This is a genomic window from Pseudoxanthomonas sacheonensis (assembly GCF_010093305.1).
Taxonomy (GTDB): Bacteria; Pseudomonadota; Gammaproteobacteria; order Xanthomonadales; family Xanthomonadaceae; genus Pseudoxanthomonas_A; species Pseudoxanthomonas_A sacheonensis.
Window position 1 is genome coordinate 1 of the sequence record NZ_PDWS01000005.1, and the last position, 110685, is coordinate 110685.

Sequence of the window (110685 nt, forward strand, 5' to 3'; positions counted from 1 at the left end):
GCCCGAGGCCCACGCTTATCAGTTCGAGGGAAACCTCGTCCAACTGTCCGGGCGCAGGGCGCGAGATCCGGCGTGCGGCCCCTGCTGAATTACGGTGCTGCTGACACCGAGGCGTTATCGGGCGCGCGCGCCGGGCTCTCGACAACTACAGTAGGGCAATCGAAAGACATAAGGCGTTAGGCCTCAGCGGGAGGATCCAAGTGGTCGAGAAAAAATCGCTTGCCGACATTCTTAGCCGACTCACTTACTTGCCAAATCGAACCCCTGAAATGGCGCTCACCGGGGAAGCTGATTTGGCATTCTCTGAAATCGCCTCATACCGGGACGGGGCAATCTCTGTCGGCTACTACTCTGGTAGCAGCGAATGGGAGCGTCACCCCGCTGGGGACGAAATAGTGATGGCCATTGAAGGCCATACAACCCTCGTTCTTCTCATAGACGGTGAGCAACACCGCATTGTTCTACGTTCAGGTGAGCTCGTGGTTGTTCCACAAGGATGCTGGCATCGCTTTGAAGAATCGATACATCTAAAGGTTCTTGGCATCACGCCACAACCATCGGATCACAGCTTGGACTTTCCTGATGGGTGAATTAACACCCAAGTGCAACATCGCGATTCTAGACCCCGCTAATGCTTTAGGAGTCTCCATGCGCTCTCTACTTTTTGCTGTTTTCCTTGTAGTTTCGACGCCCGCCGCTGCGGGCGGTTCATTCGACGCGCACCTCGAATTGAAGCCCATAACGAATCAGATTCCCGAGCTTTGGCAGGTTCTGACGGGCTCGCTTGAGCTGCAGCAGAGCGGCTGGGCCAGTCGAATTGGTAATGAAGTCAATCCGCAGCTGGGCGGGACGCGGGTGGGGCCCTACTGCCTTCTCGCCAAACCAAAGTCTGCAAGTGGCCCGTACACACTGGAAGTCTGCATCAACACAGAGCAGATCTGGCTTGATTCACACGGAAAAAAGAGCACGCTAGGACAAGCTTCTCGCGTTGAAGAACGGTTCGTCTCCGTAGAAATCAAACCGTGGCGGGAACGGTAGTCCAGGAGTAGTTGTTGTGCTGTTTTGGCCTGGCAACTAATTCAAGCCCAACCCGCTTCGCGGCTCGGCTGCGTCAGGCGTTAGGCCCCACGTCAACGAGTGCTGTGAGGTCGATGTTGTCCGAATCCGGCGAGTAGTTGTGCCTTGGGGCGTGTATCACTTGAGCACCGCCCTTACAGGCTCACTGAGAATGGCAGAACCATGAACGAGACGCTTCGACTCAAGCATCTACGGATAGCATTGGTAGCACTTGGCCTTGCTTTCATCGCCCCGGCCGTGGCGATCTGCGGAATCACGACGCCAACTTCTTCCGACTGTATTGCCTCGGAATACCACCGGTTGGATTTCTGGATCGGTGATTGGGACACCTTCGAGATGGATGCTCCCCGCGAACAGTCCGTGGCTCGCGCCCGCGTCGAGCCTATCGCCCAAGGTTGCGCCATCCATGAACTCTATGAGCAGACCGATGGGCTCGTTGGCGACAGCATCCTGAGCTACGACCCCGTGCGAAAACAATGGCAACAGACCTGGGTCACCAATCGCGGCTCGATCATGGTGCTGTGGGGCAACTTCAAGGATGGCGCGCTGGTTCTTGAAGGTGAGGCACATCTCCGGGATGGTAGGTCAGTCATGCAACGCATTACCTGGAAGGCCCAGGATAAAGGCGTGCGCGAGTCGGCGGTGCTGTCGAAAGATGGCGGCAAGACTTGGGCGCCGGCGTTCGACGTACTGTTCCTGAAGAACGAAGATAAGCGAGAGTGAGTTATGCAGATGAGGCCTAACGATTCGTTCAGGCCGAACCTACATCAGGGCGGCGCCTGAGTGCACGCTTTCGGCTATATTTGCACTGAGTCGCCGACCTGATGCGAATCGGCTGTGTCAGGTGTTGGCGTAACAGGAGAGCGCCATGCCGGAGAAAAAGAATTACTGGTTTCCTGCCAAGACCTACGGGTGGGGTTGGGGTCTCCCCACTGTATGGAAAGGGTGGGTTGTTTATGGGACTGCGGCCGCCCTATTGGTAGCCGGTGTTTTTCTTTTTCCGCCAGTCGCTCATCCAGTGCTCTTCCAAGTCTATATCGGGGGCATTATCTTGCTTCTTGTGTCGGTGTGCTGGGTCAAAGGCGAGCCACCACGTTGGCGCTGGGGAAAGTAAGTGGCACCTTCAACTCATTCGGACCGAAGCCGCCTCGCGACTCGGTTATGTCAACCGTTGGGCCGTAGAAAGCACACTTTCCCTCACCACCACCCATCCTTGGAGGTTACATGAAGCGAGTCACCGGCATTGGCGGCATCTTCTTCAAAGCCAAAGACGCTCCAGCACTGCAGGCTTGGTACAAGCGGCACCTCGGAATCGATGTCCAGGATTGGGGTGGTACGGCTTTCACCTGGACCGACGGTGAAGGCAGGCCGGTTGCCGGAACGACCGTCTGGTCCATCGGTTCGGCGCAAGGCGACCAATTCGCGCCCAGCACCGCGGCTTTCATGGTCAATTACCGGGTGGAGGATCTCCACGCCCTGGTCAAGGTCTTGCGCGAAGAAGGCTGCAACGTTCTTGAGAAGATCGACGATTCCGAGTACGGAAAGTTCGCCTGGGTCATCGATCCGGAAGGAAACAAGGTGGAACTTTGGCAACCGCCTGCGGGCCAATGACCAGGGCAATCGGCCTCGGCGCTGATCTGCGGCCTAATCTTTTCTCTTTGTGAAGAATGCGCAAAAAAGAAAAGGCGGCCATAAACCGCCTTTTCCGTCTGCGACGCGGCTAGCGCTTGGTCAGGCCGGCCACAGCCACCAGAACGCCAGCGCGCTGACGACACCGTAGATCAAGGCGTCCAGCAGATCCTTGATCACGCTGCCCCACGGTTTGCCCATCCAGATGCCCGATTGCACGCTACCGCCCGCATAGGTGAGGAAGGTGATCAGGCCGACCAGGTGCCCGGCATGGTGAGCGTTGCCGGGCAGGCCATAGACCTGCAGCGCGATGGCGCCGGCGACCAGAGCGACCGCCAGATTGAACAGGAACCAGCGGACCAGCATGCCGCCCATCTTGGGCGCGCCGCTCTTCATCACGGTCAGCAAGGCCACCGGGCCATCCACGTACTTCTTCACCATGGCTTCTTCGCGCATGGCTTTCATGTCGGTGCAGTGAGGGATGCCGTACTGACCGACCGCCGGCGCGCCTTTGCGCAGGACAGCCTGCACTTCGTCTTCATTGGCCAGTTTCTTGTAGTCGCTGTTATGCCACTTGAAGACCATGTGGATCAGACTGCTGGCGATGTACACCAGGACCGCGGCGACCAGGATGGGCAGCCAGAGTTGCGGCAGAGCGTTCATGACGGGGCTCCTTCGGGGTTCGGATGGTGGCGCGCAAGAGATAGAGCGGGCGAAAACCAAACGCGGGTGGTGCGGATAACGATGGCTGTGGGAGCGCCGGGGGCATCTTACTCCTGAGTCCTCTTGAAGAGGCCAGCCCCGTCGACGGCCGGTTCTGCGGGCAGGCCATCGCTTGCGGCCGCTCGGTGCCGGCCGTCGACTACTTTGCCCATAGTCGCAATGACCAACGCACCTTCAGCCGGGTCATCGGCGGGAACGAGAATACAAATTCGCCGGACGCATGCTCTTTCCCGGTTACGCGGAAAGCGGCATCGCCGGTTTCGTCAGGCTTCCGGCTGCGCTGGGTGAGATCGGCATCTGCCTGTGGCTGCTGGTGATGGGCGCGCGCGAGCCGAAAACGGAATAATCCACTCGCCCGTTCAGGGCTTTCCTTCGCGCGCACCCGGCTCCACTTCCGGATCGTTGCGTTCTTCGCCCGAGCGTTTTCCCGGCTGTTCTCCCACTTCATGTGGCGGCTCAAGAGTCGCATCGGGTTCGGTAGGGTCCAACTCCGGGGGAAGGTGATTCTTGACGCTCACGGCCGCACTCCATGGAAAATAAAATCGCCATGTTCCCTTACCCGCATTCGTATCATCGCGGCGTGAAGAGGAGGTGGAGGTCGGACAGGCCGCCAGCGTTATTCGTCGTAGTAATCGCCGCCGATGATGGTGCAGATCTGGGCCTCGGTGAACCCATGGAAGCAGCGGCCTCCAATGGTGTTGCGCTTGGCGAACAACTTGCCGCTGGCCGGGGTGCGTTCGCGCTTTTCCTGCAGCAACCATTTGGCGTAGTCGTTGGTCAGGTTGCGCGACCGGATGGGGTCCAACTTCAATCGGGGCATCGCCTGGGTCCTGGATGGGGTGGCGACAAGGCTACCCGACACGGGTCCTGAGGGGGCCATCCATGCGCCTTCCCGAAGTCCCTGTACTGCAGGCTGTCGGCGCCCCTGGCGGGCGGTGCACTGTGCCGTGTCCGCCCGAACGGGATTCCCCCGTTGGCAAGTTTACGGGGGTCGATGGGAGATCCTTATGAAATCACTATTACTAATCTGGGCGATGGTTTTACTCCTTCCGGGATGTGAGCACACACAGATCAAAAGTCAGGGCGTAAAGGGCGTGGAGGATCCCGGCGGAACAGATGAAGCCAATGCGCAACGTTCTCGCGAGATCCTCTACGCCACACTGTGGATGCAGCACAGCACCGAATACCGGGCCGCCGCGCTGCAGGCTTTCGAAGGCGCAAGAGCGCAGCTGAAAACCGCGACAAAGTGCGGCACAGCCGAGGCCGGGCAACTGCAGCAGAGCAAGGGCACGTGCGGTGCGAAATCGCCTTGGGCGAAACGTCCCGCGGCCATCATCTTCGATCTCGACGAAACCCTGCTGGACAATTCCGCTTACCAGGCCTTTCAAATCAAGCAGCGCGAACTGTACGACGACGATCGATGGGAAATATGGGTCAAGTCCGAAGAAGCGCTGGCTATCGCCGGAGCGGTGGATTTCGTCAAGGACGCTTCCAAGGCAGCCAGGATCTATTATGTGACCAACCGCGAGTGCAGGAAGCCGATAGACAAGGTAAAAGACGAACTGAAACTGCGGGCGGATTGTCCGCAGCTGCTCGACACCATGTCGCGGATGGAAAAGCTGGGGTTTCCCAAGGCCAAGGATCGCTCCGCGTTCTATCTGAAGGGCATGTACGCCGACCTGCAATCCAAGGAGGCGATACGCCAGAAGATCGCGACCAAACACCGTATCGCCATGCTGGTCGGCGACGATCTGGAGGACTTCGTCGAGAGTCATGCCGTCTATGCGCAGAACGAAGCCACTCTGGCGCCTTTGTGGGGAAAACGCTGGTTCATCGTTCCCAACCCTGCGTACGGTTCCTGGCCTAATGCACTCAGTGCTGACGCCGATCAGGACGTGTCCAAGGCGTGCGGCCACCTGGCAACGAAGAAGGAGAGGGATTACTGCGCCTATCGCCCGGAATACGAAGCAAGGATGAACAAGTTGAAGGTGTGGTTCCCGCTGGAATAGGCATTCCGCTTAAATTCCAGCAGCCGGGAGAGGCAGCCTCGGACGCCTTGTGATCCGGCAGGACACGTAAGCGCGGTCTCCACGGATGCCGAGCGTTGCCTTTACAATCCCGGGCATGCCGACATCGTCCGTCCTTTCGCTGCCGCATCGCGCCACGAAGATCGTTCTGGGGGTACTTCTGGTTCTCGCGCCGATGGCTTTCTGCGCTTCATTGGAAGCGCAGCAGAGCCACGCCGGAAAGGAGCGTAGTCAATGGCAGCGCGAAGATGTCGCCGTCTTTCGCGATGACTTCCTGGCGCGCGATCGCGCCTTCACGCCGGAGGCGCGCGCAATCGCCGAACGACGGCTTGCGAAGCTGGAACGGCAACCGGTTGATCCAACGATATTCGCCGTCGAACTCTGCCGCATTGCGGCCCTGGCGGACAACGGTCATACGCAATGCCTGCCCAATGGAGTAGGCCACGACGTCTGCCGAGGAGTCGCGGCGCTGGGATTCGAACAGTCGCCCTGGTGTCCGTTGCGCACGCCGGACTTCGAAATTCCGGATTTCAACGCGGTGCCTATCGCGTTCTTTGCCTTTGGACGGGACTTCAACGTCGTTGGCGCGGGAGCGGGCGATGCGGATCTGTTGGGTGCGCGCCTCGTCGCCGTTGAGGACAGACCGATCGAGCGCATCGTTCCGCTGTTGCGCAGTTTCACCGGCGGCACGGCTGCCCACCGCGATCAAGGGGCGGCCGGTGTGCTGGCCAGTCCACAACAGCTGCATGCCGTTGGCCTGAGCCATAGCGCCGATGCAGTGCGGTACACCTTCATCGCTCTCGGCGGGAAGAAAGTCAGTCGGGTTTTCTCTGCGCGATCTTCTTCGAAGGCGGCTGCCTGGCATCGCTTGCCGGATCCGGAAAAAGAGTCCTGGGCCTTCCAGGAACCGGAAAAGCCATTCCGTTTCCGCGATGCGCCGGAAATCGATGGCGTGGTCGTGCAGCTTCGCAGGACCTTCGATGCGGACGACCGGAAGATCGCAGATTTTCTGGAGGAATCGGAAGCGAAGCGGCAGAGCCTCGGCCGCCGGCACGTGGTGTTGGACATGCGCTTCAATGGTGGGGGAAATTTCCTGCTGATTCGCGATTTCATGGCCCGGTGGCCCGCACGCGCACCGGGGCGGTTCTTCGTGCTGACCAGCCGGCAGACGTTCTCCGCGGCTATCGCCAGCATCGCCTACCTGAAACAGGCCGGGAAGAAACGGGTGACGATCGTGGGAGAACCCGTAGGCGACCGGATGATGTTCTTCTCCGACGGGCTACCGGTGCGACTGCCGCATTCCGGTCGATACTTCCTGCCTGCGGTGGTGCGCATGGACTACAGCGACGGTTGCAGAAAGTATGACGATTGCGCCGCGATGATCGCGCAGCCGGGCCTGCCTGCCGCAACCGGCGCGCTGCCCATGCTGGGTCCGGTGGATCGTCTGCCCATAACGGTTCCGACGCTTGAACCGGATATTCCTGCTCCGTGGACGATCGGTGCTTGGGTCAATGCGAAGGACCCCATGATGGAGGCGGTCATGGCGTCCATGGTCGAACCCGGCGACTAGTTGGGCGCGCATGGTGGAAATTGACGCACAGCTCTTCGTTCCGACACCGATGCAGTAGCGCCTACCAGCTGTGGCGGAATCCCGCCTGCACGGCCCAATGCCGCTTCGTTTCCATGCCCGAGGCCCCGGATGCTTCGAAGAACAGCTCCGTATGCTTGCCGCTGAAGCCCACGTCGGCGCCCAGCACGAGTTCGCCCCCCGTGCCTTTGCGCTTGGCCGTCTCCGGCGCGATGCTGCCCCCATCCATCGAGGCGGTGATGTCCAGGTTGTCGCCGAAGTAGTGCAACGCCGATGCCCGCACGTACACATTGCCCTCCCGCCGCGTTCCCTGCAGTTTCCTGCCGAAGGCGACGCCGACTCGCGCGAACGAGCTATCGAAGTTGTCCTGGTCGATACGCACGCCATTAAGCGTGGTGTGCTGGCTGTCGCGGATGACGCCCACCGACAGGCCAAGCTGCGGTTCCAGGTAATAAGACTTGGAAAGCTGGAACGGGTATCCGCCTTCGGCATAGAACTGACCCGCTTCGGTCCGGTACTTGCCGGCGATTTCGCGGCCCTGGGAATCGCGCGCGGAGTATCGGTTCTGCAGCGCCGAAGCGCCTGCCCCGAGCAGGACATAGGCGCCACTGTCGGCGCTCCAGCGGCCGTACAAGCCCAGCGTGGTTCCGCTCAACTCGCCCCGGCCTTGCGCGTAGCGCGCGGTCGACCGCAGGTGGCTTGCGGTGAAGCCGATTGCGGCGGACGAATTGGCCAGCGCGAAGCCATGATCCGCACCCAGGGTCAGGCCACTGTAGTCCTGGCGATAACGGCGGGAATATGCGGTCTTTGCGGTGAGTTCGCCGGTATCGGCCCTCGCCCAGACGCCCGATTGATCCGCGGCATTGTCGCGCGTCTGGCCACGCACGCGTTGCAGCGAAGTCTGCCCGCTGATCTTCCACAAGTTGGCCAGGCTGTCGGCCGCATCGGCGGCGGTCTGTACCGTTTCCGATGGCAGGATGCCGATGTCCCCGCCGCCATCGCCATCGCCGTCACCGTCACCGTCACCGTCACCGTCACCGTCACCGTCACCGTCACCGCCTGTGCCGTGGATGGTGATGCCGGTCAGCAAGATCCGCTTTCCATCGGCGCTCAGCGCTACTTGCGGGGTGTAAGCGAACTTCACCAGGTCGTTTTCGTAGGTTCCGCTCCATTCGCCATCCAGGCCTGCGACTGCCGAGAACGTGGCGCTTCCGCCCGCGGCCGCGCTCGCATCGACGATGGCGAGCGCCGCATCGGCCTGAATCGACCTGCCGTCGCGGACGGCCGCGGCGTTGACCCAGGAGGTGTCGTCCAGCACCGGGTCGTAGACGATTCCCACGCTCTGCGTGCCGGTGGCGGAGAAGGTTCTGATGCCGCTGCCGAACACGATCTGGTCTGCACTGGCCATGCCCTTTATGCCGGTGATGTCGCTGAGCACCAGAAACCGCGCGCCGTCGGCCAACGCCACGGTGGCGCCGGTACTGGTGTTGCTGCTGTCGATCAGCACGGTGCGATACGAATGCGTGGGGACAGACGCGGGCGAAAAGGTTCCCCAGTACGCGGCCATGTCGATCGCACCGCCATTGCCAAAGCCAAGGGATCCGGAGCCGAAATCATTGCTCAATGTGCCCGTGCCTTGCGGGATCCACGTTGCGCCGTTGGCGAACGTCAGATCGGCCTTGCCGACGCTGAAGCCGGTGGCGGTCTGCAGGCCGCCGACCGAGCCGCGCAACCAGGAATCGGAGGTATCCAGGTTGAGGTCGACCGAGCCGAGAAATCCGTTGGCTGTGTTGCTGGCGGTCACGATATCGCCGTCGAGTTGCACGGTGCGGCCACCGGCCTGGTTGACCGTGACGCTCGCGTTCTGCGTGTCGAGTGGCACGCTCCAGATCGAATACGCAGCGCCGGTGCCGCCCGCAGTGGTCGACACGGTAAGGCCGCCGGCGACGTTGACAGTGCCGAAGTTGCGGATGCCGTACACGTCAACATCAGCGCAATTCGGGTGGTCGGGCGGGTTGCAAACGTTGGCGACGGTGAACGACACCGGCGCGGTGGGCGAGGTGAAGTCGATGGTGCCGGTGCTGACCAGTCCGTAGGTTTCCGTCTCGGAGGTGACATCGACCGAGACGGCGCCGTCGAACGTCATCACCGCACCGGGCGAGCGGTCGTTGCTGAGGCCGGAGGGCTTGCCGAACGGCGTGTAGCCGTTTTCCGGCCCTTCGCTGAGCACGCGCACGTCCACATCGCCGTGCCAGCGCATCCACGCCGAGCGGTGGGTGTTGGCGATGCCGTGCGTGGAGCGCGGGCCCGTCACGCTGACGGTGGCGTCGCCGAAGACCTCCATGTCGCCCTGGTTGCGCACGCCGAACGCGGTCGAACCCCGGGCTACCGTGGTCAGCGACAGGTCGCCGCTGACCGTCAGCCGGGTGTTGACGTTGTCGTTGTAGATCGCATGGGCGTTGTCGCTGGGCCAGATCGACAGCGCCGAGATGCTGGTGTCGCCGTTGAAGATGATGGTGCCGCCGTCGGAGTTGTAGACCGCATCGAGCGTGCCGCGGCTTTCGGCGAGGATGTTGGTCGGGCCGTTGAAAATGATGGTGCTGTGCCCCGAGACCCAGATCGCGCGCGCGAAGCCCTGCGTGCGGGCGTGGAAGTCGGTGGCGCCGTTGAACACCGTGGTGCTGCCGCCGCGGCCGATCACCGCATGCGCACCGTTGCCGAGGCCGCCGCCGAAATCCGCGTCGCGGGCGTTGGCGGAGATCCTGGTGTTGCCGTTGACGGTGACCGTGTTGCCGTCGTTGAGGATGCCAACCGCCATCCCTCGGTTGGTGCTTTGCGGGCGGACCGCCGACAGCTCCAGCCAGCCGCCGCCGACCACGTCCAGCACGACCGGTGGGTTGCCGCCGGTGATCGACATGGCAATCACGTCGCGATCGACGCCTTCCAGCGCCACGCTGTCGCCGCCGGCGAAGCGGTAGTGCAGGGCCGTGCCATCGGAGCTGAGGTCGTAACCAGGGACGTAGCCTCCGGTACCGCCTGGCTTGTCGTGGTCGGCCACGCCGGTGATGGGATCTTTATGCTCGGTCGCATGCACGGTCGTGGGCCGCGCGACCACGCCTGCGACCAGGGTGGCGGCGATGGAAAAGGAAAGCTTTTTGCGGCGGCGCGCCTTGCCGATGCGTTCGGCCTCTTGGCGTGCGTTTTGGACTATCGATTCCTGCCAAAGCGGCGGTAGTTGCTTTTGCCGGTCAACGCCGCTCGTCGCAGGCTGCAAGGCCCGCTTCTGTTGTATGCAGGTCATCAATTTCCCCAGTATCAGAAAGCAGTGGCCACGATGGCCAAGCCCGACGGCAGCCCCTCCCAAAGCCGCGCGACTGAAAAAATAGCATGGTCATTTCCGATGGCTGAAACCCGATGTCTGGATTGTCGATGAGGACAATGCGATCGTGTGACCGTCATCGCATTGCGCCTGGCGATAGAGTCAGAGAACTTTTTCCTCTGCCTCATCTCTCCTTGATGCCTAAGGCTCCCCGGTCGGCGGGCATCGCGGCACGCCCGATCCCACCACGCATTGCACGCAGCAGGTCGGCGCCTGTGTAGGCAACGGCTCGGCAGGAACCGGGGCGAGGCTGGACGCGCCCGGCAACTTCGCCAGGACATCGGCGGGTTTGAGCTTCAGCAACACCGCCCAGTCCTGACGGCTGACGTTGCAGGCCGCCTCGTTGTCCGGCGCGCACAGCGACTCGCCGCCATTGCGGTACGGCAAGCCCCAGAACTCGCCGTTGCGGTTCAAGGGCAGCAATCGCATGATCACGGCTTGTTGCACATTGCCGCTGATCAGGTAGGCGGTGCTGTCGTTGCCGGGGTTGGCCGCCACCACGATCTCGCAGTGCATCTCAAGACCCGCGCTGCCCGCGCTCACCACCGAAGACAAACCTTCGTAGCCGTACGTGCGGTTGCCGTTCCGCACGTAACAGAGCATGTCGCCGGCCGCGGGTTTGGCATGCGCAGGATCGACGAACTGGTAGGCGCTGGTTTCCGGACGCTGGTAAGCGTCGCGCACATAAGTGATATGGCTGGCCGAAGCGCGGAAGCCCGGTACGCCGGCCTTCCGCATCACCCAGGAAATGAAAGCCGCCGACCAGGGGTTGTCGATGACGAAACCGCGGCAAGCGGGCGAAGGATAGTTGCCGGCGGCGGCGCCCTCGCACTCGCTGGCGCCTGGCAGTTGACCTACCTGGCGCAACACCCCGCTTTGCTGCCAATAACCGGCTACCCGGCGCCAAGCCTCGGTCTGGCCATCGCTCAACGGCTGTGCTTCGGCTTCCGTGATCGCGCTGTTGGCGATACGGCCGTTGCGATCGATGAAGGGTCGGTACCACAGGCCGTGCTCGTGGCAGGCGTAGGCGGCGATGCGGGTGGCGACCTCCGGTGCCGCCCGCTGTTGATCCAGACCTGGGCATACATCGGCGGCATTGGCCGCGGCCGAGGCCAACATCAGAATGTGGAACACGATCCATACGCGCATCGGCACGCTCCTTGGAGGAAGACAGGTTTCCCCTGCGCGCATCATGCCGCAAACGGAGGTGGGTGCGCCTGCCGTGTTTTTCGAGTCGTGCCAAGAGCTGGCGGGCAGTGCCCGCCCTACTTCTTGCTGGTGGATTTTTTGCTTGCGGTCTTCCTGGCCGTCTTGCGGCCGCTGCCCTTGGCGCCGCCGTCCTGCTTGTTGACGGTGGCCCAGGCGATCCGTTCGGCGGCCTCTTCCGAGCGTCCCTGCTCGCGCTCGCTTTCCTCGATGTGTCCGGCCTGTCGCTTCTGTTTCTCCGAATAGGAAGATTTGTCTCCGCGTGGCATGCCGTTCTCCCGTGAATGAAAAAACAGCGCGAGGCTAAGCGCCGAAATGTAATCCGGCGATGAAGGCCGTTTGCGTACGGCTTGGTTGACATCGCTCGAGGGCATCAAAAAGCGCCCGGCAACGGACTCACCGGTCGGTGGCGTATTCCAGTACCGCGATCCCGCCGGCGAACGATCTGGCCTGGACCAGGGACAGCCGGCGTTGGCCAAGATCGCCGGGCGTGAAGGAGCGGCCGCGACCGATCAGCACCGGGACGACCCGCAGGCGCAGCACATCGACTTCGCCGGCGCGCAACAGCGCGTCGCACAACGTCAGGCTGCCCCAGAGGATCAGATCGCCGGCGATGCGCGCGCGCAATGCGCGTACCGCTTCCACGCCGTCGCCGCGGAGTATTTCCACGGCGCCGCCATCGCCCCACGGCGCGGCCGGCAAAGCCGAGGACACGACGAACTTGGGCAGAGCGTTGATCGGGCCGGCGACGCGTTCGACTTTTGCATCGGCCTTGGGCCAGTAGTCGGCGAACATGCGGTAAGTCGTTGCGCCGAACACGATCGCGCCGACCGTCGACATCATCCGCATCTGGTCGGGCTCGGTGTCGCTGAAATCGCTTCCGGGATGGAAAAATCCGATACCGCCATCTTCTTCCGCCGCGTACCCGTCCGCGCTGACGATCTGTTCCACGATGATTCTGCCCATGTCCGTTTTTCCCGTTGCGTTATGGAAGGAACCCATGCTTCTCCGGGGAACGACGAACGGGCGCGCCCGGGATCGACAGGGGCGCGCCCCGGGCAGCGGATGCAGCCGGCGTCTAGGACCAACGTGCCTCCTCGGGAATTCGCAGAATGCAATCGACCTCACTGCAAGCCGTACTGCCATGCCCGTATTCTTCGCCGTCGGAATATGTCCGCTTGCATAGCGGCTACGCGTTATTTCACGGACAGCATGCGCTTGGGGAAGTCGATGGCTCAACGTTCCAGGGACACTGCCAATGCGATCGTTCCGGCAGGAAGCTCGCATTCCAGGCAGGACGATCCTCCTGAAGGCCAATTGCCGGTCCGCAGGTGGTATTTCCTGGCTTCCCGTCTTCCCGGCCAGTTGGCCACCAAGTCCATCGGCGGGCTGAGCACGCGCAGATTCATAGAGGCGGTGCTGTGGATCGCCGCAACCGATTCCACCTGGCCCCAGCTCCCGAAGTCCTACGGCAACTTCCATGCCGTCTACCAGCGGTTCGCCCGATGGGCGCGGCTCGATGTCTGGGATTACGTAAGTACGTGCCTGGAAGGCGACCCGCGGTTGCCCGCTCTGCAGCGATTGGTCCGCCAGCATCTTGAGATCCGCCGCAGGCGGACCAGGCACGCCGAGAAGGCTCCCGTCGAAGAGAAGATCGCACCCGCAACCGCCGCTCCCATAGACCGGGTCCATGAGCTGGAAATGCGGATGGCGAAAATGGAACGGGTGCTGCGCGCGATGCTGGAAGCGTTTCCACAGATCGCGGAGGATTTTCCCGAGCTGAAGAACGGGGATTGAAAGAACGCGGACGGAAGCGGGCCTACCGGTCTGCTCAGGCGCTTTCAGGCGAAGAAGATTTTTCCAGCGAAGTCAGAGGGCGTGGTTGATCGATGCCAGCGCCGGTTCGTCGCAGCAGACCCGGTTGCGGCCGGCGGCCTTGGCCCGGTATATCGCGCTGTCGGCCGCCTGATACAGCGCGTCGTCGTCCTGATGGAGGCTGCTGTCGAATTCGGCGATGCCGATGCTGGCGGTCACGTTCAATACGATGCCGTCCGCCGCGATGGGGTGTTCTATCAAACCGGCGCGGAAGCGTTCGGCGCGCTGCATGGCCGATGCCAGATCCTGTCCCTGCAGGACCACGCCGAATTCCTCGCCGCCGACCCGTGCGGCCAGATCGCCAGGTTCGTTGAAACTGTTTTTCAGCCGTGCGGCGATGGCCATCAGGCAGGCGTCGCCGATGGCGTGGCCATGGGTGTCGTTGATCTGCTTGAAATGATCGATGTCCAGCAGCAGCAAGCTCAGCGCCTGGCCGCTGTCCCAGGCCTGCCTGGCCGCCGTTTCCAGCACATCGGCGAATTGCCGGCGGTTGGCCAGTTCCGTCAATGCGTCGATCCGGCTTTGCCGCGAAAACAGGTCGCGCTGGTTGCGCAGTTCCTGGTCCAGGTCCAGCCGCTGCTGGTATTCGGCATAGCTGCGCAACAGCGAGATCACCACGTAGACCAGATAGATCACCATCATCAGCCCGTTGGGCCGGTCTTCGGGATTGATCCAGAGCAGCAACAGTCCCGGCACGCACAACAGGGCGATGCCGGCGAAGGCGAACCCGCGGCGCATGCTGAAGGCGTGCGCTATCGCCGTGGCCAGGCCCAGGGTGAACAGCAGCGCGGTGACGCGCGCCGGCCCGAATCCGGCATCGAGCGTGGCCCAGCAGAACAATCCGCCCCACAACGCGGTGGTGAGCAGCACGATGCCCCAGTGCAGGCGCAACCAGCGCGCAATGGCGGGAACTTCGCTGCCCTCGGGCAGTGGACGATGCAGAAAGCGCCAGACCGTCAGTCCGATGAAGGCAAGCAGCAGGCCCCAGCTGAGCACCGGCGCACGCGCGAAGGCGTTCCCGTAAATGCCGACCAGCAGCCACGACGCCGCGTAGAAAGGCCCGCCCGTCAACGCGCGTTGATAGGTGTCTGCCATTTCCTGGGTAAGCCGGCGGGTCTGTACAGGGTTCATCGGAAGATCCAGCAGTGGGACTACGCACGCCTTATTCGTGGCGTTTCCTTACAGCACACGCAACTTGAGTGCCATTCCTAAGTCATTGAATATAGCCGCCCAATCCCGCCGAATGCCGGCTTTCTGCGGCTATACGTCACTTTGTGACGCGGGCGCAGGCCGTATCCCCCGATCTGAACGCGGGCCATGGAAGAGTGGCGATACAACCGCAATGCAGGAGTCATCGTCATGGCCGATTCCAGGCAGCAGCACAAACCAGCACCGGAAAGCGGCTATCGGGAACAACAGGATCCACGCGGCCAGCCCGGTCAGGATCAGCGCAAGAATGGAAAGCAGTTGCCTGAGAGCGCCGACCGCAGCAAACCCAAACCCAAGGAGCCCTAGCAAGCGCTTGGTGCGGGCAAGCCTACGCGCAAACCGAGCCGTTAGTTCCGCGGCCGAACGCGGCCCCAGAACCGGATACGGGCGAGCGGAACAGTGGCGTCCGGGTACCGCGGGCCGCTATCGTAGCGCCCGCCTTCGCCCATCGAGATCCGGCCGCCCATGACCGTGCCCGAAAACGCCACCGGACACAGCGCGCCGGCCCAATGCGAGAACTGCCACACGCCATTGCAGGGCGAGTATTGCCACCAGTGCGGACAGTCCATCCACAATCCGGTCCGTCACGCCGGACACGCGCTTGAGGAAGTGTTCGAGTCGTTCTGGCACCTGGACGGACGAGTGTTCCGCACTCTGCGCGACTTGCTGGTGCCCGGCCGCACTGCCCTGGAGTACCTCGCCGGTCACCGCCAGCGCTATCTGCCGCCCCTACGCATCTTCGTGATCATGAGTCTGCTGGCGTTCTTCGTGGGCAGGGCCACGATCCATTTCGACGACGAACCGGTGAACGCCAATCTCGACGTCACCCCGATCCTGGAAGCGCAGACCGTAGAGGAAGTGAAGCGCAACCGCGACGAAATTCTGGCGCAGCTGCACGCGGCTCAGAAAAAAAGCGTGCTGCCCGGCGTGGATGCCGCACTCATCGCCGCACAAGTGAAGATTGAAGGCGAGGCCGCCAACCGGATCGTGGAGCTGACGCCGGGGAAAGACGGAACTGCAGCGCCAGCGACCTTCAAGGAGTCCAAGCAGCCAGGCAGATCCAAAGGCGAACTGTTCTCGACCGACAACGAAGCGTGGAATCCGGAAACCAACCCGGTGAAGATCAATTGGCTGCCTGATTTCGTCAACGGCTGGCTGACCCGCAAGGTCGATCACGCCTTGGACAACATCAAGCTGATGGAGAACCGCCCCGACCGCTACTTCCAGGCCTTCATGAGCTCGCTGCCATCGGCTTTGTTCGTGCTGGTGCCGGTGTTCGCCCTGATGTTGAAGATCAGCTATTTCTTCCAACGCAGGCTGTATATGGAGCATCTGGTGATCGCCCTGTACAGTCATGTATACCTGCTGATGGCGCTGACCACGATCTTCCTGCTCATGGCACTGGGCGGGGCCGTTTCAACGCACGCATACTGGCTTTCAATAGTGTTCTACAGCGCAGTCGCGCTGTTGCTGATCTGGATGCCGTTGTACCTGCTGGTGATGCAGAAGCGGGTCTACAAGCAAGGCTGGATCATGACCCTGTTAAAGTATTCGGTCATCGGATTCATCTACGTATACCTGCTGGCGATAGTGGCTGCGCTGATGTTTCTGGTGAGATTGGCGAACAGCTAGATAAGCTCCACCAACTCCGGTTGGAATCCCACGGCTACCGTCTACCAGTTATCCGGCTATCGTCCGCAATCCAGTTCACTTCCCAGGTCTTGCCGCCGTCGGCCGAATAAGCCTGCTCGAAATGGCAAGAGTCGGCGGTGACGCCGGAGATCACGAACCGCACCAGGATCTCGCGCCCGTCCATGCTCTCCTTCGAATAGAACTCGCCACGGCCTTTGCTGAAACTGCCGATCGAAGGCGGACTCAGCGTGCCGCTCTTGATGTTGGAAAAATTGAGGCTCCATTGGCGCGCTTGCGGATCGTACAGGCGCAACGAAAGGCCTTCGATGCGGCCCGCAGGGCCTTGCACATCCAGTTCCACCAGATTCGCGCGGCCTCCCAGTATTTTCCTGACCACGGTGGTGCCCTCGTATTCGACCCAGGTCTTCGAACCCGACAGCGGATCGACCAGCCGCTTCAACTGCGTGCGCCAGGTGCCGATCTCGAAATCGAAATCATGCTGTCCATCGCGTTGCGCTTCCGGCGCCGGCGCATTGGTTGCGGTTGCTGCCTGGGCGGCTGCGGGATGCGGCGCGACGACGGCCAGTAAGGCGAGCGACAGCAAGGATCCGGAACAGGCGCGAGAGGTTTCCATCTGGGCGACTCCTGACGTCCGGGCAGGCGGACGATTCCGGTCATTGTAGGAATACGGCTGCGAGATGCGGTATTCAATTCTTGCTATCAGGCGCGCTGCGCTTCTGTCGCTGGATTGATTGTTCGCCTGTAATACTCCGCCGTACCCTCACCCCAACCCTCAGCCGCTTGAGGCGGCTTCGATTCCCGCTGGGAGAGGGGCTTTCATGAAGAGTCCACCTGGGCGCGGTTACTTGCCGGCAGCGCAGGTCAGTCTTTCGCGTAGTGGCCCAGGAACATATCCACCGCCGAGGCCGCCACCTGCTCCTGCATCTCAGCGCTCAGCGGCGGCGCGCCCATGGTGATCTGCGGCCAGAAGGCGAAGCTTTTCACCAATCCCTGGATCTGCTGCGCGGCGAATGCGGGATCGAGCGGCTTCAGCCTTCCATCGGCCAGCGCGGCGCGGATCCAGATCGTCACGCCTTCTTCTTTGTTGCCCATCCGCGCCACCATGCTTTGCGCGCGCTCGGGCGAATGGATGGTTTCGGCGATGGCCACGCGTGCAAGGTCGACGAAGTTGGCGTCGTCCAGCATGCGCAGTTTCTGCCGCAGCAGTTCCAGCAACTGTTCGCGCAGCGGGCGATCGGGGCGGTAGGCCAGGTCGATCAGCGCGGTGGTCTTCTCCCATAGCTGCACCAGGATCTCGGCGAACAGCGCGTCCTTGCTGGGGAAGTGGTTGTAGACCGTGCGCTTGGAGACGCCGGCGGTGGCGGCGATGCGGTCCATGCTGGTCGCCTCGAAGCCATTTCCCCGGAATTCGTCGATGGCCGCCTGCAGGATGGCCAGGCGCTTGCGGTCGGTCAGGCGCTGCGGGCTGGGGGAGAGCTTGGAAATCGGGCACATGCGGCCATTTTACACCGGAGGGTTTACTTTTGAAAATAGGGAACTACACTGTGCAGTGTAGTCAGTGCTTATCTCACTGCCCGTGCCAGCCACTCCATGAAATTCCCCTTCCGCTCCCTGATCCTGCTTGGAATCCTGACCATGACCGCCTGCGTCCTGCATGCCACCTCCCGCACGCCCGTTTATCCGGACTCGCCGCAACTGCACGAGGGCAAGTTCCGCAACGCCGTGCCCACGCCTCCCACCGGTTTCCTGAAGGCCGTGCGCCTGGCCTGGAATGTGCTGACCAACAAGCCGCGCGACACCGTGCCGGCCGACGCCCTCCCGCTGCAGACCCTGACCCGCGCCGAACTGCTGGCCGCGCCCGACCGCAGCCTGTTCCGGCTGGGGCATTCCACCGTGCTGCTGAAACTGCGCGGGGAATTCTGGGTGACCGATCCGGTGTTCTCCGACCGCGCCTCGCCGGTGCAGTGGGCCGGGCCCAAACGCTTCCACCAGCCGCCGATCTCCCTGGCCGAACTGCCGCCGATCAAGGGCGTGCTGTTGTCGCATAACCATTACGACCATCTGGATCGCGCCGCGGTTCTCGCGCTCGCCGGCAAGACCGAGCATTTCCTCGCTCCGCTGGGCGTGGGCGACACGCTGGTCGAGTGGGGCGTGCCTGCGCACAAAGTGCAGCAGTTCGACTGGTGGCAATCGGCCACCGTGGACGGCGTGCGTTTCGTGGCCACGCCAGCCCAGCATTTCTCCGGACGCGGTCTGTTCGACGCCAACAAATCGCTTTGGGCGTCGTGGGTGATCGTGGACGACGATCTGCGCGTGTTCTTCAGCGGCGACACCGGCTATTTCGACGGCTTCAAAGCCATCGGCGAGCGCTTCGGTCCGTTCGACGTGACCCTGATGGAAACCGGCGCCTACGACAAGCAGTGGCCGCATGTGCACATGCAGCCGGAGCAGACCTTGCAGGCGCACCTGGACTTGAAGGGCAAGTGGTTGATGCCGGTGCACAACGGCACTTTCGATCTGGCCATGCACGCCTGGCACGAACCGTTCGACCGCATCTCAGCATTGGCTGCGGAAAAGAGCGTGAGCCTGGCCACGCCGTCCATGGGTCAGCGCCTGGATCTGCAGCGGCCGCAGGCGGGCGAAGCCTGGTGGTTGGCGACGCAGTGATTTCTTCCCGCACGGAATCGAGAGAAAAGAATTCATGAGCGCATGGACCACCCACGACATCCCGCCGCAAAGCGGAAAGATCGCCCTTGTCACCGGCGCCACCGGCGGCTTGGGTTACGAAACCGCGCTCGCGCTGGCCGATGCGGGCGCCGATGTGATCCTGGCCGGTCGCAACGACGGCAAGGGGCGCGCTGCGCTGCAGGCGATCCGGGCCACCATTCCTTCGGCGCGGCTCCACTGGGAAACGTTGGATCTGGCCAGTCTTGCGTCGGTAGAAGACTTTTCCAAGCGCATCGCGGAACGGTTCCCGCGCGTGGATACGCTGGTGAACAACGCGGGCGTGATGGCGTTGCCGAAGCGGAAGACGACAAGCGACGGTTTCGAAATGCAGTTCGGCACCAACTACCTGGGCCACTTCGCGCTGACCGCGCGATTGCTGCCGTTGCTGCGCGCCAGCGATGGCGCGCGGGTGGTGAGCCTGGCCAGCCTGGCGCACCGCCGGGGCCGGATCGACTTCGATGATCTGCAGGGCGAACGGCTCTATAAACCCGGAAAGGCCTATTGCCAGTCGAAGCTGGCGATGCTGATGTTCGCGTTCGAACTGCAGCGCCGTAGCGATGCGAACGGCTGGGGTCTGAGGAGCAATGCCGCGCATCCGGGGTGGGCGCTCACCGATCTGATCGCCAACGGGCCTGATTCGGATCAGCTGGCGAGCTGTGCTTTGTATTTCAGCCAGGCTTCCACTTGAGGCGCGGAGTCGCCTACTGCGTCTATGGCCTGCAACAGCTGGTTGCGGGAAACGCCAAGTCGGGTCGTCCAATACTGCACCTGCTGTTGCTGCTGCAGCGAAATATGGCGGGTGATGTCGTAGCCAGCATCGTCCGGTTGGTCTGTCATAACGGCTCCAAAGGCTGGATTCGGAAGGGCCGGAATTACGCATGCGCCGACCGCATGCGCATGCCGATATTCGGCATGCCGCCGTGAGGACGGCGTGCACAAACGGAGTGTCCGCTTTATGCGGTTCAGGTCGTTAACAAGGCATGCGTTCCCGTGGTCGGCGGCGTCACGGCCGGCTCACGGGAGAGGTGGAAGATGAGCCAAGAAGGTAGGCGGGAAGGGTGCTTTTATGAAGACATTGAGAGCCGCATGCTTCCTGTGCCTGGGGATGATGCTGGGAACCCTGCTTTCCGCGATCTGACCGTCCGCTAGCATCGCCGTGCGCGGTTGCAGCGGCGACGCGGCCGCTGCAAAACAGGGTCTGCGCGTCACTCCGGAGTCGATGGCGCTCGCCGTTTTCCATCGATGATTTCGATCGCCTGCTGCAGCACCCTGTCCTGCCCGTCGTCGGCCAGGGGCGTGGTGATGGCGATGTCGGGGATCACCCCTCGCGCCCGCGCATCTCCGTTGGGACGCAGGATTCTCGCCTTGGGAAAGCTCACTTCGATACCGGTCCTGGGCAAGGTGAATTTCTCCAGCGCGCCGTAGGTGCTGGCCAGGTCGGAGGTCTCCTCGCCCAGTACCGTGCCGAAACCGTAGTCCTGCGCTATGGCGGCCACCAGCACCGTGTTGGAATAGGAATGCCGGTTGACCAGCAGGTATACCGAGCCTGCGAAACGGACACCTTCGCGCGGGGCGATCAAAGGGATGGGGAAGGCGACCCGGCTGCCCGGGGACCTGCCGTCGTAGGCGGCCGCCAACCGCAATGAGGTCGAGTTGTTTTCGCCGCCTTTGCCCTGCAGCCGTTTGCGGTTGGCTTCTATGGCCGCGGCGCTGATCCTGATGTCGAATTCCTCACTGAAGCGGAACGGCTTGTCCGCGAACCAGGCGATCATCGGGTCGCTGAAGGAGTTGTCGCCTCCCGGGTTGTCGCGCAGATCGATCAGCAGACTATCCGCGCCCTGGGCGATGAAGCGGCCGAAGGCATCGTCGATGAACGACTCGAAAGCCGTGGTGTCCCAAGGATCGGCCGCCTCGGGACGGCTGTCGTAGAACGGGCCGGGACGCAGATAGGCCAGGCCGTCCTCAAGCATGCGCGCTTCGCGCGCGCTCCAGTCCAGTTCGAAAGTTTTCGGTCGCTTGGCTGCTGCCGCCTCGAAACCTGCGCGGCTGAGCGCCGGCAGAGCCACTCCGGCCTGCGTACCGTCGGCCTTGCCGAGCACGAGAGCGAAGGATTGCGCTTCGCCCCGCGCCAGCCACACGAACATCGGCAGTTGCGATTCCAGCTGCGCCCATGCCATGTAGTCGTTGTCGGCCGAAACGAAGGCGCGCGCCTGCTCCAGCCAGCGCAGGGCGGGCATGCCATCGATCGACACCACTTCGTCGCCCTGCGCGATCGTAGACAGGCCGCTGTAGTCGTCGGCGACATAGGCCTTGCCGTCCACCACGCGCAGGAACAGCGGGAAAGCTTTGCCGCCGGCCTTGCGGAAGTTTTCCCAATACTCGGCGATCGGATCTACGCGCGCGTGGGCCACGTTGCCGTAGGCCACGAATCGCTGATAGCGCTTCCAGACTTCCAATGGAGCCAGAGGCGTATCGAATCCGGCGCGCATCCGCCGGAACAATGCGTCGTATTCCTGCCTGGGCCGGCGCGCGAACAGGTCGTAGTGCGAATCCTGCAACCGCGTGTACAGATCGTCGAAATCGGCCCGGCTGTCGTCCGGGGAAACCAGGGCCGGGGCGGCTTGCGCGGATGAGGTATCGGCCGGCCCGGAAGGCGCGGAGGCGGCGCAGGCCGGCAGCGCCAGGCTGAGGGCCAGCAGGATGCCGGCCAGGGAGATTCTTGGATGCAGTGGCATGAGGCTTCCTTGATGACGGAGGGGCCGGCAGATCGTCCGCCGGTTGCGGCGCCATTGGAGTCGAGGCCATGCTAGCCGGGCCATGACCGAATCCTCCTGTTTTCCTGATTTCTTCCGCCCGGCCGCGCAATGTCCGTGAAGACGCCAGCTTCCAGCACCGGTCTGCGCATCGGCGAGTGGAGCGTGGACAGCGCCGCCGGCGAATTGTCCGGCGCGTCCGGTGCGGTACGGGTGGAACCCAAAGTAATGGACCTGCTGTTGTTGCTGGCTTCGCAGCCCGGGCAGGTAGTGACGCGCGAACGGATCATGGATGCGTTGTGGCCCGGGTTGGTGGTGGGCGAGGACAGTCTGGCGCGTACCGTTTCCAAGCTGCGCCAGGCGCTGGGCGACGACGCCAGATCGCCGCGTTATGTCGAAACCATTTCCAAGCGTGGATATCGGCTGTTGGCAGAAGTGGGTGCGGCTATGTCCGCCGACCAGAGGTCGGCCGCGGCGGCGATTGCGTCGGTGCCGGCAGTTCCGAGTCGCGGGACATGGATCGGCCTCGCGGCGCTGGGAATGGCCGGCCTGATCGGATTGGGCTGGCTGCTTGGCCGCGAACCGGCGTCTCCGGCGGCTTCGTCGGATGACAGCGCCTTGCTGGTTTCGCGCGCCGACGATTACTACTTCCAGTTTTCCCGCGCCGATAACGAGGCGGCCATCGAGCTCTACCAACGCGTGCTGGGTCTGCATCCCGACCACGCGCCGGCCCTGGCCGGCCTGGCCAACGCACTCACGCAGCGCGCGATCCGCTGGCCCGAATCGCCGGATGCCGGTCCGGCGGAATTCACCCGCTTGGGCGATGCGCTGGCCAACGGCCATCTGGACCGCGAACCTGCGCGTACCCAATTGCGGCGCGCGCAGCAATTGGCCGAACGCGCGGTCAGCGTGGCGCCGGATTCGGCCGCCGCGCACAAGGCGTTGGGTTTCGTGTCCGGCGCACAACGGCGTTTCGACTCGGCGCTGGCTTCCTACCGGCGTGCCGTCGCATTGGACCCTGATGCCTGGGGGCCGCTCATCAACATCGGCGACGTGCTGGAAATCAGCGGCCGCGACGCGGAAGCGCTGACGTATTTCGAGCAGGCCTACGCGGCGATGGGGCGTGCGTACGACCGCAACCCGGTGCAGGTGCGGCCCTGGTATGCGCCCATGGGCGTGCTCATCGCCGGTCGCTATCGCGCGCGCGGCGACTTGCCTGCCGCCGAGGCTTGGTATCGACGGGTGCTGACCCAGTCGCCGCTGCAGCCCGAGGCCACGCGCGGATTGGCCGACGTATTGCGGAGCGGCGGCGATACCGCGGCAGCCGACCGTCTGTGCGACGAGCTCACGCAGCGTGCCGGCGCAGCGGCCGCCTGCACCCGGCAACCCCGGGAATCAGCACGCTGATCCGACGCATCCCGGGCATGGCGTCAGGCACCTTCACCACTCCGCAATCAGTTCCTTGAATGGTTTTGCCAGGCGGATGCCGTTGGCATCGAAGTCGGCTGCCTGTTTGCCGTCGACGCTCACGCGCAGAGGTTTCTGGCGGTTGGGCCAGCTGACCGACAGCGCTGTCTGTTTACCCAACCCCGATCCCAGCTCCACCCGCAACTGCTTGCCCGATTGGCGCGCGCTCATGCTCAGCGGACCATACAGGGTGGGCAGGTCATCGACTTTCAGACCTTCGCCGGCCACCCATGAAGGCGGCGTGCCGAGCAGCAGCGCCAGGCGGTCGTCGTCCTCGTGCGCCAGCATGCCGAAAACGGTGCGCGCGTATTCCGCGCCGATCCATGTGTGCGGCATGTCGCCCAGGTAGCCCGGATAGCGCAGGCGCGAGTGCACCACCTCGGCCAGCACCTGCCACGGCAGCGGACGGCGGTGGCGCAGCAGGTTCATCAGCAGTTCGTCGGCTTCCTGCGGCTGGTTCAGGTGCATGTAGGTCAGCACGTTGCGCATTTCGTACGGCGTGTACGCATACAGCGCCCCGGGTTTGTCGCGCGCACGCACGTCGGCCAGATAGCGCTCGAAAGTCAGCTTCAGCGCCTCCGCCGGCATCAGATCCTGCTGGCCGGCGGGATCCAGTCCGATCGAAACACTGGTCGGATCGCCGCCGCCGGTGTCGGCGTCGGCGGGGATGAAGTCGGAACCCTTCCACTTCATCGTCGCGCGGATCGAGGCGGCCACCGATTCGCGCAGCGCCGCGTATTGTTCGCGCGCCCACTTGGCGGTTTCCGCATCGCCCCATTGTTCGGCCAGCCAGGCGCCGTCGTGCCAGCCCTTGAGCGCCCAGTAGTCGTCCCAGTAGCTGTGGGTGGGGCTGGAATAGCCTTCGTGGCTGATCGACGGCGCGATGATGCCGTGGAAACGTTCCGGCGCCGGCTGGTCGGCCAGATAGCCGGGTGCCATGGTGCGTTCGCGCAGTTCCTGCGTGAACTTCATCGCGCGCTTCACCACTTCCTGGTATTCGCGCACGCTGGCCGCGCCGCCGTCGTAGCGCGCGGTGTCGGCCACCAGCGCGATGAATTCGCCCTGGCTGTCGTATTCGATATCGCTGCCGAAGCCGGTGTTGACCGAGCCGTCCTGGTTGAGGATCGGCGACACCAGTCCGTTCTCGTGCACGGCGTGGTCGGAATACCACTTCAGGTAGTCGCGCGCCACTTTGGCCTGGCCCACGCGCAGCAGTATCGACGCAGTGGCTGCGCCATCGCGGATGAAGGAGCGATTGTAGTTGCGCGGGCCCGGCTGCATGGCCGGCCCGGTCTGGTTGAGCAGCATGTACGCGCCTTGCGCGCGCAGCATGTCCACCAGCGAATGGTCGGGCAGCGAGAGGCCCAATTTGCCGAAGCGCGAATGCCACTGTTGCGCCACCTGCGCAGCGACCTGGTCGAAACCCGCGCCCGCATCGCCTTTCGCGCCGACCAGCGCCGCGCGATCGACCGCCGGCGCCTCCGGCAACGCTTCGGTCTTGGCGTCCGCACGCGAAGTGCCCAGCGGGAACGCCAGCACCACGTCGCGATGCTGGCCCGGCGCAAGCTTCACTTCGTAATCGAGCAACGCCGCGGCCAGGCCGTCGGCATCGCTGGCCTGCAGCGACTCGGGAACGGTGCCCGCGGCGATGTGGGAAGTGATTTCGCCTTCGCCATGCGCACCGAACGCGGACGCGCCGCGCGCATCGGCGGGCGTCAGTGCGGCCAGCAGCACGCGGCCGTTGACGCGCACGTCGGTGCGGTCGGCGGCGCCTTCGATGGCGACTTCCCGGATCGGCGATACGCCGCCGTGCTGCCACGGTGGATTCACCTGCAGCGGACGCAAGGCCAGCGCGAGTGTTCCTTCGACCGGTCGCTGGCCGGTGTTGCTGACGCGGTAACGCGTGAGCGTCACCGGTTGGCCGTTCTGTTCGACCGCCATGGCCTCGACGCGCACCTGCACGCCCGCTTGCGCTTCCCATTGCACGGCGGGCATCGGCATCCAGCCGTCGCGCAGCGAATGCGTGCGCTCCACGTTGTCGGAGACGACCGCGCGACCGTCGGCGCCTCGCCACGTGGCCTGCACCAACGGCGCGCCTTTGTAGGCTTCCAGGTTGCCGTATTCGTCGAAGATGGATTTCTGCATGCCGGCCGGAATGCCGACCACGGTCCAGTACACCTGCTGCTGGTGCAGAGAGGAGGGGAACAGTTGCGAATTCGCGCGCGAGGCCACCACTTCATAGCGGCGGGTCGGCGTCATGATCCGTTCCGGGCCCAGCAAACGCAGGCGCTTGATCATGGGCGCCGCGCCGTCGATCTCGCCCGCGCTCAGGCGCAATGCCGAAAGCGTATGCACCTCGCGCGCGGCGAGGTTGGAAACATCGCCCTGCGATCCGGGATCTTCCGCCAGCACGATCCACTTGCCGGAAGCATCGCGGCCTTCCAGCTTGGCGCCGTTGCGCGGACCTTCCCACCAGACTTCCAGGCCCGGGGTGGGCAGCGGGCGGCCCAGGGCGATATCCAGTTCGCGCGTGCCCGCCTCCTGGCCCCTGGCCTGCAGTGCGCGCGCCGGTGCGTTGCTCCACAGCGCCTGCGCATTGTCCTTACCGGACAGATTGACGATGCGCGCCGCTTCGCTGGGCGAAAGCGGTTCGAATTCGAATACCGACACGCCCCAGTCCGCGGTCTTGGGCAGGCTGGCCAGGCGCACGTAGCGCGCTTTGGCTGTGGGGAAGAACAAATAGTCGGTGAATCCACGCGAGTCGTTGCTGATGTAAGCGTCGTGCCACTGCTTGCCGTCCACCGAAGTCTGGATGGCGTAGGACACCGCGAAACCGCTGTCCCAATGCAGCAGCACGCCGCCGACTTCGGCGACCTTGCCCAGGTCCACCTGCAGCCAGTGATCGGCGCTGAAGGCTCCGCCCCAGCGGGTCTTGGGGTCGCCGTCGATCGCGTGTGCGGCGGCCAGCGCCGGTACCTGCAGCGAGGAGCCGGTGGCCTTCCACTGCGAGCGCGGGGGCAGGGCGTCGCCCTTGGCCAAGGCTGCCGGGGAAGACAGGAACAGCGCCGACAGCAAGGCGAATCGCGACAGCCTGGCGGCCGGGGATGGGCTCGGGAATTGGGGGGGCACGTGGGTTTTCCGCGTCGATTGCAGGGAATGAAGCCGTGGACGCCGGGCTTCGCGTGGCACCGGATACTAGTGTTGAAAACGATTACATGCGAGCCGCAGTGCACCACGGCCGACCGACCGCTTGTCGCCCGACCTCCGATCCATGACTTTCCACCTGTTGACTACACATGTAGTCATGTGCATGATGACTACATGTGTAGTCACAAGGTGGATGGCATGAGTCGCAAGAGCATCGGTGATCAGGAGCTGGCCCTGCTGCAGCACATCGCGGAACACGGCGATGCGTCGGTGGGCGAGGTGGCCACGACTTTCGGCGAGCCGCGTGGGCTGGCGCGTTCGACCGTGCTGACCATGATGGAGCGCCTGCGGGCCAAGGCCTATCTCAAGCGCAAGCAGGTCGATGGCGGCGTGTATCGCTATTCCACCACCGCCCGGCAGGACGATGTGGTGCGCAATGCGGTCGGCAGTTTCGTGGAGAAGACGCTGCAGGGTTCGGTATCGCCGTTCGTGGCGTGGATGTCGCAGCGCACCGAAGTCAGCGACAACGAATTGGCGGAACTCGAGGCGCTGGTCGCCACCCTTCAATCCAAGCGCAAGGAGAGTTGAGCCATGGCCCTGGAATTCGTTTCGGAAATCCTGCTGCCGCGCCTGCTCGCCGCCAGCGTGCAGTCCACGCTGTTCGTCGCCGTGGTCTGGGCGCTGTGCAAATCGCTGCCGCGCCTGTCGGCGTCCGCGCGTGCCGGCTTGTGGTGGCTGGTGGCTCTGCAACTGGTGGTCGGCGTGCTGTGGTCCAGTCCGCTGGCGTTGCCGCTGCTTCCTGCCGAAGTGGTGGAGCAGGCCGCCGCTGTACCCTCGCAAGTGACCGTGCTTCCCACAGCGCGCGCAATAGCGGCCGTACCGCCGATGGAAAACGTATCGTCGGCGCCATTCGCGCCGTCGTCCTGGTCGTGGTCGGTCGCATCGGCATGGCTGTGGTTGCTGGGACTGAGCTTCATGATCGCGCGCACCCTGCGCGGTTATCTGGCCACACGACGCTTGCTGCGCGATTCGCGCGCCTGCAAGGACAGAACATTGCTGCATGCCCTGCAACTTGCGGCCGAAGCGCACGGCCTGCGCCGCATGCCGCACTTGCGTTTGTCGGCATCGATCGATTCGCCGCAGCTGATCGGCCCGTGGCGGCCGGTACTGCTGTTGCCCGCCGATCATCCGCACACGATGCACGCCGACGAGCTGGACATGGCGCTTACCCACGAACTGGTCCACCTGCAACGCAACGACCTGTGGTGGGGCCTGTTGCCGGCGGCCGCGCAGCATCTGTTCTTCTTCCACCCGCTGGCGCATCTGGCTGCGCGCGAATACGCACTGGCCCGCGAAGCCGCCTGCGACGCCGCCGTGCTCGCCGGCAACCGTCACTGCGCGCGCGAATACGGACGCTTGCTGATCCGTCTGGGCATCGCTCCAAGGCCCAGCGCCGGCCTGGCCAGCGCTTCGCCCACTTTCCATATCCTCAAGAGGAGACTCGCCATGCTGCAGAACACCGCCTACACGCCACGCGTCGTGGCACTGGTCATTCTCGGCGTCGTCGCCGTGCTCGGTGTGATGCCTTATCGCATCATCGCAGCGCCCGCGGCAGAAGCCGCGACCGCGCCACGGGCGCCGGTCGCGACTACGCCCAAGCCGTCGGCCGCGCCGGTCGCTGCGCCGGCTCCGCGCGTCGCGGCCACTCCGGCACCGGCCCCGACCCCTGTTGCCGCTGAGACTCCGGAGATCAGCCCGGCCGCCGGAATAGCACCCCCGCGACGGATTCCTGCGCCTCCCGCTCCGCCTGCCGCAGCGCGGATCACCCGCGGCACCTTCCATTTGTCCGCAAGCAACAACGAGGGTTACGTACTGCTGCGTGAGAACAACAGCGTGATGAACGGTTCCATGGAAGATTTGCGCAAAGCGCAGCGTCTGCAGCGCAATGGCGAGGAACTGCTGTGGTTCCGCAGGGGCAATGCGGAATACGTGGTCCGCGATGCCGCAACCCTGGAACGGTTTCGCGCCAACTACGCGGAGGTCGCGCGACTGGGCGAGTCGCAATCGGCGATCGGCAATCGCCAGAGCGGGATCGGCAACAAACAGGCCGCCATCGGCAACAAGCAGGCCGAGCTCGGCATGAAACAGGCCGAACTCGCCTCCCGGCTCGCCACCGGGCGGATGCGGGAAAGCGAAGCCGACGCGCGCATGGCGGAACTGGACCGCCAGCAGGCCGTGCTGGACAAGCAGCAGGCTGAGTTGGATGCGCCAATGGCGGAGCTGGATCGCCAACAAGCCGAGCTGGACAGGAAGATGCAGGCTGCCGATGCGCGCGCCGAGCAGCGGGCGAGGCAGCTGATCGACGAAGCCGTCTCCAAGGGCGTCGCGCAGCCGTTGAAGAAGGGCTGAGTCTTGCGCCCCGCACGTAGGAGCGACGCCAGTCGCGAAGTCCTCAACGCGTCGTTGCTGGGAGCTTCGCGACTGGCGTCGCTCCTACGTGCGGCAACGGGCTCAGTCCGGCTTCCAGAACTTCTTCTCACCGTATTTCCAGGCCCACGGCGCGCCTGTTTCGTCCAACACGAAACCGAACAGCTGCGGGAACGCCGTCTTCGCGCGCGCATCGTTGGCCAGTATCACCACACACATCGATCATTCTCCGCTTAATGCTAGATGCCGAACATCGCGCGATGTCTAGCAAAGGAAAAGAGCCGGCATGATTGCCGGCTCTGAGAGTTGAGCGGATTAGTATCGGGCGTCGTTCAGCGGCCAGGTGTGCGGCAGCATGTAGCATTGACTTGGTAGGAAATCACGCTCAAGAGCGAACCGACCAAGTCGCACTTCCAGCCGGTCGGACGTCCTGCGACTACATCGGGCTCGGAGTTGCTGATGCCGATGCCCAATGGGCCGCCGCAACCTCCACCAGTAGCGGTATAGCCTGCCGGGCAGGCTACGGACTTGGGCTGCAATCCACCGAGCAGCGCCAAGTTGCCGCTAGCCTGCGCTACCGTGCAATCAAGTTCGGTTGCTTCAGGTTCCATGTAATAGCCATCCACATCCACAATCAAAGTGGATTGCGCATCGCTGTACACGTTGAATTCGCTCGCGCAGCCCGGACGGCATAGCCGTATGTTGGATTGATCGGATGTAGTGGACCCCCCGGCGTAGTTAAGGGACGATGCGAGTGGCCTAACCTCGTTGAAAGGATAGGCAGTGAAGTATCCAGTCGTGGCCGGAAACTCGGAAACGATTTTCACGGAGATAGCCGAGGCATTCGCCGGCAATCCGCAATTGCTTGCCGCGCCGCCCTGTGCGGTGAAATCCGTAGCGGTATAGGCTTTGAAGCTGCGTGTGGCAGTTGCGGCGATCGGGCCACCGACCAAGCGCGTGTCAATTATCCGGCACGGGGTCAATGGCGTGAAAACCAAATCGCTCCCCGCTGTGCCCAATGCTTTGGGGGAGAAGCTCTGCTTTGCCTTGATTCCGCGGACATTGGACGTCGCAGTTAGCTCCTGTGTCTTGTACCCTCCTCCCAATAATTCCATGGTCATTGAGTCGTAGCTGGGCGCGCTCACGGCGCGCTCGAGATTTGAGATGTCCGCTTTGCTCAAGGTCGTCGTCATCCGTCGCCCCCATTCCGCACCGGAGACTCCATAGGTCTCCTGTACATAAGGCGACCAGCGCTGGACGATGCTGCTCGCAAGCTCTTCACGCATTTCCTCTGGCGCTATGCCCGTAGTGTTAGTACGGAAAAAGCCCAGACCGAAAGCCGCCGAAGGCAAGCCCACGAGAATAGCCATTGCAATCAGAACCTTATTCCTTGTACGCACGAGATCCCCCTTGGCTTTATGTTGTGGAAACGCTTCATGCCGTTTCGATTCGGCCATGAGCGTGTTCAACCAATAATCTCAGCGTGGAAAGTGTGCAATGTCCGCTATCGCTAACAACCCGGAGCAGGAGGCGCGGAATTCGATAATAATCTCTGCGAATTAACGTTTTGGATGTGACCTGCTACGCGAACTGGGCCAATTCATCCATTTATTGCTACCCGGTTATCATTTCCATAAGTCATCATTGCATCCAGTCTTGGGGAAGACCTATGCGTGCGCTTTCGGAAAGAATCAGATATGCCCGTGTTTTGTCCGCGACATCGCAAGCTGCACTCGCTAATGCAGTAGGTGTCCAGCGCAGTGCGGTGGCTCAATGGGAGCGCAAGGATGGTTCGCACCCTTCCATGCAGCATCTCGTCGATATTGCCGCTGCGACCGGGGTGTGCATGGAATGGTTGGGGACAGGCAGGGGGCCTATACAGCCTGAGCCGCAGGCATGGACCCAGACCATGCGGGTGGACGACTATGCCCGGGACGACATCGAGGCGCAGTGTCTAACGGGCTTGAGAAAATTGCCGCTACAACTCAGGAAGCAGATAGCATCCATGATCTCATTGGTGGCGAAGAATTTCTAACGATCGTTCGCGATGTAAATGCAGTTTCTCGTCCGGTTCGACGAAATAGAAGTTGGCGAAACCGGCGCTATGGGCCGGCAGGATGTGCGGGGTCATCGCGCGCCAGCGCTCGTCGCCGGCCAGGCTGGGCCAGTGCGCGTAAGCGTCCTTGTCCGCGTATTCCGGCAATGGCTTGACCAGGTAATCGCCGATGGATTTGTCCAGGTCCAGTTTCTTCTCCTCCACCCGTTGCATCACGGTGTAGGCGAACACGGCCTTGGTCAGCGAGGCGCCATACATGATGGTGTCCGTCCGCAACGGGTCGCCGGCGGCATTGCGCACGCCGTAGCTGCGTACCCGCACCACCTTGCCCTCGTCGATCACCGCGATCGCCAGGCCTTTGGCCTGTGTAGCCTGCATGGCGCGAGCGGCTTCGGTGTCCAGCGTCGCTTTGGTGGGAACAGCAGCATGGGCGGCCTGTAAACAAAGCAACGCGATCACGCCGGGGGGGGCAGCCGCCAAAAGTTCATCGAATCCTCCCCGATCGCAATGCGAACCTACGTGTTTTGTGTTTGCTTGCCCCCGCATGCCAGGCATTTGCGGAAATCGCCCTGCGCTCCATGATGCAGCCGGCTCAGCGGTCCGCCGCAGCCGGCGCAGCGGGGCGCCTTGCCGCTTTTCCAATTCCAGAGCCGCAGCGTGGAAATCAAACCGGTAATCAGTGCGGCCAGCAGAAATGCCGGCGGCAACCATTTCACATACGGCACCAGTGCATGCAGGCGGGACACGCCGCCGAACAACGATGTCCACAGCATGCACACCACGGCGGCCACCAGCGCCGCCAGCGCGGGCAGGTAGGCGCGCACCACCATCCAGCCGTATCGGTTCATCGCCAGCCGCCCATAGGTCCGTCGGTGCTTCCAAGTGCCGGTAGCTTACCGGGTTGTCCATCGCAAACGCAGCAGCGCGGCGCATCCCGGCGCGCCGAATCGTCATACACTCCGGGCTCCTACCGGTCTGGGGAAAACCGCGCATGAAGAAGCTCCGTCTCGGCGGCCTGGCGGCCGGAATGCTGCTGGCCTGCACCGGTTACGCACAAACGCCTGCGGCCACGCCTGTGCCCGCAGCTACCGTACTCAAGGCGGCCCACTTGTTCGACGGGCGCAGCGGCAGTCTGACTTCGCCGGGGCTGGTGGTGGTGCAGGGCAACAAGATCGTCGCCGTCGGAGCCAATGCCGAGGTTCCGGCCGGGGCCAAGGTCATAGAACTGGGCGACGCCACCCTGGTCCCGGGCTACATCGATGCCCACACCCATATTTCCTACGACCACGAAGACGACTGGGCGCAGGGTTTCTACGAAGGCATGCTGCGTTTTCCGGTGGAGCAGTCCTTCCATGCCGGCAGCAACGCCAAGGCCACGCTGAGGGCCGGGGTCACCACCGCGCGCGAAGTCGGCGCCGGCGATTTCGTGGACGTGGCGCTGCGTAACGCCATCGAAGCCGGTCTGACCGAAGGTCCGCGCATGCTGGTAGCGGGACATGCGATCGGCTCCACCGGCGGCCACTGCGACAGTTCGCCGTTTCCGCCGGAACGGGTGAAGCCGTCCGGCCCGCTGCAAGGCGTGTGCAACGGTCCCGAACAATGCCGCGAAGCCACGCGCCTGCAGATGAAGTACGGCGCCGACCTGATCAAGATCTGCGCCTCGGGCGGGGTGCTGTCCGAATCCGACCCGGTCGACGTACCGCAGCTCACCTCCGAGGAACTGCGCGCGATCATCGGCGAAGCGCACAACTGGAACCGCAAGGTCGCCGCGCACAGCCACGGCGATGCGGCCGCCAAACTGGCGGTGGAGGCGGGCGTGGATTCCATCGAACACGGCAGTTTCCTCACCACGCCAACACTGCAGCTGATGAAGCAGAAAGGCGTATATCTGGTGCCCACGCGCATGACCCAAGTGTGGGTGCTGGACAAGGCCGATACCTACCCGCCCAAGATCGGCGCCAAGGCGCGCGCGGCCGGCGCTTCGCATTCGGCCATGTTCAAGAACGCGCTGAAGATCGGTACGCCCATCGCCTTCGGCACCGATGCGGCGGTGTATCCGCACGGCATCAACGCGCAGGAGTTCGGCGACATGGTCGAACTGGGCATGTCCCCATCGGCGGCGTTGCTGACCAGCAGCCAGGGCTCGGCGAAGCTGCTGGGCATCGACAAGGAGACGGGCACGCTGGAAGCCGGGAAGTTCGCCGATATCGTCGCGGTCCCGGGCGATGTGCTGCAGAACATCCGCGCCACGGAAAAACCCTTGCTGGTGATGAAGCAGGGCGTAGTAGTCAAGCAATCCGAATAGCCAACCTGATCCCGTAGGAGCGACGCCAGTCGCGAAGCTCCGGAAAATTCCGACTCAACCGCACTCCGCAATCCTATAGAACAACATGCGCTAGGCCCTTACGCTGAGGGCGTGAGCAAATCGTCCCCATTCAATCTGAGATTGCATAAGAAGCCGGGTCACGCCGCACTGCGACGCGGCAGGGCGTCGGTCTCCGGACAGCGGTACCTGGTTACCTTTACAACGCATGGACGACAGGCCTTGTTCTCGAGCCATGCCATCGCTTTGGATGCCGCCAGGGAAATCCATGATCGGCGTTCATGGCAAAAGGCAACACTGCTGGCATGGGTCTTGATGCCCGATCACTGGCACGGATTGGTTGAACTTGGAGAAGACGAATCCTTGCCGGATCTCATGCGGGTGTTCAAAGCGAACGTATCTAGGCGGCTTCGCTTGCATTGGCCTGAACTGGGGCCGGTATGGGGGAAGTCCTTCCACGATCGTGCCCTGCGACGTGAAGAAGACGCAATCGCTTTGGCCCGATATATCGTGCTTAACCCAGTGCGTGCGGGATTGGTCTGCAAGATCGGAGATTATCCTTTCTGGAATGCGGTATGGCTCTGAGCTAGCGCCATTCTGTAGGAGCGACGCGAGTCGCGAAGCTCCGGAAAGTCGGCGTTAATAACCTGCTGTCATCCATTGATCCGTGGCGATATGTGGTGGGAGGTCTCTGAGGTGTGCGAGCTTCGCGACTGGCGTCGCTCCTACGCACGCTCAGGCCGGGGATGCGTCCCGCGCTTGCTTGCGCGCTTCGCCCAATGCCGTTTCCAGTTCCTGTAGCCGGTAAGGTTTGGGCAATACCGAAAGTCCCAGCGCTTCCGCTTTCTGCTTCGCCGCCTCCACGTGGCCGGTGGTGAGCACTACCGGAAGCCCGGGACGGCGCAACCGGATCTCCTGCGACAGGTCGATGCCGTCCAGCTGGCCGGGCATCATCACATCGGAGAACACGATGCCGAAGGATTGCCCGCCGGCCAGCGCTCCCAGCGCGGCGTCGGCGTTCTCTACGCGGGTCACTTCGTAGCCCAACGTGGCCAGCATTTCGCCGGTCAGCGCGGCCACTTCGTCGTCGTCTTCCACCAGCAGCAGCGATCCCTGCGCCTGGACCTGTTCACGGCCGGGCGTTTCGGATTCCTGCTTCTCCTCGTCGCCGACCGGCGATTTGTCGGTACGCGGCAGGTACAGGAAGACGGTGGTGCCTTTGCGCGGTTCGCTGTCGATGCGCACGGCGCCGCGCGAGGCTTTCGCGAACCCGTGCGCCTGCGCCAGTCCCAGTCCGGAACCCTTGCCGATTTCCTTGGTGGTGAAAAACGGCTCGAACACGCGCGCCAGCACTTCGGGCATCATCCCGGTGCCGGTGTCGGCGATGGACAATTCCACGTAGTCGCCGAACAGCTCCTCGTCGTTCAACGCGGGCGCGTTGCGCGCGCCGATGCGGATGGTGCCGCCGCCGGGCATCGCATCGCGCGCGTTGACCGCCAGGTTCAGCACCACCAGTTCGAGTTGGCCCGGGTCCACCTCCACCGGCCACAGCCCGCTGTCGAAAGCCACTTCCACATGCACATCGCCGCGCAGGCTGCGGTCCAGCATCTCGCGCATGCCGCCGATCTTGCGCGCCAGATTCACCGCTTCCGGGCGCAACGGCTGGCGGCGCGAAAAGGCCAGCAGCTGTCGGCTCAGGCCGGCGCCTTTTTCCACCGCCTGGCGCATGCCGGCGATCACTTTCTCCCTGCGCGCCGGCGCCAGCTCGTCCATGACTTCCAATCCGCCGGAGATCACCATCAACAGGTTGTTGAAGTCGTGCGCCACGCCGCCGGTCAATTGGCCGATCGCCTCGATCTTCTGCGCCTGCCGCACCCGCGCCTCGGCCTCGGCCAGGCGCGCCTGTTCGCTCGCGCGGTCGGTCACGTCGTATACCACCACGAACGCGCCGACCCGCTTGCCGCTGCGGTCCTTCAATGCGTTGAAACGCATGTCGTAGTGCCGCATGTCGTTGGCGGCCGAACCGAACGTCTCGGAGACATGGAAGTCCTCGCCGTTGATCGCGCGGTCCCAGAATCCGCGCATGCGTTCGCCGCGCGCGGGATCGCCTTTGAGCATCTCCAGCAGGTTGTCGCCGACCTTCGGGCGATGGCCATAGAGGCTCTCGAATTCGTCGGAATAGGATTTGTTGACCGCCAGCACGTAGTAGCACAGGTCGATGGCCATGGTATGGGTTTCGGAGAATTCCACCACGTCGGCCAGGATGTTGCGTTCGGTCACCGCATCGGCCACGCGCTGTTCCAGCGTGTCGTAGAGCTCGCGCACCGCTTCGGCGTCGGAATGGGCGCTGGTCACGTCGAAGCCTTCCATGAAGATTCCGGTTACCGCGCCCCCGGTGTCGGTGATGGGCTGGTAGACGAAGTCGACGTAACGCTCGACGCGCCGCGCGTTGGCGCCGGCGAACTCGAAGCGCGCGCCGGTGGTGGTGAAGGCCTTGCCGCTGCGGTAGACCTCGTCAAGCAGGTCGACATAGCCCTGTTTGACCGTGTCGGGCAGGGCATCGGCCACCGTCTTGCCCAGCAGGTCCTGGTTGCCGACCAGACGCATATAGGCGGGATTGACCATTTCGAATACGTGCTGCGGCCCGCGCAGCAGGGCCATGAAGCCCGGCGCCTGCTGGAACAGGTCCTTAAGCTGGTCGCGCTCGGCCAGATGATCGTGCTGGGCGAAGGGCTGTTCGCTGCTTTCCGCGCACATCACCAGTACGCCGCCCACGCCGTGCGGTGCGTCGGGTTCGTCTATGGGACTGTAGCTGCAGGTCCAGTGCGTCTCCCCGGGGGCGTCGCTACGCGTGATCGGCGCTGGCTCGTTCTCGCTCCAGACATCGCCGCGCCCCTGCATCACTTGCTCGATCCGCGGCCCGATTAAGGGCCAGATCTCTTCCCAGCATTCGTGGCCGCGTTGGCCCAGGGCGCTGGGGTGGCGCTGGGGTCCGATCGAACGGGAGTAGGCGTCGTTGTAGAACTGGATCAGCTGCGGACCCCACCAGAGCAGCATCGGGTGCCGGGCCGACAACAGCAACCGCACCGCGGCCTTCAGTTGCGCCGGCCAGGTTTCGGGAGCGCCCAGCGGCGTAGACGCCCAATCGAAGGCCCGCGTGCGCTCGCCCATTTCGCCGCCGCCTTCCAGAAAGGCGAGCGGCCGTTTCGCGGCAGCGGGCGAGATCATCGGCTTCCCCGGAAGGATCGGACGGGTCCATCTTATGCCTGACTTCCCGTGAAAAAGCCGTGTGCTGTCCACTTTCCCCTTCGCAGAAGCGGCATTTCGGACTTCAGCGCGCGAGCCGAAAATTCCTCCGGACTTCCACCGCGTTCAGCCGTGCTACTCCGCGGTGGTCGGATCGATAATGGCCAGAACTTCGGAAACGCGGTTGGCGGGAAAGCCGCCCTGTTGGGCGTGGTCGCGGACCATCTGTTCGTTCGGTGCGCGGTACAGGCAGTAGATCCTGTCGCCGGTGACGTAGCTGTGGATCCACTGGATCTGCGGGCCCATGTCGTTCAGCACGCCGCAGGAAGCCTGGGAAATGTTCTTGAGCTCCTCGGCCGACAACTTGCCGGCGCCGGGGATGTCGCGTTCGATCACGTATTTGGGCATGAGGGCGGCTCCACATGGTTGGTTCCTCCTGTAACGGCGCACGGTGATTGGTTCGGCCACACGGGCGATGCGATCGCGGTGCTGCCGATCAGGGTGCTGCCGATCAGTGCCGAATGGCAGGATCGTCCGTCGGCAGCAATTGCCAGGTATTGCGGCCGGCGCTCTTGGCGGCGTACAGGGCCGCATCGGCCGCGGCGGTCAGGTTCTTGGCTACGGCCGGGTGCGCCGAATACGCGATGCCGATGCTGGTGGTGACGTGCAAAGTGGTTCCCTCCACCACGATATCTTCGCTCATCGCCTCGATCAGCTTGCCGGCGATCGCCTCGGCGGTTTCCGGCACCGACAGATCCTCGATCAGCACCACGAATTCGTCGCCGCCCAGCCGCGCCACCAGATCGCCCGAGCGCACGCATGCGCTGAGGCGTTGGCCGAACACGCGCAGCACTTCATCGCCCGCCGCATGTCCGTGGGTGTCGTTGACCTGCTTGAAGTGATCGATGTCCATGTACATCAGCGCTACCGCCAGCCCCTGCCGCCGCGACCGCCCCAGCGCATGCGTCAGCCGCTCGTCGAACTGGCGCCGGTTGGCCAGGCCGGTCAGGCTGTCGAGATGCGCCTGCGCTTCCAGTTCGTCTCGGCTCGCCTTCAATGCCTGCTCGGCGGCCACGCGCTGTGAGACATCGCGACCGGCGAAAATGATGTCCGTGGTATCGCCGTCCGCACTGGGGATCGACCGCGCCGCGGCCTCCATCCATACGTAATGCCCGTCCTTGTGGCGCAGGCGATAGATCGCGGTCACCGGATGGCCCGATGCGAGCACCGAGGCGATCGTTTGTTGCTGCACGGCGTAGTCTTCGGGGTGCACCAGGACCTGATTGGGTTTGAGCAGCTCGGCCGGTTCCCAGCCCAGCACGTCCCGTGCCGACGGCGAAACGTAGAGCCTTTGTCCGTCCGCCCGCATCCGCACCACGACATCGTGCGAATAGTCCGCCAGCATCCGGTAGCGCTGTTCGCTCTCGCGCACGCGGGCCGTCAGCCGCGCGCGTTCGGCCATGCTCAGCGCCACCGGAAAACTCATCAGACAGGCGGTGCCGACGAACAACTGAAGCAGGATGGTGCGCTGGACAAGGCTGCTCTCATCCACCAAGGCCAGCGGCCCATGGCCCAGCGCGGTGGCGATGCCGCCGATGATGGCCAGCAGCGAAATGCCGACCACAACGCCGGCGAAGCGATGCCGGAAAACCCCGTACAGCAACGGCGGATAGACCAGGAACAACAGTGGATAAGCGGACTGGTAGAACACCGCGCCGCACACCGCAGCGATCAGCAGCATGTCGGCCAGGAAAAACCAGCGCCGCCCGGGAACGTCGCTCAGGCCGATGCCCTTGCGGTGGGCCACCAGCGTCAGCGTCGCCACGATCACCATGCCGACCACATGCGCCGAATACCAGATCAGGAAAGCGGTCAGGAACGGCGTGTGGGAAGTGGCGGACACCACTGCGCTGGCCAGCAGGCCGGAGACGGCGCAGGCCGCCAGCGTACTGCTGGTGGCGATGCCTCCCAGGCCGAGCCAACGCGTGGGATTGCCGACATCCGGGACCAGCCGCCGGACCGCGCTGGCGACGATCAGCACTTCGAGCAGATTGAAAGCGCCGAACGCGAAGCCGGAGCCCACGCTGTCGCCGGACAGCAGCCGCACCGCAAGTTCGGCGCCGAAACCGGCGCCCACATAGCCCGGCCAGAGTGCGGTCCGGCGCGACAGCAGCCAGCCGACGAATATGCCGCTGCTTACCCATACCGCGGAAACCTCGCCGGGCAGGCGCGTGACGTTCAAAGACACCCCGGCCGTGGCGCCGATCAGCAACGCCATGAGTGCCCGGTCCCGCCAGAGCCGGATGCGATGCGATTGTGAGGACGTGTCGTCGTTCAACAGTGGACATCCTGCCCAGTGCGGCACCGGAAGCTTATCGGGGCGCATGTGAGCGCATGTGATGGCCGGAGTCCACGGGGATTGCGGGGAAGTGCGGCTTCCATCACTTCACCTGCTGCGGCGCGACATATAAAGGCCCGGCACATAAAGGCCCGGCACATGAAAAAGCCCCGCCTGGGCGGGGCTTTTCTGTTGCGACTCGTCGCCGGCACGGACTCAGTAGCCCAGCGCCTGCGAGATCAGGCCGCTGGCGACTTCCACCAGCAGATAGCGGTCGTCTGCAGGGCGTACCCAGCGATAACCGCGCGGCGGCGCGGCCAGATGGTAGCGACGGTAGTCGGTCACGTAATAGCGCGGTTGCAGATAGACCACCGGGGCGTGCATGCCGCGACGATAACCGTGCTTGACCTGGCCCAGATGGCGGCCGTTGTCGTGACCACGGTCGTCATAGCGGCGGTCGTAGCGGTCGTCGTCATCGCGGTCGCGGCGGTCGTTGTAACCGTAGCGGTCGTCGTCGTAGCGGTCGTGCTTGTCCTTGTCATGATCGCGCGCCATGGCCGCGGCGGAAGACAGCAGCAGGACGGCGATGGACGTGGTGAGCAGCAGTCGTTTCATGATGGGACTCCCTGTGGGGTTGGTGCATGGCAAGGCTAGGCGTGCTTGCCTGAACAGGGATCTTTTTTGCTGACGATTGACCGCGCATGCGTTCAGGTTCGAGGATGGCAGCCCCGCTCTGCCTGCGTTTGCGCTGGAGAACCCCATGCCGTTCGTACGAATCGATCTTCTGGAAGGCAAGTCCGCCGATTACCTGGCCGGTCTCGGCGAGGTCGTCTACGAAGCGATGCGAGCGACGTTGAATGTGCCTGCCGACGACCGCTTTCAGGTCATCGCCCAGCACAAGCCTGGCACGCTGTTCATCGATGGGCGTTATCTGGGCATCCAGCGCAGCAGCGAATGCGTGCTGATCCAGGTCACCCTCAATGCCGGACGCAGCGTGGAAATGAAGAAGGACTTCTATCGAGCGGTCGCCGACGGCCTGCATGCGCGGCTCGCTTTGCGCAAGGAAGACGTGTTCATCAATCTGGTGGAAGTGGCGAAAGAGAACTGGTCGTTCGGCAACGGCGAGGCGCAGTACGCGGATCCTTGAGCGATCGGCTGCCGATCGCCGCCCAGGCCGCCATGCGGACGCATGGCGGTCATCGCACCGCATGCGCTAACGCGCGCGCGGCTTTACCGCAGGCGCGGATTTGAGCACCTCGCCTTTCTGGGCCGGGGCCACGGTCTGCAGCACACGGGTCACGCCCAGTTTTTCCACTTTGCCGCCGGATTTCTCGTAATCGGCAATATCGCTGGCGATACGCTCGCTTTCCAGGCGCTTGTGCGGATTGCCATCGCTGCCGGCGGGCGGTCCCTTGGGGGTCGGTCCCTTGCCGCTGGTTTTCTTCGCTTTCATCAATCCCCTCCTGCGGGGTGGCGGAAGCCTCATGCCTCCAGATCGGAGGCCGCCAATTGCGACTTCCACCCCCACTATGCGCCTTTAAGCGGCAGGAGGGTGTGATCGCAGTGCCGGCGAAAACCCGGGCCAGGCAACTGCTTCCGGCCAATACCGCCTCGCGGCCCGTCCTGGCGCGCACAAATGCGGTCCGGGGAACCGTTTCCGCAACAGCGCTTTCCACAAGCGGTACGGGCTGGTTCAGCGCCGCCGGCTCTTCTCGCCGCTGGAGCCGTGTTGTCTAATCGGCGCGGGGATTCGAAGCAAGGACAGGGGCGGAATGAAAAGCCGGATGCGATGGGCGGGCTTGGGGTTGCTGTGCGTGGCGGCAACGGCGCAGGCGCAGGTCGACCTGGAGCCGTTTTTGAAACGGGACATGATCAGCGCATTGAAGATCTCGCCGACCGGCGAGTACTACGCGATGACGGTACCGATGGAGGACCGCACGGCGCTGAGCATCCTGCGCCGCAGCGACAGGAAACTGACGGCCAAAGTAAGCGGCGTCAAGAATTCGCTCGTCGACGATTTCTGGTGGGTCAACAACGAGCGCCTGGTGATCAGCATGGCCGAGAAATTCGGCAGCGAGGACCAGCCCGGCCTGACCGGGGAGCTGCACGGCATCAACGCCGACGGCAGCGATTCGAGGCGGTTGTTCGCGCGCTTCGGCGTGGGAGGCGGGGATCCGGTGCCGATGGCCGCTTTCATGGTGGACACGTTGCGCGGGGACGATAGCAACGTGTTGATCAGCGTGCGTACGTTCGACAAGAATCCGGTGACGCGTGTGGAGAAGCTGGATGTCTATACGCGCAAGCGCGTGCGCGTGGCGACGGCGCCGTTGCGCGGCGCGCGGTTCGCTTCGGACGCGGCCGGGGTAGTGCGTTTCGCCCAAGGGGCGGACAACCAGAACAACAGCAAGCTCTATTACCGCGAAGACGACAAAGCCGAATGGCGTTTGCTCAACGACGAAGCGCAGACCCACCGCCGCGAATGGCCGTTGGGACTGTCGGAGGATGGCGCGAGCGCCTATCTGCAGGCCGAGAACAACGAAGGCACCGACGCCATCGTGGTCATGGACCTGGCCTCGGGCTCGCGTACCGAGAAGCTGCGGGATCCGGCGGTCGATCCCTATTCGGTCATCCACGATCGCAGCGATTGGATCCCGATCGGCGCTTTCTTCATGCACGAACGCATGCAGACCCGTTTCTTCGACAATCAATCGAAGACCGCCAGGCTCTACCGCACGCTGGAGAAGGCGTTCCCGGGAAATGCGGTGCATGTGACCTCCTCCACCGCCGACGGCAAGCTGCTGGTATTCAGGACCTGGAGCGATACCAGTCCCGGCGACTACTACCTCTACGATGCCGAAGACCGCCGCGCCGATCTGATCTTCAGCCAGCGCAGCTGGTTCGATCCCGAACATATGGCTCCCTTGCGGGCCATCGAACTGAAGGCGCGCGACGGCTTGACGCTGCGCGGTTATCTGACCGTGCCCAGGGGCGCCGAGGCGAAGAACCTGCCGATGGTGGTCGTGCCGCACGGCGGTCCGTACGGCGTTTTCGACGAGTGGGGCTTCGACGACGAAGCGCAGATGCTGAGCCAGGCCGGCTACGCGGTGCTGCGCGTCAACTTCCGCGGTTCCGGCAACTACGGCAGGAGCTTCCTCGGCGCGGGCGCACGCGAGTGGGGTTTGAAGATGCAGGACGATGTGACCGACGCCACCCGCTGGGCGATCGCGCAGCAGATCGCCGATCCCCGGCGCATCTGCATCTATGGGGCCAGCTACGGCGGTTACGCCGCGCTGGCCGGAGTGAGCAAGGAACCCGACCTCTACCGCTGCGCCGTCGGCTACGTGGGCGTGTACGACCTGACCATGATGCATAGGGTCGAATCGCGCGAAAGCACCTCCATGCGCAACTGGACCGCGGACTGGCTGGGCGAACGCGATTCGCTGGCGGCGGTATCGCCGACCAGCAACGCCGCGCGCATCAAGACGCCGGTGTTCCTGGCCGCAGGCGGCGAGGACGAGACCGCGCCCATCGCCCACAGCAAGCGCATGGAAAAAGCCTTGAAATCCGCCGGCGTCCCGGTCGAGACGCTGTATTTCGACACCGAAGGCCACGGCTTCTACACCGAACCGCACCGGCGCGAGTTCTACACCAAACTGCTGGATTTCCTGAGCCGCAACCTTGGCGGCGCCAAGGCCAAGTAGCTCAGGCGCCCACGCGCCTGCGTACCGCGTCGATGTCGCGCACCGGCCGCACCTCGATGCAGCCGGTCGCGGCCCAGGGGAATTCGGCGGCGATGCGTACCGCTTCGTCGATGTCCGCGGCTTCGACCAGATTGAAGCCGCCCAGGATTTCCTTGGTTTCCGCGAACGGACCGTCGACGACGCTGGTGCGGCCGTTGCGGATGCGCACGGTCTTGCCGGTGGAGGCGGCTTCGAGCTGCATGGATTGCTTCAGCTTGCCTTGGGCGCGCAGCTCGTCGGCGTGGACGAAACAGCCGTGCATGGTGCGGTCGAACTCTTCGGCGGGCATCGCGCCGACCAGCGATTCGTCGTTGTAGATCAGGACCAGGAACTGCTGCATGGCGGCCTCCGCGTAAGGGCTGCCACAAGTACCGGTTGCCCGGCGCCAGGTCAAGCTGCGCCTGCGCAGGGATTCATATTCCCGTATCCGGGACAGCCATGGTGGCCCGGCTCCGGTAGGATTCACGCACTTCATCGCACCGATGCGGGAGCGCCGTGCAGTCCATCATCTCCATCAACAAGCTAAGCAAGACCTACGCCTCGGGCTTCCAGGCGCTCAAGTCGGTGGATCTGGAGATCCGCAAGGGCGAGATCCTGGCCCTGCTGGGCCCCAATGGCGCCGGCAAGACCACGCTGATCAGCATCGTCTGCGGCATCGTCAATCCCAGCTCCGGCAGCGTGACTGCCGACGGCCATGACATCGTGCGCGACTACCGCGCCGCGCGCAGCAAGATCGGGCTGGTGCCGCAGGAGCTGTCCACCGATGCGTTCGAGACGGTATGGGCCACGGTCAAGTTCAGCCGCGGCCTGTTCGGCAAACCGCCCAATCCGCAATATCTGGAGAAAGTCCTGCGCGATCTGTCGCTGTGGGACAAGAAGGACAGCAAGATCATGACCCTGTCCGGGGGCATGAAGCGGCGCGTCTTGATCGCCAAGGCGCTGTCGCATGAGCCGACCATCCTGTTCCTGGACGAACCCACCGCCGGCGTCGACGTGGAGCTGCGCCGCGACATGTGGCAGATGGTGCGCAACCTGCGCGAGAGCGGGGTGACCATCATCCTGACCACTCACTACATCGAAGAGGCCGAGGAAATGGCCGACCGCATCGGCGTGATCAGCAAAGGCGAACTGATCCTGGTCGAGGACAAGCACGTGTTGATGCGCAAGCTGGGCAAGAAGCAGCTGACCCTGCAGTTGCAGACTCCGCTGCAGCGCCTTCCCGAGGAATTGTCCGGACTTGCGCTGGAACTGACAGACGAAGGCCACGCGCTGGTCTACACCTTCGACACGCAGACCGAGGAAACCGGGATCGCCGCGCTGCTCAAGCGTCTGGGCGAGCTGGGCATCGACTTCAAGGATCTGCATTCCAGCGAGAGTTCGCTGGAGGAGATCTTCGTCAGTCTGGTGCATGGCGGCAAGCAGGAGGCACGCGCATGAGCACGCTGCTCAATTGGCACGCCATCCGCGCCATCTACCGCTTCGAAATGGCGCGAACCTTCCGCACGATCACTCAGTCCATCGCTTCGCCGGTGCTGTCCACCTCGCTGTATTTCGTGGTGTTCGGCGCGGCCATCGGTTCGCGCATGGGCGATATCGACGGCATCAGCTACGGGGCCTTCATCATTCCCGGCCTGATCATGCTGTCGCTGCTGAACGAAAGCATTTCCAACGCTTCGTTCGGCATCTACATGCCCAAGTGGGCGGGCACCATCTACGAGCTGCTGTCGGCGCCGGTGTCCTACATCGAAGTGGTGATCGGCTATGTGGGGGCGGCGGCCAGCAAGTCGCTGATTCTTGGCATCCTGATTCTGGTCACCGCGCGCATCTTCGTGCCTTACGAGATCGCGCACCCGTTCTGGATGCTGTGCTTCCTGCTGCTGACCGCGGTGACCTTCAGCCTGTTCGGTTTCATCATCGGGCTGTGGGCCGACGACTTCCAGAAACTGCAGGTGATCCCGCTGATGGTGGTGACGCCGCTGACCTTCCTGGGCGGCGCGTTCTATTCCATCAGCATGCTGCCGCCGGTGTGGCAGAAGATCACGCTGTTCAATCCCGTGGTCTATCTGATCAGCGGATTCCGCTGGAGCTTCTACGGCGTGGCCGATGTGAATGTGGGCATCAGTCTGGCCGCCATCCTCGGCTTCCTGGCGCTGTGCCTGGCTGTGGTGTGGTGGATCTTCAAGACCGGATGGAAGCTGAAATCCTGAGCTGCTGCTGGAGCTTCGTAGGTCGGGGCTACGCCCCCGACACATGGAAATCCGAAACCACCCGTGCGTTGGGGGCGTAGCCCCGACCTACTCATGGCTCTTGGCGCTGTTCGCGTGACAGCGCCCGCTGGATATCCTCCAGCCCATGCCCGCGCGTCTCGATGCCGCTGCGCAGCAGCATCACGCCCGAAACCGCCATCGGCAACGCGATCAGCAGCGCCGACAGCAGGAAGTTCTCGAAAAAGCCGACCACGCCCAGGCCCGCGCCCAGAATGCCGCCGAACTTGGAGCTGGCCGCGACCACGCCCGAGCCGGTCGCGCGCAGATGCACCGGATAGATTTCCGCCGCATAGGGGATCAGCATCGCGATCACGCCGCTGACGCTGATCAGCAACGCGGCGGTGGCCACGACGGTAGCGGTCGCCGACTGCAGCTGCATCCAGCTCATCGCGCAGAACGCCAGCAGCGACAGCGTGGTCAAGGCGATGAACAGCACCAGTGCGCGGATGCTGCTCCAGTGGTGGTAAAGCCACACCACCACGGCGATGCCGGGCAGCGCCAGGATCGCCGAACGCGCCAGCAACGCGCTTGCGCCCTTGGCGTCAACGCCCAGTTCCACCAGATTGGTGGGCAGCCACAGCAAGAAGCCGAAGTTCGCCAATCCCCACGCCACGCCGCAGACCAGCAACCCCCAGGTGATGCTGGCATGGCGGCCGCGCAGCAGCTGGCGCATGCCCACCACCGGATGCTGTTCGTCGATCACGCTGCCGGCCGCATCGGGAGAGTCGTCCGCCTCGATCGCGGCAGGAGACGCGCCGGAGAATTTCTTCAACACCGCGCGCGCTTCGTTCTCCAGCCCCGCGTTGGAAAGGAAGCGCGGCGATTCGGGGATCCAGCGGTTTAGGAACACGATCAGCGCGCCGGTCGGCAGGCCCAGCAGCCACAGCACGCGCCAGCTGAACATCGGTTCCAGGATGGCCGCCGCGCCCGAGGCGAGCAGGTAGCCGGCGGAAGTGCCGATGCCGCCCAGAGCCACCAGCAGCCAGCCGCGGTGCGCGGCGGGAATAGTCTCGGCCATCAGGGTGAAGGCGATGGGCAGCAGGCCGCCCGCCGAAGCGCCCATCAGGAAGCACATGGCCAGGTTCCAGTTGAAACTGGGCATGGCCCCGCAGATCGCCGTGCCCATGAACATCAGCGCCGACAGCAGGATCGCCGCGCGGCGTCCGAACAGATCGCCCATCCGCCCCCATAGCACCGAACCCACGGTAGTGCCGGTCAGCGCGAACAACGCCAGCAGGCTGGCCTTGGCCTTGGTGATCTCGTACTCGGCGCTCATGCCGGGCATGACGAAGCCGAGCGTGGCCGGCTTCATCACATCCACCGCCAGCGCCACGATCAGCACGATCACCAGCGTCCAATGCTCGCGATTGAGCGGAACGCCGTCGGCGATATGGAAATAGCGGTGGTCGCGCGCGCCCTGCGCGGTGTTGCGCATCTGCTCCATGCGCGGCATCAGCCCGTACATGGACAGCGCCAGGCCGACCGGGATCAGCGCCATGCCGATCCACATCTCGGTGCTCATCGGCATGCCGACCATCTGCCAGTGCGTATGCTGGCCCATCATGAACATCGGCACGTGGGCCAGGACACCGGCCAGCACCAGCAGGCACCCGAACCAGAACGCGAACGGGTGGTGGAACGAGATGCCGCTGGTTTTCATGGGATTAGCTGCGCCCGAGGTGCGCGCAGCCTAGCAAATGGCGAGGCCCGCACCGGCGGAGAACGGCGCTTTCAGGCGATATCGCGGTAATACGCGACCACTTCGCCCTTGACCTTGATGGTCATCGGGTTGCCGCGGCGGTCCTTCGACTTGCCGACCTGCACGCGTATCCAGCCCTCGCTGACGCTGTATTCCTCCACGTTGTCGCGCTCGATGCCGTTGAAACGGATGCCCACGCCACGGTCGATGGCGGTCGCGTCGTGGAAGGGGCTGGCGGGATTGATGGCCAGATGGTCGGGAGGCGTGTCGGACATGGTGGCGGGTCAACGAAGTCAAAATGAGGAACGACAGGATAAACGAAGCAAAGAGGAACGACGTGGGGTGGGCCAGGGCCCACCCTACGGTTGCGTGGCTTGCGTCTTGGCGTTGCGGATCACCGCGCGCACCAGTTCGCGGTCGGTGTGGCGGGAAATCGCTACCGCCCCCAGCCGCAGCGCCTGTTCGCGCAGTTCAACAGTCACGTCGTAGTGCGCGCCGCTGGTCTTGTCCTGGAAAGCGCGCCGCGGCATGCCCAGTTGCGCGGCCATGGCGTGCAGTTCGTCCAGCGTGTCGGCCATCAGATGCGCCCAACGCTGGCCGCGCCACCAGGTCACCGCATCGTCTACGTAAACGGTCATGCGGCCAGTTTTCCATAATTGCCGGGCATCCGCGAACGATAGCTTTCCGGGGCCGATTGGAGTCGGATGGGGAAACGCTTTCCAAGTCGCCCGCCAAGCGCCACTATCGATGCCCGAATCCGTTTTCCCCAGCTGCCGCCATGGCCATGCCCGACAACGAAGCCGACTACGGCGACAACGAAGCCGATCCCCAGGACCTCGAGGAAGCCGACGAACTGACCACCGAGGCGCTGGTCTGGCAGTTGCTGCTGCTGGTCAATCCCGGCGACGAGGAAACCGCCCTGCGCCAGTTTTCGCATTACCGCGAGGCGCTGCAGGAAGCCGGTGAAGAAGCCGAGCCGGTGTGGGTGCTGAAGGATGCGATCGATTGGACCTCCGGCTTCTTCGTCGACTGGAAGGACAAGGAGTCCTTCATCGACAGCGTCACCGAGCTGGTGCGGCGCTGGAACCTGGAGATCGACTGGGGCGGCGATCCTTCGGACGAGGATTTCCTGGACGGCACCGATGTGCCGGCGCTGATGTCCACCGCCTACGACCGCCTGCGCGAACACGGCTACACCCTGTGGACCTGGGATACGGGCAGCGACAGCTATGGCGGCTGGATCACCTCGAGCCGCGACGAAGAAGCCATGCGGCTGGTGGCGGTGGCGCTGAACATCGAGCTGCGTCCGGGCAGCGATTCGTTCTAGCTGCCCGGCGAGCGTGCTGCCTGCGATGCGTTGGCCGCCCGATCGGCGGGCTTACAAGCATCGCAGGCAGGACTCCGCCGCAGGCGTGCGGATTGCTCTTCTTGCTACTCTTCCTCGTCGCCGCCGATATGCAGGTCGTGGTTGGCGCATGTGTTCATGGACAAACTCCTGGTGAGAGGTCGCCGGCGAGCGGAATTGCCGCCGGTCCCGCTTTGTAGGCGCGCAACCGTTAATCGGTTGCGACGGACGCGCTATGTTTTCTTTACACCTCGCTGTCGATCCGGCCGCGGCCGGCTCAACTCTTGCGCAGGCGCGGTTTGAACGGGCCAGCGCAACGGATGTGGGATTCGATGTGCATCCGCGCCAGTTCCAGATAGTTGGTCTTGGGGCCGCTGCCGCTGCCGTGCACTTCGCCCAGATACTCGCCATCGGCCCATACCCTGCCGACCCATTCGGCTTCCGCCTCGCCGATGGTCAGGGAGACCGTGTAGCGCATGTCCTTGTCGTCCAGGTTCTTGCAGCCGTAGACCATGGGGAACTGGGCGATGAACACGGTGTCTTCCGCCAGCCGTGTCAGGTGCTGGCGGGTGCCCTCGACGATCTTCTTGCGCGCATGTTCGACCACCGTATCGACCGCATTGCGGACGTATTCGGACCGTTCCATGAAAGGGTCTATCGCTTCGGCCGGGTGGTAGGCGTTCTTCTTGATCCAGTCGATGAACGCCATTTCCAGCTCAACGGAGCCGGCTTTGAGCTTCTGGTTCATGCAGTGCTACTCCAGGATGCCGCGCGCCGCTCCCAGAAGCGCGATGGCGGCAACGCGAGGAGCCCGATTGTGTGGAACAAAATGTTAAGGACATGCGAGCGCAGCCAGGGAGTATTGCGATCCGGCGGAATTCCCGCCGTCGCGTTCAGCGCTTGAGCCGCACCATGCTCTGCAGCAGATGCTCCATGATCGTCGGCATGTCGCCGCATTTTCCCATGTGAACGGGCGAGGTCTGGATGATTGAACTGCGTTTGGCGGTGAGCCAGTGGAAGCGCGCGCGCTGCGGCAGTAGGCCGATGGGCCCGGCGCCCGGTCCGCCGCGGCAGATCGCGGGAATGGTATCCAGATGCCGGCGCAGCGATTCCATGTCCAGGTCGGGCGCAAGCGCCAGCACGCGGGCTTCGTCCAGTTCGATGCGCGCTTCCAGGTAACGCGAAGCTTCGCAGGAAAGGATCACGCCGACATTGACGAATTCCTCGCGCTCCACCCGCGGCACCACCCGGACCACCGCATAGTCGTAATGGTTGTTGCCGGGATTATCGGCGCGCATGGATCGCCTCCTGCACGAAAGACTGGCGCTCGTCCAGGCGCCGCAACAGATACTCCACATAGGCGGCGCGTTGCGTGGCCGGGTCGGCGAAGGCGTCGGCATTGAGCAGCCAGCCGTCCGGCACCTGCGCCACGATGCCCTGCAGGACGTTGCGGTCGAGCTTCGCCGCAAGCGCCGCGTCCGCTTCGGGCAACGCCGCCGCCCACGGCAGCAGCACGTGGTCCTTGATCAACTTGAACGGATTGCCGGCATTGGCGCTGCCGCCGTCCCAGCCATGATGGAAATACAGCGCCGCGCCGTGATCGATCAGGTGCAGCCGCCGGTGCCACATCAGCAGGTTGGTGTTGCGCGGCGTGCGGTCGACGTTGCTGACATAGGCGTCGAACCAGACGATCCGCGAGGCGAGTTCCTCCGAAGGTTGCTCGGCCAGCGGATCGAAGTTCACCGCGCCCGGCAGGTAGTCCAGGGCCAGGTTCAAGCCTGCGCTTTCCCGGATCAGGTGCTGGATTTCCGGGTCCGGTTCGGTGCGCGCCAGCTCGGGATCCAGTTCCAGCAGCACGATCTCGGGGATGGGCAGATCCAGCGCGCGGGCGATTTCCCCCGCGATCAGCTCGGCCACCAGCGCCTTCGCGCCCTGGCCGGCGCCGCGGAACTTGAGCACGTACATGCCTTCGTCGTCGGCCTCGACCACGGCGGGCATCGATCCGCCTTCGCGCAGCGGGGTGACGTAGCGGGTGGCGGAGACGGTGCGCAGCGGCATGCGGCTAGGATACCGGCTCTGGCCAGCGGGATGTCGGGAAAAGAACAGCATTGCCGCCGTGCAGGCGCATCGTGCAGGCCGCATCCCTGTGAAGAAAGCGGCGGTACCGGCAAGCCCGTAAGCATCATCGTTCTTCGTCATCCCAGCGAAAGCTGGAATCCATCTTGATTTTGCTTTTTTTGCTTCCGCAAAGAAAATACGAACGGAAAAGGTATGGAAAAGGTATGGCCGAAATAGGTCCCAACTTTCGCTGGGATGACGGATGAGGTGATGCTTAGGCCAAGAGCAGCCGAGCAAGCTCGGCACTACAAGGCCAACGACGCTCCACTGCGGCGGGCACTCGCCTGCGCCGCGGCTATCGTTGCATCAGCGCGCGCTGAGCTCTGCTTCCGGTTTGAATTCTCGGCGCAGCCAATCGTCCAGCAGGCCTTTTTCGTAACGCAGCGGATCGCTGTTGCTCAGCATGCTGTTGCCCATGAGGAACGCGGTGTCGACCAGCTTGCGTTCGCCCTGGTCGATGACATTGCCTTGTGCGTCCGTGCGCTTGAAGGTCAGCGAGATACGCGGCGGGTAGATGTCGCGCACGAAGCGCGTGTCCTGCAGGTTGGGTCCGCGCCAGGGCTCGTACTGGCCGGCGCGCTTGATGTCGGTAATGGTGACCTGCAGTCGCTCGCCGGGCGGCAGCTTCTTGGCGGCGCTATTCTGCAGATACTGGGCCAGTTGTTCGACCCAGTTGCCGCGCTTGGCTTCCCAGCGGTTGCCGCTGTAGCGGATATCGGAGAACTGCGCGGGATCGGTCCAGTCCACGCTGACCGGGCCTTCGGCGGGCAGACTGCGCGGGGCGTCAGGATCGGTCACGTTGCGCGACTTGGCGGCCACCGGACCGGCGAGGAACAGCGCCAGCAGGATGCCTGCGAACAGGGAAGATGTTTTCATGGGGATGACTCCGTTGACGGGAACATTGCGGGAGCGCACGGCGGCAACGCGATTCTGCTCTCCTCGGCTTCCCATACGCGGCAAACCCCGGATTCGTTGCGCCGCCGTTGCGCCGCGTTCAGCGGAGCGGCGCGCCGTCAGCCCGCGGAGCCCGCCTCCGCACCGCCGCGATGCAGAGGATCGGGCAGCGCCGCCCCTTGTTCGGTGAAACCCAGCGATACCGAATTGAGGCAATGGCGCTCGCCGGTCGGCGGGGGGCCATCCGGGAAAACGTGGCCCAGGTGGCTGCCGCAGCGCGCGCAGACGATTTCGGTGCGGATCATGCCGTAGCTGGTGTCGCGGAGGGTCTTCACATGCGCATCGTCGTAGGGCTTGAAGAAGCTGGGCCAGCCGGTGCCGGAGTCGAACTTGGCGCTGGACCGGAACAGCGGAAGCCCGCACAGCCGGCAGGTGTAGACGCCCTCCAGCTTGTTGTCCAGGAAGACGCCGCAGAAGGCCGCCTCGGTTCCGTGCTCCAGCAACACCCGGCGCTCTTCGCTGTTCAGGCCATCGATCAGCTGCTGGCGCTGGGCGGGGCTGGGCGGGGCGAGGTCGAATGCGCTCATGCGGGACTCCTGGTCGAGGTTGAAGTTTGCAGGGTCGGATATTCGCTGCGCGCGAAGGCCCATGAAGCCTGCCTGGCTGCGATATGGGGATGCGCTGGCCCTATTTCCACAGAGATACCGCTTTGGAAATCAGGAGCGATCTTAATCCCGTTTGTGGTGAGCCTGTCGAACCATGCTTTTTGAAGGGAAAACGAGCTATCGCGAATTGACGCGGATCGCACAGAGCATGGTTCGACAGGCTCACCAAGAACGGGATCTTCGACAGGCTCGCCACGAACGGGATTTTGGGCAGGCTCAACGCCAACGGGTTGCTGACGCCGCTGCTCAGCCTCCCACGCCGAACCTTCGCAACAATGCGTACACGAGTACGCTGGAAGCCACGCACAACCCCATGGCGATGCCGAACCCATGGGCGCTTTGCAGCAAGGGCAGGTTCTCCATGTTCATGCCGAACACGCCCACCACCAAAGTGGGCGGCAGCAGCAGTGCGGTGACCACGGACAGCACGAACAAATGCCGGTTGGTCTGTTCGGCCAGTTTCGCGGCTACTTCGTCCTGCAGCAGCCGTGCACGCTCATGCAGCGTGGCCACGTCGCTGTCCAGTTCGTCGAAGCGCTGCGACAGCCGCGTAGCTGCGGGCAGCAGTGCGTGCGAAGAAGCGGCGGCGTAGCGCTGCTCGAATTGGCGCAGCACCCGCCGCAGCGCGGTCAGCGGGCGGTGCATGTGCACGGCCTGGCGCCGCAGCAAGGCCAGGTCGCGGCGCTCCTCGCCGATGCGGTCGGCGAGTACGCGGTCCTCGATATGGTCCAGCTCCTCGCCCAGCTCCAGCGTGGCGTGGGCGACGGAGGCGGCGAACTGTTCGACGATGGCTTCCAGCACTTCCGCCGCCGAATCGAAGCGCACGCCGCCACGCACATGCTGGCGCACCTGTTCCACCGAGCGCAGCGCATGGCGCCGCGCGCTGACGATCAAGCCCTCGGCCAGCGCGAAATGCAGCCAGCCCACCTCGGTGTCGCCGCGGGCGAAGGATTGCTTGCTGTGATCGCTGCCGCGCTGGTGGCGCCAGTCCACGAACACGCCGTACGCAGTGTCGCCTTCGAGATGCAGGCTGACATGGGTGTCGTGCGAGAGCAGCGCTTCGCTGGCCGCCTCGGGCAACTGCAGCTGGGCAATGGCCTGGGCCGTACGCGCGTCGCTGGTGTTGAAATGCAGCCATAGCCAAGGGTGGCTGGCCCGCACGGCAGCCAGTGCGGCGGGAGTCAGCATCTCCACTTCCAGACCGTGGGCGCTGCCTTCGGTATCGAAGGCATAGGCCCACACCAGACAGGGCATGCCGTTGAAGGGAGGGGCTTCAGCGGTGGGGACGAGCATTTGGAGGCGGACCCGGCTTCCAAGACAGTCTGGTGACAGGAAAGCTACGCGGGCGTCATGCCAGTTTTGTGACAAGGGAGGTTTTGCCCGCTTCGGCCGGAGCGCAGCCATGAAAAGGGGACGGCCGTGGCCGTCCCCTTGAGTGAGGCGCAAACGACGACGAGGACACCTGCGGCATCGGTCCGCTGCCTGGCGCGGACCGCGCCGATGTCCATGGCCATTGCGTTAGGCATGCCGTGTTTTCCTGCAGGAACATCGCCATCGCGCCGGCGGTTGGCGCGGCGGGATTGCATTGCGTTCGCGGCGCTTCATACCGCCGAAACACGGGTAATCGAACTCACATTATCAGCGAAGAATTCATGGCTATAGCCTCGGTCGTTCTCAAAGCACGAACGCAGGGTTCGTCGGTTCGTGCGGATAGGCGCCGAGCGTGTCAATAGAATGACATTCTCTTTCTATGGGCGGTCATAGGCACTAGGAGTGGGCCTCGAAGGCGGGGCTCGCATACATGCTTATTGCGGCTGCTGAACATGCTGCGAACCAGGATGGGCGATGGCTAGAAATTCATCAGGAAAAAAAGATAGCTATGGAGCTTGGCTTTTGACGAAAGTGTTCGATGAGTTGACAGGAAATTATTTTGGGAATGCAACGACTGATAACCAGATGAAGCCCCTCATAAGTGAGCGCCCCCGTATATCTGACGGAGGTATTCATTGTGCCGAAGAATTCGATGGATCCAGCGGCGCCGGCTTTGATTAGAGAGCAATTTTTGTAGGGAATGCTTTGCAAGCGAGTCAGGACGGCAAAGCGGGCCGACGAAGGCAGGGCCCACGCGCGGGGACTCCAAGTGACTGATCCGTTCCATCTCGCGTTTTGGCCTGCGATGTCATCGCGTGTCTACTGCTGTCAGAACGAGCTCTGTTGATCATGGCCTGGCCTGGCGCGTCGGTGACGCGATCATTATCGGCGGCACGATTGCCGTGACGGTCTTGAGCGAAGTCGGAAATCAGGTGCGGGTCGGCATCGCGGCTCCGTTCGAGGCGCCCGTGCACCGCGAGGAGATCTATCGCCCTATCCGGGACAATGAGCCCGAGGAGAACCATTGATGAATCCAGCGCAGAAATCTTGTTCCGGATTGGTGCCGCAGCGTGTCCAAGAGGTTGACCTTATGTCCATGGATGACGTTAGCCTGGCGCTCGTCAGATTTTCGGGGTATGGCGTTGAGCCCTATCCCAAGGAGGACGCGGCACGGATTGAAAAGGAGTTCGGCAGCGAGCGGGCGCCTGCGCTTGAAGAGAAAGTGCGCCCGATACTGGGTGAATTCGCTGCGTTGAAGCCGGATTGGTCAAGGCATTCCTTGGTTGCGGCCGCCGAATGGGCCGGTAAGGAAATGAAGAGGAGACATCCCTGGCTGAGCGAGGAAAGCATCAAGGCGATGAGTTGGATTTTCACGTGGCGGTGGAAATAGGAAGGGGAGCCATGCCGACGAGCTGGCAACCGCAAATAGGGTGTTCAGGGGCGCTTTTTCCCGCGTGGGTTCAGACGGCGCGGTCCACACGGGATACTTGTTAGCCGCCCGTCCGCGGATTAGGTGCAGAGTGCCGCGCGCAAGAAAACCTGCATCGGTTGAAGCGGATCTCCGTCCGTGATTCAGCGCCCCTGTCTACGGGCGGGGGTTTTTGGATATTTCTGGCCGCCTTGCCGGTAGGCGAACTCATCCACGATTCTCAACGGGCCGTGCCGTCGTCGGATTGTCGTTGCCCATATTCAGCCGTGACAGATGAGCATGACCGACTCGCGGCCGGCCATGTCCATGACCACTGCGGTGGGAATGCCGTGGTTCTCGTGCAGGGACGTCGCCATCAAGTCGGCGGTTTCCATGGCGTCGCTGCGCGATGCGAACCATAACCGGCCCTGGTCGCCTTCATAGAGTTGCCAGCCACTGCGCGTGGACACGATAGTGAACATCAAGCGCTGCTGCATGTCGGATTCTCCTGCGGCGATGCTGGCGCCGCAGAAGCATCCTGGACCCATGCGGCACGAATCGCATTAGGGCGATGACCCTCTGTCGCGTAGGAAAAACCCTACTTCAAGCCCGCTCTTCGCCGCTGCGGTGGTCAGCTGGCCAGGGGCTGCAGTTCGTGCTGTTCGATGTCGGTGGACAAGGCATGGAAGCGCAAGGCCACTTCATAGATGCCCGCCATCGCGAAGGCCGAACGCTGGGAGTCGGGGTGGTCCCAGAACTCGGTGATGAAGACCGCGTCGGGTTCGGCGGGCAGGGTGCTCACCACGTAGCTCAGGCAGCCGGGAACGTTGAAAACCAGACGCGTGACTTCTTCGAGCGCTTCGACCAGAAGCTCATGCTTGCCCGGAAGCGCTCGCGCCTTGGTGGCCAATCCATAACCGTAGGGCGAGTTCATGATCGGACATGCTCATGGAATTGCGACTTTCCATCCTAGGGCTGTGCGCCGGCTGGAAGGTTAAGCATTCGGAAAAGTAATGGGATGCCTGTCGACACTTGAAGCCGCGCCCGGATCGTGCATCCGCGCATCGCATATCCGCTGCGCCGACGCGTCCTGCGCCGGCAATCCGCCGGCCGCTCAGTGCGCGGCAAGCGTGGGCGTGGCTTCGAAACGCCGGGCGTAGCCGCGCTCGTCGGCAACCCGCTCCACTTCCTGGTCGGCCAGGTCGGGCGCGCCGTACACCGCATAGGCGATGCTGCCGTCATCGCGCTGGCCGACCTGGTGCAGCCGGTAGCGGGGGCGGCCGCTGCCGCTGTTTTCCGGATAATGCACGGGCGGTTGGTTGCCGTCCAGATCCATTTCGCTGTTGTCGACCACGCCGCCAATGAACAGAGCACGCATCGTAATTCTCCGGTAGGGATTCTTCAGACAACGCGCAGCATCGCAAACGCGTTGTTGGGTTTTTATGAAGCTGGCGTTGTGATTGCGGCAAATCCGCGTGAAGAGATCCGTTTCAGCCGACGACGGCGCTTCATTCGAGCAAAGGAGACAGGGCCTTCCAGACGTGATCGCGCAGTTTCGGCTGGGCGGTGGCGATGGGGTGCAGGTTGTCGGCCTGGAACGCGCCGCGGTCCAGCGCGATGGGCTCCAGCAGGAAGGGCAGAAAAGCGGTCTTGTGGAGTTTGGAAAGTTCGCCGAAGGTGCGCTCGAAGCCCTGCGTGTAGTCGCGCCCCAGGTTGGGCGGCATGCGCATGCCGACCAGCAGCACTTTGGCGCCGGCGGCCTGCGACAGCTTGATCATGCGTTCCAGGTTGCTGCGGGTCTGCTGCAGGGGAAGGCCGCGCAGACCGTCGTTGGCGCCCAGTTCGATCACCACCACGGCGGGACGGTTGCGTTTGAGCTCGCCGGCGATGCGGGACGCGCCGCCGGCGGTGGTTTCGCCGCTGATGCTGGCGTTGACCACGCGCCAGCCGGGCTGGGTCTTGTTCACCCGGTCGGCGGTCAACGCCACCCAACCCTGCGCAGCGCTGAGGCCGTAGGCGGCCGATAGCGAATCCCCCATCACCAGAATGGTGCGTGCGCCTTGGGCAGGCGCGGTTTGCGCGAACGAAGCCGGCACCAGCGTCGCGAAAACCAGCAACACCCAACCTATGGCACATTGAATGCGGCTGCGTGGCGCCGCATATCGCAAGTTCTTGAAGAGCCAGCTCTTAAAAATCATTTAACAACGTCTCCCGATCATGGGTGGACAAACACCAGGGACCATCATGGCCGATTCCACCGAACTGCGCGCTGAAGTCGCGCGGCCCAAGCTTGCACCACAAGAGCCGCGTCCGGCATTGCAGGTCAGCGCCCTGGGCAAGCGCGTGCCTTTGCCTTCCGGCGAACTGACCATCCTGCAAGACGTGGGCTTCCGGATAGACCATGGCGACACGGTGGCGATCGTCGGTGCCTCCGGCTCGGGAAAGAGTACCTTGCTGTCGTTGCTGGCCGGGCTGGACAGTCCCAGCGACGGCAGTGTGACGCTCGATGGCGAAGCGCTTTCCACCATGGATGAAGACGGGCGCGCGCGGGTGCGCGGCGAGAAGGTCGGCTTCGTCTTCCAGAGTTTCCAGCTGCTGCCTTCATTGACCGCTCTGGAGAACGTGATGCTGCCGCTGGAATTGCGCGGCGATGCCGATGCGGAAACGCCGGCGCGGCAGATCCTGCAGAAGGTGGGATTGGCCGAGCGTCTGGGCCACTACCCGCGTCAGCTTTCCGGCGGCGAGCAGCAGCGCGTGGCGCTGGCGCGCGCGTTCGTCACCCGGCCGTCGCTGCTGTTCGCCGACGAACCCACCGGCAACCTGGACACCCATACCGGGCAGGCCATCATCGAGCTGCTGTTCGCCTTGAATGCCGAGGCGGGCACCACGCTGGTGCTGGTCACCCACGACGAGCATCTGGCCGGGCGTTGCGGCCGCATCCTGCGCCTGGACAGCGGCGCGCTTGTCGACGATGCGCCGGTCGAAGGCGCCGCTGCATGAAGACTTTGCGGATGGCGTGGCGGCAATTGCTGCGCGATGCGGCCGCAGGCGATATCCGCATCCTGTTCGCCGCACTGGTATTGGCGGTGGTGGCGGTGACCGCTGTCGGCTTCGTCACCGACCGCGCCGAGCGCGCGCTGGCGATCGAAGCCAACCGCCTGCTGGGCGGCGATGCCGTCGTCCGCGGCGACGCGCCCATCACCGGCATCGTGCGCGAGGCCGCCAACGCCGCCGGCTTGCGGCGCACCGAAACGCTCAGCCTGGACAGCATGATCCGTGCAGGCGAGCAGCTGCGGCTGGGCGACCTGCGCGCTTTGGGCGAAGGCTTTCCACTGCGCGGCAGCTTCCGCATCGTCGACGCCACTGGAGCTCCCGAACACGACGCGCAGGGCATTCCCGCGCCCGGCACGCTGTGGATGAGCCAATCCGGTGCCGAGACGCTGGACGCGAAGATCGGCGACAGGATCGGTATCGGCGACTCGCGGCTGCGGCTGACGGCGCTGGTGGTGCAGGAGCCCGACGCTTCGATGGATTATTTCAACGTCGCGCCCAAGGTTTTCCTCAATCTCGCCGACGTGCCGGCCACCGGCCTGGTGCAGGAAGGCAGCCGCCTGGGCTATCGATTGGTGGTGGCGGGCGATGCCGCTGCGGTGGAACGTTTCACCGCCACCGCGCGTCCGGCGCTCGCGCGCGGCCAGCGCCTGGAAACCATCCAGGACGCGCGCCCGGAAATCCGCTCCTCGCTGGACCGTGCCGGCCGTTTCCTCGGGTTGGCCGCGTTGGTATCGGTCGTGCTGGCCGCAGTCGCCGTGGCCATGGCGGCGCGCCGCCATAGCGAACGCCATCTCTCCGGCACCGCGGTCATGCGCTGCCTCGGCGCCAGCCAGCGCACCCTGGTCGGCATCCATGTGGGCGAACTGGTGCTGCTGGGCCTGATCGCCTGCACGGCGGGCGTGTTGATCGCCTACGGACTGCAGTGGGCGATCGGCAGTTGGTTGCAGGCGGAAATGAAGATCTCCATTCCCCCCGCAGGCTGGTTGCCTGCGTTGCAGGGGTACGGCGTGGGCATGATCGTGCTACTGGCTTTCGGCGCGCCGCCGGTGCTGGCGCTGCGCCGTGTGCCCGCATTGCGCGTACTGCGCCGCGACCTGGATCCGACCGAGCCCAGCGCGTGGCTGGTCGCGTTGACCGGTTTCGTCGGCCTGGGCGCGCTACTGTGGTGGAAGGCGGGTTCGGCGACCTTGGGCACCGCCATGCTGCTCGGCATCCTGGGTACTTTGGCGGTGCTCGCCTTGCTGGCGTGGCTGATGATCCTGCTGGTGCGCCGCCTGCGTTCGCGTTTGCGTGGCAGCCTGCGTTATGGGCTGGCGAACGTGAGCCGCCGCGCGGGCACCAGCGTGGCGCAGGTATCCGCGCTGGGCCTGGGATTGATGGCGCTGTTGCTTTTGACCTTCGTGCGTACGGACCTGCTGGACCGCTGGCAGCTTTCCCTGGCTGCCGATGCGCCCAACCGCTTCATCATCAATGTGCAGGAAGACCAGCAGGCGGAAGTGAACGCGTTCATGGCCGAGCAGAAAATCGCACCGCCCGTGTTGTTCCCGATGATCCGCGGGCGCCTGGTGTCGCTCAACGGCAAGCCCACCAGCGGCGCCGATTACGCGGACGATCAGGAAGCGCGGCGCCGGGCCGAACGCGAATTCAACCTCTCCACCGCCGCGACTTTGCGCGACGACAACAAGGTCACCGCCGGCAGGTTTTGGAACGGGCGTACGCCCGCCACGCCGGAACTGTCGGTCGAAGAGCGTTTCGCCGAACAACTGGGCTGGAAGCTCGGCGACCGCGTGGCTTTCGATATCGCCGGCCAGCCGTTCGAAGGAAAAATCACCAGCCTGCGCAGCGTGGATTGGGAAAGCTTCCGCCCCAATTTCTTCGTGATCGCCTCGCCCGGATCGATGGACGGTTACCCGGCCAGCTACATCACCGCGGTGAGCGTTCCGCCCGGACAGAAGCGTTTCACCGCGCAGCTGGTCGAGCGCTTCCCCAACCTGTCGGTGATCGATGTCGATGCGGTGCTCAAGCAGGTGCGCAGCACCGCCGACCAGGTGTCTACCGTGGTCCAGGTAGTGTTCTGGTTCTCGCTGGCCGCAGGCGTGCTGGTATTGCTTGCGGCGGTCAGCGCCAGCCAGGACGAGCGCTTGCTGGAGGGCGGCGTGATGCGCGTGCTCGGCGGCAGCCGCCGGCAGTTGCGGCTTGCGCAGGCGTCGGAATTCGCGGCGATCGGCCTGCTTTCAGGGCTGGTCGCGGCCATCGCCGCATCGGTGTTGTCCGGTGTGATCGCCACCCAGGTGTTCGATCTGCCCTGGAAGGCGAACTGGTCGCTTGCCGTCATCGGCGGGGGGCTGGGCATGCTGGCTGCGCTGGCGGCGGGGCTTTTCGCCACGCGCCGTGTGCTGGATGCGCCGCCTTCGGTGACGTTGCGGGAGCTGCAGGGCTGAAATCGCGCCGCTGACCCGGCGTCCGTGCCCGGATTCATGCGTGGTTGGATGTTTGCGCCTCGTTTCACCGTGCGATTACCGGTGCGTGGACACACTCGCTGCAAACCGCATGGAGTCGAGCGATGGATTCGAACCTGCACAACGCGCCAGCGGCTGGCGGTGGCATGGAACGCAGAGCGCAGATCCTGCGTTTCCTGTGGCGCTACCGCAATTCGGGTGTGTTCTCCGGACTTTCCTTGGAGCCGTCGCTGGAGCAGCGGTCCGAATCGGAAGGAAGCCCCGAGGAATTCAGCCGCGATCTCGAAGCGCTGGGCCCGACCTTCGTCAAGCTGGGGCAGATGCTTTCCACGCGTCCGGACATAGTGCCGCCCGCCTACGCCACGGCGCTGGAGCGCATGCAGGAAAAGGTCGGCCCGATCCCCTTCGAGCAAGTGCGCGAGGCGGTCGAAGAGGAGCTGGGCGTGCGCTTGAGCAAAGCATTCGGCCAGTTCGATCCCGAGCCGATCGGTTGCGCCTCGCTGGCCCAGGTGCACCGCGCCACGCTGCGCGACGGCACGCCAGTCGCGGTCAAGGTGCAGAAGCCGGGCGTAGGCGCGCAGTTGGCGGCTGATCTTTCGCTGCTGCGAGGCGTGGCCAATGCGGCCGACCGGATCACCAAAGTGGGCCGGCACGTGCATTTCGCCGACTGGCTGGGCGAATTCAACCGCACGCTCATGGCCGAACTCGACTACGTGGCCGAGGCGCAGAATCTGGGGCGTTTCGGCGAGCATCTGGCGCCGTATCCGCAGCTGTGCGTGCCGTGCCCGGTCTGGGACCTCACCAGCCGCCGCGTGCTGACCATGCAACTGCTGGAAGGCGCGCGCGTGGACCAGGTGCCGGGCGTGCGCCGCACCGAACAGCCGATGCAGCCTTTGGCCGATGCGCTGATGCACGGCTATCTGGATCAGATGTTCGTCTACGGTGAGATCCACGCCGATCCGCATCCCGGCAACTTGCGCGTCATGGCGGACGGCCGTCTGGCGATCTTCGACCTGGGCATGGTCGCCAACGTGCCGCCGCGCCAGCGTGAACGCATGCTCAAACTTCTTTTCGCGGCGGTCGATGGACGTGGCGAGCAGGTCGCGCAGGAGGCCATCGCCTTGGGCACCCCGCTGGACGACTACGACGACGAGCGTTTCACCCGTGAGGTAGGGCAGCTGGTAGCCCGATACGCCGCCCACAGCGCCTCGATGTCGGAAGGACGCGTGGTGCTGGAGCTGGTGCGCCTGGCCACCGCCCACGGTCTGCGCACGCCCCCTGAAGTGAGCCTGCTGGGCAAGACGCTATTGAATCTGGATGCGGTATGCCAGCTGCTGGTGCCGGGATTCGACGCCAAGCGGGCGGTCGAAGACCACCTGCAGCATGTCATGCGCGCGCGCCTGCGCCAGTCGCTGTCCTCTACCAGCCTGGCCAGCGAAATTATGGAACTGCAATCGCTGATGCGCGACGGGCCGCGCAAGCTGGCCGACATACTCGACGTGGTCGCTGACAATCGTTTGCAGCTGCGGGTGACCGGGCTGGAGGAATCGCATCTGATGGAAAGCCTGCAGAAGATCGCCAACCGCATCGCCGCCGGCGTGGTCACCGCCGCCCTGATCCTGGCTTCGGCGCTGATGATGCGCATACCCACCAGCAGTACCCTGTGGGGCTATCCGACCATGGCGCTGCTGTTGTTCCTGCTGGGCGTAGGCCTGGGCGCGAGCATCGTGATAAGCGCGCTGTTCGGCGACCGCAAGGTAAAGGCGAAATAGCCAATTGCGACGTAGGAGCGACGTGAGTCGCGAAACCATACCTCCGCGCCCATGGTTTCGCGACTCACGTCGCTCCTACGCCAGCAACAAGAAAGCGCCACCCCGTGAAGGGCGGCGCCGTTGGTTGCGGGCTTGATCAACCTTTGATGCAGATCACCTGGCGCAGGGTATGCACCACTTCCACCAGGTCGGCCTGCGCGGCCATGACCGCATCGATCGACTTGTAGGCGGCCGGCGATTCGTCGACCACCGCCGCGTCCTTGCGGCATTCCACGTGCGCGGTGGCTTCCCGGTGCTGGGCCAGGGTGATGTTCTGCCTGGCCGCCGTACGGCTCATCACGCGGCCGGCGCCGTGGCTGCAGCTGTGGAAGCTGTCCGCGTTGCCCTTGCCGCGCACGATGTAGCTGCGCGTGCCCATGCTGCCCGGGATGATGCCCAGCTCGCCCGCGCGTGCGCTGACCGCGCCTTTGCGGGTCACCAGCAGTTCCTCGCCACCGTGCGTTTCCTTCTGCACGTAGTTGTGGTGGCAGTTCACCGCCAGCTTCTCCAGCTGGAACTTCGGCAGGCGGTGGCGCATTTCCGCCAGCACACGCGCCATCATCGCCTCGCGGTTGTGGCGCGCGTAATCCTGCGCCCACGTCACCGCTTCCACATAATCGTCGAACAAAGGCTCGCCTTCCATGAAGAAAGCCAGGTCCTTGTCCGGCAAGTGGAAACCGAGCACGCGGTGCGCCAGCTGCTCGCGCGCACGCTCGATGAAGTAACTGCCGATCAGGTTGCCGGTGCCGCGCGAGCCGCTGTGCAGCATCACCCACACCGCATCGGTCTCGTCCAGGCAGATTTCGATGAAATGGTTGCCGCCACCCAGCGTGCCGATCTGGCGTTCCAGCTTGTCGGTACGGATCTTGCGGTGCTTGGCCTTGATCGCCTCCAGCCCGGCGTGCAATCCCGATTGCGCGATGCGCGTCTCATGGCTGTCCGGCAAGCGGCGATGCTCGCCGCCCGGTCCGTTGCCGACCGGCACGCCACGCTCGATGGACGAACGCAATTGCGCCAGATTGTCCGGCAGATCGCTGGCGCGCAGGGTGGTGCGCACCGCGGCCATGCCGCAGCCGATGTCCACGCCGACCGCGGCCGGGATGATCGCGCCGCGGGTCGGGATGACCGAGCCCACCGTCGCGCCCTTGCCCAGATGCACGTCCGGCATCACCGCCACCCACGGCCCGACGAACGGGATGCTGGCGATGTTGCGCAACTGCGCGTGGGCCTGGTCTTCCAGCGGCACGCCGCGCACCCAGCCCTTGATCGGGGTGGCGCTGCCTTCGGCATGCAGTAATTCGTAGTTGGTACTCATGATGTCCTTCCTTGAAAAAAGAGAGCCCCCCCGTTCACGGGGGAGGGTTGGGGTGGGGGCAAGCCGGAGCCATCGGCAATCCATTGCCATGAAGTCATCGAATGCGGCTCTTACAATATCCGCATTCAATTTCCACGACTCCGTTCGCCCCCATCCCGGCCTTCCCCCGCGAGCGGGGGAAGGGGCAGTTAAGGTGTTACTTCAACGTCACCAGCTGCTTCAGCACGCCATCCAGGCCGCCGAACACAGTCAGCTTGTCGATCTTCTCGGTGACCTTCTCCAATGCCTCCAGCTCCTTCAGGCGCATCAGCACCGGGCTCTCCTCGATCAGCTTGGCGGTGTTGAGCAGGGAACGCGTGGCGTTCGCCTCCTCGCGCCTGCGGATCACGTTGGCTTGCGCCGCCTTCTCCGCCTGCACCACGCTGTTGAGGATGTCCTTCATCTCGCCCGGCAGGATCACGTCCTTCACGCCGACGCCCAGCACCTCGACGCCGAACGCGCCGACCTGGCCGCGTACGTAACCGAAGATGTCGGCGTCCAGGGACGCCTTGTCGCCCAGCAACTCGTCCAGCGTCTTGGCGGAAACGGCCTTGCGCAGGCCGTACTGCAGTTCGCGGTACAAGTGGTCGCCGAACTTGGCCACCTTGGTACGCGCGGCGACCGGGTTGGTCACGCGCATGCTGGCGGCCAGGTTCACACGCAAGCTGACCTTGTCCTTGGTCAGCAACTCCTGGCCCGAGACTTCGACCGACTGCACACGCAACTCGATCACCTCGGCGCTCACGTTCTTCTGGAAATTCCAGAAGGCGTAGGCGCCCGGCGCCAGCGTGCGCGCCAGCTTGCCGTCGACGAACACCAGGCCCGCCGACTCGGCCGGGACCTCCGCGGTCACCGCGACCTTGGACAGCATCCCGAGCTGACGCAGACGCCGGGTGACGGTGGCATCGACTTCGAGATCCTCAGCCAGCGCCACGCGCTGCACCTCGACTTTGACCAGCCCGCGCCAGTACAGCTTGCGCGAACCCGGCGCCAGCACGTCTTCCAGCTTGCCGTTCTTCGACACCAGGCCGACTTCATCGGCGCCGATGTCGGCCAGCACGAAGGTCTCGTCCAGACGGTCGCCCAGGCGTGCGATCAGCGCATCGGCATCGCGTCCGGCGTATTCCGGATTGGCGATGTTGTGCACGACCACCTCGATCCGCTTCAGCGGGTCGAACATGCGGTACACGCCCGCGGCGAGCACGCGCTCGAACTGACGATTTTGATACACCAGGCCGCGCTCGCCGTCACCGATCACGACCCTCTTGGTCCAGAACATGGCACTACTCCTTGGTATGGCTCTGGTGGTCCGATCCGTTTCTTACTTCAATACGCATGCCGGATCGGTTGGCTTGCGGATTGTTTTTTCCTTCTCCCGTTGGGAGAAGGGAAGCGAAAAAGGTGGAAACGCCCCTTGACGTCGGCGAAGCGGAACCATGGCGCTGTCGGCGGAGAGCCGGAAGTTTCCGGTCCGCACGGCGATGCCCTGCCATGAAGACGATCCGCTTCCGTCCGTCCGCTTCCAGAGCGACGATCCGGCCGCGCCGCCGCTGCCTTGTTCCGTTCCCACAATCCTTCGCGGAGAATCGGAGCGCCGCACGGGGCGTTTCCTGTGGTGGAACTTTCGTTCCTGGTCATGACGTAACAGGTCATGTTTGGAGCGGGAATCGAACCCGCAACAGTCGGTTTCGCGGACCGATGCTCTAACCATTTGAGCTATCCAATGGTGGACGAACCGGATTCGAACCGGTGGCCAACGGCTTGCGCCGCTGCTCTGCCTCTGAGCTTCCGTCCTCGCGAAACACCTTCTCCCACGCTTCGGCATACGCCACGGCAAGGCCGCGCGCACCGGACGGCATCGCAAGCCGTACCGCTGTAGCGTGTTCGATCGATGTTCCGTATTGCCGGCTGTCGCCAACCGGCAATCCTTGCGGGCGTCTTGCGCCCAATGCATTGCAAACCCAGCCTCGCGCCGCTCGCGTCGAAGCATCACCACGCGGCGCACATGCGCCGGTCGCAGCCGCGCCCCTGCCTCGGGCGCGCAGCATCGCTGCGCCCGGATGCTTCAGGGCGGAAAGTATTTTCCATTGGCTGGTTTTGCCGAACTCTTGCGCTGCATGCGCTTCCTTTGCGAACGCTGGAAACAAAACGCCCCCGGGTTTTGCGACCCGAGGGCGTTCGCGTTGCCTCGGGAGATCGGGGTGGCCGATCTCCCAGGGAGTCCGACCGTGATTAGGTGTGCAGGTACCGGTTGCGTTCGCCGGGCAGGCGATCGCATGGCTTCGCGCATGCGCGCGCATCCACGCCGCGGCCGGTGGGCCACAGTGCAAAGAGGATCGCGTTGACGAAGTTAGGTTTCATGGGAAGTTCCGGTGCCGCAAAAAACGCCGCTAGGGCGAAGGCCGCGCACGATACGCTGCTTGCTTTCGATGCGCAACTATTTTTTAACATCGAAATCGCAATCCCGATGAGCGGTTGCAATGCGTGCTCGAACGATACCGTTCGAGACACGGGGTCGCACGGGTAGAATCACTGCTGATTCTTTCCAGGTGACGCCACTTGGCCGCCAGCAATTCCGATCCCGCGCTCGACTCCCTGTTCCTGCCGTTCTCAAGCCGCATGCTCGCGTGGCCTACAGGGGAAGTGCTGTTCCTGCGCGCGCGCGAAGGGTGGGCGATGCGGCAATTCCCGCTTGCGCAATTGGTCTGCGAACAGAGCTACAAGCCATTCGCCGACGAACTGGAACGTGGCGGCCTGCGGGTGATCGCAGATGCGTCCTCGTCCGACGCGCGGTATCCGCTGGTGCTGGTGTTGCCGCCGCGCCAGCGCGAGGAAGCGCGCGCGTTGTTCGCGCGGGCGCTGTCGCTATGCGCGCCGAATGGCGTGGTCGTAGCCAGCATCACCAACAACGAAGGGGCCAAATCCGGCGAAGCGGATCTCAAACAGCTCGCGGGTCTGGGCGGAAGCCTGACCAAGAACCATTGCCGGGTGTTCTGGAGCAAGCCGGTGGACGGTAGCCACGATGCGGCGTTGTTCGCGAAATGGAGGGAGCTGGATGCGCCGCGTCCGATCATGGGCGGACGATTCCGCAGCAGGCCCGGAGTGTTCGCCTGGGATCGCATCGACCCGGCGTCCGCGTTGCTGGTGGAGCATCTGCCCACCGATCTGGCGGGGAAGGGCGCCGACCTGGGCGCCGGCTATGGTTATCTGTCCGCCGAGATCCTGGCGCGCGGCAGCAAAGTCGTGGCGCTGGATCTGTACGAGGCCGAGGCGCGTGCGTTGGAGTTGGCGAAGCAGAACCTGGTCGCGTTCGAAGACAAAACCAAGTTGGGTTATCGTTGGCACGACGTCACCACCGGCGTGCCGGAGCAGTACGACTTCATCGTCAGCAATCCTCCTTTCCATACGCAGAGCCGCGCCGATCGTCCCGATGTCGGCCGCCGCTTCATCGCGGTGGCGGCCGAGGCGCTGAAGCCGGGCGAACGCCTGTTCCTGGTCGCGAACCGGCATCTGCCTTACGAGGCCGTGTTGAACGCAAGTTTCGGACAGGTGCGCGTGGCCGGCGAGCGCGATGGGTTCAAGGTCATCGAAGCGATCAAAGCGCTTCGGTCAACGCGATGAAGCTGGTCAAGCACCTCGCCAACCTTGGCTATGGAAGCCGCAAGCAGGTGGCGCTGATGTTCCGCGAAGGCCGTATCACCGACGCGCAGGGCGAGGTGATGTATGCCGACGATCCGCTGGATCACGACAACCTGCGCGTGGACGGAGAGCCGTTGGATCCGCCGCCGGGCCTGTTGCTGATGCTGCACAAGCCGGTCGGTTACACCTGCTCCACCAAGGACCCGGGCCGGATCGTCTACGACCTGCTGCCGCCGCGCTATCGCCTGCGCTCGCCACTGCTGTCCAGCGTGGGCCGGCTGGATCGCGATACCAGCGGGCTGCTGTTGTTCACCGACGATGGCGCGCTGCTGCACAGGATCGTTTCGCCGAAATCGAAACTCTCCAAAGTCTACGAAGCGACTCTCGCCAACGACCTGCGCGGCGACGAAGCGGAAATATTCGCCAGCGGCACGCTGATGCTGGAATCCGAGCAGACCCCGTTGCTGCCTGCGGACATGGAGATCATCGACTCGCGTCGTGTCCGCCTGACCCTGCACGAAGGCCGCTATCACCAGGTGCGGCGCATGTTCGCCGCGGTCGGCAACCATGTCGAAGCCCTGCATCGCAGCCGGATCGGCGGGCTCGGGCTGGGAGGGCTGCCCTCCGGAGAATGGCGCACGCTGGACGATGCGGCGCGGGCGGAGCTATTCAACCCATGAGCGCACGCGCGGTGATCTTCGACATGGATGGCCTGCTGATCGACAGCGAACGCGTCATCCTGGATTGCTGGCGCGAGACTGCGCTGGCGCAATCGCTGGACCTGGAAGATAGCCTGTGGCTGTCGATGGTGGGCCTGCACGACACGGGTTGTGCCGAGCTGCTGAACGGGCTGCTCGGCACCGAGCGGGCCGAGCGGCTGACGTTCGAATGCAAACGCAGATACGACTTATTGGTGGAGGATGGACTGCCGCTCAAGATTGGCGCACGCGAGCTGCTGCAGGATCTCTACGGCTTCGGCGTGCCGCTGGCCGTCGCCACCTCTACTCGCGGCGCGCGTGCGCGGATCAAGTTGGCGCGTAGCGGTATCGATCGCTTTTTCAGTCATGTGGTCACCAGCAGCGATGTTACTCATGCCAAGCCTGCGCCAGACTTGTATCTGCTCGCCGCGCAGCGCCTGGAGATCCCGCCGGCGGAATGCGTGGCGCTGGAGGATTCGGAATTCGGCGTGCGCGCCGCTGCTGCGGCTGGAATCCGCGTGATCCAGGTGCCCGACATGGTGCCGGCCACCGATCTGTCCCGGTCGCTGGCGCCGGTAGTTCAGTCGCTGCCTCTGGCGCGACCCCAGTTGGAATCATGGCTGCAGATCTCATTGAAAGAACCGCAAAGCGCGTAGGAACGGCGCGAGTCGCGGAGTCCTTGATGTCAATGCCTTATGTTTCGCGACTTACGTCGCTCCTGCGGCGTAGTTGGCGGTCCGCATAGGCCGCGCAGGTTGCGCGTAGGAGCGACGTAAGTCGCGAATACCAGAAAATCCTTAGGTCGCGCGAGCCGGAATACGGATAGTCGCGGTTACTGACCCGGCGCAGCATTGGGCAATGGGAACTTCTTTCTATGGCGAACGTGCTTCCGGCCACCGTGCATTGCGTCGGGCCCGCAATTCAATTCCAGGGCAGGTGTATTTGGTAACGTTCAACACCTATCAGCGCCTGGAGATTTTCCGGGACTACGAACATGCTGTGTGCCTTGCAAGATGCTTGCATGGATTGTCGCTTTGGCGGGATACGCAGCTGCTTGCCTGGGTGCTGATGCCGGACCACATGCATTTGCTGGTCAGGGTCTCAGAGAAAGACAGCTTGCAAGCCGTAGTGCAGAAGCTGAAATCGAACACCGCTCGCGAGATCAAATCGTTCGATATGGATATAGGCCAGGTGTGGGCAACCGCTTTTCACGACCGTGCCTTGCGCAAAGACGAAGATATGCGCGATGTCGCCCGATATATCGTACTGAATCCTGTGCGTGCCGGCCTGGTGTGCAGGATTGGGGACTATCCGTATTGGGATGCGGTGTTCGTTTGAGGTAATCGCGACTTACGTCGCTCCTACGTTCTTTGCGGGGCTTCTACGACGTAGTTTTGGCGCCAAACAATTTATTCCAACCCTGCAGGCCCAGTCTGTCCAGCGTTTCCACGTTGCGGTCCACGATGTCGTCCGCATCGGGGAACGCCTCCACCGCGCGGCTGACGCTGTCTTCCCGCAGCAGGTGCAGGGTGGGATAGGGCGAACGGTTGGTGTAGTTGCCGATGTCGTCGAAAGCAGTGCCGGCGAACTGATAGCTGGGGTGGAAGCTGGCCACCTGCAGCACGCCTTCCAGATCCAGCGCCTCGACCGCGGCGTCGGCGTTGTCCAGAAAATCGTTGTAGTCCAGAAAGTCCTGCAGCACCTCGGGGTGCACGATCAGGGTGGTGTCGATCTCGGCGGCGGGGGTGTCGCGCAGCAGCAGAAGTTCTTCGGCCAACTGTTCCAGCAGCGCCTCGGGCGTGCTGGCGTCGCTCAGTACGAAACGCACCTGCTGCTTCACGTACACGGCCTTGGCGAACGGGCACAGGTTGAGCCCGATCACCGCACGTTCCAGCCAGTGCTTGGTTTCAGCGATGGGGTCAGAGTTGGAGGTCATGGAGATCGGCGTCTAAAGCCCTCCCCTTCAAGGGGAGGGTTGGGTAGGGATGGTGTTGCTCTTGATCGAGGCGTTTCCTGCCCGGACGGGAACACCATCCCCATCCCGGCCTTCCCCTTGAAGGGGAAGGGGATCAGTCACGGAAGTTGTCGAACTGCAGCGGCAACTCGAACTCGCTTTTCTTCAGCAGCGCGATAGCGTCCTGCAGGTCGTCGCGCTTCTTGCCGTTGACGCGCAGCTTGTCGCCGTTGATCTGGGTATCGACTTTGAGCTTGGCTTCCTTGATCGCCGCGGCGATCTTCTTGGCGACCTTCTGCTCGATGCCCTGCTTGACGGTGATCTTCTGGCGCGCGCCGGCCAGGTTGGTTTCCACCTCGCCTTCCTCCAGGCAACGTACGTCGATGCCGCGCGCGATCAGGCGCGCGCGCAGGATGTCCGACATCTGCTTGAGCTGGAAATCGCTGGGGGCCGACTGGCTGATGACGTTGTCGTCGAGCACGAACTTGGCGTCCACGCCCTTGAAATCGAAGCGCGTGGTGAGTTCGCGGTTGGCCTGGTCGACCGCGTTGGTGAGTTCGTGGGTGTTGACTTCGGAAATTACGTCGAAGGAAGGCATGGGCGTGCGTTGTGCGGTGTGGGAGACGGCTAGGTTAACGCAGAAGGCTTCTTTTTCCTTGCCTGGAGCGGAATGTGGCGCGGCAAATTGGCGATAATGCGGGATGACTCCCCGCGCCTCCCACCTGCCCGCCATCGCTTTCATGCTGTCCGCCGTGGCCCTGTTCGCGCTGATGGATGCGGGGCTCAAGCTGTTGTCGCCGCACTATCCGCCGTTGCAGGTGGCCGCCCTGCGCGGCCTGGCATCGCTGCCGCTGGTGCTGGTGTGGGTTTTATGGACGGCCAAGCCGGCCACGCTCTGGCGGGTGCATTGGCCCCTGCATCTGCTGCGCGGGGCGCTGGGCATCGGAATGATGTTCGGATTCGTCTATGGCCTGCGCAGCATGCCGCTGTCCACCGCCTATGCCATCACCTTCGTGGCGCCGATGCTGGTCACCGCCATGGCCGGTCCTTTCCTGGGCGAACGGGTGGGACCTCAGCGTTGGATCGCCATCGTGGTGGGACTGGTCGGCGTGCTGGTGATCCTGCGGCCGACCGGGCAAGGCATGGCGACGCTGGGCGGCCTGGCCATCCTGCTCGCCGCGATCTGCTATGCGGCCAGCGCCATCACCGTGCGTTTGCTGGCGCAACGCGACAGCATCCAGGCGATGGTGTTGTGGTTCATCGTGCTGCTGTCGTTGGGCGCGGGAATCATGGCCGCCCCGAACTGGCTGCCCCTGCAGCAAGCGGACTGGTGGGTGATCGCCGGGGTCGGCGTTTCCGGATCGCTGGCCCAGGTCGCGCTGACCGAGGCCTTCCGCCGTGGCGAAGCCTCGCTGATCGCTCCCCTGGAATACAGCGCGCTGGTATGGGGCGTGTGCCTGGACCTGGCGCTGTGGCATGTACTGCCCGATGGCGTGACCTGGCTGGGAGCGGGCATCATCGTGGTCAGCGGTTTGTATCTATTGCGCCGCGAAAAGGTGCATGCGGAAACCGAGCATCCCTGATGCCCCTGTTGATCGTCCCGGTCGTCATTCTGGTTCTGCTGGTCTTGTGGCTGCTGTTGCTGCCGCTGTCGTTGTGGCAGCGCTATCGCCTGGGCAAGGCGCGGCGCAAGGCATGGCCGTGGGCGGTGAGGCTGAATTCATGGGTGCTGCTGTTTTCCGCGGGCCTGTTCGCGGCGAGCATGGCGCTTACCGGGTTGTGGTGGCCCGGTGCGCTGGGTTATGCCCTTGCGGGAATGGGGGCAGGTCTGCTCACCGGCGTCGTCGGTCTGTGGCTCAGCCGTTTCGAACGGACCCCGCAAGGCCTGTATTACACGCCCAATCCATGGCTGGTGTTGACGTTGACGCTGTTGGTGGCCGCGCGCATCGCGATGGGGTTCGTCGAAATGTGGCGTTACTGGCAGGGCCGCGATGCGCTGTCGATGCTCCCGGTGCTCGATCATGCCAGCCTGTTCGCCGTGGCCGGGCTGCTGCTGGGCTACTACCTCAGCTATACCTGGGGCTTGCGGCGCCGGTTGCCGCCGCGCAGGTCTTAGGGGAACCTCTAAATAATTCGGATGTCATTCCGAGCGCAGCGAGGGATCTGCTGTTGTGCAGGGGAAAACAGATCCCTCGCTACGCTCGGGATGACAGGACAAGAGTTGTTCAGGCCTTACTCTAGAAATCCTCGACGATCTCGATCGCGCTCTCGGTACGTACGGCCAGCGCTTCGGCCACGGCATGGATGCGGCGCACGGCTTCCTCGTTGGGCGCTTCGATCTCGATGTTGTGCAGCCCCGGCGATTCGTCGTCCGGCAGGCCGTAGGAACTGGAGTCGTCGTCGTCCATGTGCGGCATCAGGTCGGCGACTTCCTCGACATGTTCGATGCCTTCTATCGCCTCCAGCGCATGGATGAGTTCGGAAGCGGCGTATTCGTTGCCGGTGACGCGCAATCGCACTGTGGGCATGGCTTGATCCGCTGGAACGGGGGAGGAAATACCGTAGCCACTGCCGCGCGAAGGCGAAGTGAGCGGGATCTGTCAGCCGGGTGACGGTTTCGCCGCGCTACCGACGGCGTTGGGCCCATTGGATTGGATAGTTGCAATGGAAACGGCGAGCCCCGTGGGACTCGCCGTTTGCCGTTGCCGACGCAGCTATTCCGCTGCGAAGCGTTGGATCAGGACGCTCCCGATCAGAAACGCGCGCCCAGGCCCACGCCGATGGTCCACGGGTTCATCTTCAGTTGTTCGCCGGTGCCCTGGCCGGCGACGTTGACGTCGGCGTCGCCCTTCATGTAGCGCACATCGGTGCGCGCGAACCAGCGGCTGTTGATGTTGAAGTCCATGCCCGCGGTGGCGATGGCGCCCTTGGTGCTGTCCAGGCCCACATGCAAGCCGTCGCCGGAGATATCTTCGTTGCTGAAGTTGGACTGGTAGTAGCCCAGGCCCACGAACGGGCGCATCACCGCATCGGCATCGCGGAAGTGGTACTGGCCGCTGAGGGCGAGAGGCTGCTGTTCCACCGTGCCTATCTTGCCTTCCGGACCGCGCACGCGGTGGTTGAACTTGTCCGCGGCGCCCCACAGTTCGATGGCGATGTTGTCGTTGACGTACCAGCTGGCGCTCAGCGTGGGCGCGGAGGCGCCGTCGATGTCGAGGCCGGGGGTCGGATTGGAATCGGGTTCGAGGATCGCGCCGCCGCCGACGATGGCGATGCGCTTGCCCGATGCGGTATCCGTGGACGAAGCGTCGGTATCCTGCGCGAATGCGGAAGGCGCGAACGCCAGAGCGGAAAGCAGGGCGATGCTCAGGGGGCGAAGTGAAGACATGATGATTCTCTCCATGTGTTTTTATTTGGCCCGGGGAGTGGGCGCGCACACCGTAACGATCGATGCATGAATGCGAACCGGCGCGCGAATATTTGTTAACGGAAATTTTCATGCTCGCTTCAGTCTGGCGCTTTTCATGTGCTTTACATAACAGTGCATTCAGACACATGCTGTTGTTTCACGGACCTTCCGTTCGCTTCGGCCGACAGCAATAAGAGGAAAGGAAATGGTCAGCAGCGCAGCCGCAACCGTCGAAGCCTATCTGGCCGAACTTGCGCCCGAACGCCGCGCGGTGGTGGCCGCGGTGCGCACGCTGGTCAACGCCCATCTGCCCGAAGGTTATGTGGAAGGCATGCATTGGGGGATGATCAGCTGGGTGATCCCGCTGGCGCGTTATCCGGTCACCTACAACAAGCAACCCCTGGCTTACGCCGCGCTGGCCGCGCAAAAGAACAACTACGCGCTCTACCTGATGTGCGGATACGCCGATCCGCACGTCGAGCAGGACCTGCGCGCCGCTTATGCCGCGGCCGGCCTTAAGCTGGACATGGGCAAAAGCTGCCTGCGCTTCCGCAAACTCGATGCGCTGCTACAGCCTGCGGTGGCCGCGGCGATCGCTTCGACCCCTGTGGAAACGTACATAGCGCGCTATGAAGCCAGCCGCGTGCGAAACTAGGGCCCGTTTCACCGGTATTGGCGCATGCGTCCTTCCAAGAACGATCCTGCCGACGGCAGAAAGAGCGACAGTCCGACCATGGCCGACTTGGCCAAGGTGGCCGGCGTCTCCGCCATTACGGTGTCGCGCGCGCTGCGCGACAGCCCCCTGGTCAATCCGGAAACCCGCGCGCGCATCGCCGAGATCGCGCGCCAGTATGGCTACGCCTTCAATGTCAGCGCGCGCAATCTGCGTCTGCGCCGCAGCATGACCGTGGCGGTGGTGGTGGAGATGAAACCCACCCTGGAGCGGCAGATGTCCGGGCCCTATCCGCTGGATCTGCTGGGCGGCATCACCCAGGAGCTCACTTCCTCCGGTTACAGCGTATTGCTGACTTCCCTGCAGGGCGGCGCGCTGTCCCATGTGCAGGCGGCCGATGGCGTGATCCTGCTGGGGCAGGGTGCGCACGAGGACGCGATGCACCAGGTGCAGGAATGGGGACGGCCGATGGTGGTGTGGGGCGCGGTCAGCCGGCACGAATCGCACGTGGTGGTCGGCAGCGACAATCGCCGTGGCGGCGCATTGGCCGCGGAAAGATTCGTGGCGCTGGGCCGCAGCCGGCCGGTGTTCCTGGGCGATCCGGCGCACGCCGAGTTCGCCGAGCGGCTGGAGGGATTCGCCGAAACCCTGGGCAAGTACGGCATCGCGCCGTTCACACCCATGGTTTCCAGTTTCACCGTCACCGCAGGCGCCGAAGCGGTGCATGCGTTGCTGAAGGAGCATCCGCAGATCGATGCCCTGTTCGCCGCCAGCGATCTGCTGGCCATCGGCGCCATCCGCGCCCTGATCGAATGCGGGCGGCGGGTACCGGAGGATGTTTCGGTGATCGGCTACGACGACACCCCGCTGGGCGCCACCTACGTGCCGCCGTTGACTTCTGTGCACCAGAACTTCATCGATGCCGGCGTACTGCTGGCCCGCAAGATCCGGACCCTGATCGAGGGCCAGCCGGCCACGTCCGAGACGCTGCCCACCCACCTGGTGTTGCGCGCCACCTGAGCGCGGTTGTCTGCTGCGTTGCAGCGATTGGCGATGCTCCGCCATTAGGACACGTCACCTTCACGGGGTGCCGTTCTATATTCCAAGCCATTGTTTAACAAAGCTATTTACGGTCGAGAGCAGAGTATTTCGTATTACACGGCTGCTCAGAACGGCCGCGGACTTTGGCTTGGCGATCTTTTGTTATCGATAACTTGACATCGATAACAATGCTTCCTAGCTTGCCTCCCCGCCGGCATCGCCGCCGGCATGAGGCAACAAGAGCCGGGGGTAGGAACGCGTGGCGGATGCAATCCACGACACAGGTCGGACGCAGGGCGCACGGGCGCCTCTCGATCCCTGGCGCCTGCGGCAAACCAGCTGCGAACCCGCGCAGCGGGCGCGCGACGAAAGCCTGTTCGCGCTGGCCAATGGATCGCTGGGCGTGCGCGGCGGTTTCGAGGAAGACGACAGCCCCAGCGACGGCAGCTTCCTGGCGGCGGTGTTCGAAAAGAACCCCATCCATTATCACGAGCGCCTGGCTGGCTTCGCGCGCAGCACCGACACGCGGGTGCCGGTGGCCGAAGGCAAGGGCATCGGCCTATGGCTTGGCGACCGCCGCGTGCATCTGGATCAGGCCGAATGGCTGCAGTTCGAGCGCTCGCTGGATCTGCGCCGCGGCGCGCTCGACCGCCGCCTGAGCATCAGGACTCCTGAAGGCCACCGCATCGAGATCCACGCCGAACGCGTGGTCCCGCTCGCGCAGCCGGCGCTGCTGGCGATCCGTTTCAGCGTCGCTTCGCTGGATTACGAAGGTCCGCTGACGCTGGTTTCCTTTATCGAAGGCGGACGCCAGGCGGTCGAACAAGGCGACGATCCGCGCATCGGCGTCTCCGGCGGACAAGGCATGGAAACCTTCGGACTGCATGCGGACGCGCACGGCGCCCAGCTGTCGCAGCGCGCCTCGGGCAGCGGCATCGAACTGACTTGCGGGCAGACGCACCGCTTTGCGGCTGACGATCTGTCCTTCGTGGAGGCGCAAGCGCAAGACGCGCGCGTCGAGCAGCGTTTCCGCGCCTCGCTGCGCCCGGGTCGCGCCGTCACCCTGGAAAAGTTCGTGGCCTACGCCGTCGGTGGCGATGAAGCCAGGCGCCAGGATCGCCTGCGGACGGCGTTGCAGGAGGCGACCGCAGCGGGCTTCGACAAACTGGCGGCCGGCCAAGCCGATGCGCTGGCCGATTTCTGGCGCCACGCGGAGCTGTCCATCGACGGCGATGCGGCGACCGAACAGGCGCTGCGTTTCAACCTGTTCCATCTGCTGCAATCGGCGGGACGCAACGGCGTCGACGGCACCGCCGCCAAAGGATTGACGGGCGAGGGCTATGAAGGCCATTGCTTCTGGGATACCGAAGCCTTCGTGTTGCCGGTGATGGCTTTCACCGCGCCGGAAGTGGCGCGCGCCATGTTGCTGTACCGCTACCGCACGCTGGAGGCCGCGCGCGCGCACGCGCGCGAAATGAACCACCCGGTCGGCGCTTTGTATCCCTGGCGCACCATCGACGGCGGCGAAGGTTCCGCGCATTACCCCAGCGGTTCGGCCGCCTACCACATCAATGCCGCCATCGCTTATGGCATCGGGCTGTACCTGGAGAGCAGCGACGACCTGGATTTCCTGGACCAGGCCGGTGCGGAAATGCTGTTCGAAACCGCGCGCATCTGGCCGCAGGCCGGGCATTTCAATCCGCGCCGCGGCGGCGCCTTCTGCATCCACGAAGTCACCGGACCGGACGAATACACGACCCTGGTCAACAACAACTACTACACCAACCGCATGGCCCAGCGGCATTTGCGTTGCGCAGTCGCCGCCTGGCGCTGGCTGTCGGGGGAACGCCCGCAGCGGATGCGTGAACTGTCGGAGCGCTTGCAATTGGAGGCGCAGGAAGTGGAGCTGTGGCAACGCGCCGCGGACGCCATGTATCTGCCTTACGACCAGGCGCTGGGCATCTTCGAGCAGGACGACGGGTTCCTGGACAAGCCGCGCTGGCCCTTCCCGCTGCACGGAGCGAGCGGCGAGCACCGCCCGCTGCTGCTCGACTACCACCCGCTCACCCTGTACCGCCATCAGGTGTGCAAGCAGGCCGACGTGGTGATGGCGCTGGTGCTGGCGGGCGAGGAGATCGAACTGTCGCGCAAGCGCCGCAGCTTCGACTATTACGAAGCCGTCACCACCCACGATTCCACTCTGTCCGCGCCGGTGTTCGGCATCCTGGCCGGCGAAGTCGGCCACGCGGACAAGGCCTGGCGCTATTTCCACGACAGCGTGCGGGTGGACCTGGACGATCTGCACCGCAATACCGACCACGGCGTGCACATGGCCGCCATGGCCGGCAGCTGGCTGGGGCTGGTGCAGGGGTTCGGCGGATTGCGCGTGCGCGAATCGCAACTGCATTTCGCCCCCAGCCTGCCGCAGGCGTGGAACGGCTACGGCTTCGACTTGCGCTGGCGCGGGCGCAGCCTGCGTGTGGATGTTTCCAGGACCGGCGTTACTTACGTTCTGCGCGACGGCGAAGCGCTGACCATTCATCACGCAGGCCGCGCGCTGGAACTGCAACCCGGACAGGCGCAGACGCTGGCGCTGGCGCCGGAAGCGGCTTCCGAAGTATTCCCCCGCCTCTGTCAGGCGTTGATCTTCGATCTGGATGGCGTGCTCACCGATACCGCGCACAGCCATTACCGGGCATGGAAGCGGTTGGCCGACGAAATCGGCGTGCCCTTCGATCCGCAGACCAACGAGCGCCTGAAGGGCGTGGACCGCGCCGCATCGCTGGACATCATCCTGGAAAGCGCCGCTACCCCGTTCACCGCCGAAGCCAAACGCGCGCTGGCCGAACGCAAGAACGGCTACTACGTGGCGGAGATCGAGAATTTCGGCCCGCAGGACCTGTTCCCCGGAGTGCGCGAACTGCTGGAAGCGGCGCGCGCGGCCGGGCTCAAGCTCGGGCTCGCCTCGGCCAGCCGCAACGCGCCCGCGCTGCTGAGGAAGCTCGGCATCGAAGACCGTTTCGACTACATCGCCGATGCCGCGCGGATCGCGCGCGCCAAACCCGATCCGGAAATATTCCTGACCGTCGCACGCGAACTGGGCGTCGCGCCGGAACGGTGCATCGGCGTGGAGGACGCCGCCGCCGGCATCGTCGCCATCCATGCCGCCGGCATGCCGGCCATCGGCATCGGCGATGCGCACGCGCTCGGCCAGGCCGACGCCGTGCTGCCGGATATCGCCGCATTGCGGCTGGAGGATTTCGTTTCAACCTGACCGTACGAGGCCGCAGAGCCGCGATGGATCCGCAACCAACCTGTCTAAACAAGAGTGGAGGGAACACCCATGCAACAGACGACACTGATCCGTTACGCACTGTCCGTAGCCATCGCCACAGCCCTGGCGCCGGCATTGGCTTATGCCCAGGAAACCGCCCCGGCAGAGCCTGCTCCCGCAGAACCTGCCACCGGTAATCAGGAAGCCACCACGCTCGACACCGTGGTCGTCACCGGCAGCGCAGCCGGCGGCGTCAAGAAAATCGAGGCCAGCTACAACATCGTCACCGCCAATGCCGAGCAGATAAAACAGGCCAACCCCAAGAGCACGGCCGACCTGCTCAAGATCTCTCCCGGCATGTGGCCCGAATCGACCGGCGGCCAGACCGGCGCCAACATCGAGATCGCCGGCTTCCCCGGCGGCGGCGACGCGCCGTATTTCTCCACCTTGCTGATGGGCTCGCCGGTGTACGGCATGCCCACGCTGTCGTTCTTCGAAACCACCACCCTGATGCGCCTGGACGACACCATCGAGTCGGTCGAAATCCTGCAGGGCGGTCCGTCGGTGGTGTTCGCCGATGGCCAGATGGGCGCGACCGCCAACTTCTTCCTGAAGACCGGCACCGAAGAGCCGACCGGCAGCGTCGGCGTGACCTACGGCGATGAAGGTCTGTACCGCCTGGACGGATTTTCCGGCTTCAAGATCGCCGAGGGCTGGTACGGCAGCGTCGGCGGCTTCTGGCGCACTTCGGACGGTGTGCGTTCGCCCGGCTTCAAGGCCGATGAAGGCGGCCAGCTGACCGCGACCCTGGCGCACGATTTCGACAAGGGTTCGATGGTCCTGTACGCGCGCTACCTCAACGACAAGAACCAGTTCATCACTCCGATTCCGTTGATCCAGACCGGTTCGGACAGCTTCAGCGAATATCCTGGCTTCGATCCGCTCACCGACACCTACTACAGCCGCGCGATCCAGCATGTGCGTCTGCCCACTTATCCGGGCGGTCCCAAGGATGCCGACCTCGCAGACGGCCGCGGCGCGGACATGTTCTTCGTCGGCGGGAACTTCGACTTCAGTTTCGACAACGGCTGGTCGATCAGCGACAAGTTCCTGTTCAACGAAGGCGATGTGGACACCAATGCCTTGTTCTCCGGCAATAATCCGGCGACGTTGAACGACATGTTGTACACCGCCGGCACGCCGGGCGGCTTCAATCTTCCCGCCGGCTCGGCTACCGCCACCTATGTCGGCGGCGGCGCGGTGCCGCTGGACCAGAGCGTGATCCAGCAGGGTTGGTGGCATATCCACAAGCACCTGAAGAGCTTCAACAACGACTTCCGCCTGAGCAAGGAGCTGTTCGAAGGCAACACCCTCACCATCGGTTTCTACATCAACCACTACACCATGAACGACAAGTGGTCGCTGGGCAATCAGATGCTGATGACCAACACGCCCAACGCCACGCCGATCACGGTCAGCTACACCGACGGCGGCCAGACTTACCAGCGCACGGATAGCCAGGGCTTCGCCGACTTCGGCGGCTTCCACATCGCCCAGCACGGCAGCGCCACCAACATGGCGCTGTATCTGTCCGATTCCTGGCGCGTCGGCAAATGGCTGCTGGATCTCTCCGGCCGCCTGGAGAACCAGGACGCGACCAACAACGTATGCAACCGCAGTCCGGTGAATCCGGGTGCGGGCGGTCTTGATGGCGACCCGAACACCCTTTACGACAACAATGTCGAAATGTGCAACGGCACCTATGCGCGGACCGACTACAAAAAGAGCCATCCGGCCTTCACCGCCGGCGCCAACTATTCGTTCAACGACCACATGTCGATGTACGGGCGCGTCAACACCGGCGGCCACTTCCTGGACTTCGACAACGGCATCCGCGGCAGCACCACCGGCAACACGCCGCCGATCCAGAAGATCCGCAACTACGAAATCGGCTTCAAGTACCAGTCGGATCTGTTGTATGCCGATATCAGCGCGTACCGGCGCGTCTTCAGCGGCCTGCAGTATCAGCCGACCGATGGCGCGGGTACGCCAGTGGGCACACCGCTGATCTATGGTTCCGATTCCGTGGGCGTCAACTTCATCGGCGCGCTGACTCCGATCGAGAATCTGCGTCTGCAGTTGGTCGCCAACTATCTCGACGGCGAGTACACCGACTTCAATGCCTGCTTCCCGTATACCGATATCAACGACCAGCCCGCCTGCGCGCCGATCGAAGGCCAGCAGCTGCAACGCCAGCCGAAGGTGCGTTTCATGTTCACGCCCAGCTACAAGTTCGTGTTCGACTGGGGCGACATCATGCCGTACGTCACCTATACCCACGTCGGCGACCACACCCAGGACCAGTCCGGTCTGCAGCAGCTGGGTTCGTACCACACCGTGGACTTCGGTGTGACCTCCAATGTCGGCGAGAACTGGCAGTTCAACCTGCGCGGCACCAACATGACCAACGAACTGGGACTGACCGAGAGCAACTCGCGTATCTTCGGTTCGGCCGCCAGTGCGGGTGGTGTGTTGCTGGCGCGTCCGATGGAAGGCCGCGAAGTCAACTTCCAGGCCAAGTACAGCTGGTAAGCCTGCAAGCCTGAGACGGTATTCCCTCCCATCGCGGGAGGGTAGAGAAGGCATCCCGGTGCGCCGGGATGCCATATTCCGCATGCAACGGCCGCCCTGCGGGCGGCCTGGAGTCGTCGATGAACCGTGGCCGCATGATCCTGGCGATGATCCTGACTTACGTGATCTTCGCCATGCTGCTCAACAGCGTCGGCACCCTGATTCTGATGAGCCAGAACGCGCTGGGGGCCAGCATAGAGGCCACCAGCTTTCTCGACGGCTTCAAGGACCTGACCATCGCGGCCGTGGCTTTCGTGGCGACTTCGCTATTGCCGCGTATCGGTTACCGCAAAAGCATGATGCTGGGCCTGGCGCTGGTTGCCGCCGCTTGCGTGGCGATGCCGCTGGCCAACGCATTCTGGATGGTCAAGGTCATGCTGGTCGCCGTCGGCGCCGGCTTCGCGCTGGCGAAGATGTCGGTGTATTCCACCATCGGCCTGCTCACCGAGGGCAACAAGGGCCACGCCAGCCTGATGAACTTCATCGAAGGCTGTTTCATGCTGGGCGTGCTGGCCTGGCCTTGGGTGCTGGCCGCATTCGTGGGACAGCAGGACAGTTCCACCGACCCGATCTGGCTGGATGTTTACTGGTGGCTGGCGTTGGCCTGTGCGGTGACCATCGCATTGCTCATGTTTTCGCGTGTGGACGAAGGCACCGCGCGTACCAGCGCCGGGCAGTCGTTCGCCGATCTGTTCCGGCTGCTGGCGCTGCCATTGGTGATCGTGTTCCTGGCGTCGGCTTTCCTCTACGTGCTGATAGAGCAGGGCATCAATACCTGGCTGCCGACGTTCAACAACAAGGTGCTGCACCTGTCCACCGTGACCAGCGTGCAGCTGGCCAGTCTGTTCGCCGCATCCACCGCGGTCGGACGCCTCCTCGCCGGTCTGGTGTTGCGTTTCCTGCCTTGGCACTGGTTGCTGATCGTCTGCCTGTTGGCGACGGCGGGGCTGGTGTTGCTGGTGCTGCCGATGGCCGCGCAAGTACGGCCGCCGGCGCAAGAAGGCTGGTGGCACGCGCCGGCGGTGGCGTTCGTGTTCCCGCTGATCGGCCTGTTCATGGCGCCGATCTATCCGGCGATCAATTCGGTAGTGCTGAGTGCGCTGCCCAAGGCCAGGCATGCGGCGATGACCGGGTTGATCGTGGTGTTCTCCGCGCTGGGAGGCACCACCGGCTCTCTGATCACCGGCCAGGTATTCGCGCATCTGGGCGGGCAGACGGCGTTCTATCTGTCGCTGATTCCGATGGGGTTCCTGCTGGTGGCGGTATTCCTGCTGAGGCGGCAATCGACCTTGCATGCGGCCAGCGTGCCGCAAACGACGTGATCCGTCTTTGCAGAGCCGAGCTTGCCCGGCTGCTTTCGATTTTGCATTGCACGGTTTCATGAAGAGCAGCCGAGCAAGCTCGGCTCTACAACGCGAATAAACGACGGCCGGAGAACCTGGGCATGACAAGCTACGTGAAAAGATATCTGGCAGTGGCCCTGTTGGGGCTGTCCCTTGCCGCCGGCGCCAAACCGCCGGTCGCGCCCGCGCCGCTGCAATTCCGGATCGCCGAAGGCCGCACGCTCAATGCGTTCTATCAGCAAGGCCCGGTGGCTGCGCACCTGCTGCTGAATTCCGGCACGCAACCGCGTGTGCTGGTGGCCTTTCCGGCCGGCAACAGTGGCGCCGGCATCTGGTTCGAGCCGTCCGGCACTCCGGTGCAGTGGAAGTTGGACGAAGTGCGGCCCATGCAACAGATCGAGGCGAACAAACGCATCCTGCATGGAATCGTGGCGACCGCCAGCGCCGATGCGCCGCTGGTGGTGCGCGATGCGGTACTGGGCAGCGTACGCATCCTGCGCGACTACCAGATCGATGGCCGCTATCCGGCCGAAACCGCGAGCGCGGCCGTCCGCAGGGGCAATACGCTGACCTGGTCGCGGCCGCGGTTGGATGGCGCGCCCGGTTATCTGATTTCCATCGCCGTCGAGAACGGAAGCCTGGGAGGTGGCGGCGATTCGGCGTGGACTTTCACCGGTTCCCGCGTCGGCGAACCGATGCGCCTGCGCATCACCGCGCTGACCGGCGAAACCCCGCTGACGCCGCTGGGTGAAAACCGCCTGCTCAACGAACATGCCGGCGCCGATCCACGCAGCCGGCAGGCGCTGGCCTTCCTGAGCTACGAGGAAAAATTCCTGGCCGGGTCCTGGCGTTTCGACACCTATTTCGGCCGCGACACCTTGATGTCGCTGCGCCTGCTGATGCCGGCGTTGCAACCGGTGGCGATCGAGGATGGATTGGCCTCCGTGCTGGAGCGGCTCAACGCGCAAGGCGAAGTGGCGCACGAGGAAGACATCGGCGAATTCGCCGTGCTGCGCCACCGCAAGCAGGGCGACCCGCCCGGCGATGCGCCGATCTACGACTACGGCATGATCGACGACGATTTCATACTGGCGCCGGTGGCCGCGTCATATCTGCTCGACCAGGCCGATGGCCGCGCGCGCGCCGCCGCTTTCCTGGCGCGAGAACTGCCGTCGGGGGAAACGGTCGGCGCTGCGCTGGCACGCAATTTCGCCTTCGTCGCCGATTCGTCGCGCGCCTTCGCGGCCGCGCCGGAGCCGCGCAACCTGATGTCGATCAAGGCAGGCCGCAAGACCGGGCAATGGCGCGACAGCGAAGACGGTCTGGCCGATGGACGCTATCCGTACGATGTCAACGCAGTGTTCGTGCCTGCCGCGTTGAGCGCGATCGGCCGCTTCCGCAGCGAAGGACTGCTTGCGCCGTATGCGACGCCGGAACAGGACAAGGCGCTATCGGCCGCGGCCGGCCGGGCCGAAGTGTGGTCGCGGCAGGCGCCGGCGCTTTTCCACGTGCGCTTGCCGGTAGCCGATGCTCGACGCCGCATGCAGGCTTATGCCGGCGCCCAGGGCGTCGATCCAGCACTTGCCCTCGCAAGTCTGCCGCCTGCGGGGCTCGACTTCGTCGCCATCGCCCTGGACGGAAATGGCAAACCGATCCCGGTGCTGCATTCGGACGCCGGCTTTGCGCTGCTGCTGCAGGACCCGCCCGCAGCGCAGCTGGAATCGATGGTCGAGGCGATGCTGCGCCCGTTCCCTGCCGGCTTGCTGACCGATGCCGGACTGCTGGTCGCCAATCCCGCCTTCGCCGATGCCGATATCCAACGCCGCTTCGGCCGCAACGCCTATCACGGCACGGTGGTGTGGTCGTGGCAGCAGGCCTTGTTGGCTGCCGGTCTGCAACGACAACTGCAACGCAAGGATCTGCCGGCCGCCACGCTGGTGCGGTTGCAATCGGCGCAGCGTCAGCTGTGGGCGGCGATCGGCAACACGCAAGCGATGCGCACTTCGGAACTGTGGTCGTGGACGTATGCCGATGGCCGTTATCAGCCGGCACCGTTCGGCCAGAACAGCGGCGACGCCGACGAATCCAATGCCGCGCAATTGTGGAGCACGGTGTTCCTGGCGTTGTCGCCTCCGGCCGCTGCGTCCGCAACCGACAAAGAGGACGAGCGTCCATGAACACATGGCTGGTTCGCGCTGCGGCGATAGCCGTCTTGCTCGCAACGCAGGCGTCCCTGCACGCCCAGGACAAACCGGCTGACGAGGCCAGCACGACGGCGATGCCGGCCGCCTCTCTGCCTTACAGCCGTTTCGCCAGCCCGCAGGCGCGCGACAAGTTCGCGCAGCTGCTGGCGGAAACGCGCGAAGGCAAGGGCCCGGATCCCGCCGACCTCGCCGACCAGCGGCGTTTCTACCAGCGCTACAACGACGAGCGATTGCACGAGGTCGAGCGCATCTACCGCAGCCGCGTCCAGTCCACCCGCATGGGCGGCGTGCCGGTGCAGGTGGTGGATCCGGAAGGCGGCGCCCGCGGCGACAACGCGCACCGCGTCCTGATCAACCTGCACGGCGGCGCTTTCATGTGGGGCGCGGGCAGCGGCGCGCTGGTCGAAGCGATTCCCATCGCCGCGGTCGCCGGCATGCGCGTGGTCGCCGTGGACTATCGATTGGCGCCGGAACATACCTATCCGGCGGCGGTGGACGATGTGGAAGCGGTCTATCGCGAATTATTGAAAAGCTACCGCCCGGAGAACATCGGCATCTATGGCTGCTCGGCAGGTGGGGCGCTGACTGCGCAGGCGACCGCACGCCTCCTGCAGGTCGACTTGCCGCGCCCCGGCGCCATCGGCACCTTCTGCGGTTCCGGCATGCCCTTCGGCGGCGATTCGGCCATCCTTGGTCAGTTGGCCGTGGGCGCGGCGCCGATGCCGGCCGATGGCGAGCTTCGCCTGCCGTACCTGCAAACCGCCAAAGCCGACGATCCTGTTGCTTATCCGGGGCAGTCGCCGGAACTGCTGGGGCGGTTTCCACCGACGTTGCTGCTGGCCGGCGGTCGCGATTTTTCGGTGAGCGCGCTGACCACCATGCAGCGCCGTCTATTGGCCGCCGGCGTCGATGCGGAACTGGTGGTCTTCGACGGGTTGTGGCACGCCTTCTTCGTGTTCCCGGATCTGCCCGAGTCGAAGGAGGCCTATGGTCTGATCGCACGATTCTTCGATCGCCGGCTGGGTCGCACCGCGCTCGAAGGCGCCGTCGGCGACTAATCCCCACCATTGTCATCCCGAGCGCAGCGAGGGATCTGCTCCACCGCTTTCCGCCAAACTTCCGGTGGAGCAGATCCCTCGCTGCGCTCGGGATGACAAAGAGAACGGGACCGACTCGCGTATCTTGTGCGTCTTCGATAGAGCGAGGAGAGCAGGATGAATGCGACAAGCGGTCTGGTCCTGGCGGTTTTCATCGGCATGCTGCTGCCGCTGCAGGCCCTGATCAATGCGGCGCTGGGAAGACAGACCTTCGGCCCGGTGTTCGCCGCGCTGATGTCCTTCGCCGTGGGCACCGTCGTCCTGTCGGTGTGGTGGCTGTCTTCTCGACCAGCGTTCGAAACATCGGCGCTGGCCAAGGTGCCGTGGTGGGCGTGGACCGGCGGCATGATCGGTGCGCTGTACGTGGCCGGCGCCACTTTGCTCATCCCGCGCATGGGCGCGGCGGCGCTCATCTGCGCGGTGGTGTTCGGGCAGGTGGTGGGATCGCTGCTGCTGGACCACTTCGGCGTGCTGCACACGCGCACGCCGATCGATCCGCTGCGCGTGGTGGGCGCGTTGCTGGTGATCGCCGGCGCACTGCTGGTGGTGAGGCCCTGGCAGTCGGCCGCCTGACCGGCAGCCGAAAAGGGAAGGGTGGGAGCGGCGTCCCGCCGCGAGCTTTTCGCATGAGAAAAGATAAAGCAGGAGCTCGCGGCGGGACGCCGCTCCCACGCGCCGCTCCCACGCAAGGCATGACCAACGGCCTCCCTGCCGAACGGCACGTTGGCAACCGCCTGCGAACTGGCATGCTGTCCCCCGTCCGACCACCTCCGGGAGACTCGCATGCGCCGTATTTTCTGTTCGCTCGCCCTGCTGTCGCTGGCCGCCAGCGCCCAGGCCAAAGACGTCAGCTGCAATATCGAAAGCGACTACGACCTCACCATCAACGACCAGAGCGTCATCCTGACCCGCGAAAGCGGCACGCCCAAGTGGATCGTGATCCGCGGCGACAGGCTGTTCGTCGACGACCGCTGGGTCGCGTTGGACAAGGAGGATCGCCAGCGTATCGCCGACTTCGACCGCGGCACCCGCGAGATCATGCCGCTGGCGCGCGAAATCGGCCGCGACGCCGCCAGCATCGCCTTCACCGCGCTGGGCGAAGTGGCCGCCGGCTTCAGCAACGACCCGGCCGATACCCGCGCCAAACTCGATAAGGCCCGCAAGAAGATAGACGCGCGCCTGGCGCAGTCGATCACCGCCAACCGTTTCGACGGCCGCGATCTGGGCGAAGGCATCGGCCAGGCCGTGTCGGAGGTCGTTCCCCTGGTCATCGGCGACATCGTCGGCGGCGCGGTGCGGGCCGCCTTGAGCGGCGACACCCAGCGCCTGGAACAAATGGAAGGCCTGGACAAGCAGATCGAGGCGCGCATCGAGCCGCGCGCCAAGGAGCTGGAAGTACGTGCGGAGCGGTTATGCACGAAGATGGAAGCGCTGGACCGGCTGGACAATGCGCTGGCGTATCGTCTGCCGGGCGGCGCCGCGCTGGATCTGTTGCGTATGAAACCGGAAGCCGACCCGGGTTCTGAAAAATAGGGTTATTCGCCCGCGCGAGGGTTGCGGCAAGGCGCAGGGAAACGAATTGTTCCAGTGAAAGGTTGGCGCATCGGGCGTAGATGGCCACAATAGGGGTCCCCACACGATCTGATCACTGGAGTCTCTGTATGGCCGAACTCAAGGAAGCACGCGTTCCCGATATCGGCGATTACAGCGACGTGCCCGTCATCGAAGTCCTGGTCGCTGTCGGCGATACGGTGGCCAAGGACCAGGGCCTGGTCACGCTGGAATCGGACAAGGCCACGCTGGAAGTGCCTGCGCCGTTCGCCGGTGTGGTGAAGGAGCTCAAGGTCAAACTGGGCGACACGCTTTCCGAGGGTTCGGTGGTCGCCATGATCGAAGCGGCCGACGCTGCCGCTTCCAAGCCCGCCGCCGCGCCCGCGCCTGCGGCAAAAGCGGAAGTCGCCGCTTCCGAAACCGGCGCCAAGGTCGAACCGGTCGCCGCCGCCGCCCAGCCCGACAAGATCGCCCAGCGCGAAATCGTGCAGGAGCAGTCGGCCCCGGCCACATCGGCAGCCCCGCAGGTGCTCGACAGCAAGCCCGGCATCGACCCCGAAGCCTCGCCGCCGCACAGCCCACCGGTGGAGTTCAACGCCGACGCGGTGCTGCCGCAGAAAGTGCCGCATGCCAGCCCGTCGGTGCGCCTGTTCGCGCGCGAACTCGGCGTCGACCTGACCCAGGTCAAGGGCAGCGAACGCGCCGGCCGCATCAGCAAGGAAGACGTACAGAAATACGTGAAGGACGCGCTGGCCGGCGGCGCTGCCGCAGCCGCCGCGCCCGTTGCCGGTGGCGGCGGCAATGGCCTCAACCTGCTGCCCTGGCCCAAGGTCGACTTCGCCAAATTCGGCGAGATCGAAGTCAAGCCGCTGTCGCGCATCAAGAAGATCTCCGGCGCCAACCTGGCGCGCAACTGGGCCATGATCCCGCACGTCACCCAGCACGACCATGCCGATATCACCGAGCTGGAAGAACTGCGCGTGCTGCTCAACAAGGAGAATGAGAAGGCGGGCATCAAGCTGACCATGCTCACCTTCATCCTCAAGGCCACGGTCGCCGCGCTTAAGAAGTATCCCGATTTCAACGCCTCGCTGGACGCCAGCGGCGAGAACCTCACGCTCAAGAAATACTTCCACATCGGTTTCGCCGCCGACACGCCCAACGGGCTGGTGGTGCCGGTGATCCGCGACGTGGACAAGAAAGGCCTGGCCGAACTGGCCAAGGAAATGTCCGAACTGGCCGGCAAGGCGCGCGATGGCAAGCTGGGACCGGCGGAAATGTCCGGCGGCTGCTTCTCGATCAGCTCGCTGGGCGGCATCGGCGGCACCGCGTTCACGCCTATCGTCAATGCGCCGGAAGTGGCGATCCTGGGCGTTTCCAAATCCTCGATCCAGCCGGTCTGGGACGGCAAGGCCTTCCAGCCGCGCCTGCAGCTGCCGCTGTCGCTGAGCTACGACCACCGCGTCATCGACGGCGCCTCCGCCGCGCGCTTCACCGCGTACCTGGCCCAACTGCTGGGCGACATGCGCCGCGTGCTGCTGTGAACCCCCGCGTTGTCGCTGCCGCGGTCCGGCTGCCCGCGGCATTGCTGGCGGTGCTGATGCCGTGGTCGGCGATGGCGCGCGATTGCCAAGCGCAAATGGGCCGCGGATGGCCGCCGGGCACCGCCAACTATGGCGCCGCGGTGGAACGCCTGTTCGACGGTCAGGCATCGCCGGCGCTATCGCTGGTCTGGCTGCCCGACACCGGCAAAGAAACCGGGCTCGCCCTGGTGCAGGGTGCCGAAGGCGCGGCATGGACCCTCCGCTACAGTGAAGCCGACGAGCGCGTCTACCGCTGGAGCGGCAACACTCTCGAACTGAAGACCGAGCAGACGCCCCGCCAGGCCACGGCGCCGATTCCGGCCGCGTTGGCGCAGCGCATGCTGAAAGTCTGGAGCGAGTCCTTGCGACAGGCAACGCCCGAAGCCACCGCCGCCGCCTTTCATGAAGGCGACGTGCTGTCGGCGGTAGTGGAAGGCGTGCGCTTCAGCGGACCGGTGTCCAAGTGCGGCCCGCTCGAACAGATCCTGGAACAGGCCGAGCTGCTGATCGAGGCCAGCGAGGAAAACGAAAACAAACGCGAGCGGCGCTGGGTGGAAATCGATGCGTCGCTGCAGGAATTGCAGCAATCACTCGCTGGTGCGGGCGGCTGAAACGGAATACGGAGAAACCAATGGCAGTCATAGAAATCAAAGTCCCCGACATCGGCGATTACACCGACGTGCCGGTCATCGAAATCCTGGTCGCCGTCGGCGACACGGTGAAGAAAGACCAGGGCCTGGTAACGCTGGAGTCGGACAAGGCCACGCTGGAAGTGCCTTCGTCCGCCGCAGGCGTGGTGAAGGAATTGAAAGTCAAATTGGGCGATACGCTCTCCGAAGGCAGCGTGGTCGCGATCCTGGAAGCCGAAGGCGCCGCCGCAAGCGCACCGGCCGCCGCCGCGCCGGCCAAGCCTCCGGTGACGCCATCGCCTGCCGCTCCTGCCGCAGCGCCGGCGCCCAAAGCCGCGCAAGGCACCGGCAAGTCGGCCGATATCGAATGCCGCATGGTCGTGCTCGGCTCCGGCCCAGGCGGTTATACCGCCGCGTTCCGCGCTGCCGACATCGGCCTGGATACGGTGATGATCGAGCGTTATTCCAGCCTTGGCGGCGTCTGCCTCAACGTCGGCTGCATCCCGTCCAAGGCTCTGCTGCATGCCGCCGCGCTGATCGAGGAAGCCGCGCACTCAGCCGACATAGGCGTGGAATTCGGCCCGCCCAAGATCGACCTGGACAAGCTGCGCACGTTCAAGGATTCCAAGGTAGTCGGCCAGTTCACCAAGGGCCTGGCCGGCATGGCCAAGCAGCGCAAGGTGCGCGTCGTGCAGGGCGTGGCTTCGTTCGTGTCGCCCAACGAACTGGAAATCGTCGGCGAAGACGGCAAGACCCAGTTGTTGCGCTTCGAACAATGCATCATCGCCGCCGGTTCGCAGGCGGTGAAGCTGCCCGCCTTCCCCTGGGACGATCCGCGGGTGATGGATTCCACCGACGCGCTGCAGATCGCCGACGTGCCGAAACAACTGCTGGTCGTCGGCGGCGGCATCATCGGCCTGGAAATGGCCACCGTCTACCGCGCGCTGGGCAGCCAGGTGACCGTGGTGGAGTTCATGGACCAGCTGATGCCGGGCGCCGACAAGGATCTGGTCAAGCCGCTGGCCGACCGTTTGAAGAAACAGGGCGTCGCCATCCATCTCAAGACCAAGGCGACCAAGGTGGAAGCCTCGAAGAAAGGCATCAGCGTTGCCTTCGAGGGCGCCGCCGAAGGCCAGCCCGCCGAGCTCCAGACCACCACCTACGACCGTGTGCTGGTCGCCGTGGGCCGTTCGCCCAACGGCAACAAGATCGGCGCCGACAAGGCCGGCGTCACCGTGACCGACCGCGGCTTCATTCCCGTGGACCGGCAGATGCGCACCAACGTGCCGCACATCTTCGCCATCGGCGACATCGTCGGTAACCCGATGCTGGCGCACAAGGCCACCCACGAAGGCAAGCTGGCCGCTGAAGTGGCGGCCGGCGAAAAGAAGGAATGGGTGGCGCGGGTGATCCCGTCGGTGGCCTATACCGATCCGGAAATCGCCTGGGTGGGTGTCACCGAAACCGAAGCCAAGGCCAAGGGCCTGAAGGTCGGCGTGGGCAAGTTCCCGTGGGTCGCCTCGGCGCGCGCGGTGGGCATCGGCCGCGGCGAGGGTTTCACCAAGCTGGTGTTCGACGAAGAAACCCACCGCATCATCGGCGGCGCCATCGTCGGCGTGCATGCCGGCGATCTGATCACGGAAATTTCGCTGGCCATCGAGATGGGCGCCGAAGCGGCCGACATCGGCCACACCATCCACCCGCACCCCACGCTGAGCGAATCGGTGGGCATGGCGGCCGAAGTGTTCGACGGCACCATTACCGATCTGTATATCCCGAAGAAAAAATGATTGAGGAGAACCCTTCTCCCGCTTGCGGGAGAAGGTGGCGCGAAGCGCCGGATGAGGGTAGTCGCCGATGCGATATCCCGCGAAGAGCGCCCTCACCCGCCTTCGGCACCCTCTCCCGCAAGCGGGAGAGGGGTTCACCAGATGCGTTGCGGTCAGCGGGTGGTCAGAACGCCAGCGTCCCACCCGCAATCGGTTCCTTGAAGTGCTGGTTCTTACGCGAACGCAGCGACGCCAGTTCCGCGGTTACACCGGCATCGTGCGTAGTGCGCGTTCGGCGCGCCGACGTTCGATGCGCTTCCAGACTTTTTCGTGGAAGTGGAACACCACCGTATTACAGGCCGGTTCGACCAGCGCCAGTGCGCCGCCTACCAGCAGGCTGCCCGTGAACAGCCACCCCAGCAGGAAGGCGACGGTGAAGTGCAGCGAGGCAAAGCTGAGGGTCTTGGTCATGGTTGGCTCCAAATGAGAATCAATCTCATTATGGGGATGCCCATGACAAAGTCCAGCACATGGTTTCTTGGCATTCCATAGATCATGTCTATGGAAAGACAGCCGGCTCGCGAAAAGAGGAAGCCCCGGCGGCGGGCCGGGGCTTCTTTGGAAGGTCTGCGGCGGAGCATCGACGAGGAAGTTGAGCGCAGACCGTGCAAGGACTGACCGGCCCTCATGGAGAAAGTTCCGGCTTTTCCAGCTGAACAGGCGAATTGCCTGAAATCGTTTTACGCAAGTGTCGGCATTGCTCTTTCGTCGCTTTCGATCGGGTTGGGCAGCCGCAAACACGGCTTTCGGCGGTTGCCGCTGAAATTTAACGCCTGCTATACTTTTGCGGCTCGGCGAGGCGCCTTCAACGGCCTTGTCCCTTCCCACTCACCGGGTTTCGCGTGTGCTGAATTCCGCCGCTGCGGGCCGGCGACTGGCATTGCGGGCGGTGGCCTACCAGATGGCCGCCGTAATGCTGGTGGCGCTGGTTTTCCTTGTACAGGGGTGGTCCGCTTCGCTGGCGGCGCTTCTGGGCGGGGCCAGCGTGGTGTTGGGAAGCGCCCTGGCTGCGAATGTCGCGCTGGGCGGGGGAGTGGTTACGGCGCGGTCCGCGTTCCTGCGGCTGCTGCTGGCAACCGGCCTGAAATGGGCGGTGGTGATACTGATATTTGCGATGGCATCGGGTGTTGGGCGCATGGCGCCGCTCCCGTTGCTGGCAGGGCTCGCGGTCGCTTTGATCGCGCACCCACTGGTTTTGAACTTTAGTGTCAGGGTAGATCGTGATCGCTGAATCGGCGTCCGGTGGCGGCTCCACCGAATACATCCAGCACCATCTGAAGCATCTCCAGTGGCACGTCGGAGAAGGCAAGTTCATGGCCATCAACATCGACAGCGTGATCATCACGCTGGTGTTGTCGGCCCTGTTCCTGTTCTTCTTCCTGCGCACCGCACGCAAGGCCACGGCTGGCGTGCCGGGCAAGTTCCAGACGGGTGTGGAGATGGTGGTCGGCTTCGTCGACGGTCTGGTCCGCGAGACCTTCCACGGCCGCAGCAAGATGATCGCGCCGCTGGCGCTGACCATCTTCTGCCTGGTGTTCCTGATGAACTTCATGGACATGCTGCCGGTGGACTGGCTGCCGGGCGCTTGGGTCAAGGGCAACGAACTGGCCGGCCACGACCCCCACCACGCCTACCTGCGCGTGGTTCCGACCGCCGACCTCAACACCACCCTCGGCCTGTCGCTGATGGTGTTCCTGCTGATCCAGGTCTTCGGCATCAGCCACAAGGGCATCGGCAAGTTCACCGCCGAAGCCTTCACCGCGCCGTTCCATGCGGAAGGTGCGGTGATGAAGGTCCTGCTGGCCCCCGCCAACCTGCTGCTGCGCGTGATCGAAGAGCTGGTGCGTCCGCTTTCGCTGACCTTGCGACTGTTCGGCAACATGTACGCCGGCGAGCTGATCTTCATCCTGATCGCGCTGATGACCTGGAATTCGCTGTTCTCCAGCGGCATGACCTACGTGATGGCGCCGCTGCAGTTCATCTCGGGCTTCGTGTGGACGGCCTTCCACATCCTGGTCATCACCCTGCAGGCCTTCATCTTCATGATGCTGACCGTCGTGTACCTGAGCATGGCGGCAGAGAGCCACTGATTTCGCTTCACCCTTTCGCTTCATTCCTTTTTCAAACCTGACTAGTAGTACGGAGAACACCATGGAAAATGTCGCCCTCTACGCAGAAATTGCGAAGTTCACGGTCATCGCGGCCGGCCTGCTGATCGGTCTCGGCGCCCTTGGCACCGCCATCGGCTTCGCCATCCTCGGCGGCAAGTTCCTGGAAGGTTCGGCCCGCCAGCCGGAACTGACCCCGATGCTGCAGACCAAGATGTTCATCGTCGCCGGCCTGCTGGACGCGGTGCCGATCATCGGCGTCGCCATCGCCCTGCTGCTGATCTTCGCCAACCCGTTCCTGTCCGCGATCGCGGGCTGATCAGGCAACCGGTCTTGGCTAACGCCGGCGTTCAGCGCCGGCGTCTGGAGTACGCAATGGATATCAACCTCACTTTCATCGTCCAGGGCATCGCGTTCTTCGCGGTGGCGTGGATGGTGATGAAGTTCGGCTGGCCGCACATCATCGCGGCCATCGAAGAGCGTCAGCAGAAGATCGCCGAAGGGCTGGCCGCGGCCGACCGCAGCCAGAAGGACCTTGCGCAGGCGCAGGAAAAGGCCAACGAGGCGTTGAAAGAAGCGCGCGCCAAGGCCAATGAAATCATCGATCAGGCGCATCACCGCGCCAACCAGATCGTCGAAGCCGCCAAGAACGACGCGATCGCCGAGGCCAACCGCCAGAAGGCGCTGGGCCTGGCCGAGATCGACGCCGCCAGCACCCGCGCCAAGGAAGACCTGCGCAAGCAGGTATCGGTCCTGGCCGTGAGCGGTGCCGAGAAGCTGCTGAAGCGCGAAATCGACGCCAACGCCCACAAGGCGCTGCTCGACGAGCTGGCCGCAGAGATCTGATGAGAGCCGCTGACCGATGAGCCAAGCCCTCACCCTTGCCCGTCCCTACGCCCGCGCCGCCTTTTCGATGGCGCAGGACGAAAACGCGCTCGCCAAGTGGTCCGACGCGCTCGGTTTCGCCGCGCAAGTGGCCGCCGATCCGCGTGCCGCCATGCTCCTGCTCAACCCGCAGCTGACCCATGCCGAAGCGGTGTCGCTGCTTTCGGTCGACGGCGCGGGCGAGTCGTTCTCGCGCTTCCTGGCCTTGCTGGCGGAAAACCGCCGGCTGGCGCAGCTGCCGGAAATCTCCGGCCTGTACGAGGAACTGAAGGCCGAAGCCGAACGCGTGGTCAAGGCCACCGTGACTTCCGCCGCGGAACTGCCGGCAGGCGAGCTGGACGTGCTCAAGGCCGCGTTGAAGAAGCGCTTCGGCCGCGAAGTCGAACTCAGCACCGCTATCGACGCGTCGCTGATCGGCGGCGCGGTGATCGATGCGGGCGATGTGGTGATCGACGGCTCGCTGAAAGGCAAGCTCTTGCGGCTGCAGGCCGCGTTGGCGAATTAAGCGGGGAATAGGGAATCGAGAATAGGGAATAGAAAAGCAGCGCCGCATCGCTTTTACGATTCTCCATTCCCTATTCCCCATTCCCAAAAAACAATCGAATCCGTATCCCGCACGCTGCGGGGACGATCAAGGAAACAACAATGGCAACCACGCTCAACCCCTCCGAAATCAGCGAACTGATCAAGACCCGGATCGAGAAGGTCAAGCTGGCCGCCGAAGCCCGCAACGAAGGCACCGTGACCAGCGTGTCCGACGGCATCGTGCGCATCTTCGGCCTGGCCGACGTGATGCAGGGCGAAATGATCGAACTGCCCAACGACACCTTCGCACTGGCCCTGAACCTGGAGCGCGACTCGGTCGGCGCCGTGGTGCTGGGCGATTACGAAAACCTGCGCGAAGGCGACGTGGCCAAGACCACCGGCCGCATCCTGGAAGTGCCGGTCGGTCCCGAATTGCTGGGCCGCGTGGTCAACGCGCTGGGCGAGCCGATCGACGGCAAGGGCCCGATCGACGCCAAGATGACCGCTCCGGTGGAGCGCGTGGCCCCGGGCGTGATCTGGCGCAAGTCGGTATCGCAGCCGGTGCAGACCGGTTACAAGACCGTCGACGCCATGATCCCGATCGGCCGCGGCCAGCGCGAGCTGGTCATCGGCGACCGCCAGACCGGCAAGACCGCGCTGGCCATCGACGCCATCATCAACCAGAAGGGCACCGGCATTAAGTGCGTGTACGTGGCGATCGGCCAGAAGGCCTCGTCCGTCGCCAACGTGGTGCGCAAGCTGGAAGAGAACGGCGCCCTGGCCCACACCGTGGTCGTGGCCGCCACCGCGTCCGAATCGGCCGCCATGCAGTACATCAGCGCCTATTCCGGCTGCACCATGGGCGAATACTTCATGGATCGCGGCGAAGACGCCCTGATCGTGTACGACGATCTGTCCAAGCAGGCCGTGGCCTACCGCCAGATCTCGCTGCTGCTGAAGCGCCCGCCGGGCCGCGAAGCCTACCCGGGCGACGTGTTCTACCTGCACAGCCGCCTGCTGGAACGCGCCGCGCGCGTGTCCGAGGACTACGTGGAGAAGTTCACCAACGGCGCGGTGAAGGGCAAGACCGGTTCGCTGACCGCGCTGCCGGTGATCGAAACCCAGGCCGGCGACGTGTCCGCGTTCGTGCCGACCAACGTGATCTCCATCACCGACGGCCAGATCTTCCTGGAAACCGACCTGTTCAACGCCGGTATCCGTCCCGCCGTGAACGCCGGTATCTCGGTGTCGCGCGTCGGCGGCGCCGCCCAGACCAAGATCATCAAGAAGCTGTCCGGCGGCATCCGCATCTCGCTGGCCCAGTACCGCGAGCTGGCTGCGTTCGCGCAGTTCGCCTCGGACCTGGACGAAGCCACCCGCAAGCAGCTCGAGCGCGGCCAGCGCGTCACCGAGCTGATGAAGCAGAAGCAGTACCAGCCGATGTCCATCGCCAACCAGGCGCTGTCGATCTACGCGGTCAACGAGGGCTATCTGGACGACGTGGCGGTGAACAAGCTGCTGGCGTTCGAGGAAGGCCTGCACGCGCACTTCGCCAACACCCAAGGCGCGCTGATCGAGAAGATCAACGCCAGCGGCGACTGGAACGACGAGATCGAAACGGCGTTCAAGAACGGCATCACCGAGTTCAAGACCACCGGTAGCTGGTAATAAGAGCCGGGAATAGAGAATAGGGAAAAGGGAATCGTAGAGGCGGGAGCGCGTTTCCCCATTCTCCATTCCCGATTCCCCATTCCCACGCAGCGAGCATAGCGAGCAAGAGATGGCAAGCGGCAGAGAAATCAAAACCAAGATCAAGAGCGTGCAGAACACCCGCAAGGTGACGCGCGCGCTGGAAATGGTCTCGGCCTCTAAGATCCGCAAGGCGCAGGACCGCATGAAGGCCTCGCGTCCGTACGCGCGCGCCATGAAGCAGGTCATCGGCCACCTGGCCCAGGCCAACTCCGAATACCAGCATCCGTTCCTGGTCGAGCGCGCGGAGATCAAGCGCGTCGGCTACATCATCGTCTCCTCGGACCGCGGCCTCGCCGGCGGCCTCAACAACAACCTGTTCCGCAAGGTGCTGGGCGAAGTGCGCCAGTGGCAGGACAAGGGCGCCGAAGTCGATGTGGTCACCATCGGCCAGAAGGCCTCGGCCTTCTTCCGCCGCATCAAGGTCAACATGCTGGCCAGCGTCACCCACCTGGGCGACAAGCCGCAGCTGGAACAGCTGGTGGGCGTGGTCAAGGTCATGCTGGATGCGTACGAGTCGGGCAAGGTCGACCGCGTGTACCTGGTCTACAACGATTTCGTGAACACCATGACCCAGCGCGCCGCGTTCGACCAGCTGCTGCCGCTGCCGGCCGCCGATACCCAGATCGCCCACCACGACTGGGACTACATCTACGAACCCGACGCCGCCACCGTGCTCGAACACGTGCTGAAGCGCTACGTGGAGTCGCTGGTGTACCAGGCCGTGCTGGAAAACGTGGCGTCCGAACACGCCGCGCGCATGGTGGCCATGAAGTCGGCCAGCGACAATGCGACCAAGCTGATCGGCGACCTGCAACTGGTCTACAACAAGGCCCGCCAGGCGGCGATTACGCAAGAGATTTCGGAAATCGTCGGCGGCGCTGCAGCGGTGTAGCCGGGATTAGGGGTTTGGGATTGGAGATTCGTAACAGCCGCGATCCGCGCTTCCACGAATCCCGAATCTCCAATCCCGAATCTCAACCAATCCATTCGCCGGTGTAAATCGGCAACGAAATAGATAACCGGAGTAACCAACATGAGTCAGGGCAAGATCGTTCAGATCATCGGCGCCGTCGTCGACGTCGAATTCGCGCGCACCGAGGTGCCGAAGATTTACGACGCATTGAAGGTGGACAACACCGCCATCACGCTGGAAGTGCAGCAGCAGCTGGGCGACGGCATCGTGCGCACCATCGCGCTGGGTTCCACCGACGGACTGAAGCGCAACCTGATCGCCACCAACACCGGCAAGGCCGTGTCGGTGCCGGTCGGCGCGGGCACGCTGGGCCGCATCATGAACGTGCTGGGCGAACCGATCGACGAAGCCGGTCCGGTCGAAGCGACCGAGCATTGGGAAATCCACCGGCCCGCGCCCGCTTACGCGGAACAGTCCTCGGGCAACGATCTGCTGGAAACCGGCATCAAGGTGATCGACCTGATGTGCCCGTTCGCCAAGGGCGGCAAGGTCGGCCTGTTCGGCGGCGCCGGCGTCGGCAAGACCGTGAACATGCTGGAGCTGATCAACAACATCGCCACCGAGCACGCGGGTCTGTCCGTGTTCGCAGGCGTGGGCGAGCGCACCCGCGAAGGCAACGACTTCTACCATGAAATGGCCGAAGCCGGCGTCATCAAGCTGGAGAACATGAAAGAGTCGAAGGTCGCGATGGTGTACGGCCAGATGAACGAGCCGCCGGGCAACCGCCTGCGCGTGGCCCTGACCGGCCTGACCATGGCCGAATACTTCCGCGACGAAAAAGACGCCGACGGCAAGGGCCGCGACGTGCTGTTCTTCGTCGACAACATCTACCGCTACACCCTGGCCGGTACCGAAGTGTCCGCGCTGCTCGGCCGCATGCCGTCGGCGGTGGGCTACCAGCCGACCCTTGCCGAGGAAATGGGCGTGCTGCAGGAACGCATCACCTCGACCAAGACCGGTTCCATCACCTCGATCCAGGCCGTGTACGTGCCCGCGGACGACCTGACCGACCCGTCGCCGGCCACCACCTTCGCCCACTTGGACGCCACCGTGGTGCTGTCGCGCAACATCGCTGCGCTGGGTATCTACCCGGCCGTCGATCCGCTGGATTCCACCTCGCGCCAGCTGGACCCGAACGTGATCGGCCACGAGCACTACGATACCGCCCGCCGCGTCCAGGCCACCTTGCAGAAGTACAAGGAACTGAAGGACATCATCGCCATCCTGGGCATGGACGAGCTGTCGGAAGAAGACAAGCAGGCCGTGTCGCGCGCGCGCAAGATCGAACGCTTCTTCAGCCAGCCGTTCCACGTGGCCGAAGTGTTCACCGGCTCGCCGGGCAAGTACGTGTCGCTGAAAGACACCATCCGCGGCTTCAAGGCCATCGTCGACGGCGAATACGACCACCTGCCGGAGCAGGCGTTCTACATGGTCGGCGGCATCGAGGAAGCGGTCGAGAAGGCCAAGAAGCTGGCCGAAAAAGCATAAGCAACATAGGGCGGGCCCCGGCCCGCCATCGCGATAATCCGTGGTGGGCTTGAGCCCACCCTATGCAGTCAAAGGTTGATCATGGCATCTACCATCCGTTGCGACATCGTCAGCGCCGAGCAGGAAATCTTCCATGGCGAAGCGACGCTGGTCGTGGCCACCGGCGAGCAGGGCGAGCTGGGCATCGCGCCCCGCCATGCGCCGCTGATCACGCGCCTTAAGCCGGGCAAGGTCGTGGTGACGCTGCCCAGCGGCGAACACCTGGACTTCGCCATCGGCGGCGGCATCCTGGAAGTCCAGCCGCAGGTGGTCACCGTGCTGGCCGACACCGCGATCCGCGCGCAGGACATCGACGAAGCCGCCGTGCGCGCGGCCATGGAAGAAGCCGAGCGCGTGCTGGCCAACCGTGGCGAAGCGATGGACGTGGCCGAGGCGCAGCAGAAGCTGGTCGAAGCCACCGTGCAGCTGCAGGCGCTGGAGCGCTTGCGCAAGAACCTCAAGCACTGAGGTTTCAACTCGCGCTACGCGGTATCGAAACGCCGGCCCGACGCCGGCGTTTTTTTTACCCGCCGCAACGCCAAGCGATCTTGTAGGGCGGGCACTGCCCGCCGCTCCCGGTGCAAAAGCTGGCGGGCAGTGCCCGCCCTACGCTCAATGCTTGTAGACCCAATGGCGCGATAGCAGGAAACCGATCACGCCCAGCGCAAGTTCGACCGCAGGCTTGGCCATCCAGGCCCAGCGCAGGCCGAACCAATCGTCGATGTTGCCGATGGCCCAGGTGCTCACGAAAGTGGTCATCAGCCACATGGCCAGGAAGCGCAGCAGCGGCTTGCGTCCCAGATGGTGCTCGTCGCCGGTGAAGGTGATGCGTCCGTTCAACCAGAAACCCAGCAGCGCGCCGCTGATGCGGCCGATCACGTTGGCGGGTTCCACCAGCATGCCCGCATGGCTCAGCCCGACCATCACGCCCCAGTCCAGCAGCCACTGCAACACGCCGATCAGCAGGTAGTAGCGGCCCTGACGCAGGACGCTCATGGTCGCTGGCCCTTGGTTGCGATGCTCCACCACTGCGCCGGACCCTGTTCGCCGCGCATGACCGCACCGGCCCGTTGCAGGCCTGCGCGCTGGGCAGGATTGAGCGTGTCCTTGCGCAGCAGCACTTCGCCGATGCGCTCGCGTTCGAACAACGACTGCCAGGCGGCACCGGTCGCGTCGCGGTCGGCCAACGCGGCCGCGGCCGCAAGCGAGGGGTCGTAGCGCGAGATCGTGCGCGCCCGCACGCCCGTTTCGGCCGCGTGTGGCACTTCCGCATCCAGCGCCAGCACGTTACCCGTGCCGGGCGATGCAAGGCGCATGCGGGCCAGCAGAATTCGTTCCGGCGCGTAATGGCGGAACGAGGCCGCATCATCGCCCAGCGCCAATACGGTTTCCTTTATTGCGCCCGTCCGCAGCATCCAATGGCCATTGGCCTGGAACACCAGGTTGAGCACGCACAAGCCCGCCAGCATCCAACCGGCGCGCCTCGGATCCACGCGCGCGGCGGTCACCGCAAGCAACGGCAGCAGAGCGACGCAGGCGGGGAATACATAGCGCAGGTATTGCATCGGAATGAGGGGAACGATCAGGCTCAGCGCCAGCGCCGCAGCGATGGCCGAAGTGCGCCGCTGGACCAGCGCCAGAATCCAGGCGCCGGCCAGCACCATCAGGACGAATCCGCCACCGCCGGCGAAGGCTTCCAGGTAACGACCGGTATCGAAAGTAAGATGCCAGGGCAGCCACGCATCGAATCCGGCGTGCCAGCGCGTGTCGTCGAAATCGGCCATGGCGAAGTAGGGCGAACGGAACCAGGCATTGAACAGCGGCAGGAAAGGGTTCCCGGTCAGCACCGCAGCATAGACATAGCTGCTGGTCCCGACCGCCAACGACAGGGCGCCGGCGAGCAGCGCTGCACTTGGCCGCAGCGCGGCGCGATGGCGCCACAGCGCCCAAGGCAACAGCACGATCGCCATTGCCGCAGCAGCCAGTTTCAAGCCGAGCAGCCCGCCCAGCAGCACCGCGCCCGCATACAACCCCCGGGAACCTTGCATCGGCGCGCGTGCGATCAGCGCCACCAGCCACACCAGCAGTGCGGCCGTGGGTGTCTCGGTCTGCATGCTGCCGGCCAGCACCGCGGTCAGCGGCAGACTGGCATACAGCGCCACCGATGCCCAGCGCGCCCGCGCATCGCCGCCCAGCTCGGCAGCCAACCGCCACACGCCCGCTGCGGTGAGCAGGATCCACAGCGCATTCACCGGGCCGCGCGCTTCGGCGCCGCCGATGACCTGCGGAAACGCCTGCACTACGTCGCCCAGCCAAGGCGCCAACGCCCAGATGTGGGTTTCGGCATCCATCGCGTAGCGGCCGTCCTGCAGCAGTTCCCACGGCAGGCGCAGGTGGTAGCCCAGATCGTCCACCTGCAGAGTCGGCAACCAGCAGCCGGTGCTGGCCAGGCCCAACGCCAGCACCGCCAGGGCGGCCGCACGCGGATGTGCGGCCACCGCATCGCGCCATAGGCTTCGTGCATTGCGCAGCGACGGGCCGATGCGGTTGCGGGCCAGGGCCGCCAGCACGATGGCCAGGCCCAGGTAGCTCCAGACGTAGTGCACCGGCAACGGCAGCAGCCATGCCAGCGACCCGCCCAGCAGAACCAGTCCGGCGACGAGCTGCAAAGGCAGCGGTTCCTGTCCCAGCAACAAGCCGCCCAGCGCCAGAGCCGACACAGCCAGCACCAGCGTCGCCGCGACCGGCAGGGGATCAGCGAACAACACCAACGCCAGGCTCCAAGGCAGCGCCAGCGCCGCGGCCCACGACCAGCGCGCGAACCGGCGCAGCGGCCATGCCAGCAATGCCGACAGCGCGGCCAGCACCAGCAGTTCGCCGAAACGGCCCGAATGCCAGTGTTCCCACAACCGGTACTGGAAAAAGCCGAGCGCGCACAGCGGCACGCCGGCCCACAGCAACGCCAGCTGCCAACGGGGCGTAACGGGAGCAAGGGGTGGTTTCGAGGGCGTAGAAGGGGAAGAGGGAATCGAAATCATCGCGCGCATGCTAACAGCGCGCCGATTTAGAATGGGTCACGACACCGAATCGCTGGAGCGCACATGGCCGGACCCCTGCACGTCATCATCCTCGCCGCCGGCGAAGGCAAGCGCATGCGTTCGGCCAAGCCGAAAGTGCTGCAGCCCATCGCCGGGCAACCGATGCTGGCCCAGGTCATCGCCGCCGCGCGCGCGTTGAATCCGGCAGGCATCCACGTGGTCCACGGCCATGGCGGCGACCAGGTGCAGGCCGCCTTCGCCGATCAATCCGATCTGCTATGGGCGCAGCAGGCGCAGCAGTTGGGCACCGGCCACGCGGTGGAACAGGCCATGCCCAAGGTGCCCGATGCGGCCACCGTGCTGGTGCTGTACGGCGATGTGCCGCTGATCCGCAGCGAAACCCTGCAGCGTTTGCTGGAAGCGCCGGGAAGGCTGGCCGTACTCGTCGCCGAAGTCGCCGACCCCACTGGCTACGGCCGCATCGTGCGTGATGCTGAAGGCCGCGTCGCCGCCATCGTCGAACAGAAGGACGCCGACGAGGAACAACGCCGCATCCGCGTCATCAACACCGGCATCATCGCCGCCGAATCCACCGCGTTGAAACGCTGGCTGGCGCATCTGTCCAACGACAACGCGCAGGGCGAGTACTACCTGACCGACGTGTTCGCCGCCGCCGCCGCCGAGTTCAGCGCCGCCGAGATGGTGCTGGTGGGCGAGGCCATCGAAGCCGAAGGCGCCAACGATCCCTGGCAGCTCGCCCAGCTCGAGCGCGCCTTCCAACTACGCCAGGCGCGCGCGATCTGCGCGCAGGGCGCACGCCTGCTGGATCCGGCGCGCTTCGACCAGCGCGGCACGGTAACGGTGGGCCGCGACGTGGAGATCGACGTGGACGTGGTACTGGAAGGCAATGTGGAATTGGGCGACGGCGTCAGCATCGGTCCGTTCACGCGCTTGAAGGACGTCAAGCTGGGCGCTGGCACCTTGGTGCGCGCGCATTGCGATCTCGACGGTGTAGTGGCCGAAGGCGCGGCGCAGATCGGCCCGTACTCGCGCCTGCGCCCGGGCACGGTGCTGGCCGATGGCGTGCACGTGGGCAACTTCGTGGAAACCAAGAAAGCCACGCTGGGCGTCGGCAGCAAGGCCAACCACTTGACCTATCTGGGCGATGCGGTGATCGGCAGCGGCGTCAACATCGGCGCCGGCACCATCACCTGCAACTACGACGGGGTGAACAAGTTCACCACGACCATCGAGGACGGCGCCTTCATCGGTTCCAACTCCGCGCTGGTGGCGCCGGTCACCATCGGCGCCAACGCCACCATCGGCGCCGGCTCGGTGATCGGCAAGGACGCACCGGCAGACAAACTGACCCTCACGCGTGCACGGCAGCAGACGCTTGAGGGTTGGCAGCGGCCGAAGAAGCGGTAGGACTAATGGAGCTCGCCGAACGACCCGTTGCAGATGTTGCATTGGGCGACCGCATCGTCAAGGTCAATCACGCGGGCGAGCACGGTGCGGTCAGTATCTATACGGGCCAGATCCTGATGGCTCGGGTCACCGCGTCGGACATGGTTGGCGAACTCATCGAATTCCGTTCGCACGAGCGCCGTCATCGCTCCTTGTTCGAGGCAGAGCTGCGACGGCGTGGGCGCGCCCGTTGCCGTAGCTACTGGCTGTGCGCATGCGGCGGTCTTGCGTTGGGCCTGATCACCGGGCTGTTGGGGAAAAACGCCATTGCGGCGACTACGGCAGCCGTTGAGAGCGTCGTGCTTCGACATCTGACACAGCAACTCGCCATGTTGCGGGAGCAGGACCCGGAAGCCGTTATCGCGATCTCCGCCATCATCGAGGAAGAACAACAACATCACGACCAATCGGTAAGCCATGGAGCGGATGGGTTTTGGCGCCGCGTGTTGACGCCGGTGGTTTCCGCATCGACCGAGTCTGTGATCTGGTTGGGAATGCGGCTGTAGCCATGAACCGAACCACTCTTGCAGCACTAACCACTTTCCCGCAGCATCTCGAGGAATTCTTCGGCGTGATCCCTGCTGATTTCAGGAACTGGAAGCCCGACTCATGGGAAGGCATTCCCAGCGAACCCTTCAGCGCCATCGAGCAGATCTGCCATGTACGCGATATCGAGGTGGATGGCTATCACGAACGTTTCCGGCGCGCGTTGCAGGAAGCCAATCCCACGCTGGAGAACGTGGATGGCGAGACGCTGGCGGTGGAACGCGCTTATGCGGCTGCCGAACCGGCCGAAGTCTTCGCCGCGTTCCGCATCGCCCGCGCGAAGACGCTTGAAACCATTTCGAGGCTGACGGCCGAACAGTTCGATCGAACCGCGGTATTCGATGGTGCGCCGATCACCGTGCGTGGACTGGTGCACATGCTGTGCAGCCACGACCAGCAGCATCTGGCCGGATTGCAGTGGCTGATGGCCCGGATCGATGCCTCGCGGTCCCGCTGAATCCGTGCGATGAACGTGATTCGCCAAAAGCAGCCGGGCAAGCTCGGCTCTACAAGGCGGGAGCCGGTTGGTGGGCTGTTATTGCGCGCTGGAACCGAAGCCGACGTAGAAGTGTTGCTGGAAGTCGAACGCCGTGCCGCCGAGCTATTGCTGGGCCATGGCGCATACGACCTCTTCGCCATGCACAGTCTGTCGCCGCAGAACCTCCAGGACGGTATCGCACACGGAATTTTGCATGTGGCTGAACTGGAGGGACAGGCGGTAGGCTTCGCGTTGTGCGGCGAAATAGACGGTCATGCGCATTTGTTCGAAATGGACGTCATGCCGGAACACGGCCGTCGCGGCATCGGCGGCGCGCTACTTGAGTCAGTCTGCACGGAGGCCTCCGTACGCGGGTTTCCCGCGATGACGCTGACTACGCTGCGCGATGTGCCGTGGAATGCGCCGTTCTATGCCGCGCGCGGTTTCGTTGAAATGCACCCGTCGCAATGGGGGCCCCGGCTGGTGGAGATCGTCGCGAGGGAACGGATGCTCGGATTTCCCATGCCGCTGCGGGTGGTGATGCAGCGCAGAGTGGGCGTCGGCGCGGACTGATTCAGAGTAGCCCGACGAGCCACCAAATGCCCCCTTTGAAAAAGGGGGCGGGCGCCCGCAAGGCGGGTGACGGGGGATTTGCTCTTGGCGCGAAGAGAAAATCCTCCGCAAATCGCTATACGCGCTTTGCTGCCCCCTTTTTCAAAGGGGGCACACGGCGGGCCGTCTCGCATGGTTGCGAAAACATCGCTGCTCCTGAGTGGGTGCCGGATGCCATCACCGATTGGCGACAGAGCCAGCCCTGGAACTTGGCCTCCCGCGCTAACCTACATCCGGCAACTGTATCGCCACGCACAACCCACCGCCTTCGCGGTTATGCATCGACAGCCGGCCGCCATGCGCCTCCACGATCTCGCGCGTCAACGCCAGCCCCAATCCGGTGCCGTTGCGCTTGGTCGAATAAAACGGCACCAGCGCGTTCTGCAGCACCGCCTCGTTCATGCCGCTGCCGCGGTCCAGCACCTCGATGCGCAGCCAGTCCGGCAGGCGGGTCAACTTCACGCTGACGGCGGCACCTTCCCCGCCCGCTTCGTGCGCGTTCTTGAGCAGATTCAACAGCGCCTGTTCCATCTGCGCCTGATCGATGCGGCTGCTCATTCCCTCGGTGGGGCTTTCCAGCTCGAATCCGATCTGCCGTTGCAGGCCGGACAGGAAATTCGTCCAGTCCACGGTGTTCAACAACGGCTGCGGAAGCTTGGCGAAACGCGCATACCCGCGAATGAAACCTTCCAGATGCCGCGCACGCTCCTCGATGGTGCCGAAAATCTCCTCCAGCCGCTCATTGCGTCCGCGCCGCACCAGCTCCGCGCCGGAATGGGCCAATGAAGCGACGGGCGCGAGCGAGTTGTTCAACTCGTGGCTGATCACACGGATGACCTTCTTCCAGGTCTGCACTTCCTGGCGGCGCAGTTCATTGGTCAGCAGGCGCAGCAACAACAGTTCGTGCTTGCGGCCGTTGAGGCGGAAGTGGCGGCGCGACAAGTGGTAAACCTGTTCTTCCTCGTCTTCCTCTTCGTTGCCGATAGCGAACAGGCTGTCGCCGCCGCGTTGCATGGCCTCGCGCATTTCCACCGGCGCGGCCGACATCAGATCGTCGAAGCGCTGGCCTTCCAGTTTCCAGCCGCTGTGCAGCAGTTTGCGCGCGGCCAGATTGGCGAACACCACGCGGCGCTCGCCATCGCCGCCGGGCGCTATCAACAGCATCGCCACGGGCGTGTTCTGCACCATCGTGTCCAGCAGCAGTTCGCGCTGCACCAGGCCTTGCCGCTGCTCGCGCAGCACATCGCCCAGCTCCGCGTGCGAACGCACCAGATCGCCCAGATCGTCATTTCCTTGCCAATGGATGCCGAAGTTGTACTCGCCGTCGCGATAGGTGTTGACGCTGCCGGCGAGCGCGCGGAACAGAGAATTCAATGGCGCTACCGCGCGCCGGATCACTACGACCGCCACCGGCACGATCACCAGCGCGGACAGCAACGCTACCAGTTTCGTATCGTCCAGCCATTGCAGCAGCAAAAGCGGCAAGGCGATGGCGGCCGCCAGCAAAGGCAGCAGCCAGAAGAACAGCCGGCCGGCGACCGAGCGGCGGATGGTCAGGCCTGTCATCGCTGCCGGCTCATGGAAGCTTGATGCCGAAACGTTCCATGCGCCGGTACAGCGCCTGGCGGCTGAGACCCAGATCGGCGGCGGCCTGGGCGATCACGCCGCCGGCGCGTGCCAGCGCGGCTTCTATCCCGGCGCGGTCCGGCTCCGTTACCGAGGCCTGTTTCACCATCGCGGCCTTGGGCAGATTGAGGTCCGCCGCTTCGATGCGATCGCCGCTGGCCAGCAGCCCGGCGCGCTGCACGACATTGCGCAGTTCGCGCACGTTGCCGGGCCAGGGATGGCGCAGCAGTGCGTTGCGGGCGCTGTCGCCGATCGGTTTGTCGGCAGGGCGGAAGCTCTCGGCAAGCGGCAGGATGTCGCCCGGGCGTTCGGACAGCGGCGGCAGCGCCAGCTCGATGGCGTTGAGGCGGTAGTAGAGGTCTTCGCGGAAGCTGCCGTCGCGGATCAGGGCGGGCAGGTCCGCATTGGTGGCGCTGATCACCCGCACGGTGACGTGGCGTTCGCGGTTGGAACCCAGGCGCTCGAAGCGGCCGGTCTCCAGCACGCGCAACAGTTTCATCTGGCCGGCCAGCGGCAGGTTGCCGATTTCGTCCAGGAACAGCGTGCCGCCGTCGGCCGCTTCGAATTTCCCTTCGCGGGCCTTGTTGGCGCCGGTGTAGGCGCCGGCATCGGCGCCGAACAGTTCGGCCTCGATCAATTCCGAAGGCAGCGCACCGCAATTGAGGGTCACGAACGCGCCGTTCTTCACCGACGAATTGGCCTGCACGATCTCGGCGATCTTTTCCTTGCCGCTGCCGTTGGGTCCGGTGATCAGCACCGGCAGATCGGAACGGGCGACCTGGCACGCCAGTGCTATCACCCGTTCACTGGCCGGATCGTCGAACACCACGCCGCGCAGATCGTATTTCTGCGCCAATTGCTCCTGGCGGGCCCGTTCGCGGTTGCGGCGCCGGTCCAGCTCGCTGCGCGCCTCGGCCAACTCCAGCAGGTTGTTGACGGTGGCCAGCAGTTTGCGGTCGTCCCATGGCTTGGCCACGTAGTCGGCAGCGCCGGCCTTGACCAGCTCCACCGCGCTGCTCAGATGCGTCCAGGCGGTCAGCAGGATCACCGGCAGGTCCGGATGCCGTGCGCGGATCTGCGCGAACAGCGCCGCGCCTTCGTCGCCCGAGGTGGTGTCTTCGGTGAAGTTCATGTCCTGGATCACCAGGTCCACCGATTCGTTCTGCAGTATCGCCAGTCCCGCCTCCGGCGTCTGCGCGTGCAGGGTGGAGATGTCGTGCAGCGAGAACAGCACTTCCAGCGCGGTGGCGACCGCGGGGTTGTCGTCGATGATCAGCAGGCTGGGCATGCGGGTTTCAGGGTCTCTGGGTCAAAGCGCGCATCGTAACGTCATTGGGCATCGGCCAGCGCATGGTGCCCGTAGCTCAGCACCCGGGTGATCTGCCATTGGCCGTCGCGCAGGCGCCAGACGATGGCGAAATCGGCGGCGCCTTCGCACTTGCCGTTGTCGAGCTGGCAGAAGCGGTGCACGCCCTGGGCGAGGGCGCCGAAATCCTTGATCGGGTAGACCTTCAAGCTGCCGGGGATGAGCTGGCGGGTGAAATGGCCGCAGACGTATTTCTTCGTATTGGCGATCATCGCATCGCGGGTCCAGGTGACGCCGCCGGTGTCGTGGTAGAACTCGATGTCTGGGGAGAAGTAGCCGGCGTGTTCTTCCAGCCGTCCGGGTTCGTTGCAATGGTTGAAGGCATCGAATACGCGCGTGTCCATCGCGGCGATTTCGTTGAACAACGGCGCGGGCGCTTGTCCGTCGGCGGGATAGGTTTCTTCGGCCTGGAGAGGCGCGGTATGCAGCGCAGATGCAAGCAGTGCGAGCGATAGGAGTAGACGTAACTTGATCATGAGGCACTCCCACGAAAGATCAGAAGAATCGGGCTCTAACGACGACAGGCAACTTCGGGAGCGAGCCCTTCTCCCGCTTGCGGGAGAAGGAGGCCGACAGGCCGGATGAGGGAGGGCTTCGAATCAGCTGATTCAGCTGCAGCTTGCTCGGCTTCGGCCTTCCCCCATCCGCCTTCGGCACCCCGTATCAAGTACGGGGCAGGCTCTTCCCCCGCAGGCGAGGGAAGGGCTTGCTCTTCATTGTTTCGATTCAACAACCAACTCTTCTTACGCCAACCCGATCTCTACCGCTTCCTGATCGCCTTGGTCTCGCGCCCATCCATGAACAGCACCACCTGATCCGCCTCGCCCGCGGCGTTGACTCCAAAGCTGACTTTCGCATCCACCGCCTGCACGCGGAACACCGTCTCCGAAATTCCCAGCAAGGGCCATGCGGCCTGGCCCGTTGCCTGCAGCATCAACTGTTCGCCTTCGCGCCACACCTTCAATTCAAAACCGGGCGAGATGACGTAGGTGCCGACGTACGTATCGAGCGTGCCTTCGGACACGAACACACCGCTGTCGGCGGGCGCGTCGGTAGTCTGCGCCGCGACCGGAAAGCAGGCCGAAAAGGCAAGCGCAAGGGACAGTGGAAGGATCGGCATTCTGTTCATGGGCGGCAGTTCCGGGGGAGGAAGCGACTATAAACAGCGGACCATGAACGCGGAAAAATCAAAAACTGCGGGAGGGACTTCGGCCCCCAAGGCCTTGAGTCCTCGAGTGCCGGGGCTGCAGCCCCTCCCGCAATGAACCTGACACCGATCAGACCGGATCACGCACTGCGCGTGGCCACTGCCGGCGGTACCGAAGCCGCTTTGCGCGCCGGGCCGTAGACCGCGATCTGGCCCAACATCCACAACAGCGCGGCGCCGACCGGCAAGTAGATCAGCGGCAGGCGCGGCAGTTCGTACTTGCCCATCAGCAACTGGTTGATGGCATAGGCCAGCAGCATGCCCAGCACGATGCCGATGGTGGCCAGCAGGAAGTTCTCGGTCTGGAAGTAGCGCAGGATCTGCCCGCGCGTGGCGCCCAAGGCGCGACGCACGCCGATCTGCTTGGTGCGCTGCTGCACCCAGAAGCTGGCCAGTCCCACGATGCCCAGCGCGGTCACCACCAGCAGGGCGACGATCACCACGCCCAGCATCCAGGCCATGGCGCGATCCTGGCGGTAGTACTCGTTGCGCATGGTCTCGAAGGTCTTCGCATCGTCTTCGGGAATGATGCGCGTTGGGCCGCTGCTTTCCAGGACCTTCAGCGCCGTCTTCATGATCTCGTCGCGGCGCGAAGGATCGGCCACACGCAGCAGATAGGTGTTGCCGGATTCGTAGGTCAGGTTCACCGGGAAGATGGCCGAATATCCGTTCGCCGCAGGGCCGTCGTTGTCGTTCGGACGCACCAGGGTGTCGACAACGCCGATCACGCGGTGCGGATCGTCGCCCCACGAATAGAAACCCTTGCCGATCGGATCCTGTCCCGGGTACAGCTTGTCCGCCACCGCCTTGGTGATCAGGACGGACGGAATGTTGCCCTCGAAGCCGGGCGCCTGCAGCGTTTCCCATTCCAGCATTTCATCGGGCTGGAATTGCCGCCCGGCGATCAGTTTCAGGCCAAGAGTTTCGAACAGGTCCCGACCGCCCATGTAGGTCGACAGATTGAGATTGGGAATCTTCTGGTCCTTCCCCAGCCTTGCCGAACTGTTCCAGGATGAACCGCCGAACGGCACCTGGAGAGTGGCGGACGCGGATTTCACTCCGGGAATGCCGCGCAAAGCGGCAAGATCGGTTTTGGTAACCGCAGCGGCGTCCTTGTTTTGGGCGATCCCGTTGACGCGGATGCGCACGATTTCGTTCTCGGCGAGCCCGGTAGGGCGTTGCATGCGCTCCAGGCGGTTGCCGATCAGGAACAACGCATTGCAGACGATGGCGCAGCTGAGCGCGATCTCCAGCACGATCAGGGCGGCTGCGGTCTTGTGCCGCAGCAGGGTGGAAAGGATGGGGCGGATGTCCATGGTGGTTCTCCGTTCTATATCGTGATTGCGGCGATCTGATTCGTGGCGATTGGATTCAGTACGGTGCGCTCATTGCGATTTGAGCTGGATTGCCGGCGTGACCTGCATCGCGCGCCAGGCGGGCAACAGCCCCGCCAGCAGGCTGGCGACGATGGCCAGGATCAACGTGGTCAACAGCATCACCGGGTCCAGATGCGCCAGCGAGGCATAGTCGGACGGCTGCTGGCGTACTGCCCAAAGGCCCAGCATCGCCAAGCCAAGGCCCAGTATTCCGCCTGCGATTCCTATCGTTCCCGCTTCCACCAGGCATTGCATGAAGATGGCCCGGCGCGATGCGCCAAGCGCACGGCGCACGCCGATCTCGCTGCCGCGGCGCAGGAACTTTGCCAACAGCAGGCCCACCGTGTTCAACAGGCACACCAGCAGGAAGCCGAACGCCAGCCAGGTCTGCAGGCGCACGTCGCCCGGCACCACCTTGTTCTCGTCCAGCCAGGTCATGACGTCGCTCAGGCGCGTATTGGTGGGCCGTTCGAAACGGCCGGCCTTGCGCTGCTGATCGGAGTAGTTGATCAGGTACTGCCGATAGGCGGCTTCCTTCGCCGCGCTGTCCAGTTGCACCCAATACTGGATCCATGCGCAGGGCGCGTTCAAGCCGTTGGAACCTTCGGG

111 protein-coding genes, 1 tRNA gene and 1 pseudogene (1 of these 113 only partly in view) are annotated in these 110685 nt (G+C 64.1%); 60 read left to right on the forward strand and 53 right to left on the reverse strand.

Annotated elements, in window-relative coordinates; genetic code table 11:
• Positions 1–200: 200 nt before the first annotated feature.
• The 4 genes from CSC73_RS06050 to CSC73_RS06065 all read left to right on the forward strand — a co-directional run bounded on the left by CSC73_RS06050 (position 201) and on the right by CSC73_RS06065 (position 2688).
• The gene (locus CSC73_RS06050; RefSeq protein WP_246197383.1) at positions 201–590 is read left to right on the forward strand and encodes a cupin domain-containing protein; all 390 of its coding nucleotides are present in this window, start codon (positions 201–203) and stop codon (positions 588–590) included.
• A gap of 58 nt (positions 591–648) precedes the next feature.
• Entirely contained in the window at positions 649–1038 is a 390-nt protein-coding gene (locus CSC73_RS06055) for a hypothetical protein (protein WP_163839528.1), read from the forward strand.
• A gap of 201 nt (positions 1039–1239) precedes the next feature.
• Positions 1240–1800 carry a DUF1579 family protein gene (locus tag CSC73_RS06060; RefSeq protein WP_163839529.1) on the forward strand — a complete coding sequence of 187 codons (561 nt, stop codon included), beginning with the start codon at positions 1240–1242 and terminating at the stop codon, positions 1798–1800.
• Between the two features lie 501 nt (positions 1801–2301).
• The gene (locus tag CSC73_RS06065; protein ID WP_163839530.1) at positions 2302–2688 is read left to right on the forward strand and encodes a VOC family protein; all 387 of its coding nucleotides are present in this window, start codon (positions 2302–2304) and stop codon (positions 2686–2688) included.
• A gap of 120 nt (positions 2689–2808) precedes the next feature.
• On the opposite strand, the gene CSC73_RS06070 is transcribed toward CSC73_RS06065, so the two are convergent.
• The gene (locus CSC73_RS06070) at positions 2809–3369 is read right to left on the reverse strand and encodes a hypothetical protein (RefSeq protein ID WP_163839531.1); all 561 of its coding nucleotides are present in this window, start codon (positions 3367–3369) and stop codon (positions 2809–2811) included.
• Positions 3370–3649: 280 nt separating this feature from the next.
• Between CSC73_RS06070 and CSC73_RS18545 the strand changes: the two genes are divergently transcribed.
• Positions 3650–3775 carry a hypothetical protein gene (locus tag CSC73_RS18545; protein WP_281352870.1) on the forward strand — a complete coding sequence of 42 codons (126 nt, stop codon included), beginning with the start codon at positions 3650–3652 and terminating at the stop codon, positions 3773–3775.
• Positions 3776–3788: 13 nt separating this feature from the next.
• Here CSC73_RS18545 and CSC73_RS06075 read toward each other — a convergent pair whose 3' ends face one another.
• Both CSC73_RS06075 and CSC73_RS06080 read right to left on the reverse strand, forming a co-directional pair.
• Positions 3789–3947 carry a hypothetical protein gene (locus tag CSC73_RS06075; protein ID WP_163839532.1) on the reverse strand — a complete coding sequence of 53 codons (159 nt, stop codon included), beginning with the start codon at positions 3945–3947 and terminating at the stop codon, positions 3789–3791.
• A 98-nt stretch (positions 3948–4045) separates the two neighbouring features.
• Complete coding sequence (locus tag CSC73_RS06080; RefSeq protein WP_163839533.1) at positions 4046–4249, reverse strand: hypothetical protein; 204 nt, start codon at positions 4247–4249, stop codon at positions 4046–4048.
• 187 nt (positions 4250–4436) lie between these two features.
• On the opposite strand from CSC73_RS06080, the gene CSC73_RS06085 reads away from it, so the two are divergent.
• Together CSC73_RS06085 and CSC73_RS06090 are read left to right on the forward strand one after the other, a co-directional pair.
• Positions 4437–5438: a 5'-nucleotidase, lipoprotein e(P4) family gene (locus CSC73_RS06085; RefSeq protein ID WP_163839534.1), complete on the forward strand. Its 1002-nt coding sequence runs from the start codon at positions 4437–4439 to the stop codon at positions 5436–5438.
• A 115-nt stretch (positions 5439–5553) separates the two neighbouring features.
• A complete protein-coding gene (locus CSC73_RS06090) occupies positions 5554–7026 on the forward strand; it encodes a S41 family peptidase (protein WP_163839535.1) in 1473 nt (490 codons plus the stop codon).
• A 61-nt stretch (positions 7027–7087) separates the two neighbouring features.
• Here CSC73_RS06090 and CSC73_RS06095 read toward each other — a convergent pair whose 3' ends face one another.
• The 4 genes and pseudogenes from CSC73_RS06095 to CSC73_RS06110 all read right to left on the reverse strand — a co-directional run bounded on the left by CSC73_RS06095 (position 7088) and on the right by CSC73_RS06110 (position 12595).
• Complete coding sequence (locus CSC73_RS06095) at positions 7088–10345, reverse strand: autotransporter outer membrane beta-barrel domain-containing protein (protein ID WP_163839536.1); 3258 nt, start codon at positions 10343–10345, stop codon at positions 7088–7090.
• A 219-nt stretch (positions 10346–10564) separates the two neighbouring features.
• Positions 10565–11572, reverse strand: coding sequence for a DUF2272 domain-containing protein (locus CSC73_RS06100; protein WP_163839537.1), 1008 nt, complete (start codon positions 11570–11572; stop codon positions 10565–10567).
• Between the two features lie 122 nt (positions 11573–11694).
• Positions 11695–11898, reverse strand: a pseudogene (locus tag CSC73_RS06105) (hypothetical protein); the annotation flags it as partial.
• A gap of 127 nt (positions 11899–12025) precedes the next feature.
• Positions 12026–12595 (reverse strand): dihydrofolate reductase family protein, encoded by a 570-nt coding sequence (locus CSC73_RS06110; RefSeq protein WP_163839539.1) that lies wholly within the window; start codon positions 12593–12595, stop codon positions 12026–12028.
• 264 nt (positions 12596–12859) lie between these two features.
• Here CSC73_RS06110 and CSC73_RS06115 point away from each other — a divergent pair, with 264 nt between their 5' ends.
• Positions 12860–13426, forward strand: a complete 567-nt coding sequence (locus CSC73_RS06115; RefSeq protein ID WP_163839540.1) for a transposase — start codon at positions 12860–12862, stop codon at positions 13424–13426.
• Between the two features lie 72 nt (positions 13427–13498).
• Here CSC73_RS06115 and CSC73_RS06120 read toward each other — a convergent pair whose 3' ends face one another.
• Positions 13499–14635 (reverse strand): GGDEF domain-containing protein, encoded by a 1137-nt coding sequence (locus tag CSC73_RS06120; protein ID WP_163839541.1) that lies wholly within the window; start codon positions 14633–14635, stop codon positions 13499–13501.
• A 186-nt stretch (positions 14636–14821) separates the two neighbouring features.
• Here CSC73_RS06120 and CSC73_RS06125 point away from each other — a divergent pair, with 186 nt between their 5' ends.
• Positions 14822–15019 (forward strand): hypothetical protein, encoded by a 198-nt coding sequence (locus tag CSC73_RS06125; protein WP_163839542.1) that lies wholly within the window; start codon positions 14822–14824, stop codon positions 15017–15019.
• A gap of 159 nt (positions 15020–15178) precedes the next feature.
• Positions 15179–16345 carry a DUF3667 domain-containing protein gene (locus tag CSC73_RS06130; protein WP_163839543.1) on the forward strand — a complete coding sequence of 389 codons (1167 nt, stop codon included), beginning with the start codon at positions 15179–15181 and terminating at the stop codon, positions 16343–16345.
• A gap of 34 nt (positions 16346–16379) precedes the next feature.
• Here CSC73_RS06130 and CSC73_RS06135 read toward each other — a convergent pair whose 3' ends face one another.
• Complete coding sequence (locus CSC73_RS06135; protein WP_163839544.1) at positions 16380–16979, reverse strand: hypothetical protein; 600 nt, start codon at positions 16977–16979, stop codon at positions 16380–16382.
• 248 nt (positions 16980–17227) lie between these two features.
• On the reverse strand, positions 17228–17860 hold the full coding sequence (locus CSC73_RS06140) for a TetR/AcrR family transcriptional regulator (RefSeq protein ID WP_163839545.1): 633 nt from the start codon (positions 17858–17860) through the stop codon (positions 17228–17230).
• A 141-nt stretch (positions 17861–18001) separates the two neighbouring features.
• Between CSC73_RS06140 and CSC73_RS06145 the strand changes: the two genes are divergently transcribed.
• Together CSC73_RS06145 and CSC73_RS06150 are read left to right on the forward strand one after the other, a co-directional pair.
• The gene (locus tag CSC73_RS06145; RefSeq protein WP_163839546.1) at positions 18002–19033 is read left to right on the forward strand and encodes an MBL fold metallo-hydrolase; all 1032 of its coding nucleotides are present in this window, start codon (positions 18002–18004) and stop codon (positions 19031–19033) included.
• A gap of 34 nt (positions 19034–19067) precedes the next feature.
• Positions 19068–19781: an SDR family oxidoreductase gene (locus tag CSC73_RS06150; RefSeq protein WP_163839547.1), complete on the forward strand. Its 714-nt coding sequence runs from the start codon at positions 19068–19070 to the stop codon at positions 19779–19781.
• Here CSC73_RS06150 and CSC73_RS06155 read toward each other — a convergent pair.
• A complete protein-coding gene (locus CSC73_RS06155; RefSeq protein WP_163839548.1) occupies positions 19736–19930 on the reverse strand; it encodes a DUF3606 domain-containing protein in 195 nt (64 codons plus the stop codon). The two genes, CSC73_RS06150 and CSC73_RS06155, sit on opposite strands and share 46 nt — an antisense overlap.
• Before the next feature lie 368 nt (positions 19931–20298).
• Positions 20299–21828: a S41 family peptidase gene (locus CSC73_RS06160; RefSeq protein WP_163839549.1), complete on the reverse strand. Its 1530-nt coding sequence runs from the start codon at positions 21826–21828 to the stop codon at positions 20299–20301.
• Positions 21829–21963: 135 nt separating this feature from the next.
• On the opposite strand from CSC73_RS06160, the gene CSC73_RS06165 reads away from it, so the two are divergent.
• Complete coding sequence (locus tag CSC73_RS06165; RefSeq protein WP_163839550.1) at positions 21964–23253, forward strand: winged helix-turn-helix domain-containing protein; 1290 nt, start codon at positions 21964–21966, stop codon at positions 23251–23253.
• A 33-nt stretch (positions 23254–23286) separates the two neighbouring features.
• Here the strand turns inward: CSC73_RS06165 and CSC73_RS06170 are convergent, their stop codons facing one another.
• Positions 23287–26442 carry a discoidin domain-containing protein gene (locus CSC73_RS06170; RefSeq protein ID WP_425502278.1) on the reverse strand — a complete coding sequence of 1052 codons (3156 nt, stop codon included), beginning with the start codon at positions 26440–26442 and terminating at the stop codon, positions 23287–23289.
• A gap of 216 nt (positions 26443–26658) precedes the next feature.
• Here CSC73_RS06170 and CSC73_RS06175 point away from each other — a divergent pair, with 216 nt between their 5' ends.
• Positions 26659–27048: a BlaI/MecI/CopY family transcriptional regulator gene (locus CSC73_RS06175; protein ID WP_163839551.1), complete on the forward strand. Its 390-nt coding sequence runs from the start codon at positions 26659–26661 to the stop codon at positions 27046–27048.
• A 3-nt stretch (positions 27049–27051) separates the two neighbouring features.
• Positions 27052–28869 (forward strand): M56 family metallopeptidase, encoded by a 1818-nt coding sequence (locus tag CSC73_RS06180; RefSeq protein ID WP_163839552.1) that lies wholly within the window; start codon positions 27052–27054, stop codon positions 28867–28869.
• Between the two features lie 102 nt (positions 28870–28971).
• On the opposite strand, the gene CSC73_RS18550 is transcribed toward CSC73_RS06180, so the two are convergent.
• Both CSC73_RS18550 and CSC73_RS06185 read right to left on the reverse strand, forming a co-directional pair.
• Complete coding sequence (locus CSC73_RS18550; protein ID WP_281352872.1) at positions 28972–29106, reverse strand: hypothetical protein; 135 nt, start codon at positions 29104–29106, stop codon at positions 28972–28974.
• A gap of 113 nt (positions 29107–29219) precedes the next feature.
• On the reverse strand, positions 29220–30344 hold the full coding sequence (locus CSC73_RS06185) for a hypothetical protein (protein ID WP_163839553.1): 1125 nt from the start codon (positions 30342–30344) through the stop codon (positions 29220–29222).
• A gap of 212 nt (positions 30345–30556) precedes the next feature.
• Here CSC73_RS06185 and CSC73_RS18645 point away from each other — a divergent pair, with 212 nt between their 5' ends.
• Positions 30557–30922: a helix-turn-helix domain-containing protein gene (locus tag CSC73_RS18645; protein WP_163839554.1), complete on the forward strand. Its 366-nt coding sequence runs from the start codon at positions 30557–30559 to the stop codon at positions 30920–30922.
• Here the strand turns inward: CSC73_RS18645 and CSC73_RS06195 are convergent.
• Together CSC73_RS06195 and CSC73_RS06200 are read right to left on the reverse strand one after the other, a co-directional pair.
• Positions 30899–31423: a serine hydrolase domain-containing protein gene (locus CSC73_RS06195; RefSeq protein WP_211840832.1), complete on the reverse strand. Its 525-nt coding sequence runs from the start codon at positions 31421–31423 to the stop codon at positions 30899–30901. The two genes, CSC73_RS18645 and CSC73_RS06195, sit on opposite strands and share 24 nt — an antisense overlap.
• Positions 31424–31458: 35 nt before the next feature.
• Positions 31459–31773, reverse strand: a complete 315-nt coding sequence (locus CSC73_RS06200) for a hypothetical protein (RefSeq protein WP_163839556.1) — start codon at positions 31771–31773, stop codon at positions 31459–31461.
• Positions 31774–31934: 161 nt separating this feature from the next.
• On the opposite strand from CSC73_RS06200, the gene CSC73_RS06205 reads away from it, so the two are divergent.
• Together CSC73_RS06205 and CSC73_RS06210 are read left to right on the forward strand one after the other, a co-directional pair.
• Entirely contained in the window at positions 31935–33248 is a 1314-nt protein-coding gene (locus CSC73_RS06205; protein ID WP_163839557.1) for a metal-dependent hydrolase family protein, read from the forward strand.
• A gap of 111 nt (positions 33249–33359) precedes the next feature.
• Positions 33360–33851, forward strand: coding sequence for an REP-associated tyrosine transposase (locus tag CSC73_RS06210; protein WP_281352873.1), 492 nt, complete (start codon positions 33360–33362; stop codon positions 33849–33851).
• A gap of 150 nt (positions 33852–34001) precedes the next feature.
• On the opposite strand, the gene CSC73_RS06215 is transcribed toward CSC73_RS06210, so the two are convergent.
• The 4 genes from CSC73_RS06215 to CSC73_RS06230 all read right to left on the reverse strand — a co-directional run bounded on the left by CSC73_RS06215 (position 34002) and on the right by CSC73_RS06230 (position 39465).
• Entirely contained in the window at positions 34002–36494 is a 2493-nt protein-coding gene (locus CSC73_RS06215) for a PAS domain-containing protein (RefSeq protein WP_163839558.1), read from the reverse strand.
• A gap of 153 nt (positions 36495–36647) precedes the next feature.
• Positions 36648–36920 (reverse strand): DUF4242 domain-containing protein, encoded by a 273-nt coding sequence (locus tag CSC73_RS06220; protein WP_163839559.1) that lies wholly within the window; start codon positions 36918–36920, stop codon positions 36648–36650.
• A gap of 103 nt (positions 36921–37023) precedes the next feature.
• Positions 37024–38850 carry a sensor domain-containing diguanylate cyclase gene (locus CSC73_RS06225; protein WP_163839560.1) on the reverse strand — a complete coding sequence of 609 codons (1827 nt, stop codon included), beginning with the start codon at positions 38848–38850 and terminating at the stop codon, positions 37024–37026.
• Positions 38851–39066: 216 nt separating this feature from the next.
• The gene (locus CSC73_RS06230) at positions 39067–39465 is read right to left on the reverse strand and encodes an RcnB family protein (RefSeq protein WP_163839561.1); all 399 of its coding nucleotides are present in this window, start codon (positions 39463–39465) and stop codon (positions 39067–39069) included.
• A 145-nt stretch (positions 39466–39610) separates the two neighbouring features.
• Here CSC73_RS06230 and CSC73_RS06235 point away from each other — a divergent pair, with 145 nt between their 5' ends.
• Positions 39611–39997, forward strand: a complete 387-nt coding sequence (locus CSC73_RS06235; RefSeq protein ID WP_163839562.1) for a tautomerase family protein — start codon at positions 39611–39613, stop codon at positions 39995–39997.
• Between the two features lie 66 nt (positions 39998–40063).
• Here the strand turns inward: CSC73_RS06235 and CSC73_RS06240 are convergent, their stop codons facing one another.
• Positions 40064–40303 carry a hypothetical protein gene (locus CSC73_RS06240; protein ID WP_163839563.1) on the reverse strand — a complete coding sequence of 80 codons (240 nt, stop codon included), beginning with the start codon at positions 40301–40303 and terminating at the stop codon, positions 40064–40066.
• Positions 40304–40622: 319 nt separating this feature from the next.
• Between CSC73_RS06240 and CSC73_RS06245 the strand changes: the two genes are divergently transcribed.
• Positions 40623–42551, forward strand: coding sequence for an alpha/beta hydrolase family protein (locus CSC73_RS06245; protein WP_163839564.1), 1929 nt, complete (start codon positions 40623–40625; stop codon positions 42549–42551).
• Between the two features lies 1 nt (position 42552).
• On the opposite strand, the gene CSC73_RS06250 is transcribed toward CSC73_RS06245, so the two are convergent.
• Positions 42553–42930 (reverse strand): YciI family protein, encoded by a 378-nt coding sequence (locus tag CSC73_RS06250; RefSeq protein ID WP_163839565.1) that lies wholly within the window; start codon positions 42928–42930, stop codon positions 42553–42555.
• 155 nt (positions 42931–43085) lie between these two features.
• Between CSC73_RS06250 and CSC73_RS06255 the strand changes: the two genes are divergently transcribed.
• Together CSC73_RS06255 and CSC73_RS06260 are read left to right on the forward strand one after the other, a co-directional pair.
• Positions 43086–44027, forward strand: a complete 942-nt coding sequence (locus CSC73_RS06255; protein ID WP_163839566.1) for an ABC transporter ATP-binding protein — start codon at positions 43086–43088, stop codon at positions 44025–44027.
• Positions 44024–44797 (forward strand): ABC transporter permease, encoded by a 774-nt coding sequence (locus tag CSC73_RS06260; protein WP_163839567.1) that lies wholly within the window; start codon positions 44024–44026, stop codon positions 44795–44797. Before CSC73_RS06255 ends, CSC73_RS06260 begins: the two co-directional genes overlap by 4 nt.
• Positions 44798–44888: 91 nt before the next feature.
• Here CSC73_RS06260 and CSC73_RS06265 read toward each other — a convergent pair whose 3' ends face one another.
• The 3 genes from CSC73_RS06265 to CSC73_RS06275 all read right to left on the reverse strand — a co-directional run bounded on the left by CSC73_RS06265 (position 44889) and on the right by CSC73_RS06275 (position 47194).
• Positions 44889–46517 (reverse strand): MFS transporter, encoded by a 1629-nt coding sequence (locus CSC73_RS06265; RefSeq protein ID WP_163839568.1) that lies wholly within the window; start codon positions 46515–46517, stop codon positions 44889–44891.
• Between the two features lie 71 nt (positions 46518–46588).
• On the reverse strand, positions 46589–46831 hold the full coding sequence (locus tag CSC73_RS06270) for a DUF3297 family protein (RefSeq protein WP_163839569.1): 243 nt from the start codon (positions 46829–46831) through the stop codon (positions 46589–46591).
• An 84-nt stretch (positions 46832–46915) separates the two neighbouring features.
• Positions 46916–47194 carry a DUF4031 domain-containing protein gene (locus CSC73_RS06275; RefSeq protein ID WP_163839570.1) on the reverse strand — a complete coding sequence of 93 codons (279 nt, stop codon included), beginning with the start codon at positions 47192–47194 and terminating at the stop codon, positions 46916–46918.
• Positions 47195–47340: 146 nt separating this feature from the next.
• Here CSC73_RS06275 and CSC73_RS06280 point away from each other — a divergent pair, with 146 nt between their 5' ends.
• Positions 47341–47883 carry a DUF6630 family protein gene (locus tag CSC73_RS06280; protein ID WP_163839706.1) on the forward strand — a complete coding sequence of 181 codons (543 nt, stop codon included), beginning with the start codon at positions 47341–47343 and terminating at the stop codon, positions 47881–47883.
• 295 nt (positions 47884–48178) lie between these two features.
• Here CSC73_RS06280 and CSC73_RS06285 read toward each other — a convergent pair whose 3' ends face one another.
• The 6 genes from CSC73_RS06285 to CSC73_RS06310 form a co-directional block, all read right to left on the reverse strand.
• Positions 48179–48649 carry a hypothetical protein gene (locus CSC73_RS06285; RefSeq protein ID WP_163839571.1) on the reverse strand — a complete coding sequence of 157 codons (471 nt, stop codon included), beginning with the start codon at positions 48647–48649 and terminating at the stop codon, positions 48179–48181.
• 145 nt (positions 48650–48794) lie between these two features.
• Positions 48795–49199: a DUF3037 domain-containing protein gene (locus tag CSC73_RS06290; RefSeq protein ID WP_163839572.1), complete on the reverse strand. Its 405-nt coding sequence runs from the start codon at positions 49197–49199 to the stop codon at positions 48795–48797.
• The gene (locus tag CSC73_RS06295) at positions 49186–49953 is read right to left on the reverse strand and encodes a HipA family kinase (RefSeq protein ID WP_163839707.1); all 768 of its coding nucleotides are present in this window, start codon (positions 49951–49953) and stop codon (positions 49186–49188) included. Before CSC73_RS06295 ends, CSC73_RS06290 begins: the two co-directional genes overlap by 14 nt.
• Positions 49954–50325: 372 nt before the next feature.
• Positions 50326–50895: a DUF3016 domain-containing protein gene (locus CSC73_RS06300; protein WP_163839573.1), complete on the reverse strand. Its 570-nt coding sequence runs from the start codon at positions 50893–50895 to the stop codon at positions 50326–50328.
• Between the two features lie 137 nt (positions 50896–51032).
• Complete coding sequence (msrB, locus tag CSC73_RS06305; RefSeq protein WP_163839574.1) at positions 51033–51500, reverse strand: peptide-methionine (R)-S-oxide reductase MsrB; 468 nt, start codon at positions 51498–51500, stop codon at positions 51033–51035.
• A 324-nt stretch (positions 51501–51824) separates the two neighbouring features.
• The gene (locus CSC73_RS06310) at positions 51825–52871 is read right to left on the reverse strand and encodes a transporter (RefSeq protein WP_163839575.1); all 1047 of its coding nucleotides are present in this window, start codon (positions 52869–52871) and stop codon (positions 51825–51827) included.
• A 552-nt stretch (positions 52872–53423) separates the two neighbouring features.
• On the opposite strand from CSC73_RS06310, the gene CSC73_RS06315 reads away from it, so the two are divergent.
• The 3 genes from CSC73_RS06315 (at position 53424) to CSC73_RS06325 (ending at position 54339) form a co-directional block, all read left to right on the forward strand.
• Positions 53424–53630, forward strand: coding sequence for a hypothetical protein (locus tag CSC73_RS06315; RefSeq protein WP_163839576.1), 207 nt, complete (start codon positions 53424–53426; stop codon positions 53628–53630).
• A gap of 134 nt (positions 53631–53764) precedes the next feature.
• A complete protein-coding gene (locus tag CSC73_RS06320; RefSeq protein WP_425502279.1) occupies positions 53765–53977 on the forward strand; it encodes a carbon storage regulator in 213 nt (70 codons plus the stop codon).
• The gene (locus CSC73_RS06325; RefSeq protein WP_163839577.1) at positions 53977–54339 is read left to right on the forward strand and encodes a hypothetical protein; all 363 of its coding nucleotides are present in this window, start codon (positions 53977–53979) and stop codon (positions 54337–54339) included. Before CSC73_RS06320 ends, CSC73_RS06325 begins: the two co-directional genes overlap by 1 nt.
• A gap of 299 nt (positions 54340–54638) precedes the next feature.
• Here CSC73_RS06325 and CSC73_RS06330 read toward each other — a convergent pair whose 3' ends face one another.
• The 4 genes from CSC73_RS06330 to CSC73_RS06345 all read right to left on the reverse strand — a co-directional run bounded on the left by CSC73_RS06330 (position 54639) and on the right by CSC73_RS06345 (position 56555).
• Positions 54639–54905: a hypothetical protein gene (locus CSC73_RS06330; protein WP_163839578.1), complete on the reverse strand. Its 267-nt coding sequence runs from the start codon at positions 54903–54905 to the stop codon at positions 54639–54641.
• A gap of 83 nt (positions 54906–54988) precedes the next feature.
• Entirely contained in the window at positions 54989–55291 is a 303-nt protein-coding gene (locus tag CSC73_RS06335) for an antibiotic biosynthesis monooxygenase family protein (protein WP_163839579.1), read from the reverse strand.
• A gap of 180 nt (positions 55292–55471) precedes the next feature.
• Complete coding sequence (locus tag CSC73_RS06340) at positions 55472–55735, reverse strand: hypothetical protein (protein ID WP_163839580.1); 264 nt, start codon at positions 55733–55735, stop codon at positions 55472–55474.
• 130 nt (positions 55736–55865) lie between these two features.
• Positions 55866–56555: an arylesterase gene (locus CSC73_RS06345; protein WP_163839581.1), complete on the reverse strand. Its 690-nt coding sequence runs from the start codon at positions 56553–56555 to the stop codon at positions 55866–55868.
• Positions 56556–56601: 46 nt separating this feature from the next.
• Here CSC73_RS06345 and CSC73_RS06350 point away from each other — a divergent pair, with 46 nt between their 5' ends.
• The 3 genes from CSC73_RS06350 (at position 56602) to CSC73_RS06360 (ending at position 61642) form a co-directional block, all read left to right on the forward strand.
• Complete coding sequence (locus tag CSC73_RS06350; RefSeq protein WP_163839582.1) at positions 56602–57357, forward strand: ABC transporter ATP-binding protein; 756 nt, start codon at positions 56602–56604, stop codon at positions 57355–57357.
• Entirely contained in the window at positions 57354–59852 is a 2499-nt protein-coding gene (locus tag CSC73_RS06355) for an ABC transporter permease (protein ID WP_163839583.1), read from the forward strand. The genes CSC73_RS06350 and CSC73_RS06355 overlap by 4 nt, the downstream gene beginning before the upstream one ends.
• A gap of 122 nt (positions 59853–59974) precedes the next feature.
• Entirely contained in the window at positions 59975–61642 is a 1668-nt protein-coding gene (locus CSC73_RS06360; RefSeq protein ID WP_163839584.1) for an ABC1 kinase family protein, read from the forward strand.
• A 136-nt stretch (positions 61643–61778) separates the two neighbouring features.
• Here CSC73_RS06360 and CSC73_RS06365 read toward each other — a convergent pair whose 3' ends face one another.
• The 4 genes from CSC73_RS06365 to CSC73_RS18555 form a co-directional block, all read right to left on the reverse strand.
• Positions 61779–62996: an RtcB family protein gene (locus CSC73_RS06365; protein WP_163839585.1), complete on the reverse strand. Its 1218-nt coding sequence runs from the start codon at positions 62994–62996 to the stop codon at positions 61779–61781.
• Between the two features lie 196 nt (positions 62997–63192).
• On the reverse strand, positions 63193–64314 hold the full coding sequence (locus CSC73_RS06370; RefSeq protein ID WP_163839586.1) for a slipin family protein: 1122 nt from the start codon (positions 64312–64314) through the stop codon (positions 63193–63195).
• A 445-nt stretch (positions 64315–64759) separates the two neighbouring features.
• Positions 64760–64829 (reverse strand) — tRNA-OTHER (locus CSC73_RS06375).
• A gap of 438 nt (positions 64830–65267) precedes the next feature.
• Positions 65268–65396: a hypothetical protein gene (locus CSC73_RS18555; RefSeq protein ID WP_281352874.1), complete on the reverse strand. Its 129-nt coding sequence runs from the start codon at positions 65394–65396 to the stop codon at positions 65268–65270.
• Between the two features lie 258 nt (positions 65397–65654).
• Between CSC73_RS18555 and CSC73_RS06380 the strand changes: the two genes are divergently transcribed.
• From CSC73_RS06380 to CSC73_RS06395, 4 genes are all read left to right on the forward strand, one after another.
• On the forward strand, positions 65655–66656 hold the full coding sequence (locus CSC73_RS06380) for a class I SAM-dependent methyltransferase (RefSeq protein WP_163839709.1): 1002 nt from the start codon (positions 65655–65657) through the stop codon (positions 66654–66656).
• Positions 66653–67354, forward strand: a complete 702-nt coding sequence (locus CSC73_RS06385) for a pseudouridine synthase (RefSeq protein WP_163839587.1) — start codon at positions 66653–66655, stop codon at positions 67352–67354. Before CSC73_RS06380 ends, CSC73_RS06385 begins: the two co-directional genes overlap by 4 nt.
• A complete protein-coding gene (locus CSC73_RS06390; RefSeq protein ID WP_163839588.1) occupies positions 67351–68028 on the forward strand; it encodes an HAD family hydrolase in 678 nt (225 codons plus the stop codon). Before CSC73_RS06385 ends, CSC73_RS06390 begins: the two co-directional genes overlap by 4 nt.
• A gap of 202 nt (positions 68029–68230) precedes the next feature.
• Positions 68231–68710, forward strand: coding sequence for an REP-associated tyrosine transposase (locus CSC73_RS06395; RefSeq protein WP_163839589.1), 480 nt, complete (start codon positions 68231–68233; stop codon positions 68708–68710).
• Positions 68711–68753: 43 nt separating this feature from the next.
• Here CSC73_RS06395 and CSC73_RS06400 read toward each other — a convergent pair whose 3' ends face one another.
• On the reverse strand, positions 68754–69308 hold the full coding sequence (locus tag CSC73_RS06400) for a DUF1415 domain-containing protein (protein ID WP_163839590.1): 555 nt from the start codon (positions 69306–69308) through the stop codon (positions 68754–68756).
• A 133-nt stretch (positions 69309–69441) separates the two neighbouring features.
• Positions 69442–69924: a YajQ family cyclic di-GMP-binding protein gene (locus CSC73_RS06405; protein WP_163839591.1), complete on the reverse strand. Its 483-nt coding sequence runs from the start codon at positions 69922–69924 to the stop codon at positions 69442–69444.
• A gap of 103 nt (positions 69925–70027) precedes the next feature.
• On the opposite strand from CSC73_RS06405, the gene CSC73_RS06410 reads away from it, so the two are divergent.
• Complete coding sequence (locus tag CSC73_RS06410; protein ID WP_246197390.1) at positions 70028–70909, forward strand: DMT family transporter; 882 nt, start codon at positions 70028–70030, stop codon at positions 70907–70909.
• Positions 70909–71442: a CcdC protein domain-containing protein gene (locus CSC73_RS06415; RefSeq protein WP_163839592.1), complete on the forward strand. Its 534-nt coding sequence runs from the start codon at positions 70909–70911 to the stop codon at positions 71440–71442. The genes CSC73_RS06410 and CSC73_RS06415 overlap by 1 nt, the downstream gene beginning before the upstream one ends.
• Before the next feature lie 121 nt (positions 71443–71563).
• Here CSC73_RS06415 and CSC73_RS06420 read toward each other — a convergent pair whose 3' ends face one another.
• Positions 71564–71854, reverse strand: a complete 291-nt coding sequence (locus CSC73_RS06420) for a hypothetical protein (protein WP_163839593.1) — start codon at positions 71852–71854, stop codon at positions 71564–71566.
• Positions 71855–72078: 224 nt separating this feature from the next.
• The gene (locus CSC73_RS06425) at positions 72079–72714 is read right to left on the reverse strand and encodes an OmpW/AlkL family protein (protein WP_163839594.1); all 636 of its coding nucleotides are present in this window, start codon (positions 72712–72714) and stop codon (positions 72079–72081) included.
• Positions 72715–72940: 226 nt separating this feature from the next.
• On the opposite strand from CSC73_RS06425, the gene CSC73_RS06430 reads away from it, so the two are divergent.
• The 12 genes from CSC73_RS06430 to lpdA all read left to right on the forward strand — a co-directional run bounded on the left by CSC73_RS06430 (position 72941) and on the right by lpdA (position 90551).
• On the forward strand, positions 72941–73390 hold the full coding sequence (locus CSC73_RS06430) for a DUF1801 domain-containing protein (RefSeq protein ID WP_163839595.1): 450 nt from the start codon (positions 72941–72943) through the stop codon (positions 73388–73390).
• Between the two features lie 24 nt (positions 73391–73414).
• Positions 73415–74428 carry a LacI family DNA-binding transcriptional regulator gene (locus tag CSC73_RS06435; protein ID WP_246197392.1) on the forward strand — a complete coding sequence of 338 codons (1014 nt, stop codon included), beginning with the start codon at positions 73415–73417 and terminating at the stop codon, positions 74426–74428.
• Positions 74429–74708: 280 nt separating this feature from the next.
• Entirely contained in the window at positions 74709–77723 is a 3015-nt protein-coding gene (pgmB, locus tag CSC73_RS06440) for a beta-phosphoglucomutase (RefSeq protein ID WP_163839596.1), read from the forward strand.
• A gap of 69 nt (positions 77724–77792) precedes the next feature.
• Positions 77793–80315 (forward strand): TonB-dependent receptor, encoded by a 2523-nt coding sequence (locus CSC73_RS06445; RefSeq protein ID WP_163839597.1) that lies wholly within the window; start codon positions 77793–77795, stop codon positions 80313–80315.
• Between the two features lie 119 nt (positions 80316–80434).
• Positions 80435–81676 (forward strand): MFS transporter, encoded by a 1242-nt coding sequence (locus CSC73_RS06450; protein ID WP_163839598.1) that lies wholly within the window; start codon positions 80435–80437, stop codon positions 81674–81676.
• Between the two features lie 122 nt (positions 81677–81798).
• Positions 81799–83874 (forward strand): hypothetical protein, encoded by a 2076-nt coding sequence (locus CSC73_RS06455; RefSeq protein WP_163839599.1) that lies wholly within the window; start codon positions 81799–81801, stop codon positions 83872–83874.
• Positions 83871–84959 (forward strand): alpha/beta hydrolase, encoded by a 1089-nt coding sequence (locus CSC73_RS06460; protein ID WP_163839600.1) that lies wholly within the window; start codon positions 83871–83873, stop codon positions 84957–84959. Before CSC73_RS06455 ends, CSC73_RS06460 begins: the two co-directional genes overlap by 4 nt.
• Positions 84960–85115: 156 nt before the next feature.
• Positions 85116–85571: a DMT family transporter gene (locus CSC73_RS06465; protein WP_163839601.1), complete on the forward strand. Its 456-nt coding sequence runs from the start codon at positions 85116–85118 to the stop codon at positions 85569–85571.
• 210 nt (positions 85572–85781) lie between these two features.
• Positions 85782–86531 carry a DUF2884 family protein gene (locus tag CSC73_RS06470; RefSeq protein WP_163839602.1) on the forward strand — a complete coding sequence of 250 codons (750 nt, stop codon included), beginning with the start codon at positions 85782–85784 and terminating at the stop codon, positions 86529–86531.
• Between the two features lie 128 nt (positions 86532–86659).
• A complete protein-coding gene (locus CSC73_RS06475) occupies positions 86660–88093 on the forward strand; it encodes a dihydrolipoyllysine-residue acetyltransferase (RefSeq protein WP_163839603.1) in 1434 nt (477 codons plus the stop codon).
• 56 nt (positions 88094–88149) lie between these two features.
• Positions 88150–88743 carry a hypothetical protein gene (locus CSC73_RS06480; protein WP_163839712.1) on the forward strand — a complete coding sequence of 198 codons (594 nt, stop codon included), beginning with the start codon at positions 88150–88152 and terminating at the stop codon, positions 88741–88743.
• Positions 88744–88763: 20 nt separating this feature from the next.
• Entirely contained in the window at positions 88764–90551 is a 1788-nt protein-coding gene (gene lpdA, locus CSC73_RS06485) for a dihydrolipoyl dehydrogenase (RefSeq protein WP_163839604.1), read from the forward strand.
• A 243-nt stretch (positions 90552–90794) separates the two neighbouring features.
• Here lpdA and CSC73_RS06490 read toward each other — a convergent pair whose 3' ends face one another.
• Positions 90795–91001 carry a DUF2061 domain-containing protein gene (locus CSC73_RS06490; protein ID WP_163839605.1) on the reverse strand — a complete coding sequence of 69 codons (207 nt, stop codon included), beginning with the start codon at positions 90999–91001 and terminating at the stop codon, positions 90795–90797.
• A gap of 433 nt (positions 91002–91434) precedes the next feature.
• Here CSC73_RS06490 and CSC73_RS06495 point away from each other — a divergent pair, with 433 nt between their 5' ends.
• The 9 genes from CSC73_RS06495 to CSC73_RS06535 all read left to right on the forward strand — a co-directional run bounded on the left by CSC73_RS06495 (position 91435) and on the right by CSC73_RS06535 (position 98828).
• The gene (locus CSC73_RS06495) at positions 91435–91821 is read left to right on the forward strand and encodes an ATP synthase subunit I (protein ID WP_163839607.1); all 387 of its coding nucleotides are present in this window, start codon (positions 91435–91437) and stop codon (positions 91819–91821) included.
• On the forward strand, positions 91811–92680 hold the full coding sequence (atpB, locus tag CSC73_RS06500; RefSeq protein ID WP_343042702.1) for a F0F1 ATP synthase subunit A: 870 nt from the start codon (positions 91811–91813) through the stop codon (positions 92678–92680). The genes CSC73_RS06495 and atpB overlap by 11 nt, the downstream gene beginning before the upstream one ends.
• Positions 92681–92741: 61 nt before the next feature.
• Positions 92742–93017, forward strand: coding sequence for a F0F1 ATP synthase subunit C (atpE, locus tag CSC73_RS06505; RefSeq protein WP_093285301.1), 276 nt, complete (start codon positions 92742–92744; stop codon positions 93015–93017).
• A gap of 56 nt (positions 93018–93073) precedes the next feature.
• On the forward strand, positions 93074–93544 hold the full coding sequence (locus CSC73_RS06510) for a F0F1 ATP synthase subunit B (protein WP_163839608.1): 471 nt from the start codon (positions 93074–93076) through the stop codon (positions 93542–93544).
• Positions 93545–93560: 16 nt separating this feature from the next.
• Positions 93561–94088 carry a F0F1 ATP synthase subunit delta gene (locus CSC73_RS06515; protein WP_163839609.1) on the forward strand — a complete coding sequence of 176 codons (528 nt, stop codon included), beginning with the start codon at positions 93561–93563 and terminating at the stop codon, positions 94086–94088.
• 140 nt (positions 94089–94228) lie between these two features.
• The gene (gene atpA / locus CSC73_RS06520; protein ID WP_163839610.1) at positions 94229–95776 is read left to right on the forward strand and encodes a F0F1 ATP synthase subunit alpha; all 1548 of its coding nucleotides are present in this window, start codon (positions 94229–94231) and stop codon (positions 95774–95776) included.
• Between the two features lie 112 nt (positions 95777–95888).
• Positions 95889–96752 carry a F0F1 ATP synthase subunit gamma gene (gene atpG, locus CSC73_RS06525; RefSeq protein ID WP_163839611.1) on the forward strand — a complete coding sequence of 288 codons (864 nt, stop codon included), beginning with the start codon at positions 95889–95891 and terminating at the stop codon, positions 96750–96752.
• Positions 96753–96893: 141 nt separating this feature from the next.
• Positions 96894–98321, forward strand: coding sequence for a F0F1 ATP synthase subunit beta (gene atpD, locus CSC73_RS06530; RefSeq protein ID WP_163839612.1), 1428 nt, complete (start codon positions 96894–96896; stop codon positions 98319–98321).
• Between the two features lie 81 nt (positions 98322–98402).
• Entirely contained in the window at positions 98403–98828 is a 426-nt protein-coding gene (locus tag CSC73_RS06535; RefSeq protein ID WP_163839613.1) for a F0F1 ATP synthase subunit epsilon, read from the forward strand.
• Between the two features lie 144 nt (positions 98829–98972).
• Here CSC73_RS06535 and CSC73_RS06540 read toward each other — a convergent pair whose 3' ends face one another.
• Complete coding sequence (locus CSC73_RS06540) at positions 98973–99356, reverse strand: GtrA family protein (RefSeq protein ID WP_163839614.1); 384 nt, start codon at positions 99354–99356, stop codon at positions 98973–98975.
• Positions 99353–101398 (reverse strand): glycosyltransferase family 39 protein, encoded by a 2046-nt coding sequence (locus CSC73_RS06545; RefSeq protein WP_163839615.1) that lies wholly within the window; start codon positions 101396–101398, stop codon positions 99353–99355. Before CSC73_RS06545 ends, CSC73_RS06540 begins: the two co-directional genes overlap by 4 nt.
• A 63-nt stretch (positions 101399–101461) precedes the next feature.
• Here CSC73_RS06545 and glmU point away from each other — a divergent pair, with 63 nt between their 5' ends.
• From glmU to CSC73_RS06565, 4 genes are read left to right on the forward strand one after another with little or no spacing between them, the layout of a single operon-like run.
• Positions 101462–102826: a bifunctional UDP-N-acetylglucosamine diphosphorylase/glucosamine-1-phosphate N-acetyltransferase GlmU gene (gene glmU, locus CSC73_RS06550; protein WP_163839617.1), complete on the forward strand. Its 1365-nt coding sequence runs from the start codon at positions 101462–101464 to the stop codon at positions 102824–102826.
• A 5-nt stretch (positions 102827–102831) separates the two neighbouring features.
• Positions 102832–103371, forward strand: coding sequence for a demethoxyubiquinone hydroxylase family protein (locus tag CSC73_RS06555; protein WP_163839618.1), 540 nt, complete (start codon positions 102832–102834; stop codon positions 103369–103371).
• Positions 103372–103373: 2 nt separating this feature from the next.
• Positions 103374–103868, forward strand: coding sequence for a DinB family protein (locus CSC73_RS06560; protein ID WP_163839619.1), 495 nt, complete (start codon positions 103374–103376; stop codon positions 103866–103868).
• Positions 103869–103877: 9 nt separating this feature from the next.
• Positions 103878–104462, forward strand: a complete 585-nt coding sequence (locus tag CSC73_RS06565) for a GNAT family N-acetyltransferase (RefSeq protein ID WP_163839621.1) — start codon at positions 103878–103880, stop codon at positions 104460–104462.
• A 261-nt stretch (positions 104463–104723) separates the two neighbouring features.
• Here the strand turns inward: CSC73_RS06565 and CSC73_RS06570 are convergent, their stop codons facing one another.
• The 6 genes from CSC73_RS06570 to CSC73_RS06595 all read right to left on the reverse strand — a co-directional run.
• Positions 104724–106067 carry a sensor histidine kinase gene (locus CSC73_RS06570; RefSeq protein WP_163839623.1) on the reverse strand — a complete coding sequence of 448 codons (1344 nt, stop codon included), beginning with the start codon at positions 106065–106067 and terminating at the stop codon, positions 104724–104726.
• A gap of 10 nt (positions 106068–106077) precedes the next feature.
• Positions 106078–107415 carry a sigma-54-dependent transcriptional regulator gene (locus tag CSC73_RS06575; RefSeq protein ID WP_163839624.1) on the reverse strand — a complete coding sequence of 446 codons (1338 nt, stop codon included), beginning with the start codon at positions 107413–107415 and terminating at the stop codon, positions 106078–106080.
• Positions 107416–107456: 41 nt separating this feature from the next.
• Positions 107457–107969 (reverse strand): nuclear transport factor 2 family protein, encoded by a 513-nt coding sequence (locus CSC73_RS06580; RefSeq protein WP_163839626.1) that lies wholly within the window; start codon positions 107967–107969, stop codon positions 107457–107459.
• A gap of 284 nt (positions 107970–108253) precedes the next feature.
• Complete coding sequence (locus CSC73_RS06585; protein ID WP_163839628.1) at positions 108254–108622, reverse strand: DUF3471 domain-containing protein; 369 nt, start codon at positions 108620–108622, stop codon at positions 108254–108256.
• 158 nt (positions 108623–108780) lie between these two features.
• Entirely contained in the window at positions 108781–110016 is a 1236-nt protein-coding gene (locus tag CSC73_RS06590; RefSeq protein ID WP_163839630.1) for an ABC transporter permease, read from the reverse strand.
• A gap of 69 nt (positions 110017–110085) precedes the next feature.
• Positions 110086–110685, reverse strand: the 3' end of a protein-coding gene (locus CSC73_RS06595; protein ID WP_163839631.1) for an ABC transporter permease. The gene runs 711 nt beyond the window's last position; only the last 600 of its 1311 coding nucleotides appear in the window; the start codon falls outside the window, past its right edge — the gene reads right to left on this strand; it ends in the stop codon at positions 110086–110088.

Coding starts and splice junctions, on each gene's coding strand:
- CSC73_RS06055 (WP_163839528.1), top strand. CDS start 649: ATGCGCTCTCTACTTTTTGCTGTTTTCCTTGTAGTTTCGACGCCCGCC.
- CSC73_RS06060 (WP_163839529.1), top strand. CDS start 1,240: ATGAACGAGACGCTTCGACTCAAGCATCTACGGATAGCATTGGTAGCA.
- CSC73_RS06065 (WP_163839530.1), top strand. CDS start 2,302: ATGAAGCGAGTCACCGGCATTGGCGGCATCTTCTTCAAAGCCAAAGAC.
- CSC73_RS06070 (WP_163839531.1), bottom strand. CDS start 3,369: ATGAACGCTCTGCCGCAACTCTGGCTGCCCATCCTGGTCGCCGCGGTC.
- CSC73_RS18545 (WP_281352870.1), top strand. CDS start 3,650: ATGCTCTTTCCCGGTTACGCGGAAAGCGGCATCGCCGGTTTCGTCAGG.
- CSC73_RS06080 (WP_163839533.1), bottom strand. CDS start 4,249: ATGCCCCGATTGAAGTTGGACCCCATCCGGTCGCGCAACCTGACCAAC.
- CSC73_RS06085 (WP_163839534.1), top strand. CDS start 4,437: ATGAAATCACTATTACTAATCTGGGCGATGGTTTTACTCCTTCCGGGA.
- CSC73_RS06090 (WP_163839535.1), top strand. CDS start 5,554: ATGCCGACATCGTCCGTCCTTTCGCTGCCGCATCGCGCCACGAAGATC.
- CSC73_RS06095 (WP_163839536.1), bottom strand. CDS start 10,345: ATGACCTGCATACAACAGAAGCGGGCCTTGCAGCCTGCGACGAGCGGC.
- CSC73_RS06100 (WP_163839537.1), bottom strand. CDS start 11,572: ATGCGCGTATGGATCGTGTTCCACATTCTGATGTTGGCCTCGGCCGCG.
- CSC73_RS06110 (WP_163839539.1), bottom strand. CDS start 12,595: ATGGGCAGAATCATCGTGGAACAGATCGTCAGCGCGGACGGGTACGCG.
- CSC73_RS06115 (WP_163839540.1), top strand. CDS start 12,860: ATGGCTCAACGTTCCAGGGACACTGCCAATGCGATCGTTCCGGCAGGA.
- CSC73_RS06120 (WP_163839541.1), bottom strand. CDS start 14,635: ATGAACCCTGTACAGACCCGCCGGCTTACCCAGGAAATGGCAGACACC.
- CSC73_RS06125 (WP_163839542.1), top strand. CDS start 14,822: ATGGAAGAGTGGCGATACAACCGCAATGCAGGAGTCATCGTCATGGCC.
- CSC73_RS06130 (WP_163839543.1), top strand. CDS start 15,179: ATGACCGTGCCCGAAAACGCCACCGGACACAGCGCGCCGGCCCAATGC.
- CSC73_RS06135 (WP_163839544.1), bottom strand. CDS start 16,979: ATGGAAACCTCTCGCGCCTGTTCCGGATCCTTGCTGTCGCTCGCCTTA.
- CSC73_RS06140 (WP_163839545.1), bottom strand. CDS start 17,860: ATGTGCCCGATTTCCAAGCTCTCCCCCAGCCCGCAGCGCCTGACCGAC.
- CSC73_RS06145 (WP_163839546.1), top strand. CDS start 18,002: ATGACCGCCTGCGTCCTGCATGCCACCTCCCGCACGCCCGTTTATCCG.
- CSC73_RS06150 (WP_163839547.1), top strand. CDS start 19,068: ATGAGCGCATGGACCACCCACGACATCCCGCCGCAAAGCGGAAAGATC.
- CSC73_RS06155 (WP_163839548.1), bottom strand. CDS start 19,930: ATGACAGACCAACCGGACGATGCTGGCTACGACATCACCCGCCATATT.
- CSC73_RS06160 (WP_163839549.1), bottom strand. CDS start 21,828: ATGCCACTGCATCCAAGAATCTCCCTGGCCGGCATCCTGCTGGCCCTC.
- CSC73_RS06175 (WP_163839551.1), top strand. CDS start 26,659: ATGAGTCGCAAGAGCATCGGTGATCAGGAGCTGGCCCTGCTGCAGCAC.
- CSC73_RS06180 (WP_163839552.1), top strand. CDS start 27,052: ATGGCCCTGGAATTCGTTTCGGAAATCCTGCTGCCGCGCCTGCTCGCC.
- CSC73_RS18550 (WP_281352872.1), bottom strand. CDS start 29,106: ATGTGTGTGGTGATACTGGCCAACGATGCGCGCGCGAAGACGGCGTTC.
- CSC73_RS06185 (WP_163839553.1), bottom strand. CDS start 30,344: ATGGCCGAATCGAAACGGCATGAAGCGTTTCCACAACATAAAGCCAAG.
- CSC73_RS18645 (WP_163839554.1), top strand. CDS start 30,557: ATGCGTGCGCTTTCGGAAAGAATCAGATATGCCCGTGTTTTGTCCGCG.
- CSC73_RS06200 (WP_163839556.1), bottom strand. CDS start 31,773: ATGGTGGTGCGCGCCTACCTGCCCGCGCTGGCGGCGCTGGTGGCCGCC.
- CSC73_RS06205 (WP_163839557.1), top strand. CDS start 31,935: ATGAAGAAGCTCCGTCTCGGCGGCCTGGCGGCCGGAATGCTGCTGGCC.
- CSC73_RS06215 (WP_163839558.1), bottom strand. CDS start 36,494: ATGATCTCGCCCGCTGCCGCGAAACGGCCGCTCGCCTTTCTGGAAGGC.
- CSC73_RS06220 (WP_163839559.1), bottom strand. CDS start 36,920: ATGCCCAAATACGTGATCGAACGCGACATCCCCGGCGCCGGCAAGTTG.
- CSC73_RS06230 (WP_163839561.1), bottom strand. CDS start 39,465: ATGAAACGACTGCTGCTCACCACGTCCATCGCCGTCCTGCTGCTGTCT.
- CSC73_RS06235 (WP_163839562.1), top strand. CDS start 39,611: ATGCCGTTCGTACGAATCGATCTTCTGGAAGGCAAGTCCGCCGATTAC.
- CSC73_RS06240 (WP_163839563.1), bottom strand. CDS start 40,303: ATGAAAGCGAAGAAAACCAGCGGCAAGGGACCGACCCCCAAGGGACCG.
- CSC73_RS06245 (WP_163839564.1), top strand. CDS start 40,623: ATGAAAAGCCGGATGCGATGGGCGGGCTTGGGGTTGCTGTGCGTGGCG.
- CSC73_RS06250 (WP_163839565.1), bottom strand. CDS start 42,930: ATGCAGCAGTTCCTGGTCCTGATCTACAACGACGAATCGCTGGTCGGC.
- CSC73_RS06260 (WP_163839567.1), top strand. CDS start 44,024: ATGAGCACGCTGCTCAATTGGCACGCCATCCGCGCCATCTACCGCTTC.
- CSC73_RS06265 (WP_163839568.1), bottom strand. CDS start 46,517: ATGAAAACCAGCGGCATCTCGTTCCACCACCCGTTCGCGTTCTGGTTC.
- CSC73_RS06270 (WP_163839569.1), bottom strand. CDS start 46,831: ATGTCCGACACGCCTCCCGACCATCTGGCCATCAATCCCGCCAGCCCC.
- CSC73_RS06275 (WP_163839570.1), bottom strand. CDS start 47,194: ATGACCGTTTACGTAGACGATGCGGTGACCTGGTGGCGCGGCCAGCGT.
- CSC73_RS06280 (WP_163839706.1), top strand. CDS start 47,341: ATGCCCGACAACGAAGCCGACTACGGCGACAACGAAGCCGATCCCCAG.
- CSC73_RS06285 (WP_163839571.1), bottom strand. CDS start 48,649: ATGAACCAGAAGCTCAAAGCCGGCTCCGTTGAGCTGGAAATGGCGTTC.
- CSC73_RS06290 (WP_163839572.1), bottom strand. CDS start 49,199: ATGCGCGCCGATAATCCCGGCAACAACCATTACGACTATGCGGTGGTC.
- CSC73_RS06300 (WP_163839573.1), bottom strand. CDS start 50,895: ATGAAAACATCTTCCCTGTTCGCAGGCATCCTGCTGGCGCTGTTCCTC.
- msrB (WP_163839574.1), bottom strand. CDS start 51,500: ATGAGCGCATTCGACCTCGCCCCGCCCAGCCCCGCCCAGCGCCAGCAG.
- CSC73_RS06310 (WP_163839575.1), bottom strand. CDS start 52,871: ATGCTCGTCCCCACCGCTGAAGCCCCTCCCTTCAACGGCATGCCCTGT.
- CSC73_RS06315 (WP_163839576.1), top strand. CDS start 53,424: ATGGCTAGAAATTCATCAGGAAAAAAAGATAGCTATGGAGCTTGGCTT.
- CSC73_RS06325 (WP_163839577.1), top strand. CDS start 53,977: ATGAATCCAGCGCAGAAATCTTGTTCCGGATTGGTGCCGCAGCGTGTC.
- CSC73_RS06330 (WP_163839578.1), bottom strand. CDS start 54,905: ATGGGTCCAGGATGCTTCTGCGGCGCCAGCATCGCCGCAGGAGAATCC.
- CSC73_RS06335 (WP_163839579.1), bottom strand. CDS start 55,291: ATGAACTCGCCCTACGGTTATGGATTGGCCACCAAGGCGCGAGCGCTT.
- CSC73_RS06340 (WP_163839580.1), bottom strand. CDS start 55,735: ATGCGTGCTCTGTTCATTGGCGGCGTGGTCGACAACAGCGAAATGGAT.
- CSC73_RS06345 (WP_163839581.1), bottom strand. CDS start 56,555: ATGATTTTTAAGAGCTGGCTCTTCAAGAACTTGCGATATGCGGCGCCA.
- CSC73_RS06350 (WP_163839582.1), top strand. CDS start 56,602: ATGGCCGATTCCACCGAACTGCGCGCTGAAGTCGCGCGGCCCAAGCTT.
- CSC73_RS06355 (WP_163839583.1), top strand. CDS start 57,354: ATGAAGACTTTGCGGATGGCGTGGCGGCAATTGCTGCGCGATGCGGCC.
- CSC73_RS06360 (WP_163839584.1), top strand. CDS start 59,975: ATGGATTCGAACCTGCACAACGCGCCAGCGGCTGGCGGTGGCATGGAA.
- CSC73_RS06365 (WP_163839585.1), bottom strand. CDS start 62,996: ATGAGTACCAACTACGAATTACTGCATGCCGAAGGCAGCGCCACCCCG.
- CSC73_RS06370 (WP_163839586.1), bottom strand. CDS start 64,314: ATGTTCTGGACCAAGAGGGTCGTGATCGGTGACGGCGAGCGCGGCCTG.
- CSC73_RS18555 (WP_281352874.1), bottom strand. CDS start 65,396: ATGAAACCTAACTTCGTCAACGCGATCCTCTTTGCACTGTGGCCCACC.
- CSC73_RS06380 (WP_163839709.1), top strand. CDS start 65,655: ATGCTCGCGTGGCCTACAGGGGAAGTGCTGTTCCTGCGCGCGCGCGAA.
- CSC73_RS06385 (WP_163839587.1), top strand. CDS start 66,653: ATGAAGCTGGTCAAGCACCTCGCCAACCTTGGCTATGGAAGCCGCAAG.
- CSC73_RS06390 (WP_163839588.1), top strand. CDS start 67,351: ATGAGCGCACGCGCGGTGATCTTCGACATGGATGGCCTGCTGATCGAC.
- CSC73_RS06395 (WP_163839589.1), top strand. CDS start 68,231: ATGGGAACTTCTTTCTATGGCGAACGTGCTTCCGGCCACCGTGCATTG.
- CSC73_RS06400 (WP_163839590.1), bottom strand. CDS start 69,308: ATGACCTCCAACTCTGACCCCATCGCTGAAACCAAGCACTGGCTGGAA.
- CSC73_RS06405 (WP_163839591.1), bottom strand. CDS start 69,924: ATGCCTTCCTTCGACGTAATTTCCGAAGTCAACACCCACGAACTCACC.
- CSC73_RS06410 (WP_246197390.1), top strand. CDS start 70,028: ATGACTCCCCGCGCCTCCCACCTGCCCGCCATCGCTTTCATGCTGTCC.
- CSC73_RS06415 (WP_163839592.1), top strand. CDS start 70,909: ATGCCCCTGTTGATCGTCCCGGTCGTCATTCTGGTTCTGCTGGTCTTG.
- CSC73_RS06420 (WP_163839593.1), bottom strand. CDS start 71,854: ATGCCCACAGTGCGATTGCGCGTCACCGGCAACGAATACGCCGCTTCC.
- CSC73_RS06425 (WP_163839594.1), bottom strand. CDS start 72,714: ATGTCTTCACTTCGCCCCCTGAGCATCGCCCTGCTTTCCGCTCTGGCG.
- CSC73_RS06430 (WP_163839595.1), top strand. CDS start 72,941: ATGGTCAGCAGCGCAGCCGCAACCGTCGAAGCCTATCTGGCCGAACTT.
- CSC73_RS06435 (WP_246197392.1), top strand. CDS start 73,415: ATGCGTCCTTCCAAGAACGATCCTGCCGACGGCAGAAAGAGCGACAGT.
- CSC73_RS06445 (WP_163839597.1), top strand. CDS start 77,793: ATGCAACAGACGACACTGATCCGTTACGCACTGTCCGTAGCCATCGCC.
- CSC73_RS06450 (WP_163839598.1), top strand. CDS start 80,435: ATGAACCGTGGCCGCATGATCCTGGCGATGATCCTGACTTACGTGATC.
- CSC73_RS06455 (WP_163839599.1), top strand. CDS start 81,799: ATGACAAGCTACGTGAAAAGATATCTGGCAGTGGCCCTGTTGGGGCTG.
- CSC73_RS06460 (WP_163839600.1), top strand. CDS start 83,871: ATGAACACATGGCTGGTTCGCGCTGCGGCGATAGCCGTCTTGCTCGCA.
- CSC73_RS06465 (WP_163839601.1), top strand. CDS start 85,116: ATGAATGCGACAAGCGGTCTGGTCCTGGCGGTTTTCATCGGCATGCTG.
- CSC73_RS06470 (WP_163839602.1), top strand. CDS start 85,782: ATGCGCCGTATTTTCTGTTCGCTCGCCCTGCTGTCGCTGGCCGCCAGC.
- CSC73_RS06475 (WP_163839603.1), top strand. CDS start 86,660: ATGGCCGAACTCAAGGAAGCACGCGTTCCCGATATCGGCGATTACAGC.
- CSC73_RS06480 (WP_163839712.1), top strand. CDS start 88,150: ATGCCGTGGTCGGCGATGGCGCGCGATTGCCAAGCGCAAATGGGCCGC.
- lpdA (WP_163839604.1), top strand. CDS start 88,764: ATGGCAGTCATAGAAATCAAAGTCCCCGACATCGGCGATTACACCGAC.
- CSC73_RS06490 (WP_163839605.1), bottom strand. CDS start 91,001: ATGACCAAGACCCTCAGCTTTGCCTCGCTGCACTTCACCGTCGCCTTC.
- atpE (WP_093285301.1), top strand. CDS start 92,742: ATGGAAAATGTCGCCCTCTACGCAGAAATTGCGAAGTTCACGGTCATC.
- CSC73_RS06510 (WP_163839608.1), top strand. CDS start 93,074: ATGGATATCAACCTCACTTTCATCGTCCAGGGCATCGCGTTCTTCGCG.
- CSC73_RS06515 (WP_163839609.1), top strand. CDS start 93,561: ATGAGCCAAGCCCTCACCCTTGCCCGTCCCTACGCCCGCGCCGCCTTT.
- atpA (WP_163839610.1), top strand. CDS start 94,229: ATGGCAACCACGCTCAACCCCTCCGAAATCAGCGAACTGATCAAGACC.
- atpG (WP_163839611.1), top strand. CDS start 95,889: ATGGCAAGCGGCAGAGAAATCAAAACCAAGATCAAGAGCGTGCAGAAC.
- atpD (WP_163839612.1), top strand. CDS start 96,894: ATGAGTCAGGGCAAGATCGTTCAGATCATCGGCGCCGTCGTCGACGTC.
- CSC73_RS06535 (WP_163839613.1), top strand. CDS start 98,403: ATGGCATCTACCATCCGTTGCGACATCGTCAGCGCCGAGCAGGAAATC.
- CSC73_RS06540 (WP_163839614.1), bottom strand. CDS start 99,356: ATGAGCGTCCTGCGTCAGGGCCGCTACTACCTGCTGATCGGCGTGTTG.
- CSC73_RS06545 (WP_163839615.1), bottom strand. CDS start 101,398: ATGATTTCGATTCCCTCTTCCCCTTCTACGCCCTCGAAACCACCCCTT.
- glmU (WP_163839617.1), top strand. CDS start 101,462: ATGGCCGGACCCCTGCACGTCATCATCCTCGCCGCCGGCGAAGGCAAG.
- CSC73_RS06555 (WP_163839618.1), top strand. CDS start 102,832: ATGGAGCTCGCCGAACGACCCGTTGCAGATGTTGCATTGGGCGACCGC.
- CSC73_RS06560 (WP_163839619.1), top strand. CDS start 103,374: ATGAACCGAACCACTCTTGCAGCACTAACCACTTTCCCGCAGCATCTC.
- CSC73_RS06565 (WP_163839621.1), top strand. CDS start 103,878: ATGAACGTGATTCGCCAAAAGCAGCCGGGCAAGCTCGGCTCTACAAGG.
- CSC73_RS06570 (WP_163839623.1), bottom strand. CDS start 106,067: ATGACAGGCCTGACCATCCGCCGCTCGGTCGCCGGCCGGCTGTTCTTC.
- CSC73_RS06575 (WP_163839624.1), bottom strand. CDS start 107,415: ATGCCCAGCCTGCTGATCATCGACGACAACCCCGCGGTCGCCACCGCG.
- CSC73_RS06580 (WP_163839626.1), bottom strand. CDS start 107,969: ATGATCAAGTTACGTCTACTCCTATCGCTCGCACTGCTTGCATCTGCG.
- CSC73_RS06585 (WP_163839628.1), bottom strand. CDS start 108,622: ATGAACAGAATGCCGATCCTTCCACTGTCCCTTGCGCTTGCCTTTTCG.
- CSC73_RS06590 (WP_163839630.1), bottom strand. CDS start 110,016: ATGGACATCCGCCCCATCCTTTCCACCCTGCTGCGGCACAAGACCGCA.